The organism is Paenibacillus sp. P32E (genome assembly GCF_001909085.1).
GTDB classification, from domain to species: Bacteria; Bacillota; Bacilli; order Paenibacillales; family Paenibacillaceae; genus Paenibacillus_AQ; species Paenibacillus_AQ helianthi.
Window position 1 is genome coordinate 115,343 of sequence record NZ_LVYY01000003.1, and the last position, 115,343, is coordinate 230,685.

The 115,343-nt window shown below is 50.5% G+C and carries 94 protein-coding genes, 2 pseudogenes, 1 riboswitch and 1 other annotated feature (2 of these 98 running past the window's edge); of the genes and pseudogenes, 62 read left to right on the forward strand and 34 right to left on the reverse strand.

The window, feature by feature from the left end; all coding sequences use genetic code 11:
• The 4 genes from A3848_RS04555 to A3848_RS04575 all read left to right on the forward strand — a co-directional run.
• Positions 1-3,451, forward strand: partial view of a non-ribosomal peptide synthetase gene (locus A3848_RS04555; RefSeq protein WP_083611911.1) — the final stretch only. It extends 6,680 nt beyond the left edge of the window; the window shows 3,451 of its 10,131 coding nt (coding positions 6,681-10,131); the start codon falls outside the window, past its left edge; its stop codon occupies positions 3,449-3,451.
• A gap of 17 nt (positions 3,452-3,468) precedes the next feature.
• On the forward strand, positions 3,469-11,610 hold the full coding sequence (locus tag A3848_RS04560) for a non-ribosomal peptide synthetase (RefSeq protein WP_074083772.1): 8,142 nt from the start codon (positions 3,469-3,471) through the stop codon (positions 11,608-11,610).
• Between the two features lie 526 nt (positions 11,611-12,136).
• Entirely contained in the window at positions 12,137-13,174 is a 1,038-nt protein-coding gene (locus A3848_RS04570) for an ABC transporter substrate-binding protein (RefSeq protein WP_074083774.1), read from the forward strand.
• Positions 13,171-15,237 carry an iron ABC transporter permease gene (locus A3848_RS04575; RefSeq protein ID WP_256702147.1) on the forward strand — a complete coding sequence of 689 codons (2,067 nt, stop codon included), beginning with the start codon at positions 13,171-13,173 and terminating at the stop codon, positions 15,235-15,237. The genes A3848_RS04570 and A3848_RS04575 overlap by 4 nt, the downstream gene beginning before the upstream one ends.
• A 27-nt stretch (positions 15,238-15,264) precedes the next feature.
• On the opposite strand, the gene A3848_RS04580 is transcribed toward A3848_RS04575, so the two are convergent.
• The 3 genes from A3848_RS04580 to A3848_RS04590 are packed head-to-tail and all read right to left on the reverse strand — an operon-like array spanning position 15,265 to position 18,835.
• Positions 15,265-16,662, reverse strand: a complete 1,398-nt coding sequence (locus A3848_RS04580) for a sensor histidine kinase (RefSeq protein WP_256702148.1) — start codon at positions 16,660-16,662, stop codon at positions 15,265-15,267.
• The gene (locus A3848_RS04585; protein ID WP_074083777.1) at positions 16,656-17,351 is read right to left on the reverse strand and encodes a response regulator transcription factor; all 696 of its coding nucleotides are present in this window, start codon (positions 17,349-17,351) and stop codon (positions 16,656-16,658) included. The genes A3848_RS04580 and A3848_RS04585 overlap by 7 nt, the downstream gene beginning before the upstream one ends.
• Before the next feature lie 14 nt (positions 17,352-17,365).
• Entirely contained in the window at positions 17,366-18,835 is a 1,470-nt protein-coding gene (locus A3848_RS04590) for an FG-GAP repeat domain-containing protein (RefSeq protein ID WP_074083778.1), read from the reverse strand.
• A gap of 293 nt (positions 18,836-19,128) precedes the next feature.
• Here A3848_RS04590 and A3848_RS04595 point away from each other — a divergent pair, with 293 nt between their 5' ends.
• The 3 genes from A3848_RS04595 (at position 19,129) to A3848_RS04605 (ending at position 22,383) form a co-directional block, all read left to right on the forward strand.
• Positions 19,129-19,332: a sporulation protein Cse60 gene (locus A3848_RS04595; RefSeq protein WP_074083779.1), complete on the forward strand. Its 204-nt coding sequence runs from the start codon at positions 19,129-19,131 to the stop codon at positions 19,330-19,332.
• A gap of 207 nt (positions 19,333-19,539) precedes the next feature.
• Positions 19,540-21,369, forward strand: coding sequence for an APC family permease (locus A3848_RS04600; RefSeq protein WP_074083780.1), 1,830 nt, complete (start codon positions 19,540-19,542; stop codon positions 21,367-21,369).
• Positions 21,370-21,675: 306 nt separating this feature from the next.
• Complete coding sequence (locus A3848_RS04605; RefSeq protein ID WP_074083781.1) at positions 21,676-22,383, forward strand: hypothetical protein; 708 nt, start codon at positions 21,676-21,678, stop codon at positions 22,381-22,383.
• A 113-nt stretch (positions 22,384-22,496) separates the two neighbouring features.
• Here A3848_RS04605 and A3848_RS04610 read toward each other — a convergent pair whose 3' ends face one another.
• Complete coding sequence (locus A3848_RS04610) at positions 22,497-24,836, reverse strand: AraC family transcriptional regulator (protein ID WP_074083866.1); 2,340 nt, start codon at positions 24,834-24,836, stop codon at positions 22,497-22,499.
• A 184-nt stretch (positions 24,837-25,020) separates the two neighbouring features.
• Here A3848_RS04610 and A3848_RS04615 point away from each other — a divergent pair, with 184 nt between their 5' ends.
• On the forward strand, positions 25,021-26,544 hold the full coding sequence (locus A3848_RS04615; RefSeq protein WP_074083782.1) for an extracellular solute-binding protein: 1,524 nt from the start codon (positions 25,021-25,023) through the stop codon (positions 26,542-26,544).
• A gap of 148 nt (positions 26,545-26,692) precedes the next feature.
• Here the strand turns inward: A3848_RS04615 and A3848_RS04620 are convergent, their stop codons facing one another.
• Positions 26,693-27,169 carry a VanZ family protein gene (locus tag A3848_RS04620; protein WP_178381906.1) on the reverse strand — a complete coding sequence of 159 codons (477 nt, stop codon included), beginning with the start codon at positions 27,167-27,169 and terminating at the stop codon, positions 26,693-26,695.
• A 56-nt stretch (positions 27,170-27,225) separates the two neighbouring features.
• Here A3848_RS04620 and A3848_RS31605 point away from each other — a divergent pair, with 56 nt between their 5' ends.
• Positions 27,226-27,492, forward strand: coding sequence for a hypothetical protein (locus tag A3848_RS31605; protein WP_244169836.1), 267 nt, complete (start codon positions 27,226-27,228; stop codon positions 27,490-27,492).
• 165 nt (positions 27,493-27,657) lie between these two features.
• On the opposite strand, the gene A3848_RS04625 is transcribed toward A3848_RS31605, so the two are convergent.
• Entirely contained in the window at positions 27,658-27,897 is a 240-nt protein-coding gene (locus A3848_RS04625) for a DUF3139 domain-containing protein (protein WP_143192145.1), read from the reverse strand.
• Positions 27,898-28,517: 620 nt separating this feature from the next.
• Here A3848_RS04625 and A3848_RS04630 point away from each other — a divergent pair.
• The 4 genes from A3848_RS04630 (at position 28,518) to A3848_RS04645 (ending at position 33,249) form a co-directional block, all read left to right on the forward strand.
• Positions 28,518-30,071, forward strand: coding sequence for an extracellular solute-binding protein (locus A3848_RS04630; protein ID WP_074083785.1), 1,554 nt, complete (start codon positions 28,518-28,520; stop codon positions 30,069-30,071).
• A gap of 133 nt (positions 30,072-30,204) precedes the next feature.
• Complete coding sequence (locus tag A3848_RS04635) at positions 30,205-31,173, forward strand: ABC transporter permease (protein ID WP_074083867.1); 969 nt, start codon at positions 30,205-30,207, stop codon at positions 31,171-31,173.
• A gap of 21 nt (positions 31,174-31,194) precedes the next feature.
• On the forward strand, positions 31,195-32,070 hold the full coding sequence (locus A3848_RS04640) for a carbohydrate ABC transporter permease (protein WP_074083786.1): 876 nt from the start codon (positions 31,195-31,197) through the stop codon (positions 32,068-32,070).
• Between the two features lie 66 nt (positions 32,071-32,136).
• A complete protein-coding gene (locus A3848_RS04645) occupies positions 32,137-33,249 on the forward strand; it encodes a glycoside hydrolase family 88/105 protein (RefSeq protein ID WP_083611913.1) in 1,113 nt (370 codons plus the stop codon).
• Between the two features lie 25 nt (positions 33,250-33,274).
• Here the strand turns inward: A3848_RS04645 and A3848_RS32125 are convergent, their stop codons facing one another.
• On the reverse strand, positions 33,275-33,574 hold the full coding sequence (locus A3848_RS32125; protein WP_178381907.1) for a hypothetical protein: 300 nt from the start codon (positions 33,572-33,574) through the stop codon (positions 33,275-33,277).
• 125 nt (positions 33,575-33,699) lie between these two features.
• On the opposite strand from A3848_RS32125, the pseudogene A3848_RS04650 reads away from it, so the two are divergent.
• Together A3848_RS04650 and A3848_RS04655 are read left to right on the forward strand one after the other, a co-directional pair.
• Positions 33,700-35,042, forward strand: a pseudogene (locus A3848_RS04650) (glycoside hydrolase family 28 protein).
• A gap of 203 nt (positions 35,043-35,245) precedes the next feature.
• Positions 35,246-36,256 carry a ketoacyl-ACP synthase III gene (locus A3848_RS04655; RefSeq protein ID WP_083609727.1) on the forward strand — a complete coding sequence of 337 codons (1,011 nt, stop codon included), beginning with the start codon at positions 35,246-35,248 and terminating at the stop codon, positions 36,254-36,256.
• A gap of 344 nt (positions 36,257-36,600) precedes the next feature.
• Here the strand turns inward: A3848_RS04655 and A3848_RS04660 are convergent, their stop codons facing one another.
• Complete coding sequence (locus tag A3848_RS04660) at positions 36,601-37,617, reverse strand: LacI family DNA-binding transcriptional regulator (RefSeq protein WP_074083869.1); 1,017 nt, start codon at positions 37,615-37,617, stop codon at positions 36,601-36,603.
• 239 nt (positions 37,618-37,856) lie between these two features.
• Between A3848_RS04660 and A3848_RS04665 the strand changes: the two genes are divergently transcribed.
• The 7 genes from A3848_RS04665 to A3848_RS04700 all read left to right on the forward strand — a co-directional run bounded on the left by A3848_RS04665 (position 37,857) and on the right by A3848_RS04700 (position 49,089).
• Complete coding sequence (locus tag A3848_RS04665) at positions 37,857-42,866, forward strand: carbohydrate binding domain-containing protein (protein WP_074083788.1); 5,010 nt, start codon at positions 37,857-37,859, stop codon at positions 42,864-42,866.
• 208 nt (positions 42,867-43,074) lie between these two features.
• Positions 43,075-43,296 carry a glycine betaine ABC transporter substrate-binding protein gene (locus A3848_RS04675; protein ID WP_371916081.1) on the forward strand — a complete coding sequence of 74 codons (222 nt, stop codon included), beginning with the start codon at positions 43,075-43,077 and terminating at the stop codon, positions 43,294-43,296.
• Between the two features lie 226 nt (positions 43,297-43,522).
• Positions 43,523-44,134: a TVP38/TMEM64 family protein gene (locus A3848_RS04680; RefSeq protein WP_074083790.1), complete on the forward strand. Its 612-nt coding sequence runs from the start codon at positions 43,523-43,525 to the stop codon at positions 44,132-44,134.
• Between the two features lie 138 nt (positions 44,135-44,272).
• Positions 44,273-45,427, forward strand: coding sequence for a sporulation protein YunB (yunB, locus tag A3848_RS04685; RefSeq protein WP_305953421.1), 1,155 nt, complete (start codon positions 44,273-44,275; stop codon positions 45,425-45,427).
• Between the two features lie 116 nt (positions 45,428-45,543).
• Positions 45,544-47,025 carry a glycosyltransferase family protein gene (locus A3848_RS04690; RefSeq protein ID WP_074083791.1) on the forward strand — a complete coding sequence of 494 codons (1,482 nt, stop codon included), beginning with the start codon at positions 45,544-45,546 and terminating at the stop codon, positions 47,023-47,025.
• Positions 47,022-48,350 (forward strand): hypothetical protein, encoded by a 1,329-nt coding sequence (locus tag A3848_RS04695; RefSeq protein WP_074083792.1) that lies wholly within the window; start codon positions 47,022-47,024, stop codon positions 48,348-48,350. Before A3848_RS04690 ends, A3848_RS04695 begins: the two co-directional genes overlap by 4 nt.
• Complete coding sequence (locus A3848_RS04700; protein WP_256702151.1) at positions 48,337-49,089, forward strand: glycosyltransferase; 753 nt, start codon at positions 48,337-48,339, stop codon at positions 49,087-49,089. Before A3848_RS04695 ends, A3848_RS04700 begins: the two co-directional genes overlap by 14 nt.
• A gap of 80 nt (positions 49,090-49,169) precedes the next feature.
• On the opposite strand, the gene A3848_RS04705 is transcribed toward A3848_RS04700, so the two are convergent.
• From A3848_RS04705 to A3848_RS04720, 4 genes are all read right to left on the reverse strand, one after another.
• Positions 49,170-51,230 (reverse strand): tetratricopeptide repeat-containing glycosyltransferase family 2 protein, encoded by a 2,061-nt coding sequence (locus tag A3848_RS04705; RefSeq protein WP_074083794.1) that lies wholly within the window; start codon positions 51,228-51,230, stop codon positions 49,170-49,172.
• A 17-nt stretch (positions 51,231-51,247) separates the two neighbouring features.
• Entirely contained in the window at positions 51,248-52,795 is a 1,548-nt protein-coding gene (locus tag A3848_RS04710; protein ID WP_074083795.1) for a glycosyltransferase, read from the reverse strand.
• The gene (locus tag A3848_RS04715; protein WP_074083796.1) at positions 52,792-54,861 is read right to left on the reverse strand and encodes a glycosyltransferase; all 2,070 of its coding nucleotides are present in this window, start codon (positions 54,859-54,861) and stop codon (positions 52,792-52,794) included. The genes A3848_RS04710 and A3848_RS04715 overlap by 4 nt, the downstream gene beginning before the upstream one ends.
• A 142-nt stretch (positions 54,862-55,003) precedes the next feature.
• Complete coding sequence (locus A3848_RS04720) at positions 55,004-56,182, reverse strand: DUF6385 domain-containing protein (RefSeq protein ID WP_256702153.1); 1,179 nt, start codon at positions 56,180-56,182, stop codon at positions 55,004-55,006.
• A 333-nt stretch (positions 56,183-56,515) separates the two neighbouring features.
• Here A3848_RS04720 and A3848_RS04725 point away from each other — a divergent pair, with 333 nt between their 5' ends.
• Positions 56,516-57,217, forward strand: a complete 702-nt coding sequence (locus A3848_RS04725) for an alpha/beta hydrolase (RefSeq protein WP_074083797.1) — start codon at positions 56,516-56,518, stop codon at positions 57,215-57,217.
• A 94-nt stretch (positions 57,218-57,311) separates the two neighbouring features.
• Here the strand turns inward: A3848_RS04725 and A3848_RS04730 are convergent, their stop codons facing one another.
• Complete coding sequence (locus tag A3848_RS04730; protein ID WP_074083798.1) at positions 57,312-58,346, reverse strand: LacI family DNA-binding transcriptional regulator; 1,035 nt, start codon at positions 58,344-58,346, stop codon at positions 57,312-57,314.
• Between the two features lie 125 nt (positions 58,347-58,471).
• On the opposite strand from A3848_RS04730, the gene A3848_RS04735 reads away from it, so the two are divergent.
• Positions 58,472-60,169, forward strand: coding sequence for an alpha amylase N-terminal ig-like domain-containing protein (locus tag A3848_RS04735; RefSeq protein ID WP_074083799.1), 1,698 nt, complete (start codon positions 58,472-58,474; stop codon positions 60,167-60,169).
• A gap of 68 nt (positions 60,170-60,237) precedes the next feature.
• On the opposite strand, the gene A3848_RS04740 is transcribed toward A3848_RS04735, so the two are convergent.
• The gene (locus A3848_RS04740) at positions 60,238-61,305 is read right to left on the reverse strand and encodes a M23 family metallopeptidase (RefSeq protein WP_074083800.1); all 1,068 of its coding nucleotides are present in this window, start codon (positions 61,303-61,305) and stop codon (positions 60,238-60,240) included.
• A gap of 343 nt (positions 61,306-61,648) precedes the next feature.
• On the opposite strand from A3848_RS04740, the gene lipA reads away from it, so the two are divergent.
• Entirely contained in the window at positions 61,649-62,551 is a 903-nt protein-coding gene (lipA, locus tag A3848_RS04745) for a lipoyl synthase (protein WP_256702154.1), read from the forward strand.
• A 476-nt stretch (positions 62,552-63,027) separates the two neighbouring features.
• Entirely contained in the window at positions 63,028-63,624 is a 597-nt protein-coding gene (locus A3848_RS04750) for a YutD family protein (RefSeq protein WP_074083802.1), read from the forward strand.
• Positions 63,625-64,235: 611 nt separating this feature from the next.
• Here A3848_RS04750 and A3848_RS04755 read toward each other — a convergent pair.
• From A3848_RS04755 to ylbJ, 4 genes are all read right to left on the reverse strand, one after another.
• Entirely contained in the window at positions 64,236-65,696 is a 1,461-nt protein-coding gene (locus tag A3848_RS04755) for a S41 family peptidase (RefSeq protein WP_074083803.1), read from the reverse strand.
• A gap of 26 nt (positions 65,697-65,722) precedes the next feature.
• Entirely contained in the window at positions 65,723-66,898 is a 1,176-nt protein-coding gene (locus A3848_RS04760) for a copper amine oxidase N-terminal domain-containing protein (protein ID WP_074083804.1), read from the reverse strand.
• Positions 66,899-67,097: 199 nt separating this feature from the next.
• On the reverse strand, positions 67,098-67,901 hold the full coding sequence (locus tag A3848_RS04765) for an NAD kinase (RefSeq protein WP_074083805.1): 804 nt from the start codon (positions 67,899-67,901) through the stop codon (positions 67,098-67,100).
• Between the two features lie 85 nt (positions 67,902-67,986).
• Positions 67,987-69,243, reverse strand: coding sequence for a sporulation integral membrane protein YlbJ (gene ylbJ, locus A3848_RS04770; protein ID WP_074083806.1), 1,257 nt, complete (start codon positions 69,241-69,243; stop codon positions 67,987-67,989).
• Positions 69,244-69,647: 404 nt separating this feature from the next.
• Between ylbJ and A3848_RS04775 the strand changes: the two genes are divergently transcribed.
• Entirely contained in the window at positions 69,648-70,031 is a 384-nt protein-coding gene (locus A3848_RS04775; RefSeq protein WP_074083807.1) for a globin domain-containing protein, read from the forward strand.
• A 21-nt stretch (positions 70,032-70,052) separates the two neighbouring features.
• The gene (locus A3848_RS04780) at positions 70,053-70,766 is read left to right on the forward strand and encodes a DUF2225 domain-containing protein (RefSeq protein ID WP_074083808.1); all 714 of its coding nucleotides are present in this window, start codon (positions 70,053-70,055) and stop codon (positions 70,764-70,766) included.
• A 101-nt stretch (positions 70,767-70,867) separates the two neighbouring features.
• Here A3848_RS04780 and A3848_RS04785 read toward each other — a convergent pair whose 3' ends face one another.
• Both A3848_RS04785 and A3848_RS04790 read right to left on the reverse strand, forming a co-directional pair.
• Positions 70,868-71,098 (reverse strand): hypothetical protein, encoded by a 231-nt coding sequence (locus A3848_RS04785; protein ID WP_074083809.1) that lies wholly within the window; start codon positions 71,096-71,098, stop codon positions 70,868-70,870.
• Entirely contained in the window at positions 71,095-71,259 is a 165-nt protein-coding gene (locus A3848_RS04790; RefSeq protein ID WP_074083810.1) for a YycC family protein, read from the reverse strand. Before A3848_RS04790 ends, A3848_RS04785 begins: the two co-directional genes overlap by 4 nt.
• A gap of 131 nt (positions 71,260-71,390) precedes the next feature.
• Here A3848_RS04790 and A3848_RS04795 point away from each other — a divergent pair, with 131 nt between their 5' ends.
• Positions 71,391-73,190: a M3 family oligoendopeptidase gene (locus A3848_RS04795; protein ID WP_074083811.1), complete on the forward strand. Its 1,800-nt coding sequence runs from the start codon at positions 71,391-71,393 to the stop codon at positions 73,188-73,190.
• A 310-nt stretch (positions 73,191-73,500) separates the two neighbouring features.
• Positions 73,501-73,911 carry an O-methyltransferase gene (locus tag A3848_RS04800; protein ID WP_074083812.1) on the forward strand — a complete coding sequence of 137 codons (411 nt, stop codon included), beginning with the start codon at positions 73,501-73,503 and terminating at the stop codon, positions 73,909-73,911.
• Positions 73,912-74,028: 117 nt separating this feature from the next.
• On the opposite strand, the gene A3848_RS04805 is transcribed toward A3848_RS04800, so the two are convergent.
• Complete coding sequence (locus A3848_RS04805) at positions 74,029-74,265, reverse strand: alpha/beta-type small acid-soluble spore protein (protein ID WP_074083813.1); 237 nt, start codon at positions 74,263-74,265, stop codon at positions 74,029-74,031.
• Positions 74,266-74,366: 101 nt separating this feature from the next.
• Entirely contained in the window at positions 74,367-75,341 is a 975-nt protein-coding gene (locus A3848_RS04810) for an aldose 1-epimerase (protein WP_074083814.1), read from the reverse strand.
• 132 nt (positions 75,342-75,473) lie between these two features.
• Positions 75,474-75,717 (forward strand) — a binding site (T-box leader).
• A gap of 57 nt (positions 75,718-75,774) precedes the next feature.
• On the opposite strand from A3848_RS04810, the gene trpS reads away from it, so the two are divergent.
• Complete coding sequence (gene trpS / locus A3848_RS04815) at positions 75,775-76,764, forward strand: tryptophan--tRNA ligase (RefSeq protein ID WP_074083815.1); 990 nt, start codon at positions 75,775-75,777, stop codon at positions 76,762-76,764.
• Here trpS and A3848_RS04820 read toward each other — a convergent pair.
• Together A3848_RS04820 and A3848_RS04825 are read right to left on the reverse strand one after the other, a co-directional pair.
• Positions 76,761-76,955, reverse strand: coding sequence for a hypothetical protein (locus A3848_RS04820; RefSeq protein ID WP_074083816.1), 195 nt, complete (start codon positions 76,953-76,955; stop codon positions 76,761-76,763). The genes trpS and A3848_RS04820 overlap by 4 nt on opposite strands.
• 142 nt (positions 76,956-77,097) lie before the next feature.
• A complete protein-coding gene (locus A3848_RS04825; protein WP_074083817.1) occupies positions 77,098-78,102 on the reverse strand; it encodes a metal-dependent hydrolase in 1,005 nt (334 codons plus the stop codon).
• Positions 78,103-78,361: 259 nt separating this feature from the next.
• Between A3848_RS04825 and cyoE the strand changes: the two genes are divergently transcribed.
• Positions 78,362-79,294, forward strand: a complete 933-nt coding sequence (gene cyoE, locus A3848_RS04830) for a heme o synthase (protein WP_074083818.1) — start codon at positions 78,362-78,364, stop codon at positions 79,292-79,294.
• 13 nt (positions 79,295-79,307) lie between these two features.
• Positions 79,308-79,928, forward strand: a complete 621-nt coding sequence (locus A3848_RS04835; RefSeq protein ID WP_143192100.1) for an SCO family protein — start codon at positions 79,308-79,310, stop codon at positions 79,926-79,928.
• 139 nt (positions 79,929-80,067) lie between these two features.
• Here A3848_RS04835 and A3848_RS04840 read toward each other — a convergent pair whose 3' ends face one another.
• The 3 genes and pseudogenes from A3848_RS04840 to A3848_RS04845 all read right to left on the reverse strand — a co-directional run bounded on the left by A3848_RS04840 (position 80,068) and on the right by A3848_RS04845 (position 81,977).
• Positions 80,068-80,424: a DNA primase gene (locus A3848_RS04840; RefSeq protein ID WP_074083819.1), complete on the reverse strand. Its 357-nt coding sequence runs from the start codon at positions 80,422-80,424 to the stop codon at positions 80,068-80,070.
• A gap of 201 nt (positions 80,425-80,625) precedes the next feature.
• Positions 80,626-80,700, reverse strand: a pseudogene (locus tag A3848_RS32785) (YjcZ family sporulation protein); the annotation flags it as partial.
• Between the two features lie 107 nt (positions 80,701-80,807).
• Positions 80,808-81,977 (reverse strand): MFS transporter, encoded by a 1,170-nt coding sequence (locus A3848_RS04845; RefSeq protein ID WP_074083820.1) that lies wholly within the window; start codon positions 81,975-81,977, stop codon positions 80,808-80,810.
• 292 nt (positions 81,978-82,269) lie between these two features.
• Between A3848_RS04845 and A3848_RS04850 the strand changes: the two genes are divergently transcribed.
• The 14 genes from A3848_RS04850 to A3848_RS04915 all read left to right on the forward strand — a co-directional run bounded on the left by A3848_RS04850 (position 82,270) and on the right by A3848_RS04915 (position 98,418).
• Positions 82,270-82,707 carry a hypothetical protein gene (locus A3848_RS04850; protein ID WP_074083821.1) on the forward strand — a complete coding sequence of 146 codons (438 nt, stop codon included), beginning with the start codon at positions 82,270-82,272 and terminating at the stop codon, positions 82,705-82,707.
• A gap of 63 nt (positions 82,708-82,770) precedes the next feature.
• A complete protein-coding gene (locus tag A3848_RS04855) occupies positions 82,771-83,916 on the forward strand; it encodes a transglutaminase-like domain-containing protein (RefSeq protein WP_074083822.1) in 1,146 nt (381 codons plus the stop codon).
• Between the two features lie 115 nt (positions 83,917-84,031).
• Positions 84,032-86,104: a peptidoglycan D,D-transpeptidase FtsI family protein gene (locus A3848_RS04860; RefSeq protein ID WP_074083823.1), complete on the forward strand. Its 2,073-nt coding sequence runs from the start codon at positions 84,032-84,034 to the stop codon at positions 86,102-86,104.
• Positions 86,105-86,138: 34 nt separating this feature from the next.
• Positions 86,139-88,259 carry a peptidoglycan D,D-transpeptidase FtsI family protein gene (locus tag A3848_RS04865; RefSeq protein WP_074083824.1) on the forward strand — a complete coding sequence of 707 codons (2,121 nt, stop codon included), beginning with the start codon at positions 86,139-86,141 and terminating at the stop codon, positions 88,257-88,259.
• 103 nt (positions 88,260-88,362) lie between these two features.
• Positions 88,363-89,103, forward strand: coding sequence for a Cof-type HAD-IIB family hydrolase (locus tag A3848_RS04870; RefSeq protein WP_074083825.1), 741 nt, complete (start codon positions 88,363-88,365; stop codon positions 89,101-89,103).
• Between the two features lie 25 nt (positions 89,104-89,128).
• The gene (locus A3848_RS04875; protein WP_074083826.1) at positions 89,129-89,614 is read left to right on the forward strand and encodes a DUF456 domain-containing protein; all 486 of its coding nucleotides are present in this window, start codon (positions 89,129-89,131) and stop codon (positions 89,612-89,614) included.
• Between the two features lie 27 nt (positions 89,615-89,641).
• Entirely contained in the window at positions 89,642-91,270 is a 1,629-nt protein-coding gene (locus A3848_RS04880) for a putative polysaccharide biosynthesis protein (protein WP_074083827.1), read from the forward strand.
• A 117-nt stretch (positions 91,271-91,387) separates the two neighbouring features.
• On the forward strand, positions 91,388-91,732 hold the full coding sequence (locus tag A3848_RS04885) for a thioredoxin family protein (protein ID WP_074083828.1): 345 nt from the start codon (positions 91,388-91,390) through the stop codon (positions 91,730-91,732).
• A gap of 221 nt (positions 91,733-91,953) precedes the next feature.
• A complete protein-coding gene (locus A3848_RS04890; protein ID WP_143192339.1) occupies positions 91,954-92,880 on the forward strand; it encodes a COX15/CtaA family protein in 927 nt (308 codons plus the stop codon).
• A 55-nt stretch (positions 92,881-92,935) separates the two neighbouring features.
• Positions 92,936-94,705: a UbiD family decarboxylase gene (locus tag A3848_RS04895; protein WP_074083830.1), complete on the forward strand. Its 1,770-nt coding sequence runs from the start codon at positions 92,936-92,938 to the stop codon at positions 94,703-94,705.
• Positions 94,706-94,717: 12 nt separating this feature from the next.
• On the forward strand, positions 94,718-95,479 hold the full coding sequence (locus tag A3848_RS04900) for a Cthe_2314 family HEPN domain-containing protein (RefSeq protein WP_074083831.1): 762 nt from the start codon (positions 94,718-94,720) through the stop codon (positions 95,477-95,479).
• A 75-nt stretch (positions 95,480-95,554) separates the two neighbouring features.
• Positions 95,555-95,697, forward strand: a riboswitch (SAM riboswitch).
• A 98-nt stretch (positions 95,698-95,795) separates the two neighbouring features.
• Positions 95,796-96,812 carry a methionine ABC transporter ATP-binding protein gene (locus tag A3848_RS04905; RefSeq protein ID WP_074083832.1) on the forward strand — a complete coding sequence of 339 codons (1,017 nt, stop codon included), beginning with the start codon at positions 95,796-95,798 and terminating at the stop codon, positions 96,810-96,812.
• Positions 96,812-97,480 carry a methionine ABC transporter permease gene (locus tag A3848_RS04910; protein ID WP_074083833.1) on the forward strand — a complete coding sequence of 223 codons (669 nt, stop codon included), beginning with the start codon at positions 96,812-96,814 and terminating at the stop codon, positions 97,478-97,480. The genes A3848_RS04905 and A3848_RS04910 overlap by 1 nt, the downstream gene beginning before the upstream one ends.
• Positions 97,481-97,539: 59 nt before the next feature.
• Positions 97,540-98,418 (forward strand): MetQ/NlpA family ABC transporter substrate-binding protein, encoded by an 879-nt coding sequence (locus tag A3848_RS04915; RefSeq protein ID WP_074083834.1) that lies wholly within the window; start codon positions 97,540-97,542, stop codon positions 98,416-98,418.
• Between the two features lie 213 nt (positions 98,419-98,631).
• Here A3848_RS04915 and A3848_RS04920 read toward each other — a convergent pair whose 3' ends face one another.
• Positions 98,632-98,880, reverse strand: coding sequence for a NifU family protein (locus A3848_RS04920; protein WP_074083835.1), 249 nt, complete (start codon positions 98,878-98,880; stop codon positions 98,632-98,634).
• 82 nt (positions 98,881-98,962) lie between these two features.
• On the opposite strand from A3848_RS04920, the gene A3848_RS04925 reads away from it, so the two are divergent.
• Entirely contained in the window at positions 98,963-99,217 is a 255-nt protein-coding gene (locus tag A3848_RS04925) for a YuzB family protein (protein WP_074083836.1), read from the forward strand.
• An 11-nt stretch (positions 99,218-99,228) separates the two neighbouring features.
• Here the strand turns inward: A3848_RS04925 and A3848_RS04930 are convergent, their stop codons facing one another.
• Positions 99,229-100,290 (reverse strand): NAD(P)/FAD-dependent oxidoreductase, encoded by a 1,062-nt coding sequence (locus A3848_RS04930; RefSeq protein ID WP_074083837.1) that lies wholly within the window; start codon positions 100,288-100,290, stop codon positions 99,229-99,231.
• A 71-nt stretch (positions 100,291-100,361) separates the two neighbouring features.
• Positions 100,362-101,468, reverse strand: a complete 1,107-nt coding sequence (gene mqnE / locus A3848_RS04935) for an aminofutalosine synthase MqnE (protein WP_074083838.1) — start codon at positions 101,466-101,468, stop codon at positions 100,362-100,364.
• A 339-nt stretch (positions 101,469-101,807) separates the two neighbouring features.
• Here mqnE and A3848_RS04945 point away from each other — a divergent pair, with 339 nt between their 5' ends.
• The 4 genes from A3848_RS04945 (at position 101,808) to A3848_RS04960 (ending at position 104,195) form a co-directional block, all read left to right on the forward strand.
• Positions 101,808-102,167 carry a HesB/IscA family protein gene (locus A3848_RS04945; protein WP_074083840.1) on the forward strand — a complete coding sequence of 120 codons (360 nt, stop codon included), beginning with the start codon at positions 101,808-101,810 and terminating at the stop codon, positions 102,165-102,167.
• A gap of 568 nt (positions 102,168-102,735) precedes the next feature.
• Positions 102,736-103,164: a GNAT family N-acetyltransferase gene (locus tag A3848_RS04950; protein WP_074083841.1), complete on the forward strand. Its 429-nt coding sequence runs from the start codon at positions 102,736-102,738 to the stop codon at positions 103,162-103,164.
• Between the two features lie 45 nt (positions 103,165-103,209).
• Complete coding sequence (locus A3848_RS04955; RefSeq protein ID WP_074083842.1) at positions 103,210-103,707, forward strand: DUF6933 domain-containing protein; 498 nt, start codon at positions 103,210-103,212, stop codon at positions 103,705-103,707.
• Positions 103,708-103,928: 221 nt separating this feature from the next.
• Positions 103,929-104,195 (forward strand): hypothetical protein, encoded by a 267-nt coding sequence (locus A3848_RS04960; protein ID WP_074083843.1) that lies wholly within the window; start codon positions 103,929-103,931, stop codon positions 104,193-104,195.
• 348 nt (positions 104,196-104,543) lie between these two features.
• Here the strand turns inward: A3848_RS04960 and A3848_RS04965 are convergent, their stop codons facing one another.
• Positions 104,544-105,407, reverse strand: coding sequence for a helix-turn-helix transcriptional regulator (locus tag A3848_RS04965; protein ID WP_074083844.1), 864 nt, complete (start codon positions 105,405-105,407; stop codon positions 104,544-104,546).
• A gap of 163 nt (positions 105,408-105,570) precedes the next feature.
• Here A3848_RS04965 and A3848_RS04970 point away from each other — a divergent pair, with 163 nt between their 5' ends.
• The 6 genes from A3848_RS04970 (at position 105,571) to A3848_RS04995 (ending at position 110,207) form a co-directional block, all read left to right on the forward strand.
• Positions 105,571-106,857: a Gfo/Idh/MocA family oxidoreductase gene (locus A3848_RS04970; protein WP_074083845.1), complete on the forward strand. Its 1,287-nt coding sequence runs from the start codon at positions 105,571-105,573 to the stop codon at positions 106,855-106,857.
• Between the two features lie 243 nt (positions 106,858-107,100).
• On the forward strand, positions 107,101-107,739 hold the full coding sequence (locus A3848_RS32130; RefSeq protein WP_074083846.1) for a hypothetical protein: 639 nt from the start codon (positions 107,101-107,103) through the stop codon (positions 107,737-107,739).
• Between the two features lie 16 nt (positions 107,740-107,755).
• A complete protein-coding gene (locus tag A3848_RS04980; RefSeq protein ID WP_074083847.1) occupies positions 107,756-108,190 on the forward strand; it encodes a DUF7674 family protein in 435 nt (144 codons plus the stop codon).
• 14 nt (positions 108,191-108,204) lie between these two features.
• Positions 108,205-108,747: a DMP19 family protein gene (locus A3848_RS04985; RefSeq protein ID WP_083611920.1), complete on the forward strand. Its 543-nt coding sequence runs from the start codon at positions 108,205-108,207 to the stop codon at positions 108,745-108,747.
• A gap of 41 nt (positions 108,748-108,788) precedes the next feature.
• The gene (locus A3848_RS04990) at positions 108,789-109,517 is read left to right on the forward strand and encodes a class I SAM-dependent methyltransferase (protein ID WP_074083849.1); all 729 of its coding nucleotides are present in this window, start codon (positions 108,789-108,791) and stop codon (positions 109,515-109,517) included.
• A gap of 150 nt (positions 109,518-109,667) precedes the next feature.
• Positions 109,668-110,207 carry a GNAT family N-acetyltransferase gene (locus tag A3848_RS04995; RefSeq protein ID WP_074083850.1) on the forward strand — a complete coding sequence of 180 codons (540 nt, stop codon included), beginning with the start codon at positions 109,668-109,670 and terminating at the stop codon, positions 110,205-110,207.
• A 155-nt stretch (positions 110,208-110,362) separates the two neighbouring features.
• Here A3848_RS04995 and A3848_RS05000 read toward each other — a convergent pair whose 3' ends face one another.
• Positions 110,363-110,572: a hypothetical protein gene (locus A3848_RS05000; protein ID WP_074083851.1), complete on the reverse strand. Its 210-nt coding sequence runs from the start codon at positions 110,570-110,572 to the stop codon at positions 110,363-110,365.
• 74 nt (positions 110,573-110,646) lie between these two features.
• Positions 110,647-110,988: a DUF805 domain-containing protein gene (locus A3848_RS05005; RefSeq protein WP_074083852.1), complete on the reverse strand. Its 342-nt coding sequence runs from the start codon at positions 110,986-110,988 to the stop codon at positions 110,647-110,649.
• Between the two features lie 336 nt (positions 110,989-111,324).
• Between A3848_RS05005 and A3848_RS05010 the strand changes: the two genes are divergently transcribed.
• Together A3848_RS05010 and sda are read left to right on the forward strand one after the other, a co-directional pair.
• A complete protein-coding gene (locus A3848_RS05010; protein ID WP_074083853.1) occupies positions 111,325-111,987 on the forward strand; it encodes a YheC/YheD family protein in 663 nt (220 codons plus the stop codon).
• Positions 111,988-112,313: 326 nt separating this feature from the next.
• The gene (gene sda / locus A3848_RS05015; protein WP_042217282.1) at positions 112,314-112,457 is read left to right on the forward strand and encodes a sporulation histidine kinase inhibitor Sda; all 144 of its coding nucleotides are present in this window, start codon (positions 112,314-112,316) and stop codon (positions 112,455-112,457) included.
• Between the two features lie 135 nt (positions 112,458-112,592).
• Here sda and A3848_RS05020 read toward each other — a convergent pair whose 3' ends face one another.
• On the reverse strand, positions 112,593-113,567 hold the full coding sequence (locus A3848_RS05020; RefSeq protein WP_074083873.1) for an NAD(P)/FAD-dependent oxidoreductase: 975 nt from the start codon (positions 113,565-113,567) through the stop codon (positions 112,593-112,595).
• Positions 113,568-113,889: 322 nt separating this feature from the next.
• On the opposite strand from A3848_RS05020, the gene A3848_RS05025 reads away from it, so the two are divergent.
• Positions 113,890-115,083 (forward strand): NAD(P)/FAD-dependent oxidoreductase, encoded by a 1,194-nt coding sequence (locus tag A3848_RS05025; RefSeq protein WP_074083854.1) that lies wholly within the window; start codon positions 113,890-113,892, stop codon positions 115,081-115,083.
• 1 nt (position 115,084) lies between these two features.
• Positions 115,085-115,343, forward strand: partial view of a hypothetical protein gene (locus A3848_RS05030; RefSeq protein WP_074083855.1) — the 5' portion only. 23 nt of this gene lie beyond the right edge of the window; the window shows 259 of its 282 coding nt (coding positions 1-259); it begins with the start codon at positions 115,085-115,087; its stop codon lies beyond the right edge, outside the window.

A 115,343-nucleotide genomic window follows, 5' to 3' on the forward strand; every position in this document is an offset into this window, starting at 1 on the left:
TTGGCCGGATTACTTAAGAGATAGACTACCCGAATATATGATTCCCCACTACTTCATGACGCTGGATGTCCTGCCTATCAATGCTAGCGGCAAAACAGACCGAAAGGCTCTGCCCCAACCGGAAGTTGGTGTCGTGAAGGACGGTGAGAATTATCACGAGCCTGCTGATGAGACGGAACGGATTCTGGCAGATATTTGGGGAGAATTACTGGGAGTAACACGTGTCGGCAGAATAGATGATTTTTTCAAGCTGGGCGGCGATTCTATTGCAGTCATTCAGATGATCTCCCGATTACGAAAGCAGGGCTATCAACTTGAGCCTAAAGCTGTTTATCTTAACAAAACCATTGCTCAGCTAGGCCGGAAAATAACCAAGACAGTCCACAACAGGGTTGAATCACAAGTTGAAGTGACGGGAGAAATCAAGCTTACGCCTATTCAGCAATGGTTCTTTAATGAAAATTTCTCTAATCCTGAGCATTGGAACTTACCGGCTTTCTTTTCACTTGCGGTTCCTTATCCGGAGCAGGTAATCAAGCAGGCTCTGTTGGGGGTTATAAATCACCATGACGCATTAAGAATAAGCTATAACGGCGGAAGCGGGGATATGAGGCAATTCAACCAACCACGTATCCATGACATTACAATTCATACTGTGGACTGCACGGGAATGTCCTTGGAAGCCCAAAAAACAGCTTTTCTGGAGGAATCTAACCGGGCACAACGATCCTTGAAACTGGATACCAGCCTTTTGATCGCACCAGTGCTGTTCCAATGCTGTGACGGAACGCAGAAGCTGCTGCTGGCAGTCCATCATTTAATCGTCGATGGAGTATCCTGGAGAATTATTGCTGAGGACCTGAGGCTCTTGCTGGATGCGCTGATGAATAATGAACAAGCCGAGCTTATGGCTAAAACAACGTCATTTAAGGAATGGGCTGAAGCGCAGCATAGTTATGCCCAAGGCGCTGAAATACAGTCTGAGCTGCCTTATTGGAAGAAAACCGCTCAAAGTATAAGCCGTTTGGCGGAAGAGTTATTCAACGACCCCGGTATTGAAAGCGACGGAGTCACTATCCCTATAGTAATCAATAAGTTCTACACAGACAATCTGCTCAGAACTGCCAACCACCCTTACAATACGGATATTAATGACCTGCTGCTAACCGCTATTTTTAGAGCAGCTAGGACTTGTACCGGCAGCGATACCTTGTCCATAATGCTGGAGGGGCATGGCCGTGAGAATATTCTGAAGGATCTGGATGTAACCAGAACTGTAGGCTGGTTCACAAGTGCTTATCCTATTGTGCTGATGGGGCATAGCGAGGCAATAAGTGAGCAAATCAAAGGCGTCAAGGAGACCCTTCGGACTGTTCCGAATAAAGGTATCGGATTTGGAATTTTGAAGTATTTAACCAGGGATGCAGGGCTTAGTGCCGGCAAGTTGCCTTCTGTGCTGTTCAACTATCTCGGTCAGGTAGACGGCGGACGTTCCTCCTTAAATATGGAGCTGGCAAGCGCTGCTAATGGAAGCTTCCATAGTCCCACCGCCAGACGTTCTTATCTGCTGGAATTGAACAGCATGGTTATTCATGATGAACTAATTATTCATGTCTCAGTGACGAAGGCTATGATGCAGCATGGGCTGGCCGCCGCGCTAGTGTCGTCTATAGAGCATGAGATAATGGCTATTGCCGATCATTGTATGAATGTGGCTTACAGAGAGTTTACGGCATCGGATTTTCCTTTGATAAATATGTCCCTGGATGAGCTTTCCAAGCTTCCCGCATCAACCGAGGATGCCTATCCACTCTCTCCCATGCAGCAGGGCATGCTGTACCATGCGCTGTCGGATGATGTGTCATCGTCTTATAACGGCAGAATATATGCCCACTTAGTTGGCGAACTTGTACCTTCCGTAATGCAAAAGGCATGGGAGGAAATTGCGGACAGACATCCTATTTTACGGACAACCTATCTATGGGAAGGTCGGACTGAGCCTGTTCAGCTTGTACGTAAAAACCTGAGCCACCCGGTTGAATGTAAACTTGCCGATGGAGAAGAAGAACGGGAGCAACAAATCCGCACGTTCACGAGCCGGGCCTTTAATCTGGTGGATGAGGCGCCTGTACGGATAATGTTTTTGAGCAGTGAGTCTGACCAGAGCAGCAATCAGTTGATATGCAGCTTTCATCATATTGCCCTAGACGGTTGGAGTGTGTTTGCATTACTAAGTGAACTTCTCGGTATATACGATGCGCTCTATAACAACCGGAAAATCGGACTGTCCCATGTGACTCCGTACAAGGAGTACATTCAGTGGTATTTGACTCAGGACCACCATAAGGCAAAGAGATTCTGGAGAGAGTACCTGAAGGGAATAAAAGCGGCAACTCCGCTGCCAGGACTTGCACTAGACAATGATGAGAAATCCTCGCCGCAGATAAGAGATATGATCAAGTACACTTGTACCATTCATGCTGAAACGGTGGAACTCATTCAGAAATTCACCAGACAACAGCCATATACGCTGAATACTCTGCTGCAGGCAGCGTGGGGATTAATTTTGAGCCGGTACACTGGCAAGGATGACGTATTATACGGATGTACCGTTTCAGGGAGACCACATACACTGCCGGATGTGGAAAAGATGATTGGGCTGTTTATTAACTCTTTACCGCTAAGGGTTAATTTGACAGAGTGTACAACTGCGGCAGAGCTGCTTGCGAATCTTCAGATGGCCACCCTGGACATCAAGGAATATGAATACAGCTTATTGCCAGAAATTCAGGAGGTCAGTGCCATTCCGTTTGGAGAGGCGTTGTTCCACTCATTGCTGATATACCAGAACTACCCTGTAGATGCTGATATGACTAATTCAAACAGAGTGTTGAAGCTTAATCATGTGCAAGGCTCTGTTGATATTAATTATGACCTTATTGTGGAGATAGCACCTCGGGATAACACCATTCTGTTTGAAGTTTACTACAACCGGGCTTTGTGGGATCAGGATTTCATGGAACGGATGTTCTATAATTTTCAGAATGTCCTGATGTCCTTAGTAATGGACCGTGACCAGAGAATAGCTGCCGTTTCGATCCTGTCCACTGAGGAGAGCCAAAGGATCCTTCAGTATTTCGCCAAGACCGCTAAGGTGGATGTGCTATACGAGGACCAGGAAGAAATATATAAGGGTGTAAACGATCCGGAAATCAGCACGGAGGTGTATATACTTGACCATTGGCAGCAGCCTGTTCCAATAGGAGCTCCGGGGGAGATCTGCATAGCCAGCGATAACCTTTACCGGGATTGCGGAAGCTGGGCGGAATGGATGACAGAGCATGAGATAGAAAATTTTCTGGCGCCTGCGGGCAGTAAGCGTTTGTATAAGACTGGTGATATCGGGATGTGGCAAGGGAACGGCACGATAAAAATAGTAGAACTGGTATAGGGAGAGAGGTGTCTTTAATGAGTTATTCCAACAGTCGCGTTATAAATCTGGTAAGAATTAACGGCAAGCGGGTGGATCTCTCGCAGATCGAGAAGGAATGGGTCAAACACCCGTCTGTACAACAATGTGCTATTGTGGCTGTCAAAGGAAAGTCCTCCGATTTACGTCTGGTTGCTTTTGTAACAGGTCAAGACAGGCTGGATTGCCGGAAGCTGTGTTCTGATATTAACCGGCCAGAAGGTAGCGATAATGTTGTCTGCATTCAGATATCCTCATTTCCCCTTTTGCCAGAAGGTAAGATCGACAAAGAAGCCCTCTATTTATATGCTGAAAAAAATGCTGAATTACTGAATTGGGAGGCGGAAATTCGTTCACTCCCTCATATCGGCAAGGTAGCAGTCGTTGCGGAAGAAATACTGCATGAGATCGAACACGTCCATATCGATGATTTGATCAATACCGGATATACAAAGAAGGAGCAGTCTTTGCCGCAAGGAGAGGTGTTGGAGGAGCGGACTAATACAGAGGTGAGATCCGGACCGTTAGCAATTATACATGGCGGTACTCAAAGCCACTCGCGGAATGAGCCTGTCACCTTGGCGGATGTACTGGAAAGGGCTGCGCAGAACTACCCTGAGCATGGAATACACTATGTCAATGATGAGGGGCAGACTCACTTTCAATCCTACTCGGCTCTCCTTCAACAGGCGAAAGAGGTATTAGCGGGACTAGAGAAGCGTGGCTTAAAACCACAGGATAAAGTCATCTTCCAGCTGGAAGAGAAAAAGGATTTTGTTCTCGCGTTTTGGGCTTGTATATTAGGCGGATTTGTTCCTGTTCCCGTTACGGTGCCCCGTTCCTTTGCGCAATCCGGTACGGATTTAAATACGCTCAGCTATATTATAAATACATTAGAGCAGCCACATATCATAACAAATAATAACCGATATGAAGATATCAGGGACCTGGTTGCCAATTCCAGCCCAGCGTTAAAGCCGATCAAGCTAGAGGAACTGCAGGGGGATCCTGCTGCTGCTGTTCATCACCCCTCTTCAACGGATTTAGCAATCATTTTGTTCACATCCGGAAGCACAGGTGCACCCAAAGGAGTGCTGCAAACTCACGAAACTATTATTAGCCGGGAGCGGGGGACAACCCTTTTAAATCGGTTTAATGCAGAAGAGATTTCAGTAAACTGGATGCCCCTGGAACATGTCGGTGGTATTGTAATGTTTCATATTAAGGAAATGTACGTAGGCTGTACGCAGGTGCAAGTTCAGACTAACTATATTCTGGCAGAGCCCTTGCATTGGCTTGATATTATGGACCAGTATAAGGCCACGTTAACTTGGGCGCCTAATTTCGCCTATTCTCTAGTTGCCGAGAGACTGGAGCAAACCGTGGGCAGGACATGGGATCTTTCCGCCATGAGATTTATTCTTAACGCAGGTGAAGCTATAACGGCTAAAAGCTGCAAATTATTTCTGAACAAGCTTCAACCTTTCGGGCTTCGTTCAAATGCCATGTTCCCCACATGGGGGATGTCTGAAACATGCTCGGGGGTTATCTACTCTAATACTTTTGACACTGAACCCCATACAGGTATCCGTGTTCTTGAAACCGATGCGGCAACCGGGACGTTTAGATTGTCAGATCGGATTCAGGACGGCATAACCTTTACGGAACTTGGACAGCCGATTCCAGGAGTAGATGTAAGAATTGTAAACTCGAAGAATGAGCTGATTCATGAGGGCGAAATTGGCAGAATTCAAATCCAAGGATTAACCACTACTCCCGGTTATTACAATAATCCGGATGAGAATGAGAAAGCCTTTACTCCGGACGGCTGGTTTAATACCGGTGATCAGGGCTTCATTTGGGAAGGCTGTCTGACCATTACAGGACGGTTAAAGGATCTGCTGATCATAAATGGAGTCAACTACAGCAATGTAGAATTGGAGGGGCTTGTTGAGGAAATAGAGGGAATCGCCCTCTCCTTTACCGCAGTTTGCGCCATAAGGGGTCAAAACAGCGACACAGATAAAATTGCAGTGTTTTTTGTATCGGAGCTAAAGCATCGTGAACAGACTTTGAACCAGGTTCGCACAGTACGGAAGAAACTAAGTGATGCTCTAGGTTTGAAGATTGATTTTATCATTCCTGTAACAAAGAATGACATTCCCAAGACTAACATAGGTAAAATTCAGCGTTCCAAGCTTGCGTCACAGTTTCTGGCGGGGGAATTCAGCGCGATCCAGCGGGAAGTGGATGTATTTGAGAAAAATGAACGAACGGTGCCTAACTGGTTTTTTGAAAAGAAGTGGAGTCATGTACAGCCTGCTGTCAGTGCTCCCGATTTTCTGGGTCGGTCGTTTTGGATTATTGATGATGGGGATAACACTTTCATAGCTAATGCGATTCTGGCTCAGGGCGGACAAGTATTGCTGTACTCCCATCAAGATGATGTCATCCCGGTTGGCCCACTGCCAACGGATATTATTTATATTTCCAATTCCCGATTTGCCGGAGAAATGTTGTCCGAGGCAGAAATTAAATCCTTTCACAGGAAAGGTCTGTTTGGATTGCTTCATCTCATCCAGTCACTGCACAGGGCAAAGCCTGAAAAAATTCAACTGTATGTTGTGACCAGAAATAGCCAGCATTGTATGGACGAGCCGTGGTTGAATTATGGCGATGCCCCGATTCAGGGCTTTCTGAAAAGCGCTGCATTGGAGAATACGTGGCTGGCCTGCTGTCATGTGGACTTTGATTGCCGGGACATGGGGTTTAATGGTCTGATCGAAGAACTTAGAAACGTAAAACCCCAGGATGAAGTCGTATACCGCCAAAACAAGAGGCTTCTGCCTCAGCTTGTTCCAATAGATATCCAACAGAGCGGCAAGCAAACAGTTAACCTGCAGGCTGAAGGCATGTATCTGATAACCGGTGGGCTTGGTGGCATTGGCACTGAATTAATTAAAGAGTTAGCTGACCGGCTAGACTTGAAATTTATTGTAGTAGGCAGAACAAATATTGATGACGAAAAGCAGCACTGGAAGAGTGACGTTGGCGGCGGGCAGGTACCACTCAGATTACAAGCCTACAAGGAGCTGGAGAAAAATGATGTCGATTTTATCTATTTACATGGCGATTTGACAGATGCTGCTTTTCTGAAAAATGCCATCGCCCAAGGCCGGGCAAAATGGAACAAGCCTTTGGAGGGCGCATTGCATTTGGCGGGTGAAGGAAGTTTAGAGGAGCACTGGAAACACTTTGAAGATCGGTGGATTCATGCAACGGATACAAGTATCTACGAGCGAATGTTTACAGCAAAGGTACACGGAACACTGGCACTACATGAGGCGCTCCTGAATGAGCCAGAGGCTTCCCTGATACTCTTCTCTTCGGTAAATGGCTACTTCGGAGCTTCAACCTTTAGCGCATACTCTTCAGCCAACAGCTTTATCGATCATTTTAGTATCTACAGGGCACATAACGGGTATCCCCATACTTACTGTTTTGCCTGGAGTCAGTGGGAGAACGTAGGCATGAGCCGTAATAACCTGGCGACTCAGGTCACTGCAAGCCGTGGCTTTCTGCCGTTGTCTCGCGAGCAAGGCATTCATTCCTTGCTATACGGACTTACTTGCTCTACTCCACTTGTCTTTGTGGGGCTGGATCGTAATCATCAAGAAATCAGAAATGGGCTTAGTTATACACAAAACACTGAAATGATGCCAGTCATCTATTATACTTCTTCAGATATTGCAGCTTCTTCCCGGTCCATCATGGATAAGCTGGCTGCACTCGGAGCAGAAGACTGCAGGCTGGTTGAGCTGGCAGAAATCCCGGAAACAAAGGACGGATCGATTGATTATGCTTCCTTAAGCCTTATACAGGGTAACCGTCAGACGGTACTTGGGGATGAAGAGCCATTGTCGGCAACAGAGATGGCCATCGTTAGCATATTCAAGGAAATCCTGCAAATTAACCAGGTTAACCGTAATGACAGCTTCTTTGAATTGGGAGGGCATTCTCTCAAAGCGACTTTGGTGCTATCAAGAATGCAGCAGGAATTGAACATCAAACTTCCCGTTCAAATGATTTTTCAGCATCCTGTAGTTAAACAGTTGGCGAACATTATTGATCAGACCCGCGAGTCTCTTCTTACGGCAGAGATCCATATTCCGAAGCTGCCGGTACAGCGTTATTACGAGCTGTCACACGCACAAAAAAGAGTGTACATTTTAACTGAAATGGATTCTCAAAGTAATAATTACAATATTCTCGGAACTTGGGAGCTACAAGGTGTTTTACAGGCAGACGTACTGAAAGAGGCATTCCAGCATGTCATTAACCGTCATCAGGGGCTCAGAGCCACCTTTGTAATGGTGGATGAAATGCCTGTACAGCAAATCGCGGCGACAGCAACTCTGGATTACAACTATCTGGATGTTTCAGTTATGGAGGAGGCGGCAAGGAAGAATGTCATTCAGGAGATTGTAAGCCGGGAGGCGGAAAAAAGCTACAATCTGGGGCACGGTCCGCTGATGCAGCTTACTCTCCTAAAGGTTGCACCTGAGCGGCATCTGCTTATCGTTGCACAACATCACATAATCTCGGATGGTTGGTCATTAGGGCTTCTGATGAAAGAGCTAGGTGACATTTATGAAATGCTGCTTCAAGGAAGTGTTCCTGAAGCCGTGCAGACGGAACTTGATCCGACGGATTACTTTGCTTGGCATAACCAAATGGTGGAACAGGATCAGAAGAGCCGTGAGTATTGGTTAGACAAGCTTGCAGGGGAACTTCCAGCTCTTGAACTGCCGCTTGATTTCACCAGACCTGTCATGCAAACCTACCGAGGGGATACCAAGCTCTTGACCATTCAGCCTGAATTGGCCCGTATACTGGAGGGGCTAAGCCAAAAACACGGAGTTTCGCTGTTTATGACTCTGTTAGCCGTTTTTAAGGTTCTGTTGTACAAGCTTACCGGAACTCAAGATATTATTGTCGGATCTCCTATTGCGGGGCGTAATCATATAACAGAGAAAATGATTGGCATGTTTGTGAATACGCTCGCGCTTAGGACGCATTTAGATTCAGCAGAGAGTTTTACTGATTTTCTGGAAAAGGTAAAACAAACGGCTCTGGAGGGCTATGAGCATCAGGAATATCCTTTTGACAGACTGGTTGACGAGCTTCATCCTGAAAGGGATATCAGCCGGACCCCTATTTTTCAGGTAATGATGGGTATGGTAAATCTGCCGTTGGAGTTGCAATTAAAGGATTTGAAGATTCAGGAAATCATCCAGGAGCACACAGTAGCTAAATTTGATTTAACCCTCCATATTTTTGAACGGAATGAAGCCCTGCTGGTATATTTTGAGTACAATACAGATTTGTTTCGGCTGGAAACCATCCAGCGCTTCATGAAATATTACGAACGTTTGCTGGAAGCCTTCAGCTCAAATTCTACGCTCAAGATAAGTGAAGTAGACTTCCTTGATGAAGCTGAACGCGCCTACCTTATTCACGAGGTAAATAGGACGCATAACCCGTATCCCCGTGAACAGACGATCAAGGAGCTGTTTGAGGAACAGGTAGAAGCAAATCCCGGGAAAACAGCATTATGCTGGAACGGACAGGATCTGACCTATGCCAAATTAAATAAGCGGGCCAACATCATTGCGAATGAATTACGCAAGTTGGAGGTGCAACGTGATGAGGTTGTAGGTATTATGGTTGAGCGAAGCGTGGATTCCATTGCCGGTATTCTGGGCATCATCAAGGCTGGAGGAGCTTATCTGCCTATTCATCCGGATTATCCGTCGGAACGGATAACGAATATGCTGGAATCCTCCGGAGTAAGAGTTGTACTTACGCTAAAAGATAGCGAAGGTATCGCCGGGAAAACTGCTTTTTGCCTTCCGTTAGACAGTTTGCAGCTATTGGAAGGAAATGCGAATAATCCGCTATCTGTCAATCAGGCTACGGACTTGGCTTATGTTCTATATACTTCAGGCTCTACCGGCCAGCCCAAAGGTGTTATGGTGGAACATCGGAATGTAATCCGATTGGTCCGAAACAATCAGTCGTTACCGGTAGAACAGCGGGATCGCATTTTGTTGACAGGGGCTCTGACGTTCGATGCCTCAACTTTTGAAATGTGGGGTGCTCTATTAAACGGATCGACTTTGTATTTAGTGGATGACCATGTATTATTGGATGCTTTGGAGTTGGCTCATCACCTATCAGACTATAGCATTACTGTTATGTGGCTGAGTTCACCCTTATTTAATCAATTGTCGCAGGATAATCCGGCTATGTTCTTACCGCTTAAAATCCTGATTGTAGGTGGAGATGTCCTATCCTCCAACCCTATCAATAGAGTTAAGCAGGCTTGTCCTGAATTGACCCTTATAAACGGGTATGGTCCCACGGAGAATACGACCTTTACAACTACCTATCCTATTGTGCGGGAGTATGCTCATACCATTCCTATTGGCAGACCGATCAGCAACACGACCGTTTATATCCTTGATAAAGACGGGCAGCTATGTCCTATAGGAGTTCATGGAGAACTATATACTGGCGGCGATGGGGTTGCGAGAGGGTATATGAATGATCCGTTACGGACCGCGGAGAGATTCATTCATGATTCCTTTGCAGGGAAGGGCAGACTGTATCGCACGGGAGATATCGTCCGCTTGAATAGCGAAGGCTGTGTTGAGTACATTGGAAGGACAGATAATCAGGTGAAAATACGGGGATTTCGAATTGAACCTGAAGAGATCCGAAATGCAATTTTGGCATATGGGCTGGCCAAGGATGCTGTAGTCGTTGTCAAAAGTAATGTCAGTGGCCACAAATACTTAGTAGCGTATGCTGTTCCTGCAAATGGCGGGTTGACAGCAGGTTCATTCAGAAATGAACTGCAGCATATTTTGCCCGAGTATATGATACCAAGCTTGATTGTGCTCTTGGATCAATTGCCGCTGCTTAACAATGGTAAGGTGGATTACAAGGCTCTGCCGGAGCCCGATAGAGTAGAAGACTTGGGTGAGAGCTATACGGAACCAACGAATGATATTGAAAAAGATATCGTTGAAGTTTATCAGCAGGTTATGGGCTTGCCCAAGGTTGGTATCACGGATTCCTTCTTCGAGCTTGGCGGAGATTCACTGTTAAGTATCAAGGTGGTATCTAAGCTTAGGGAGAGAGGGTACAAGGTTGATCCCAAAAGCATATTTATGTTCTCAACGCCAATGGCATTAGCCGAAATGATTGCTGCGAGCGGAGAGTCCGTTGAGGTTCGGCAGAGAGGACCGAAGGATTATCTCATCGCCTTGAATTCCAAAGAGAACAATGGAAAGAGGTTAATACTTGCTCCTCCAGCCGGCGGCACAGTTATGGGCTACATTCATCTGGCCCAGCAGTTGGACTACCCAGTATATGGACTGCAAAGTCCGGGACTATATGAGGATGAAGCGCCGCAATATTTAAGCTACGGGGAACTTGTAAGCTGTTACTTACAGTCCATTAGTGATACCTATAACCCGGAAACGGATTATCTGGGCGGCCATTCTGTAGGGGGGCATATTGCCTTCGGGATGTGCCAGGAGTTAATCCGGCAAGGGCGGCCCCCTAGAGGCTTGATCATTCTGGATACAACCCCCTCCCTTGAGCTGTTAGCCGGATCAGATGATGAGGATGTATCAGAGGAAGAGCTGAAGCTGATGCTTCTGGTGTTAGGTATGGGGAACATCATGGGGCTTCCTAATGACCAAATCAAGGCTTTGGGTTACGAGAAGGCCAAACAGGCCATTATGGATGCAGCGAGGCAGGATGAGCTTGTCCAGGATTTTATGACAGCAGATTACCTCAATAAATATTTGCAGATTCAACTTCATAATGTAATGATGTCGAGAGTGCTGGAACTGGAGGCTACCAAGCTATCTATTCCTATTATCGTCATGAAAACCTTGGAGCATCCGGATGAGATTAAACAGCGCTTTGTTGCCTGGAACAACTTCGGCTCGGGAGACGTACGTTTCATTGATATTCCCGGAAATCACGTTACGATGATGAGACAACCTTATGTCATGCAGCTTGCGTCGTTAATTGACGAGGCTACAAAGGAAGTAAGCACATTATAATACAAGGAAAGAGTGCTTAATGCTGTTTAAGTTCTAGGGGGGTGTCCCAAAAGCCATGAAATGGCTACTTGGGACGCCCTTTTTTATACGTAGGAGATACGTAAGCTATTGGGGTGGACGCTCCGCGAACGGACCGTTGTTTAAGCGGGAAATGGATCTGCCATCTTTAAAAAACACAAAAAATATCGAGCTTGGGGGGACAAACGGTGCGTACAGTCCGCTCCCTGGTAGCAGGGCGTTTTTTATTGAAATATAGAATGTATATGTTTCACGCTATAAATTATCCTTAAAGTTCCCGCTGAAACGGATGCCAAAAAACGATAGGTACATCGCTGCTGCGGAAGCCTAAGCTTGTATAAGGACGGCTAAGCCGTTTCACATACATATTAAATTTTAACTTTGACTTTCAAAGAAATCCCATATATTATAGCTAATATAATTAAAAATGATAATCATTATCACTACACCGATAATGATTATCAAGGATCGCAGCTTAAATTACTATACATATAGGGGGATTTACAAAGTGAATAAAAGGTTATTAAGCTTAGTTATGCTTATAGTTGTCGTACTGGTTGCAGCAGGCTGTGGATCTAACAACACGAATAAGTCGGCAGCTGATGGAGGAACGGCCGGCAATGCAGCCGCTACAAGTGCTGGGGCTACCCATGCGCCAACGGAAGCCGCAGCCGGACCGATTGTAGTTAAGGATGCCAAAGGTGAGGTTACTCTGGATAAACCTGCGCAAAAAGTTGTAGTACTGGAATGGACCTTCACGGAAGATGTGATTGCGCTCGGTGTACAGCCGGTGGGCAATGCGGACAACGAAAACTATAAACTGTATGTGACTTCTGAAGCACCACTCGATGCGAGTGTAACTGATGTGGGCACACGCGGAGAACCGAATCTGGAGACGATTGCTGCCTTGAAGCCGGACTTGATTATCGCCAATACCGATAGCCATGAAGCCATTTATGAGCAATTGAAGGGGATTGCGCCAACGCTGATTTTTGGTCTGTATCCGCCCGAAGGGCAAGGCGATCAATATACACAGATGGAAGATATCTTCAAAAACATTGCAGTAGCTCTCGGCAAAAAAGCCGAAGGCGACAAGGTACTCGCTGATTTGGATGCACATTATACAGATGCAAAGACCAAGCTGGCCGCAGCAGGCAAGGAAGGCTTGAATTATGTACTGACCCAGGCCTACAGCTATCAGAATGCAGCGACGATGCGTCTTTTTACAGACAACTCCCTTGCTGTACAAACCTTGGACCGGATTGGCCTGAAGAACGATTGGAAATCTGAAAAATTCGAGGCTTACGGATTCAGTACATCGACAGTTGAAGCTTTACCGGCGGTTCAGGACACGAATCTGCTCTATATTGTCCAGAAGGATGATGATATTTTCTCGAAAGAGCTGAAGGACAATTCAGTCTGGAAGGGCCTCAATTTTGTAAAAGAAAAACACACCTTCGGATTGGATAGCACCACATGGGTCTTCGGCGGTCCTGTATCCTCCAAAGTCCTTGTGGATCAAGTAGTAAATACATTGACGAAATGAGCAATCTGATGAATACCACAACGGGCAAAAGAAACTCAACCGGGATGACCTGGCGGCTGATTGGAATATTTGGGGGCGGCTTTGCCGCCCTCTTCGTTGTATTTATGCTCAGCCTCTGCTTTGGGGAGGCCAAGATCACGGCAACTACTGTATGGAATGGCCTGCTGCACCGCCAGGATATAATGGAGCATAATCTGCTCTGGGATATCCGGATGCCACGTACAGTCATTGGTATTTTGGCCGGGGCCGCCCTTGCTGCGGCTGGCGCTTTACTGCAGACGATAACGAAAAATCCGCTTGCCTCCTCAGATACACTGGGGATCAATGCCGGGGCTTACTTTATGGTTGTGCTGGGCATGGTTGCTTTTCCGGCTACGCAGCAACAGTATCCCTTACTGCTGGCCGCAGCGGGGGGATTGCTGGCCGCACTGGCTGCCTATGTCCTGAGCGGAGGACGTAAGGCCACACCTGTCCGCCTGGCTTTGTCAGGCATGATCGTATCCATGGTACTCGGAGCGTTCACATCGGCTCTTCATATTTTCTTCCAAACAGAAACGCAAAATCTATTTTTGTGGGGTTCAGGCTCTTTAATTCAGCTGGACTGGGACGGGGTGCGGTATGCCTGGCCTTTTGTCATTACACTTCTAGGCATTTCGGTGCTTGCAGCTAGGCAGTTCGATGCGCTTGAACTGGATGAATCTACCGCCCGTTCACTCGGTCAGCGGGTAGGCTTAACCCGGGCGGTGGGCCTTGGCATAGCGGTGCTTATGGCCGCGATTGTGGTCAGTGTGGTTGGACCCATTGGCTTCGTCGGACTGGTCGCCCCCCATCTGGTCCGGCTTAGCGGAATCCGCAAGCATCGTCTGCTCATTCCCGCAAGTGCGCTCTGGGGGGCCCTACTTATTACAACAGCAGATACTCTGGCCCGTATGGTGCGGAGCAATCTGGGGGAAATGCCTGTCGGTGCAGTGATGGCGATTATTGGAGCGCCGTGGCTCATCTGGCTTGTGCTCACCAAGATGAAAAATATATCCGGTTCAGGCGCTGGCCAGGCATCGATGAATATAGGAGGGGCAGCACTGCGTGTGCGTTTTACTCCCGCTGCGATATTCATGACCCTGCTGCTTATCCTGACTATCCTTGTGAGCCTGTCCCTTGGGGGAACCAGAATCCCGGTTTCTGATTTGCTGGAAAGTCTGGTGGGCGGAGGAGATCAGGCGTATTCCGTCCTGCTCCATTTACGGCTTCCCCGTACACTCGTGGCCGCTTGCGGCGGTATAGCATTGGCCATCAGCGGTGTCTTAATTCAAAGTGCTGTGCGAAATCCGCTGGCGGATGCGTCCATTATCGGGGTAACCTCTGGTGCAGGCTTTGGTGCGCTGGCCGTGCTGGTGGTGTGGCCGGGGCTCTCCATATTGGCCCTTCCAGTTGCTGCTATAGCGGGTGGGGTTATCGCCGCAGCCTTTGTATTTACGCTGGCTTGGCGCAAAGCCTTGAATCCTTCTGTTCTGATCCTGCTCGGAATCGCAGTCTCTGCCATCGGTTCAGCAGGAATACAAGCCATGATCGTCAAAGCAAGTCTGTGGAACAGTGCGGCTTTTATCTGGTTGACCGGTTCTACATATGGCCGGAGCTGGCAGCAATTTTATAGTCTGTTTGTCCTTCTGCTGGTACTTGTTCCTATTGCTTACTATTTGGGCAGGAAATTTGATTTGCTGGCCTTTGGTGATGAAAGTTCGACAGGCTTTGGGCTGCCGGTTCGCGGAACGAGGCTGTGGGCGATGATTATCGGTGTTTTGCTTGCTGCAGGAGCTGTTGCAAGCGTAGGAACGATCGGTTTTCTCGGACTCATGGCGCCGCATGCGGTGCGGATGATGATCGGGCATCACACCAGACGCTCCATTATTTTGTCAGGACTGCTTGGCGGCTTGCTGCTTGTCGTTGCTGATACGGTGGGGAGAACGGTCATCGCGCCGACAGAAATTCCGTCAGGCCTAATCATTATGCTGATCGGAGCACCGTACTTCCTGTTTTTGATGTATCGCTCGCTTGTTCATAAGTAATGAAAAGAGCTGTACGCACACCAGACCTTACTCTATCCGGTAACGCGGCAGCTCTACAATAACGGAAGTGCCTTTGGTGAACTCGCTCTCGATCCGTAACGTCCCGCCGTGCAGTTCGATAATTTCTTTGCAGATCGCAAGGCCGAGCCCGCTTCCCGATTGGCGTGATTTTCCTTTGAAGAATTTGGTCCCCAGCTTCTCCAGGTCGTCTTCTTCAATGCCTTCCCCGTTATCCGCAACGGTAATGATAATATGTGCTTCATTGGAAATGGCAGAGAGCCGGATTTCCCCTTGAGCCGGAGTGAATTTGAAGGCATTGTCCAGCAAATTGACAAAAACCTGCTTCAGGCGGTTGAAATCCCCGTCTACAGGCAGCGGCTCATCCGGGATATCGGCATACAGGCGGATCTGTTTGGTGGACCCCCGGTATCTGAACTGCAGCAGCAAATCCTCCAGCAGCCCCCGCAGATCATAAGGTGTAAGCGTAAGCTTCATCTCACCAGCCTGAAACTTGGAGAAATCCAGCAGGTCCTCTACAAGTCCGATCAGGCGGTCCGTTTCACCGGTCATGACCTCAAGCCCCTGCAGCGTTTCTTCGGTTTCCGATAAATCCCCCACAAGCAGCGTTTCGCCCCAGCCCTTAATGGAAGTAAGAGGAGTGCGCAGCTCATGCGTGACGGAGGAGATGAAGTCGTATTTGATTTTTTCGCTCTTGACCATTTCCTCTGCCATGTAATTGAGAGTGACGGCCAGGGTGCCGACTTCATCGTCATGCTGCTTGGTCGCTCTAACGGCAAAGTTGCCGGTAGCCATTTCTTTGGCGACAGTGGTCAACTGCTGAATCGGACCTATAATTCGTTTGGCGATAATGACACTCAGCAGGAAGCCAAAGGCAATGACCAGCAGACCCACCCAGGCAGCGTTGATGAGGATCTTTACAATTACACTGTACAAAGGTTCTGCCGAGACGGAATAGCGCAGTACGCCAATATTTGCTCCGGATTCTTTCAAGGCAATGGAGATGGCCAGAATCCGTTCTCCATTGCCCGGTGTCAGGTTCTGATAAGTTCCTTTGCCGCTGGCCAGAGCCGCCTTGACGTCGGGAGTGTCAATCCGCTCCGAGCTTGCGAAGCCAAAGGAATTGATGATCACATTTCCTTCCGGACTCAGGACTTCAACCTTGCTGCTCTCGTCAGGCGAGAGGTTCTCCAGTATATATCTGGCCCGTTCATGGATGGAGTAACCCTCCAGATATTTATTGAAAAAGGTAGCAGAGGTTGTCGCACGCGACGTTAGTGTCTCCATGGCACTGCCCAGATAATAATAATGGACAGCCACAATAAATACCCCCTCCAGCAGGAGGACAATCAGGAGCAAAACAAGTGTGATGTAGACAATGAGCCGGGACCGGATCCCCTTTAGCACGGTTGTACCCTCCATAAATAGCCGAATCCCCACACCGTTTCGAGGTATTGGGGTCCGGAAACTTCCTGCCCGATCTTCTGACGGATCCGGCTGATATTAACATCTACAATCTTAAGCTCACCCATAAAATACTGACCCCACACGGAGGTCAGTATTTCATCACGGTTGATCGCTTTGCCGGGCTGCTCCATGAGCAGCTTCACAATGGAGTATTCCGTAGGGGTGAGGGGGATGTCGATTGAATTCTTCAGTAATTTGCGTTCATCCAGCAACAGTGTGAAGGGGGCCAGCTCGATATGGTTCTGTGGCGGGGGAGTCTCCTCCGGATACATTCGCCGGTACAGCGCCCGGACCCGTGCTGTGAGCTCAACGGGGCTGAACGGCTTCACAACATAATCGTCAGCGCCGGCTTCCAGTCCCATAACCTTGTCAACCTCCTGGCTTTTGGCGGTCAGCATGATGATGCCAAGCCGGGGAAACTGCCTGCGCAGTTCATCACACACTTGGAAGCCGCTGATTCCGGGAAGCATCAGGTCCACAATCGCAATGTCGAAATTCCTATTCTCTCCGGCAATCGTCAGGGCTTCTTCGCCCGTGGCGGCTTCAACAACCTCCAAGCCCGCACGCTTCAAATTGATGCGCAGCAGATCGCGTATGGGCTTCTCATCTTCCAGTACGAGCACCTTCATGACTCCACTCCTTGTTATGGCCGGGGCTTCTGCGGCGTGCCGGCCAGCTGCTGTACTTCTTCCAGGGTCAGCTTCAACTGCTCATACTCCTGGGATGCAGGTCCAGTCAGCTTGCTGCCGGCATTCGGTGATGGCAGCACGGCAACGAGCACCGTAGGCTCTGATTCATCACTTGTATCCTGCAATTCGTATAGCAGCTTGTAGGAAGCTTTTGCGGCAATAAGCTCTGCTTCAGCCTTCTGCCAATCTTTCCGTGTCAGCAGGCGCAGCTCCAGCAGCGGGGCCTTTTCCCCGGAATTTGCGTTCTTGTAGATAAAGTTTATATGCTCCCATGGAGCAGGAGATTCCCTCGTAGGATCCAGCAGGTATTTGCCGGTCCAGGACCCGGGAATATGGAAATTGAATCCCCACCGGTCGAATTGCTCCTGCACGAGCTTAAGTCCTGTTTGGCCGTCCCATTGATAATATTTGGTGATAAAAGGAGTAGCCAGTGGCGCGAAGTTCTCTGAACCGGCAGGAGGGACAAGGAAGCCGATTTCAACGATTCCGTCTCCGTTTACATCCTCGCTGTACAGCGGATAATCTTTGATAGACAAGCTGCCTTCACCAAGTAAGCTGTCCGGACCAGGAACTGTGGGCTTCAGTACAAGGTCCTTGCTGCCCTCAAGTGCCGAATGCTGATAATCGTCTGTTGCAAGTATATCAGTAAAAGCCCCATTCGCCCAAGTCAGGAGAGAGGTATAGGAAGAATGCGCGCCAACTGCAGCATCGATAATCAGTGCGTTTGCTGTAGGAGCTGCCTTGGCATACATCATTTGGATGACCGTTCCGCTTATCTTTTGGTCGGATAAGCTTTGCTGTTTGCCTCCGTGCAGCCGCAATAACTGGAGACGGGATAGGGGCTGGTTATTTGTATCAACTGTGGACTGGAGCAAAGCGATGTCCATCCCCCCTTCGTTTGTTATATCCCCTACTGCCAGATAGTCATAAGGCTGCTTCAGAATCTCCGATAACTGGCCGCCGGTGAGGCTGTAGACTGACAACTCTCTGCTTAGGCCTTGACCGCCGCTGAATCCCAGCAGTACATCCGGCGCTCCGTCTGCAGTGACATCCGCATATTTTACATAGTCCAACTCGCTGCCGACTCCGGTAATGTTAGTCAGCTTTTTCCATTCACCACCCGTCTTGGAAAGTACCAGTGTGTTGATTTCATAGTCGGTTTTATCTGTTTTGTAGAAAGCCAGGATTTCATCCTGCCCATCCTTGTCGAGATCCTGCAGCTGAATGGCGCTGCTCGATTCGGAATGAACAGGCACGGTCAGGTGAGAGCCTGCCGGCAGGAAAGGCTGGACAATGCTTGTTATCGTTCCGTCTGCATTTCCCTGGGAAGGAGCCTTAAGCAGGTCACTGGGAGTTTTCATTTCACTGCAGCCTGCCACCAGCACAGTGAGTCCAAGAAGAGCGCTTAGCGCTGATTTATTCATAACGTATAATCTCCTTTGATAGGTCTGAGGCTAGTATATCCCAGGCCCTTCGCAAAGTAGTATCAAAATGGTAAAGGCTGATTAACTCCCATCTTAAACTTTCGGCTGTAACTATGCGCCCCTTGTCCATAATATTTCTTAACGTGTTCGAACCAACCGGCAGCGGCGGTGAAATCCAGAATATTGAATTTTAATTAATATGAAGGGAAAAATTCCTTATAATGAAAAAAATAATAAAGTAAAAGAAGGAAAATAATTCCTTGTGTCGAAATTTGATAATGGGAGGTGATTTCATGGCATATTATGCTGTTGAGGCATTTGAAGCTCAAAATATTACGGAACTTAGTGATATGATTGATGAATTCATATCGGCAATGGTACAGGGACAGCTTATTGATATCAAATATCAAGTGGTTCCCACTGCTGTAACAACAAATTCTGTGCACGGTGTTGGCTCGGATAGCAAGTACACGGCTCTGGTCATCTTTACAAAATAATAGACCATCCTGTAAATAAGCCGCTTCAGCTATGAAAATAACTGAGGCGGCTTATTTATATGGATGCGGAGAAGCCCCTTCGTGCGGCCTCTTTGTTGAACGGAAAAGAAGCGAAACCGTCATTGACATAGAAGTGTATAATAAGGAACTGAGATTATTATTTATTTTCAAGGGTAATATAACTTTAAAAAGTGATGGGTGAGGTTGATGATGTCTTCGGTAAAAAGATTTCTAATTGGACGGCCGCTGAAATCGGAACAGCTGGGCGAACAGAAACTGAACAAAACCAAAGCACTGGCAATTCTCTCTTCGGATGCCTTATCTTCAGTCGCTTACGGTCCTGAACAAATTCTGCTGGTGCTAGTGACCCTCAGTGCTGCGGCATTCTGGTATTCTATCCCTATCGCGGCAGGGGTTCTCGTACTGCTGCTGGCCCTGATCTTATCTTACCGGCAAATTATTTTTGCTTACCCCCATGGTGGCGGAGCTTATGTGGTGTCTAAGGAAAACCTCGGGAAGTATCCGGGGCTTGTGGCTGGCGGCTCGCTGCTTGTGGACTACATATTGACGGTAGCTGTAAGCGTCTCGGCGGGAACAGATGCAATTACCTCGGCTTTTCCAAGTCTGCATCCGTACAATGTAGTAATTGCCATTGTTTTTGTACTGCTTATTACTACTCTAAATCTGCGTGGGGTTACGGAATCGGCGTCCTTCCTGGCCTATCCGGTATATTTGTTCGTGCTTGCATTATTTATCCTGATCGGTCTGGGTGTGTTCCATATTTTGACCGGCAGCGTGCCTTCCAATCTGCATACGCCTCTCGGCACGCCGATTGCAGGGATCAGCCTATTCCTGCTGCTGAAGGCTTTTTCTTCAGGAAGCTCGGCACTCACCGGGGTAGAAGCCATTTCCAATGCCATTCCCAACTTCAAGGCGCCCGCACCGAACAATGCTGCCAAAACACTGGTCGCTATGGGTACGCTGCTCGCGGTTTTATTTACAGGGATCGTATTCTTGGCGTATTACTACGGGATTACTCCGCAAGAGGATGCGACGGTAGTCTCGATTATCGCAGAACAGGTTTTTGGCCGGAACTTTATGTACTACTTTGTCCAGGGAACGACTGCTCTGATTCTGGTTCTGGCGGCCAATACCGGATATTCCGCATTTCCGCTGCTGGCGGTGAATTTGGCCAAGGATAAGTTCATTCCGCGCATGTTCACGATCCGCGGGGACCGGCTGGGCTATTCTAACGGTATTCTTATACTGGGACTGCTGTCGATCCTGCTGATCATTGCTTTTGAAGGCCGGACCGAGCACCTGATTCCGCTCTATGCGGTGGGTGTGTTCATTCCGTTCACTCTCTCCCAGAGCGGAATGATGGTTAAATGGATCAGACAGAAGCCTCCCGGCTGGCTGACGAAGTTCATCATCAACACAACCGGGGCGTTGATCAGCTTCATCGTTACGATGATGTTCTTCCTGACCAAATTTACGCAGGTCTGGCCCGTTCTGGTCTTTTTGCCACTGATTATTCTGCTGTTCTACCGGATTCACAAGCATTATGAGGCGGTAGCGGACCAGCTCCGGATCTCTACCTGTGAGGTGGAGCCGCTGGCGATTGAAGGGAATATCATCATCCTGCCGGTTGCCGGAATTACCCATGTGGTGGAGAACTCGCTCCGCTATGCCAAATCGCTTGGTGCCGAACAGATTATTGCGGTACATGTCCCGTTTGAACGGGAGGATGATGCGGTATTTGAAGAAAAGTGGAAGAAATTCCATCCTGAAGTCCGGCTGGTTACGCTGTATTCGCCGTACCGCAGCATCATTCACCCATTAACCAAGTTCATCGATACCGTCCAGCGCAAGGCGAGCGAATCGAAATATCAGGTGACGGTAATCGTGCCCCAGTTCATTCCGAAGAAAGGCTGGCACAATGTTCTGCATAACCAATCCAGCCTGCTGCTCCGTGCGCATCTGCTGTACCGGCGGGATGTAATTATTACAACCGTGCCTTATCATTTGAAGAAATAATGGTAGTTCTATATTGCGGCTTAAATAGTATACACAATGCCCCCTGCCACCGGAATCATACCCGGAAGCAGGGGGCATCGCTGTGGATAGGATGAGATGGAATCTGCAAGTGTATCCGGATGAGAATGGCTTTTGACAGCTCCCCGGCGGCAGACCGGGTCTATCTCCATAGATCAAGAAGACTCAGTGAGTAATTGCAGAACTGTCCGGGCAGTGTGGGCATATGGTACACTCGGTGTATCGGCCTTTGAGGGCAATGTTTGCTTGCAGGCAATAGCTGTATGCTACAGGAATGGGGGAACGGCATTGAAGTGGAGAACATTAAGCATCCTGGGACTTGTGCTCCTAATGCTTGTTCTGGTGACGGGCTGCGCCAATGGGACGGCACATGTCACGGTGAAGAAGGACGGAGGCATGGATATTGCATTCAATCTTAAGCTGGATTCACGTGCAGAGTCGCTGGCGGGCGGTACCATTGAGGATCTGCTTCGCAGCAGACTACAGGCGGCAGGGATTGAACTGCACAAAACAAAAGTGGGCAAATCCACGGAATATCAATTTCTGAAATCCTATGCCTCCATACAGGATGTGAAGCTGAATGCGGGAAACCTTGATATTGTGGACACACAAGTAGATACCGAAAACAAGTGGCTGTACACCCGGTATGACGTGGTGGCCCAGCCCAAGCTGAACGCTTATTCGGATAAGATTCTAGACACCCTTGGAACGCTGAGTGTACCCAAGTCGCTGGTCCGGCTGTTCATGCAGAGCCAAGAACTGGCGTTCAAACTAACGCTGCCATACAATCTCTATGGTCCTAACAACGCTGACGAGCAGGATGGGAATACACTGACCTGGCACATCACGATGGCTGATTCCGAGCCGATGCGTCTGGTGGTGTATGTGCCGGACATCAGGAATATTGTGCTTGCCGGAGGTGCAGCTATTGTGCTGCTGGCGGCTGGAGTCATTTTTTTCATCAGAAGAAGCAAATCGCGCAAGCCTAAAGCTTAAACATCCTCCAACGCCCAAAAAGCCGTGGTCCCAAGGAGCCTTCTCCTTCTGGGCCGCGGCTTTTTGGGAATAGTATGCCGGAATTCATAGGCTTTACGCTATACATTCTTCCGTCAATAATCATCCGGCACCACCCGCTGCCTTGCGCCGGCATTCTCGCGGTACTGGCCGGGGGTCATCCCTTCCTGCTTCCGGAACGAGCGGATGAAATTCTGCGAATTATTGTAACGCAGCCGGGCGGCAATGTCCTTGATCGGCATGTCGGTCTCCTCCAGCCATTTCTTCGCCATCTTGAACCGGTACATGGCGAGATATTCGCTGAAGTAATATTGCGTCTCCTTGCGGAACACACTGCTGATATAGTTGGCATTATAGTGCAGCCGGGAAGCACATTCCTCCAGGGTGAGGTCCTTGTCATAATCATGCTGGACGATATCGATCAGCTTCTCCGAGATATTATGGTACTGGGCATTCTGCCTGCTGCCAAAGATGCGGATCATCGGCTGGATGACGACCGTCCAGAACCAGTCCTCAATCTCAGCAACGATATGAATATCCGTCAGCTCCTCGAATAACGAGCCATTCACCGGATGAATCTGGCTCAGGCTGATCCCTGATTCCTGCATCATTATCAGGAGATTGTTCAAGAGGCGTGTCAGGGGAATCTGGCATTCCTGCGGGGACAGCCCCGGTGAGAAAATACAGCTGAACACCTTGTGCAGCAGGTCCTTTGCCTTCTCGGTATCCGCCAGCTTAATGGCGTCCATCAGGTCATTTTCTTTATGGGTGGGATAGCTCAGATTGAGATAATGGTTGCCGGAGTTGATATTTTCATATTGAATAATGATGCCTTTACCCAGCGTGATCCGGTGTTTCAGGGCTTCAAGGCCTTCCCTGTACGCAATCGACATTTTATCAAAGGCATGGAAGGGCAGGCTCAGCCCGATGCTGGCCGCAAGCTTCAGATAGTTATTGATCTTCTGCTGCAGTGATTCGGTCAGTGAATAGAGTGTTTTGTGAAAAGACTCTGCATCGCCGTCTGCACTCCCGATCAGCGTCACGACGGTGTGGTCCATGATCACCGGCGCCAGCCGGTTACTTGAGGGGACCAGCTCTTCGATCATATTATGTACGGCGAACAGCAGCAGGCTGAGATCTTTTTTCTGATAGCTGTTCTCTTCGGAGAAGTCAATACTGGTCGTAATTACAGCCATGGTCTGCCATTCCTCCAGCTGGGTCTGGTAGCCGAATTGCTCCAGCTCCTCCAGCAGCTCCCGTTTCTTGATATTCCCCTGAAAGGCCTTGATTAGGACAAAGGTTCGCACCTGCTGGATATGCTGGGCAACCTCCTTCTCGAGCTGGGACTTGGACTGGAACAGATGATGGACCTGCTCGCCGATGATCTGAAACTCATTCGTATGCCGTTTTCGGATATCCGGCTTGCGCTGGCCCATCTGGTTCAGCAGACGCTCTATGGGCGTGTACATTTTGCGGGAGCCGAGCCAGGCCAGCAGAACGGAGAGCAGCAGCATGAGAGTACATACATATACGGTGTAGGTTCCGATTTTGTTAGACTCTTTGGTCAGACTTGCAATTGAAGTCACCGAAAGATAGATCCAGCCGTTTTGCTGGGAACGCGTATAGGTGATGGAATAATCCTTTTTGTCCATTACGGTCTTGAATTGCCCCGATGGGCTGGCGGCGCTGGAAATTTGCGCGAAATCCTTGAAGCCGCTGGCTGCAGCCGGCTGGCCGATGAGGCTCCGGTCCGGGTGCAGCAGAATTCGTCCGGAGCTGTCCAGAACGATAATGCTGTCCAGTGGCTGCAGATCGGAATTGATGAAATCCTGCAGGCTGCAGGCCGGAATATTGGCAATCGCCAGCCCGTATTTTTGCAGCTTGGTAGTGGGCAGCTTCTTGATCAGGCTGATGCTGTATTCACACCCCGTGACGTTAATGCTCTCCTCACTGTAGAACAGGGAAGCGGGATTCAGGACCCAGGAAGTTTCGTCAGGCAGATTAATCAGGTTGGTCAGCTGCTCGTAATTCTCGTATTCATTCAGACGGTAGAGCCCGGAATTTTTGATCATCCAGTTCTGCCGCTGGTTCAGCAGGATCACATCCTCCAGCTTTGTGTCAAAAGATTGCATATTGCGAATTTCTGTACGTATGTCATTATATAAAATGAAATCGGTTACATTTAACGGATTGTTCAGAGCCTTTTTCAATACAGAGGAGTTCACGACCTGATTTAAGGTCTGATTGACAGTAGCCAGCTTATGCTCTACATTTGATGTAATTTGTAAAATAAGTTCCTTTTTGTTACGGTTAACATTTTTTTGAATTTCGCTGGAGGATGTGAAGTAAGAAAAAGAACCAATGAACAGCACAGGCAATGTGCTGAGGACAAAGGCGAAAATGGTTAATTTGTTCAGGAAGCTTAAATGTTTCAATAGATTCAGCACCTTTTGCATGAATTAGAAGCAGTCGCCTGTCTTCAGTGTATGCATCACGAAGGATAATAACAATAATCATCTGGTGCCGCAATAATCATTTTCTCTATTTATCCCTATCAAATGCAATTTGTACATCAATTAGGAGTGAAATGTATAATTTATAGGCCAGGAGGATACATGGATGTTCAGACCGGACTTGGGGCGCAGGGCTGCCCGATATAGCTGTGTGCTTGTTCTGCTTGTGATGATGATTATGTTAAGCGCTTGCAGCGGGGAGGATGCTGCAGGCAGCGGCTCCGGCGGAGAGGTTCCGTCGATTTCCATCCTGGCACCGCTCCATTTCCCTCAAACCCCGGCCAAAGATATTGTTGCGGAGATTGAGAAGCTGACCGGTGTGGGGCTGGAGATCACTTGGGTTCCAGAGGGCGTCTATACCGACAAAATGAATACGGCGATGGCGACCGGCTCCCTGGGTAAAGTCACTTTTGTAAAGGTTACGGATTATAATCTGGTCAAAAATGCAATCCGCTCGGGGGCCTTCTGGGAGATTGGTCCCTATCTTAAGGATTTCCCGAACCTGAAGCAACTGGACCCCTCAATTCTGAATCAGACTGCTGTGGACGGGAAGTTCTACGGCCTGTACACGGAGCGCCCATCCTCCAGACAAGGGATTATCATCCGCAAGGATTGGCTCGATCGTCTCCATTTGAACAAACCGCAGACGCTGGAGGAGCTGTATAACGTCATCAAGGAGTTCACCTATAATGACCCCGACGGCAACGGAAAACCGGATACGCTGGGCCTGGTTGACCGCAATGATCTGGTGTATGGAGTATTCAAGACGCTTAGCTCCTACTTCGGTACGCCGAATAACTGGAAGCTGGTGAACGGCCAGTTCATCCCTGAATTTGAGACGCCTGAATATATGGATACGATGAACTTTATGAAGCAATTGTACAATGGAAAAATGATGAATCAGGATTTCGCCTTGACCAGCAAGGAGGTGCAGCGGGATAAGTTCATACGGGGCAGCGCTGGCATGTTCATCGGGAGTATGACCGATGTGCAGCGTCTCTCGATTGAGGCCCAAGCCAGCAATCCCGCCGCCGAGCTGACCTTGATTAACCGGATCCAAGGGCCGGATGGCTACAAGGTATGGTCCATTCCCAACTACAACGGACTCTATCTCTTTTCCAAAAAGGCCATTGCCACGGAGAAGGAGCTGAAGGAAGTACTCGGATTTTTTGACCGGACGATGGATAAGGATGTCGCCAATCTGATGAAATACGGATTTGAAGGGCGGCACTATAAGCTGGAGGACGGCAAAGTGATTCTCCCGGAGGAAACCTCGCAGCTTCGTGTGAATGAGGTGAGTCCGCTCTACTCCCTGATGATCGCGGATATCGGCAACAAGAACATTATGGAGGTGGCGCAAAAAGAGCAGCTGACCGCCCTCGCTGACCAGCTCAGCGAAGACAATGAGCAGTTCCTGGTCGATGATCCGACCGTCAGCCTCAGCTCACCAACCTTTGACGAAAAGAATACCGAGCTCTCGGCCATTATCGTGGATGCTACCTACAATTATATCCTGGGCAATATCTCCGCCGAAGGCTTCCGCCAGGAGGTAGAGAAGTGGAAGGCAGGCGGCGGCAATCTGATTATTCAGGAGTATGGGGAGGCGGAGAAGGCGGCGGAGAGGGAATAGGATTGAATAGATATTCTTTTACACTCGTTGTCAGCTCGTAATAAGCACCACAATGAGAGCAAGAGCGAATCCACCTTGATTGTGACCCACAGATGGAGTGGTGCGACTCATTGACCTTTTTGGCCGGGAAATCTAGTAAAAACATTTATTACGTCCTTATGGATGTAATAAATGTTTTTACTATTGAATAAAAAATATAGCCAATTATGGCCCCGCTGGTATTAACGATAACATCATCTATATCAGCAACTCCAAGTAGAGTGATAAACTGAAGCAATTCAACTGTTGCAATTAACCCAATGGAAATCCCTATTGCTTTTACGAAGCTCGGTTTAGATAAAAGCATGGGGATTAACAGGCCCATTGGTATAAACACAATTACATTAGCGATTAAATTATGCATAGCTGGCCCGCCAGTGCCTGACATTATCAACTTAATTGAAGGCCAAAGAGTTTCAAAAGGTCTTATTTGTAAATGCCAATAACCGTTTTTTATTAATTCTATTCTATCTTTGATGCGATCAATCAGACTTCCGAAATCACCAAAGAACTTTATAATGACAAAATTGAAGACCAAGATTAAGTAGAAAATAAAAATATATTTTACAGTTTTTTTTGGATTCACCATTATTCCCCCTTTCCAAAGTATAGTTTCTCCCTGAAGAAACCTCGCAGCTGCGTGTGAATGAGGTGAGCCCGCTCTACTCCCTGATGATCGCGGATATCGGCAACAAGAACATTATGGAGGTGGCGCAAAAAGAGCAGCTGACCGCTCTCGCTGACCAGATTAGCGAAGACAATGAGCAGTTCCTGGTCGATGATCCGACCGTCAGCCTCAGCTCGGCAACCTTTGACGAAAAGAATACCGAGCTGAGGCCATTATCGTGGATGCCACCTACAATTATATCCTGGGCAATATCTCCGCCGAAGGCTTCCGCCAGGAGGTAGAGAAGCAGAAGGCAGGCGGCGGCAATCTGATTATTCAGGAGTATGGGGAGGCGGCTGCTGCTGAACTCCATTCGAACTTTTTTCCGTGACATATTTGTAGCGTAGTACGTAGCAGGGAGGCAAAACCCAAAAGGCAAACCCTCTCCGTTATTTTTATGTTTATCGTCAGTTTTCTTTGTGCTTGTATTGCTGATGACCATCATCTACACCCTGTACAGGTGCCATACTATATTGATATATTCGCTCCTTCTCTTTGCGGTAGAAATATCTATTGTCTTTATCATCATTGAAAATAACAGTTGTACTTACCAATGGGGCCTTTCCAACTTGTGTATATATTTTATTTATATCTATTTTTGTGTAACCTCTTTGGTTAAATAAGTAAGATTGAATTTCTTGATTCATTTTATTTTTATACATTTGGAGACTTATTGTGGCTCCTAAAACTAGTAATATAATTATTGAAACGAATGAAGTTTTTGTTTTTTTGTCATAAAACCATCCCTTATTTCAAAAAAACAGATGTTTATTTACATAAAAATGGAATAAACTATATTGTACATATTAACATATTAGTTAACAAAATGGATCAGTTCTGTTTCTGCCAAGAATAAGCTTGCTTCCTGCCCCCGCCGCAGATTCATGCGGCGGGTTTTTTCTGCTCTTCCTCCCTGCATTGAACTTAAAACCACCCGCAAGGGAGGTGGGAGTGGCGGAGGGGAAGTTTGGAACTGTAGGAGCGTCAGCGTCCGCCTTTATGTTTGGATTTCTACCGCTAGCAGCGGTCTATAATTAGAGAAATCCAAACATAACAGCGGCCGAAAGTCCAAACATTCCCCGCAGTCACGCCCGCCACCTCCCACGCCCGCCCAGCTTTCAGTTCAATGCTCCCGTTACCACGATAATCATTTCCCCAGAACGCCGCAGAAAGGCCCCTTTATGAGCAAATGATTGTATTCGTAACCTCCTGGACGCTGTAATGTGAGGCTTGTAACCAATACAAGTTAAACGGAGGTCAAATTGGCATGAACAAAAAATCCTTCACCCTGCTCCTGTCTGCACTGCTCACGTTCAGCATGTTGACAGCGTGTTCAGGAAACAACAACAAGAATAACGAAGCATCCCCGAGCAATGCGGGCCCCAGCGGCGGAACAGACACCGCAACTAAGGCACCGGAGCCGGAGAAACCGACAGAGATCAAGATTATGCTTCCACTGAACACGTCAGAGACTCCACCGGATACGATTAAGACGGAAGTGGAGAAGTTAACGAATACGAAGCTCACCTATCAGTTCTACCCGGCGGATACGTATGAAGAGAAACTGAACTCCTCGTTCGCCACGGGCTCTCTGCCGCAGGTTACGTATTTGAAGAACCAGACCACTTTCCTCCAGATGAAAGAGTCGATCAAGGACGGGCAGTTCTGGGAGATCGGACCACTCTTAAGCGAGTTCCCGAATCTCAATAAGCTGAAGCCGGAAATTCTGAACAATACCAAGGTGGACGGCAAGCTGTATACCCTGTACATTGGACGGCCGCTGGCACGCCAGGGCATCATTTACCGCAAAGACTGGGCCGACAAGCTGGGCCTGAAGCCGCCGGCGAATGTGGATGAGCTGTTTGCCATGGCCAAGGCGTTCACGGAGCAGGACCCGGATGGCAACGGCAACAAAGATACCGTAGGTATCGTGGACCGTAACGAACTGGTCTATGGTGCATTCAAAACCGTATCCTCCTGGTTCGGCACACCGAACAACTGGGGAGAGAAGGATGGACAGCTGGAGCCGGAATTTACGTTCCCGCAGTATTTTGACACGATGGATTTCTTCAAAAAAGCCCGCGATGCTGGGTACATGAACCAGGATTTCGCGGCGACCAGTAAAACGGATGCGGTAAAAATGTTCGTCAGCGGCAAAGCGGGGATGTATATCGGGGGCTCGATGCAGGATATTGATACCCTGAACAAAGACCTGATTAAGAATTTCCCGGATGCCGTGCTGGATACGCACAGTATGGTTGCCGGACCGGACGGAAAGTTCGCGCAATGGATGATTCCGGGCTACAACAATGTGGTGCTGTTCCCGAAATCTGCAGTCAAGGATGAGGCAGAGCTGAAGAAAATTCTGGCGTTCTATGACAAGATGATGACTCCTGAGGTTGCCAACCTGATGTACTGGGGCATTGAAGGGACCCACTACACTGTCGTAGACGGCAGAGCCAAACCTGCTGATGACAAAGAGTTGATTGAGCGTGAGGTTAAGGGCTACAAGGACAGTGTAATCGGTGAAGCGGATACGAATGGCATGTACCAAAGTCTGAATGTGCTTCCAGGCCGAATCCATGCTGAAGAATTGCTGCTGGAGAATGTGAAGGTAGGTGTGGCTGATCCTACGGCTGCGCTGGATTCCCCTACCTATACTTCCAAGGGCGTAGAGCTTCAACAGATCATTACAGATGCCACATACAAATATATGTACGGACAAATCGACAAGGCCGGATTCGAAAAAGAAGTGCAGGCCTGGAAAGACCGCGGCGGCCAGAAGATTATTGAAGAATACAATGCCGTGTATAAGAAGTAGGCAGCAGTTTTGTAGTAACTGAATACAAATGAAGCTGAAAAGGCTGCTAACAACGGTAGTTCAGCAGTCTTTTCGGATTCTCTTGGCGAGCCGGCAGTCAGGCACCAATTATGAAGCAGAAAGGAAGAGTATTATGCAGGAAGTCTCCGCTCAGCCTGGTGTGGTTCCCGAGCTGAAGCCCAAGAGCTATAAGAGCAGCAGTGAGCTCAAAAAACGTCTGTGGAGAAACAAATTGCTCTACGTCATGCTGATTCCGGGTGTGCTGTATTTTGTGGTTTTTAAATATTTGCCGATGTACGGTCTGATCATCTCGTTTCAGGATTACAAGCCTTACCAGGGGATAACAGGAAGTGATTGGGTGGGGCTGAAGCATTTTCACCGTTTATTTGCGGAGCCGGATTTCCTTAATATTCTGGGGAACACCTTGATTTTGTTCGGAATGAACATTTTATTTTATTTTCCGGTTCCGATTATTCTGGCGTTAATGTTGAATGAGCTGAGAGGCAGCTTTTTCAAAAGAACCTTTCAGACGCTCATCTATTTGCCCCATTTCATGTCTTGGGTTATCGTTGTGTCGATTTCATTTGTCATGGTTACGATGGACGGCGGGATTATCAACGAGCTGCTGGCCTATTTCGGTTTTGAAAAGATTAATTTCCTGCTGAGTCCCGGCTGGTTCAGGCCGATGTATATCCTTCAAGTCATTTGGCGGGAAGCGGGCTGGGGGACGATTATTTATCTGGCTTCGATTGCGGCTATTGACCCCGGACTCTATGAAGCTGCACGCATGGACGGAGCCGGACGGCTCAGACAAATCTGGCATATTACCCTCCCGGCGATCCGCGGCGTCATCATTACATTGCTTATTCTGAAAATTGGTTCCGTGCTCGATCTTGGATTTGAACATGTATATCTGCTGCTGAACTCCATGAACCGAGAGGTTGCGGAAATTATTGATACGTATGTGTACACGGCAGGACTCAGACAAGGGCAGTTCAGCTATAGTACGGCTATCGGATTCTTCAAATCCGTGATCGGACTGATTATGGTTATGTCGGTCAACAAATTGTCCAAAAAAATGGGCGAAGAAGGCGTTTATTGAGAACCAGCGGGAGGAATTGAAATGGTAGAAGATCGCACGATCGGCGGCAGAATCTTTTCTGCTGTGAACTTTACACTGCTTGCCCTCATTACCCTGATCACCGTGCTGCCGTTTGTGCACGTGGTTGCCGGATCATTCACCACAAGCGCTGAGATTGCGGCCAACAAGTTTGTGCTGATTCCCAAGGTGTGGAGCCTTGACGCGTATAAGTTTATTTTCTCGACGGACACGATTTTTAGAGCAATGGGTGTTTCCATAGGGGTTACACTCGTTGGCACGCTGTTCAGTATGTTCATCACTGCCCTTATGGCCTATGGGCTCTCCAGAAGGGATCTGGACGGGCGCAATGTCTTCAACTTTCTCGTGGTGTTCACGATGCTGTTCCATGGCGGAATGATTCCCACCTTCCTGGTGGTGAAGGAGCTGGGTCTGATCGACTCGTATGCGGCCCTGATTCTGCCTTCGGCGATTAGTGCATTCAATATGATTATCCTGAAAAACTTCTTTCAGAATATCCCTGAGGGCCTTGAAGAATCGGCTAAAATCGACGGCTGCAACGACTTCGGCATCCTGTTCCGGATTGTGCTGCCCCTGTCCTTGCCGGCGATTGCAACGATTTCCCTGTTCTATGCTGTTACTTACTGGAACACCTACATGACTGCGATCCTATACCTGGATAATAGTGCGAAATGGCCCATTCAGGTGCTGCTCCGGCAAATCGTGGTGCTCGCGAGCGGGATGGACTACAGTTCCTCCCTGGATGCGACCAATCCGCCGCCGGATCAGACGATTAAGATGGCGGTTATCGTGGTGGCTACGCTGCCGATTCTGATGGTCTATCCGTTCCTGCAGAAGCATTTTGCCAAGGGTGCCATGCTGGGATCGATGAAGGGTTAGTAAGAGGTGCGGAGGGGGAGTTTGGAACTACAGGAGTGTTACTTATATAGTGGAAGGGGTATGGAGATGATAGGCAGTCTGCCGGTAACACCTATGGAATGGGCACAACAGGTCTGTGATTCTTTAATGGATACTTATAAAGCAGGAGAGCTGCCTCCAGCCCACCGCTGGCATTACCATCAGGGTGTGTTCCTATGCGGTATGGAACTATTGTGGGAAGCTGTCCAGGAGGACCGCTATATTGCATATATTCAGCAATACGTCGATGATCTGGTGGATGAGAACGGCAATTTGTATTTTGCCCGGGACGAGTTGGATGCGGTTCAAGCAGGATTGCTGCTGTTCACGCTGCATGAGCGGACCGGCCAGTCGAAGTACCGGATTGCCGCCGATAAGCTGCGCAACCTGCTGCTGACGCTGAACCAGACCTCGGAAGGCGGATACTGGCATAAAGATAAATATCCGAACCAAATGTGGCTGGATGGACTGTATATGGCCGGAGTATTCTCCATCAAATATGCCAATGCCTATGGCGGAACCGGCCTGCGAGAAACCGTACTGCATCAGGAGCGGCTGATGCGGAGGCATATGAAGGATGAGGCCACGGGACTCCTGTACCATGCCTGGGATGAGAGCAAACGCATGCCCTGGGCGAACCCGCAAACCGGCTGCTCCCCGGAGTTCTGGAGCCGGTCGCTGGGCTGGTACGGCCTCGCCGTCTCGCAGTTTCTGGATCTGCTACCTGCCGGCGATCCGGGTAGAGCGGAGCTCGCTGCCGAACTGGGCAGCTTCGTCGAAGCTCTCATCCGGTATCAGGATGGGGAGAGCGGACTGTGGTATCAGGTGGTCGACAAAGGCAGCCAGCCGGATAACTGGCTGGAGACCTCGGGCTCCTGCTTGTTCGTCTATACGATTGCCAAGGCTGTGAAGCACGGCATCGCTCCACCCGGGGCATTGGCCGCTGCCCGCAAGGGGTATGAGGGCTTGATCCGGGTGCTGCAGCCGGACGCAGAGGGCAGGCTGATTCTGCCCGACATCTGCATCGGAACATCGGCGGGTGATTACGAGAACTACGTCACCCGCCCGAAGGTCAGCAATGATCTGCACGGCGTGGGCGCACTGGTCATGGCGTGTGTGGAGATGCAGTCTTTGTATGGCGGAGCGGCGTCTGAGGGTTGAGAATAGCGCGGAGGGGGCGGCGGGATTATTCGCAGGAGGCTGTCGCCGCGCAAGTTAGGAGCACCGCCACCTGGCCAGAACCGGCCCCATCAGAGGTAGAAATACCTCTGGTTTCGTCCATCTGGCTCGGAACGGCCCCATCAGAGGTAGAAATACCTCTGGTTTCGTCCATCTGGCTCGGAACGGCCCCATCAGAGGTAGAAATACCTCTGGTTCCGCCTAACTGGCCCGGAACGGCCCCATCAGAGGTAGAAATACCTCTGGTCCCGTCCACCTGGCCCGGAACGGACCAATCAGAGGTAAAAATACCTCTAGTTCCGTCCACCTGGCCCGGAACGGACTAATCAGAGGTAGAAATACCTCTGGTTCCGCCTAACTGGCCCGGAACGGGCCCATCAGAGGTGAACCCTCGGAGGAAATTCCGTTAATTTCATGGAAGGAGTGTAGCGGGTGTTTAATATTGTCGATTATGGAGCCCTGCGGGACACTGGCGAACCCGCCACAAGCGCGATTGCGGCTGCGGTTGCAGCGGCGGGTGAGGCGGGTGGAGGGACGGTATATATCCCTGCGGGGACTTTTTGACCGGGGCAATCCAGCTCCGCAGTAATATTGAATTGCACTTAAGTCCGGGGGCAGTGCTGTCATTCAGCACCCTTCCGCAGGACTTTCCGGCAGTGGAGTCCAGATGGGAGGGTGTGAAGCGGGAGGTGCATTCCCCCTGCATCTTCGGTAAGGATTTGGTCAACATCTCCATTACCGGTAGCGGTACCATTAACGGCAATGGTACTCCGTGGTGGGAGAAGCACAGGAATCATCCGGAGCAGCTTGAGCATCCGCGCCCGACGTTGATCGGTCTCAGCGGTTGCCGGCGGGTTACCATCAAGGATGTGTCGCTGATGAATTCACCGAGCTGGACAGTGAATCCTATCGGCTGCAGCAATGTGACGATTGACAATGTATCCATCCTGAACCCGGCAGACTCGCCGAATACGGATGGAATCAACCCCGAATCCTGCTCGGGTGTTCATATCAGCAACTGTCACATTGATGTGGGCGATGACTGCATCGCGATCAAAGCGGGGACCGAAGACACACTGGAGCGTATTCCCTGCGAGAACATCACCATCACCAACTGCACGATGGTCCATGGACATGGAGCGGTTGTGCTCGGCAGTGAGATGAGCGGCGACATCCGCAATGTGACAATCAGCAACTGTGTGTTCAAGCAGACCGACCGTGGAATCCGCATGAAATCCAGACGCGGCCGAGGCGGGATTATTGAAGATATCCGTATCAGCAATATTGTGATGGAGGACGTTATTTGCCCTTTTACGCTCAATCTGTATTATTTCTGCGGACCACGCGGCAAGGAGAAATACGTCTGGGACAAAAATCCCTATCCCGTTACCGCTGAAACGCCTTGTTTTCGCCGGATTCATTATGCCAATATTACAGCCAAGAATGTCCATGCTGCTGCGGGATTTCTGTATGGACTTGCGGAGCAGCATGTCTCGGAGATTACATTCGCGAACGTGGATATCTCAATGGCGAAGAATGCGGTACCCGGAGCTCCGGATATGATGACAGGGCTTGAGCCGATGAAGGGCCGGGGCTTTTATCTGGGATATGTACGGGATGTGCAATTCCACCAGGTGACGGTTGAGAATCACGAAGGCCCAGCTTTCTACATTGAGAACGGGGAAGAGGTCGAGCTTATGAACTGCCGGTCCAAAAACACCGTCAAACCGGAAAAGCTGATCGAGCGGGTTACAGTTGAGCCGGTCAACAGTTAAGTGAAAAGTATTGATATGAAGCCGTGGCCCGTTTGGGGGCTGCGGTTTTTTTTGCTGCTTAAGTTCGAAGGGGAAAGGTAATAGATAATAGAAGGTTTGCTTTTGCCGGGTTGGTTCGGGAAAACGTTTTGCAATATAGAACGCTTGAGGCTATAATTAGTACCAAGTACTAAGATCAGATACTAAACTATGGGGTGATACTTTTGAAGGGTGCCAAAATTACCGCAATCGGAGCTTACGTTCCGGCCCGGAGACTTACGAATAGCGATCTGGAGCAGATCGTGGATACCGATAATGAGTGGATTGTCCAGCGGACCGGAATCCGTGAACGCCGAATTAGCCGTGAGGATGAATACACCAGTGATTTATGTGCAGCCGCTGTGCTGGATCTGATGAAACGTTACGGTAAAAGCGTGCAGGATGTCGATATGATTCTCGTGGCCACAAGCACGCCTGATTTCCCTTTTCCTTCGGTTGCATCCATTCTGCAGAACCGTCTGGGGATTCAGCCTACAGCCGGAGCAATGGACATGAGTGCAGCCTGCGCCGGATTTGTCTATGCGCTGCATACGGCACATGCCTACGTGGCTTCCGGTCTGCACCGCAAGGTGCTGGTTCTTGGGGCGGATGCGTTATCTAAAATTACAGACTATACCGACCGGAGCACCTGTATCCTTTTTGGTGACGGGGCTGGGGCTGTGCTGGTGGAGAGCGATGAACAAATGGATGGCTTCGCCGGGTTCCATCTGGGCAGTGACGGCAGCGGGGCGCATCATGTATACCGCACAGGCCTGTCGCACAGGGTGAATGAGATAGATCTTATAGACACTGGCAAGCTGGTGCAAAATGGCCGTGAAGTGTTCCGCTGGGCGGTACGTACCGTGCCTCAGGGTGTGCAGCAGGTGCTGAACCATGCCGGAATCAGCCTGGACCAGGTGGACTGGTTCATTCCGCACAGCGCCAATTTGCGGATGATTGAACCGATCTGTGAGCGGTTGAATTATCCTTTTGAGCAGGCATTATACAGTCTTGAATATTTCGGGAATACTTCAGCCGCCAGCATTCCGCTTGCCCTGGATCTTGGTATCCGCGAGGGTAAGGTCGTGAACGGCCAGCAGATTCTGCTGTATGGCTTTGGTGCGGGGTTAACGCATGCAGGGCAATTGGTGAAGCTGGCACTGGCCCCCGAGGTCTCACCTCCCACCCCTCTCTAACCGAAAAATGACGCCCAAAACCAGAAAAACAGTGCCTTGAACCCTTACAACAAATAAGGGATTATATTATCGAAAGTGTTTTCGAATAGTGTTGTCTGCTTAAAAAAGTAAAAGTTTCGCCGGAGGGAGGACTGCTGAGAGTACTGTAAGGTCGTTACAGATTTCTAAGATCGCCATGGGTAGCTGACGTTGCTGATGATGATAGTGTGAGGGTGCTGCATAAGTACTTTAGCTGCTTGGATACTTAAGGGCCTTCAAAGGAAAGCGAGTATGCTGGTGAGGCTCACCGTTAATAGAAAGCTGACGTCAAGGGTTCACCAGCTCGCGGCAAGCCTGCTTTCGGGTTAACCGGTCAAACGGCTGCCGCAGGATTCGCGGACGATCAGCGCCGGTTCGACGACAAAGGAACCGCCGTCCGACTGATTGTTGATGAGGTCGAAGAGCATATGTGCCGCGAGTACACCGAGGCGTTCTTTGTTCTGGCGGATGGTGGTCAGTGTGGGGCTGGTGTATTTGCAGGCTTCGATATCATCACAGCCGATGATGGCCACATCCTCGGGGATCCGCAGGCCCTGTTCCTTCAAGGCCCGGACCGCACCCAGGGCGAGCAGATCGGAGGCGGCGAAGACCGCTTTTGGCAAGCTTCCGGTCTTCAGCAGCTGCTGCATCGCCGCGTAGCCGCTGGATTCGAAGAAGTCGTCCCCATGCACGAACCACTTGCGGTTCAGGGTCAGGCCGAAGCTTTCAATCGCTTTTACGTATCCGGCTTCCCGCTGGTTGGAGATCTCCGAGTCCGCCGTACTTCCGATGAACCCAAGCTCTCTGTGCCCGAGCAGATAGAAGTGCTCCACCACCTTGGAGGCGATCTGGAAATTGTCCGACATCACAAATCCGGACTTTGTGCCTGTCAGCTCCAGGTCTACGCCGATGCAGGGGATGCTGCTCCTATCGAGATCGCGGATCGCCGGCTCCATCTTTTGCCCGGAGATAATGACGCAGCCGTCGACATTAAAATGCAGACAACGGGAGTAATAATCTCCGCTGCTAATGAACTTCTCGTTGGAGAAGAAGATCAGATCGTAGCCCAGCACACCCATCTGCTTCTTGAAGGAATTCAGCACCTCCACAAAAAATGGATGCGTAAATTCAACATTAAGCTCACCGGCAAAAATAACCCCGATCAGGCTGGACTTCTTGGTGGCAAGTGTCTTGGCGGAGTTGGAGGGGGAGTATCCGGTCTGCTCGATAATTTCCATGACCCTCTTTTTTGTTTTTTCGGAAACATCGCTATAATTATTCATGATTTTCGAAACGGTAGAGACGGAGACACCCGCCATTTCAGCAATTTTTTTAATATTCATTTGCATGGAAATCCAACCTCCGCTTATCCGTGCATTCAGTCCAAAAGACTGCTACGCCGCGCTTATTCATGAATTTAAGTCTATTCAACTTGCCGTAGCAAGTCAAACGGATATTGTATGAGAAGTGCGCGGACGGGCATGGGTTGCACGAATTAGAGGGTGTTGGCGCAGATATTTTCGAAACCGATTTCGATTTTACGCGGGAATGAACAATAGGACTTCGGGAGGGAATGAACAGGATGAAGAAAAAGGTATCCGGTCTGCTTGCTGCCATGGTTCTGGCCTCAGGGCTTTTGTCACCGCTGGGCAGCGGCGGGGGCCGCGCAGAAGCTGCCTCCGGTCAGACGGCAGAGAATGATTCAGCTTTGCAGACAAACAGCGTAACGGCAGCGGAGGGGAATCCATCCGGCTACGCTGTATTGAAAGCGTTTACTGATGTGCCGGCAGATAGCTGGGCAGCCCGTGGGGTTCAGCGCTGGAGCGGGAATGGAGTTGTCAGCGGCTATGGGGACGGCACGTTCCGGCCCAATGCTCCGGTGACGAAAGCGGAATTTGCCGTGATGATTAACCGCATCTTTAACTACACCGTGGAAGCTGCCACCCTCCCTGCTGATGTACCTGCATCTGCATGGTACAGGAGCGATATTGCCAAGGGCATCGCGGCAGGCTATTTAAGCACGGGCAAGGACAATCATCTGACACCCGCAGCTCCGTTAACGCGTGCCGAGGCGGCCGTGGCTTTGCAGAAGATTTTCAAGCTGGAAGCGGGAGGGCAAACGGCTTACACCGATTTGACCGGAGTGGACAGCGAGGTAGGGGAAGCAGCGGCGGCACTTGCGGCCGCGGGATATATTAAGGGCTATCCGGGCAGCTTGTTCAAGCCGGAGGGGAGAATATCCCGTGCGGAGCTCGCAGTCCTTGCAGATCGGATGGTGCCGGGGCTGCTGCGCTCGAAAGGGGAAGCCACACTTGGAAAGGTGCAAGGAAATGTGGTGCTGAACCAAGCCGGGATCACACTAAAAGACACCGTGATTGAGGGGAATCTCTACCTCACGGAGGGAATTGGTGAAGGGAATGCCCTGCTTGAAAGGGTAAAAGTGACGGGCACAACCTTTATCCGCGGCGGCGGTGAGCACAGCGTGGGTCTCCAGAACAGTGAGATAGGCAGAGTGCAGGCTGCCAAGCCTGATGGAAAAATCCGCATTTATGCCAGTGGCACCACCTCGGTTGGAACGGTGCAGCTGAACTCGGGAGCTACGCTTGAGGAGAACGGACTAACAGGAGCGGGATTCACGGATGTGGAAATCTTAAACGGTGTTAAGGCAGCAGCGTTAAAAGGCAGCTTCTCTGCTGTCTCCACAGCAGGATCAGTTAATGGCGGCCTTAGACTGATGCTCTCCGGCAAGGTAAGCAAGCTAACCCTGGGCAGTCCGAGCCAGGTTATGCTGGCAGATGATGCCCGGGTCGCAGAGCTGCTGCTTGCCGCGACTGCCAAGGGCACTTCCCTTCAGGGCAGCGGCACCTTCGGCGCTGTTCTGAACAACGCTGAAGGCGTCACCGCCGGCGGCGTTCCGCTGAAGCAGGGCAGCAGCGGTGCAGTCACCGTAACGCCAGCCGCGACCCAGGTGCCGGCCGGCTCATCCGGCACGGTCACGCCAACCGCAACGGCTACACCGGCCGCAACGGCTAAGCCGACCGCGACAGCCACACCAACGGCTAAGCCAACTCCAACTCCTGCGGCCGATCCTTGGACGCTGGTGTGGAATGACGAGTTCAACGACAATACCATAGACCCGGCGAAGTGGACCTATGACCTCGGGGACGGCACGGCAGTCGGCAATCCGGGCTGGGGCAACAATGAGTTGGAATGGTACACCAATGAAGCGAAAAATGTGAAGGAAGCGGACGGAAAGCTGATCATTACCGCCCGTAAAGAAGCACAGGGAGGCAAGGAATACACCTCCTCCCGGATCAAAACGAAGAATTTGTTCAGCAAGAAATACGGTAAATTCGAAATCCGGGCTAAAGCGCCTGTAGGCAAAGGCTACTGGCCGGCGATCTGGATGCTGCCGGCGAACTATGTCTACGGTTCATGGGCGGCCTCCGGAGAAATCGATATTATGGAAAGCTGGGGCAGCCGTCCAGGCACGGTTGCGGGTACGATCCATTACGGTGCCCAGTGGCCTGACAATGTATATTCAGGCAAGGAATATGTATTGCCGGGCAACTCAACGATAGAGCAGTTCCACACCTATTCCATGGAATGGGAGCCGGGGGAAATCCGCTGGTATGTGGACGGCGTACTGTATTCCACCAAAAATGACTGGTATAGCCTAAGTAACGGCCAGCCGGTGAACAACGCTTATCCGGCACCGTTCAACCAGGAGTTTCATCTGCTGATGAACCTGGCGGTGGGTGGGAATTTCGACGGCAACCCTACAGCGGAGACGGTATTTCCGCAGACCATGGAAATCGATTACGTCAGAGTCTACGAGTTGACAGGCCGCCCTTACCGCGAGCCGGTACCCGTCACGATTGCGAAGGAGCCGTATCTTGAAGGTTCACTGCCGCCGCTTGCAGATGGCAACCTGATTCATAACAACGGCTTCACCGAGCAGACGGGGGGCGATGCCGGAATGGGCATCCCGAATACCGCCCATTGGGTGCTGTATAAGGAAGCCGGAGCGGAAGCGGCGGTATCGCTTGATCCGATTGGCGGGCAGAATTACCTTAAGGTGAATATAACCAGCCCTGGGGGCAATTCCTACTCCATTCAGCCACAGGCCATTGTGTCGCTGGCCAAAGGAAGAACCTACAAGCTCAGCTTCGACGCGAAGACGGATACTTCGCGGAATATCAGCGTCCGGCTGACGGGCGGGCAGTCCCGTGGTTATCAGGCCTATTCACCGTCACTTAAGGCCGAGCTGACTTCATCGCTGAAGCATTTCGAAACCATGTTCCAGATGAAGGAGAACTCCGACATTGCCGCCCGGGTAGAATTCAACTTGGGTACAAATGCTTCTCCGGTATGGTTCGGCAACGCGCGTCTCGAAGAGATCGACAGTATTCCATTCGATCATGACCGGGCGAAAACGCCGCTGGGCAGCGGCAACCATCTGTACAACGGCACCTTTGATCTGGGCGAGCCGAACCGGCTCAGCTACTGGCATGCCGAAGCCTCCGGAGGAGCAGCGGTCAGCCCGAAGGTGGACGATGCAGGCCGCTTAAACCTGCAGATCAGCGGTTCTGGCAGTGGGGACTCCGATGTCCGTCTGTTGCAGAAAGGGATATTCCTGGTGCAGGATCAGGATTATAAGCTTACCTTTGACGCGGATGTGCCTTCCCCGCGTACTGCAGTAATTGAGCTGCAGGGCAGAGATGGCACGGTCTACGCTTCTAAGACAATCCCTCTGAAGAAGGGAGCCCAGCAGGTGGAGGCTGTATTCCCTGATCTCGCGGGAGCAACCGATACGCTGGGACAATTTGTACTCCATCTTGGCGGAGCCGCGGGCACCATCCAGCTGGATAACTTCCTGCTGGTGCGGACCAGCTTCTACTATGATCCTTCGCTGGTTTATTACCCGCTGTTGAACGGGGATTTCAGCTTTGGCTTTAACAGCTGGGAGCGGCTGCTGACGGAGCAGGGCGGAGCAAGCACCGCTGCGGTTACGAAAGGGGCAGCCACATTTCAGATTACCAATACCGGAAGCCAGCCCTATTCGGTAATGCTGTTCCAGAATGGGCTGAAGGTTGCCAGCGGTCAGGATTACGTCCTTGAATTCGATGCAAGTTCAAGTGTTGCCCGGCAAATTAGTATCAGAGCGGAGAATGCTTCGATTCAGCCTTCTTTTGCCCAGATCGTGAAGATTACACCGGATACCGCTCATTACAGATTCGAATTCCGCCAAGGGATCAACGACACCCTGTCGCTGAAATTCCTGCTGGGCAAGGTGGATGGTGTGAGTGTTGCACAGGCGCATGAGATTATGATCGACAATGTGAAATTGGAGATCAAGAATGCGCCGGCCAAGCCGCAGGAGCTGCTCGGTGACAGTACGAATAATCGGGTATCCCAGCCGGTAGAACTGACTTTCACTGAGAATGCAGCCTGGCGCAGCAGCATCAAGACGGTGAAGGTGAACGGCACTGCGCTTGCAGTGGGGCAGTACACCGTAGAAGCAGGCAAAATTACGATAGCCGCAGCTGCTTTCCCGGCTGAAGGCAGCTATATCATTTCGGTGGAAGCTGAAGGCTATGTCAGTGCTGCCGTATCCCAGACTATTCTGGCGAATGACAACAATCTGGTCGTGAACGGTTCATTTGCCAGCGGTAAAAGCGGATGGTCTACCTGGTCGGGAGAAGGCGGGGTATCTTCGTTTAACGTCAATGAGGGTGTTGCGGAGATAGGGATTTCTGTTGCCGGAACGGCCGCCTGGCATACGCAGTTTTTCCAGGAGGGCATTCCGCTTCAGGCCGGCAAGACCTATGAGCTCAGCTTCAAAGCCAAGTCGACCGTTCCAAGACAGATTATCGTGGAGTACAGCGGCACCTCTGCTGCAGCGTCGCAGGCGAAGTTCGAGGTTTCCGCGACCTGGGCGACCTACAGCGCACAATTTACCGTAGATAACAATAGTCCGCTGAAGCTGAATTACCTGATCGGTGCGGCCATGGGCGACAACAAGACGGCGAATAGCACGCCGCATACGCTCTCCTTTGACGACATCAGGGTTACAGAAGTGGAAGGCGGAGGTGGTGCTCCTGTGGAACCGGCCAGCGGTACGCTGGATAATGGAGTCTTCGATGCAGCAAAAGGCCTCTCTGGATGGACGCAATACTTCGATGGCACTGGATCTGCTGCTGCGGTGAACGGAGAACTGTCTGTCGCGCTGACGGGTACGGGAACAGCCAATTACAGTGCACAGGTGGATTATGCCAATTTGAAGCTGGTGCAGGGCAAGACGTATACGCTGAGTTTTGAAGCCCGCTCCGATTTGGACCGTTTGATTGAAGTTGCTGTGGAGCATAAGGGCGGGGATTTCACGAAATATTTACCGGCAAAAGCTGTCGCATTGACGGGCAGCATGAGCACTTACAGCTACACTTTCACCATGGCGGGCGGCACGGATGCCGGAGCGCATCTGGTCTTCCTCATGGGTCTGATTGCAGGCAACAGTGACAGCACTAACAGCGCGATACAGGCAGGCCATCATATTTTTATTGATAATGTAAGATTGGCAGAAGCTCCGTAAGGGGCATAAGTATTCTATTTAAACGTCAAACAGCCGAAGTCCTGTGATTCAGGATCTCGGCTGTTTTTTACGTGGAGATGAGGGGAATGATGCAGAATGCCCTAAGATTCTTTAGGAATCAGTTCGAAAATTTTGCCGGTTTCCAGTGCTTCAATCAGCTTCAGCAGCCAGCGGTAGTATTTAATCGCTTCTTCAATTTTGACTAGGCATCTATGGCGGAGCCGAGCAGATCCACACCATGGTCCGCAAAGGCATGAAGGAGGACATGCCGGCAGTCTATCGGTTCTTGGATCAGTTCCAATGGACAGCTGAGGATATGGCACAGGTAATGGTGGATATCCAGGGAGGCATGTCACCCGAGGACGCGGCGAAGGTCTGGGTTTCGGAGCATGAGAATCAAGTAAACAGCTGGATAGCCGGCATCGAATAACTGTTCTTTTGAATCTGCGGAATTTTGCAGCAGCTAAAAATGTATGCTATGATGTATGGAACATAAGGCTACAAATTTGTAACTTGTACGCTAAAATTCTGTTCCTTCATATTACATGCACTAATCAGATTCATTTATTAGACACCCCGTAAGGGGTGTTTTTCTTGAAATACAAGAATTTATATGATTCGCGCTGGTCCAAGGATGCAAGAAAGGAGGCCGCTCCATGACGGAGACCATTAATGCCTGGATCGATTGGCTGCTGCAATCACTCGGACTCAGCGGACCGTATATCCTGTTCGTCACTATTCCGCTAGCCATATTGCAGAGTCTGTTCGGATTTTTCCCCCTGGCGATCCTTATTGTCCTTCATGTGTCTGTATTTAATGTAATCGGAGGAATGGTCATCAGTTGGCTGGCCTGCAATTTGGGGGCAATCCTCACCTACTTCCTCTTTCGGCGGTTTCTCTTCGACTGGTTCGACCGGAAATGGCGCTCCAAGCTGAAGCGGTATGACAAGTGGCAGCGCTACCTGGACCGTTATGGTATCTGGACACTGGTGCTGCTGCGGACGGTCCCGGTCGTACCCAGCAATATTATTAACTTCATGTCGGCCGTGTCGCCGATTAAGGTACCGGCTTTTATCTGGGGGACGGTTCTTGGCAATCTTTCTTATATCTGGCTGTTCGGAACGATCAGTTCAACACTTGTTGTACCAAGAGAGGAATGGAACAGGTTCTTGACCTGGTATGGGGTATTTGTCGTTGTTCTTATTGCTATCTTTATCCGCCGCCACTGGGGACATCTGCAGGAGGATAGGCGGAGCCGGATGGAATAGCGATTGTGGCAAAATAATGAGGAATGTTTCTTACGGGAATGTACCCGGGGAACATTCTTCTTTTTTTTACCGTTCCCGAATAGCCTATAGTAACCGGAGGCAGCTTGACCTCCGGGAAGGCGGGGAGGGACAGAGGGGATGGGCAGAATTAAAAAATGGGGGAGCCGAAGCGCAAGAGTCCCGGGTTTGCGGCGGCTGCGGCTACCCAAGCTCAGCTGGGACGGCATTCCGAGAGCCGCGGGACGGAGCCCGGCGTTCAAGGCCAGGCCAACGAAGGATGGCATCCCAAGATTTGCAGGCGCAAGTCCGGCATTCCGGGCCAAGCCCTCCAAAGCGGGCGGCCGGCAATCCGTTCAAGGGGGACGGTATGGAAAGCCGAAGCGCAGAATTCTTCTCCGTCTGCCGGGCCGGATGGAGAGGGGGAACATGGCCTCTGTGTCGAAGGGACCGAGTCAGAAACCGCGTAATCGGGGCAGATTCTGGATTATTTTCAGTCTGGTGCTTATTCTGTCGGTCATGCAGAGCCTGCGTTATGTGGAAAAGAATTTACGGCCGCCTATTCTTCATTTGGCGCAAATCCGTGTGAAGCAGATTGCCACGGAATCGATTAATAAGGCGATCACCTCCCAAGTGGCCGACAAGGGAAACGCCGAAGCACTGATTGACTGGAAAACGGACAAGAACGGTAAAATATCAGGCTTTATGCTTAATTATAAGGAGCATATGCGCATTACCTCACAGGCGGCAGAGGTGATACAATCCACGTTGAAGGAGCTGCACAATCAGACAGAGCATATTCCGCTAGGCCAGGCATTGGGAAGCTCGCTGATTGCCTCCTACGGTCCGAATGTGCCGGTCAAGATTGAACCGCAAGGTGCGGTGAAGGTGGAGCTGAACACCCGGCAGCAGGATGCCGGAATCAATATGATTCTGGTCGAAGTCTATATTCATATCGTCACAGAAGTGGCAGTCATTATCCCGTTCGATGTAGAACCGCAGGTTGTGGATACGGAAATTCCCGTTTCCTATCTGATGGTGGTGGGCGATGTCCCGATGTACTACTACGATAACCAGGGTCAGCCTGTCGGAGAGAATGGCAGCAACGCGCCTGGAATTGCCATCCCCGCTCCTCCCACAGGCGGGAGCCAGACAGGGCCATCGGTTCCAAGCGGAGGCAACGCGGGAAATAACAGTTCCACAGGCGGAATGGACGATTCTAAGAATTCCGGTACACCGAATACCAATCCTGCGGGAGACGAGACAGGCAGCAGCTCCGGTATGGACAGTCCATGAAATCACTCCGGATTCGTTCCGCCTGAAAGTTTATCTTAAATGTGAGGGATATACCAGATATTTGGCTCATACACTGTAGGCAGCATCATTTTTACCTAAATGGAGAGTGAGCCCTGATGTCATATGAATCTGATTATTCTGCCAGCATAGAACGTCTGGCGGGCAGATATAGGTACTTGGAGCAGGAAGGACTGCTTCCACTACCGGTGAAAGACGGCGTAACTCTGGTGGTCCTGCTGCGTCATGCCGGGTGGGCTGCGGAATGCCTGAATCTTCTTCATCAGCATTCCGGTGCTTCCGTTACGCTGATTGGTGTTGCCATGAATCGGGATTTCCCGCTGCCGCCCTTAGCGGAGGCTTTTCCGGGGGTGACCTGTATTCCCTATGAATCCGGAAATGATGGGGTGAACGAAGCCCTGGCTTATGCCGGGACCTCTTATGTCGCGCTAATTGAAGATACGGTGATGGTGTCTCCGGGCTGGATTGGCCACCTGCTGTGGCCTTCAATCGATGTTCCGGTTGTCCAGGTCATTGCGCCCCGCTCCTCTACAGAACTTGGGGAGGGGAGGGAGCAGCTGCATTTTGGCACCGATCTGGAATTGTCCGCTTATGTCAGCCATAGCCTGGGACGGCAGCAGGGCGGCTGGCATGAGGTGGAAGTGTTGGGCGGCTCCTGTCTGATCTTCACGCGGGAACTGCTGCTGCGGGTCGGCGGGTTCGATCCGGGGCTTGTCCGGCGGCAGCTGATGGTGGCCGACTGGTGCCTCCGGGCCCGGCAGCTGGGAATTCGGCTTGCGCTGAGTGATGCCGTATATGTTCATTCGCTTCATCCGCTAGAAGCGGATCACGAGGGCAAGCAGGAAGGGGAGCAGGCTTACCTGGCCAAATGGGGACTGGATGCCAGTGCAGTGAAGATGGATACAGATGCGGGTATTCTTCCGGTGCCTGCGGATGTATCCATTTTGCTGCCAAGGCCCGGGATACCGCTTGGAAGATCGGCGGTTGCCCCGGTTCCGCTCGTCACAGCAGTCGTCTTTTCCGATGAAATACTTACCTCCGGGCAGTCTCTTCGATCCCTGCAGCGGCTGCAAGAGCAGCAGAGTTATGGCAATATCCGCTGGGTTTGGGTCAGGGACATCCGCAGTGAAGCTCTCCCGGAAATTGCTGTGCGGGAGCAGGATGCGGTCATAGCCGTTCAAGGCGAGAAATCCTGGCTTCATGCGCTGGAGAATGTCTCCGCCTTATACGGGAGCGAGATTGTAGTGTATCTCTCTGCTTCCGCTGATTATGACACGCATTATGTGGAGCGGATTGCCGGGGCTGTCCGGCATGGTTCAGCCGACCTCGTAGTCAGCCGGACGGGTTCGGCAATGGAGGAGACTGCAACTGATCATGGATGGCCTGGTCCGACCGCGAAGAAGCTTCCACTGGAACGGATTGCGCACAGGAGTGGAATAGTCCCGGGCCGCATCACCAGGGGGGAGCCCCCTTACAGTCTTCTGCTTGCGCCCGGGCCTTCCCTGGCTATAGGGTATACAGGCGGTCCGCCTGAGCTCAATGCCAGCAACATGCAGGCAGGCGGGGAGGTATGCTTATGAACTATTTGATTCTCAGCCGCGTCTCCTGGGAAGAGTATCCATATAAAAGACTGCTGGATCTTTTGCCGGAGCGGGCAGACATCTGCTTTGCCGGAGGGATGACGCCTGAGCAGCAAGCCTGTAGCGGAATCCGGCCGGTGGCCCTGACGGAGTTGAATACTTGGGATGGCGGGAGTTTTACACTGCTTGTCTCTTCCCCCTACTGGCTGCCCGATGTGCTGGCCCTGCAGCCAGCCTACACAGTGGCTCTGCTGGAGCCGTGTCCCGAAGGCGAGAACGAGATCATGTGGGAAAAATACAGCGCATTGCTTGCCGCCCGAGCAGACCTGGTAGGCACGGTTTCGGAACGGTTATACCTGGAGCAAAATCTGTGCAGACCGAGGGTGGTCTATCTCAGCGGAGATTATCCGTTGTCTTGCGGGCTGCTCCGGCGGGGAGAACGGCTGTTTTTTCTGTCTGACTATGAGGAGGTTTGGACACGTGCACTTACCGGATTGTGGCAGCCGGCCTGCTCCGGGGCAGGGGACTGGCTTGTCATTCAGCGCCGCCTAAGAGCAGACTTCTACGTGTCCATGTGCGGGAAGATGCCTCATCAGCCTACGGTGCATTATTTGGCCGCCACCTATTTATATTTGTTGGGAGATGAAGCCGCCGAGCGGTATTTGGCGAAATCTTTTGAACTGATGCTGCTGCATGACTATACCGATTGCCTTCACTCGCACTACCGTTTCTTCTCGGCCATTGAGGCCAAGAAGGGCAATCTGGCGCTGGCGGTTGCCCAGTACGAAATCACGGCGTTTACCGAGGAGGAAAGAAGTACAGCTGTACAGATGAGAAGGTGGCTGGACAGTGGAGACTCCGGACTGCTTCAGGCGGAACTTTACCGCGTGAATGAGGACGTCGCAGAGGCGATCCGCGTTCTGGAGAACTTGTCCTGCCCTGAGGCGCAGCCGCTGCTGCTGCAGAATTACATCGCCTCCTTCCAGTGGGAAAAAGCACTGCAGCTTCAGCGTCTAGCGGCGCTCAGCAGCAGCGAGGCCGGAGTCATCCCGCTGCCTGGCGGTGCAGTGCTCCAGGGTGGCGGGATGCCGCCCGCAAGCACGGCCCTGCTGGCAGGGACCGAAATTCCCTCCTATGGCGGCGTTCAACTACCAGTCATTGAAGGTACGATGCATCTGCTGCATGGCAGAAGACATGCGGCGATCCGCAGCTTTCTGCGGGTGGCAGGTGCAGGCGGCGAGGCGCGGACATTATTCGCCGAGATGGCCGACCTGGAGGAAGCAGCAGGACGATTGAAGGGGGGAGCCGATGATGAGCAAGGATAAGCCGCTGCGCAAAACCTCCGGAAATCGTCTTACCGCCATGATGCAGGTAAGGAATGAGAGCGGACGTTATTTGGAACAAGTGCTTGAGGAACTGAGCGGTTTTGTGGACGATATTGTCATTGTTGATGACGCCAGCACGGATGACACGGCACGGTTGTGCCATTCTTTTGCCAAGGTGACAAAGCTGGTAACACTGGAAGGCCCGCTGTTCCACCGGGAATGGGAGCTGCGGCAGACGCTCTGGGAGCTGGCGGTGTCCACGGACCCCGACTGGCTGCTGTCCGTGGATGCCGATGAATTCTATGAAGAAGAGGCCAAACGGGAAATGCGCCGCCTGATTGATCAGGATGCGTACGATTCCGTGGCGTTCCGGCTGCATGACTTCTGGGGCGGTACGACGCATTACCGTGAAGATGAGCACTGGAACATTCATACCAAGCATACCCGGACGCTGGTCCGGTATCTGCCACAATTTTATTATTTTACACCGCAAATGAATCATCATGTCCCCCGCCTGCCGCTGTCTTACGCCGTTCTGCCCGCTTTCTTCGCAGAGCTGCGTGTGAAGCACTATGGCTGGGCGCTGCCGCCTGAAGCCCTCCGGCAAAAATATGAGCGCTACATGGAGCTGGACCCCGAGGGGAAATGGGGCAGCCTGGAGCAGTACCGCTCCATTTTGGACGACAACCCCAATCTGGTGGAGTGGCAGGAGAGGCGGGAGCATGAAAGACCGGAATAGGTGCAGCAGCGAATAAGTTGCAGGAAGCAGCGGATTGGCGATTGCTATTGAAGATAATGCAGTGGAAACATTTCACTTCATCATAATCCGTCGCGGAGAGCCGATCTGACGAGCAGCAGCCAGGGAATGCTTCCCCGGGGATTCTTACCGGGAAAGGCTTCTGCCGCCAGTAGCAGCCTATGATAGCTGAGGCCCAAGGCTGCTGCTGCGCTTCCCGATTGCTGCAGCGCCTTCCCTGCAGCCGGATCAAGCTGCGGCACTCTCCCGCAGGAATCAGATACAGCTGCATAGAGCAGCCATTCTGCTGCACAAGTTGTGCCGAGGTATTGCTGCGCATGACTGCTGTATATAGAGCACCACTGCTCCCTGAAGGGAGCAGGTGCTTGCAGCAGTCCGCGCAGCAGCGGCTGAGGCAGGCGGCACCACTGGAACAGAGAGGGAGACGTGTTCCTGTATAGCGTCAGCAGACTGCTCCAGGCTCCGGCCTGAAGCAGCAGCTGTGCAGCGTAGGACAGGCCGGGAAAAGTTATCGGCTGGATCGCCGCTGCACCGGCCGGATGATCCGCATGGCCTGGCAGTTTCGCTGCCGGATCACCGGAGGGATCCGTATGGCTCTGCTGCGGCCATGCCGGATCGCCGCCACCGGATTCCAGTCCTATCCGGTGGTGTACCGCCGCGAGGCCTGGCCTGAGAGGGGCCAGGCGCGCGAGCCACTTCCCTGCAGCTACGGCGTCGCCGGTGCGGCAGGCCCAGGCCCACAGATAGCCGTGTACCCACGGCTGCTCCGGGCCTTCCCGCAGCAGCCGCTCCAGCGGAGCCGCAGCAGCTGCATCCAGCATCTGCGTGTGCCGGAACAGTTCCGGCAGCACACGCAGGATGGCTTGCACCGAAGCCGGCAGCTGAGGTGCAGCGGCCAACACCTGCAGCCATTCCCAGGCATGGGCATTCAGTGCTGCAGGGATACATCTGCCCAGCAGTTCTGAAGGCATGGCCTGAAGGGTCTGCCGGGTCAAGGCAGTCAGGCGCTGTTCCTCTCCTGCCAGCAGGCAGAGGGGAACAAGCTCTGCCCAAGCAGCAGCGCAGCCGGCATCATAGCCTATCGCCTGCTCCCAGCAATCTGCCGCTTCCTCATAGCGGAGCAGCCGCTCACAGACCTGGCCCATCACCACGCAGGTCCGGCTGGTCCCGCTGCCGGAGGAGGAGGGATATTTCTGCGCGGTGTCTCCGCTTTGCAGTGCTATTTTCAACAGATGGTAAGGCTTCTGTAATTCTCCTTCTTCCAGGAGCAGAACAGCATAACTCTCCAGCAGATCCGTGAAATCAGGAAATAGGCGGAGACCGGCTTCATAGGCGGTTTTGGCCTCTTTAGTGCGTCCGCAGGCCTGCAGGGCATAAGCCGTTTTCATATAAATATCGGCAAGATAGCCGGAGCCTGCAGGGGCTGTCTTCAGCAAAGGAAGCAGAAGTCCGGCGGCAGTCTCATACGCTCCTTGCTGGTAATGTTCAGTCCCCAGGGCGTACTGAAGGGGAATGCTCTCCGGATCATGCTGCAGTGCGGTTTGGATCAATTCGAGATTACGGGCAGTTTTGTTCTTTGCGCGCAGCTCCTCATCCAGATAGCCGTAATGCCGGACAGGCAGCGCTGCTGCGTAGGCGATCTTTCCGTCCGGCAGCGCCCAGATACTGCTTGCAGCTTCTTCATGGATACTCCCCTGGAAGACAATGCGTTCATCGTTGCGGAACAGCCGGCAGACATTGTCCGTGACATAGTCCCCGCTATCCGCTTCTCCTACATAATGGATAAAAGGCAGGAAATAGCCGTCTACCTGCTCTGCGCCGAGCAATTCGTTCAGAACATCGGCCCGCCAGCCGCCAGCCGCCTCGTCGGCGTCAAGCACTAGAACCCAGGAACAGGAGGACTGCCGCAGTGTCCGGTTCCGGGCTTTGGCGAAATCCCCCTCCCAGGGAATTTCAATCACCTGTGCCCCGAAGCTCAGGGCCACCTCCATGCTGTTGTCGGAAGAACCCGTGTCGGCAATGATGATCTCCGACACCAATCCTGCAACCGAAGCCAGGCAGCGTTCCAGATGCTGAGCTTCATTCTTGACGATCATACACAGGGATACATCCGGGATAGACATCTTCACACCTGCCCTCTCTAGTCTGTTACCCGTGGAAGCGGGAGCAATAGACGCGCTCTACCAGCAGCGGGATGCATGGGTGCCGAAGGGGCGACCGAGGCCAGCGCGCCGTCAGCCAGCAGAATCCAGGTCCGGCTGCGCTGATATATCGGGTGTGCGGTCATGCCGGCGCTGCCAGCGGCCATGTCCGAAGCCAGACCCAGCAGGCCGGCCAGATCTTCACCGTTTAAGCTTCCGGCAGAAGCGGCAACGGTTTCTTGAAGCGACTTGACGCAGGAGCTGCTGTCATTCGCGGCCCCCGGGTCCATTTGCCCAAGTGCACTCTTTTCCAGCTGCGCCGCGGCCGCTTCGAAGCAGCCTTCATTCAGCAGCAGAACGGCCAGCTTCCGGTGCTCCGCTGCAACTCCGGGAACATGCAGATCCAGCCAACCGTTCAGCTCGTTCTCCCGGCCCGCGCATTTCAGCGTGCGCACCAGCCGTGCAACCAGCGGCCAAGGCGCTGGATGAAGCTGGGCGGCTCGGGTATAGCAGGCAGCCGCTTCGCAGTCTTCACCAATCTCCTGGCAGAGCTGCCCCAGCACAGCCAGCGTAACATACGTCCCGCAGCCGGATTCCGTGTGATAGCCCGGCGGCGAAACGCCGATATCCAGCGCCTGCCGCAGCGCGGCTCTGGCTTCCATGTAAGCTGCCGACTGCAGCAGCAGTATACCTTTTAGGTGATGAAGGTCCGGGTAGTCGGGAAATAACAGAATCCCCCGCTCACAGGCTGCAAGCGCCTCCTGCACATGGCCTTTGACCGCCAGGCAGCGGATTTCGTACTTATACAGGAGATGGACATAGCTTGTATCCGGCTCCACCTGTTCAAGCGAAGTACGGATATGCTCAAGTGCAGGGTCATACTCCCCGAGCCGCATATATTCGACAGCCATATTAAAATGATGAAAAGCGTCTCCCGGATTCAGCTTCAGCTGCTCCTTCAGCAGCTCGACATTGCGGCGGATCTTATCCTTTTTGGCCACTACGCCATTGGCATAGCCGTAATGATGAATCACCACAGTGCTCAAATGCATGGAGGCGGCAGGGGTTTCTTTTACGATAACCGAGGCGATTTGTTCATGAATGATCCCGCTGAAGCGATAACTCGGGCGGTTGCGGAACATCCGCAATATCGGATTCACGGTAATCGTCTGTGAGGAGCGGGCCGTTCCTGAGTGATTATGAATTCGCAGAAAAAACGCTTCATACTCCATATGCTCCGCGCACAGCAACAGCTCGCCCCTGCTGCCTTGATCCAGCTCCTCGTCCGCATCCAGTACAAGAATCCACTGTCCCTGAGCCTGATTCAGGCCGGCGTTGCGGGCAGCGGCAAAATCACCGCTCCAGGGAAAGGCCACGACCTTCGCCCCGAAGCTTCGGGCAATTTGAACAGTGGAGTCTGTTGATCCGGTGTCAACGACTACGATTTCGTCAGCCACACCACGTACGCTTGCCAGGCACTGTGCCAGATTATCCGCCTCATTCTTGACGATCATGCAGAGGGAAATGCGGTGTTTTGGTGTGCTCATCTTGCGGCTCCTCCCTGAATGTTCTGATTAGCACTCCACTGTGTATGCCAGGCAGTACGGTTCAGCACCGCGATGGCCTGATGGATCGCAGCGATGTCCTCTTGCAAAGGTCCCTGCGTATATATCTCCGGGAAGCTGGTTTCAGCTCCTTCGAGCTCCTGCTTGGCCAGATAAAGGTAGCTCAGCGACAGCCCAATGCGGGAAGGGTTATCCGCTGGTGCTGTGTCAAGCATGTGCCGGAACCACTCGGCAGCCTCCCCATAATGGCCTTGGTCAAAGAGCATCTCCGCGAGATAAAAAGAACCCTTCCCCCCCGTTTGACCGCCGGCCGCCAGGGTAATCAAAAGCTCCCCTGCGGCCTCCAGCTGGCCCGCCTCATACAGAGCCCCGGCAAGTTCGGCCCGGTGTTCTGGAAACAGCCCGGCCAGTTCGGCAGCCAGCCCGATGCTGCGCAGTTTAACCGCCTGCCGGATCAGCTCCGTGACCACTAGGGAATGTTCACCGGCATTGTCTGGCGCAACCGGAGCTGAAGCTTGGCGCGCCAACTTTTCACCGATAAGCAATAGCCCGGACCGCAAGGGCTCCGGCGCATCCAGAAATCCGTATGATTCTGTCTGTTGTCTGTCTTCCTGCCACTGGCAGATGGCATGAATAATCCATAACTGCCTCGTGATCTCTCTGTCTCTGTCTGTTTCCTGCTTCAACAGAGGAAGAGCCTCCCGCAGAGCAGTCCCTGCTTCCTGCAGCTGTCCGGTAATCATCCATGCGGAGATTATAGCAGGCAGTGTCTCCCATTCCAGCGGAAAACCCGCCCGCGGCAATCCGGCAATAGCCTCATAAGCATGGACGGATTCCAGGGCAAGGATTACCGCGCTTCTCCCGGCAGGCTGCTCTGTACCCGCAAGCTGGATTAACAGCGTGGAAATCTCCGGATCCGGCACATTCAGGCGCTGGAAGGCTGAAGCTATTCCCTGAAGTGCTGGACCATATATTGAATGATGCTGAAGGGCACGGTGAAACCACCGGGCCGCATCCTCCGTGTGTCCAAGCTGAAGAGAGTTCTCTCCCAGACGGGTCAGTGGGCGGAAGCTGTTCATGCCTTTCTCAGAAACATATTTCCCGCTGAGGGCAGTTTCCTGACTTAGTGCAGCTTCCGAACCCGCTGCTGCGCGCTCATACGACTGGCAAGCACGTTCGATCAGTCCCTGGCTCTCCCAGGATTGCCCCTGGATGAAATGCAAATCCGGGTAATCACTGTAGCGCTGCAGTTCCCGTGTGAGCAGGGCATCAATCCCCTTCGTATTATTCATGGCCAGATAGATTTTACCTAAATCGCGGATCATCGAAGGACGGTAAGACACCTGAAGCGGAGCTTGATGGATGGTATGGCTTAGCAGCTCTGCCGCCTCCTCCAGCTGTCCGTTCTGACAGCAGGTAACCGCCAGATTATAGCTGTAAAAAGGATTGTCCGGCTCTTTCCCCAGCGCAAGGCGCAGCAATTGCTCGTTGCGGCTGACTTTATTCCTCTGGGCCATGAGGCCCGGTAAATATCCCAGGTGAGTGATTTCGATATTGCTGCTGTGAATGACGGAAGCACCGTGCTTGCCGATAATAGAGGCGTCTAACCCTTCATGGATGATTCCGTCAAAGCTGAACCCTTTTCCATTGCGGAACAGACGGATTATGCTGTGCGTCAGCCGCTCCTCAGGAGAGCTTCCCAACCAATTTTCTATATTAACCGTATAAGCCAGGGCTGGAGTGTTCTGGAGCATATCGGTAATTTCTCCGAGCGGTGTCTTCAATATTTCATCGGCATCCAAGACGAGGATCCAATCCGTTTGCGCATGGGACAGCCCGGTGTTGCGCGCTTCCGAGAAATTATGGTTCCAATTCATTCGGTATACCTTGGCTCCGTATCCTTCAGCGATGCTCAAGGAATCATCGGTTGAACCCGTATCTACAATTACAATTTCATCCGCAGCACCGGACAGGCTGTCCAGGCATTGGGGGAGAAGGGCTGCTTCATTGCGAATGATGAGATGTACACCGAGGGTGGGCTTTTTCACGAGTGTTCCTCCTTGGAGAGTCAGTTTCCCCACAGTTCTGTGATGCACGATGGGAGTGTTGTCCGGTAAAGGCGGGCAGAACAAAGAGTACATGGGCTACCCATGCACTCTTTGTCATTACATACTATGACCGATAGATAACTTACGTTCCCTGAGCATCGAAGATGACATTGAGCGTAGATGCTGAACCCGGTGTTGACGATTGATAGGACAGCCGGGTGTACTTGAGGAACCGGGATGGAACAAGGACATCCACAGATCCGGCAGGAAGCGGATTATTACCGGTTGTGTCGACAAAATAATTGGTTCCGTCCGCACTTATCTCCACCTGCGTATTTACAGGATTAGCGCCGGTATTCACGATGAAATAAGAATAAGTGCCCAGCACGCTTGTTGTGTTCGCAGGCAGAGGCGTAAGCGCATCGGCTGTTGTGATGCCGGTAGTTGCCTGTTCAATGAAGCTGCGCTGGGAAATCGAGGTTACGCTGCTGAGTGTACCGGCGGTAATCGTAGCCCCGAGCACGCTGGTGATCGTACCATCCAGCAGGTTGGTGACCGTACCCGCCGACGACAACGTACCGGCAGTAATGGTAGCCCCGAGCACGCTGGTAATCGTACCGTTTAAGAGGTTGGTGACCGTACCCGCCGATGACAACGTACCGGCAGTAATCGTAGCCCCGAGCACGCTGGTAATTGTACCATCTAGCAGGTTGGTTACAGTACCTGCTGATGATAATGTACCAGCAGTAATCGTAGCCCCGAGCACGCTGGTGATCGTACCATCTAGCAGGTTGGTTACAGTACCCGCCGATGATAATGTACCGGCAGTAATGGTAGCGCCGAGCACGCTGGTAATCGTACCGTTTAAGAGGTTGGTGACCGTACCCGCCGACGACAATGTACCGGCGGTAATGGTAGCCCCAAGCACGCTGGTAATCGTACCGTTTAAGAGGTTGGTGACCGTACCCGCCGATGATAGTGTACCGGCGGTAATGGTAGCCCCGAGCACACTGGTAATCGTACCGTTTAAGAGGTTGGTGACCGTACCCGCCGATGATAGCGTACCGGCGGTAATGGTAGCCCCGAGCACGCTGGTAATCGTACCGTTTAAGAGGTTGGTAACCGTACCCGCTGATGATAGCGTACCGGCAGTAATGGTAGCCCCGAGCACGCTGGAGATCGTACCATTAAGGATGACTGTAGTCAGATTTCCGCTGGAATCGGTGGTGAGAGGGCGGTCAATCAGTGTGGAAGGGTCCCGCCCGAAGATCAGCGTTCGCAGATTATCGGGGTTTGCTTGAAACGAACTGAAATTTGGCAAAAGAGTTCATCCTCTCATAATAGAATAGGCCGAGTAACCCGCCCACAGTAAAAATCCCAAACCGTCGTCTGGGCTTTCAAATAGATAGGCAGTGATTCAAGTAGAGCAATAGCCTGTACAGCTGAACAATAACCATTCGAATGGTGTGATATTACTATATGGAAAAACTCTGGTAATGCTTGGGCAGTAAAATAAAAAAATCAGTTCCATCCTTGTCCAGAGTCAAAACTTGACGATAGGAGCAGTTAGGGTTATTTTTCTTAAAATGGGTTAAACATGGGAATCCTGCTTAATAGGCTACTAATAATGAATTCCAACGAAAAGAGGGCGCCTATGGAACGCTGCTTATTCATACACGGCTTCACAGGAGGGGAGTACGAAATCTCTCCGCTAGCGCAATTCCTGGAACGGCATCAGTACCCTGCCCGAACCTTTACGCTAAAAGGACATGGGGGGAGCCGGCACGACCTGCTTCAATCCGACAGGCAGGGTTGGCGGCAGAGCGCCGAAGACCAGCTGCAAGAGATGTTGAATGATGGCGACAGGGTGCACCTGATCGGTTTTTCCACCGGAGCGCTTATTGCTTCCCACTTATCTGTGCAGTACCGGGAACAGATCAAGTCGCTTACGCTGCTGTCTGCACCTGTTTTTCCGCTTAACCTGCTGGAGATTCTGAAGACCCTGGGCAGCCCGGTTATGATCCGGAATTACCTGAGCAAGTTCGGCTCTACTCCGGCGAAGGCTACAAGGGAATTTCAACGTCTGGTGCGTGAGAGCTTTGAGATCTATCCGCAGATTGAGACCCCGACCTTAATTGTTCAGGGCGGCAGGGATCATTTGGTGAGAGCAAAAAGCGCGGCCTATCTGCACCGCACCATCCCCTCAGCAAGCAAACGTGTATTAATGGTGGAGCGAAGCGGCCATATGTTGTGCCACTGCGAAGACAGCAGCCTAATTATGGATGAGGTGCTGCAGTTTATTCAAAGCTCCGGCAGAGCTTCAATAAATAAGCTGCAGGAATACTCAGCGAAATAACAAAACCTCCTTCACGGGCTAACGTGGAGGAGGTTTTTAACGACTCAGGGACATGCCTTATTCCGTTGACATCTCTAGATGGGTATGATAGTTTCTATTTAGGGAAACCGGTTTCCCTTACTTTTCTAAATGTTGACTCCCGCGGAATTAACTCCGGCTTCAGCAGCAGCCCGCGGCCAGCTTCATTTTTGCCGTCGATCCTTTCCATTAACAACTCACCGGCCGATACCCCCAGATGAAAAGTGTCCAAATTAAGCGAGGTTAATGGCGGTGTGGTGTAGCGGGACAACGGATATTCATCAAAGGTTGCAATTCCAAGCTCAGCGGGAATTTGTACCCCCAGCTCTCTTGCAGCCTGCAGTGCCCCAAATGCGGCAAAATTACTCATACAGATCAGGGAATCCGGCGGCGTTTCGCTACGCAGCAGCTGTTTGGCCGCTTGATAGCCTACCGCCTCTTCTGCCGCGCCATTCATAATCCATTGCTCGGGGAGGGATAGTCCGGCTTTTAAAAGTTCCTCCCTGCAGCCTTCCAGCCTGCGGATGAAGAGAGGATCTCCCTCCTGACCGCCAACAAAAGCAACGGCAGAATAGCCTTCCTCCAGCAGATGCCGGGTGAGCATTCTACCGCCAGCTTCGTTATCGAAATCGGCCCAGCATTCGGAGCCGGCAACTTCCCCCAGCGAAATATATGGGAACTGGAGCCGGTTGAGCTCCATGCATAGTTCCTCTGTAAGCACCGAGGTGTTGGCGATAAGGCCATCGACCCGCTTGCTTCTTACGAGCCTGTGCAGGAAATGGCCCTCCGGGTGGTTATGCTCCACATTGGCGATGGTCAGTTCATATTTCATGGATCCGATTACACTTTCAATGCCGCCGATGATGCTGTAGAAGAACTGATTCAAAAATTCACTGGATTTGGACATGTCGATCAACAGCCCAATACTGCTGCTGCTCTGACGGGCTAAACCTGTGGCGATGCTGCTGGGTGTGTAATTCATTTGTTTCATGATTTCTCTGACCTTATGTTTGGTTTCCTGCGAGATTTTCGGTGAATCATTCAGCACCTTAGAAACTGTGGATTTGGCTACACCTGCCGCTGAGGCGATATCCGTAATCGTTACCTTCATAGTTTTCCCTCACGATCCAGCCGGATTTTTTGAAAAAATAAGGATTATAGGTTTCAAACGGCGTAGCCGTTTCTGCTAATGACCAAGACATAAACCCATCATACAATAAAAGGAGCTCGTATCATATGACCCGCTGGTTTCTATACCATACTGCTGAAGATCCCTTTGCTTTTCCGGTTGGCCCCGGCAGCTTGAAGCTGCGACTTTTCGTACAGAATGGGCAGCAATTGACCTGCACCGTGATTCATTCTGACCGCTATGACTCGCCGGGGAGCGAAATCCCGCTTCCAATGGAGCGGATCGGCTCTGCAGGAGCTTATGAGATTCATGAAGCCGTCCTTCCATCAGTAACTGGCAAATGCAGATACTTATTCCATGTCATGAACCCAGCCGGGGAATATTTGTGGTATGGAGAGAGAGGGATAGCAGAGAACAGAGAGCATGCCGGATCTTTTCAATATGCTTACATGCACCATCCAGAAGCGGTTAAGATTCCCTCCTGGAGTCAGGATGCGGTAGTCTATCAGATTTATCCCAGCAGCTATAACGGAGGAACTCTGAAAGGGATATTGGACAAAATCCCTTATCTGCAGCAGCTGGGCATCACAGCTATGTACATGACGCCCATATTCGAGTCTCCTTCCGAGCACAAATACAATACCTCTGACTACTACAAGGTCGACCCAATGTTTGGCACTACAGCGGATTTGAAGGCTGTGGTGGATCAGGCTCACCGCCATGGAATCAGGGTACTGCTGGATGCCGTGTTCAACCATGCCGGTGATACGTTTTTTGCCTTCAGGGATGTGCTTGAGCATGGGGAGAGTTCCCGGTACAAGGACTGGTTTCTAATCCACTCCTATCCGGTGGTACAGACCCCTTCTCCAAACTATGAGACCTTTGGCAAAGCTGAGGCGCATATGCCCAAGCTGAATATGGACAACCCAGAAGTTGCGGATTATATGATGGAGGTATCCAAGCATTGGGTACGTGAGGCGGGGATTGACGGCTGGCGTCTGGATGTGGCCAATGAGGTGTCGCACAAGTTCTGGACGCGGTTTCGCCGTGAACTCAAAGCAGAATTCCCCGAGCTGCTGCTGATTGGTGAGATCATGCATGGTTCCGGGCCTTGGCTCAGAGGCGACCAGTTCGATGGCGGCATGAATTATGTTCTGCGCGATGCGGTGCTGGAGTTCTTTGCTGAGCAGTCAACTGGACCGGTGCGCTTTATGGAGCAAGTAATCCATCAGGAAGCGTTCTGCAACGATCAGGCGAATGCGGCCATGTTCCAGCTGCTTGGCAGCCATGACACGCTGCGTTTTTTAACGGCCTGCAAGCAGGGTGGGCGGGGCTGGAACCATGAGGAAACGGCGATGTACCGGATGAGGCTTGCAGTGTTCTTTCAAATGACCTATATCGGTATGCCTATGATTTATTATGGTGATGAGGTTGGCATGGAGGGTGCGACAGATCCGCACTGCAGACGGCCGATGGTATGGCGCGAGCAAGAGCAGAACAGCACACTCCATGCCTGGTATACACGGCTGATCGGTCTAAGGAAGAAATATGAGGTGCTGCGTAAAGGTTCTTTCCGTCCCTGGTTCACGGATGAAACCCGCAATGTTCTAGGTTACGTCCGGTCCAGCGGGCAGGAGAAGATAGGGCTGGTCATTAATAATTCCCCTAACCGCTATCATCTGGAGGTGGACCGTTTCCGCTCCGGCACCCCGGAGTTAACCGACCTGCTGACAGGAACAACGATCTGTAATAATGATCGTCTGGTTGTGGAGCTTGAACCCTTCGGCTGTCTAATGCTCTATTAGAGTAAGCTGTACCTGTTCCATGCTGACAGGACAGGACGCCGTCTGAAGATCAGGTGGAATGGCTGCAATTACTTCCGTTTTTTCACAGCTTTGTATTCCGCATTCTCCCACTGCTTCAGTAAGGGATATGGATCGAAGGCCCACTCCGTAATCCCCCGGTCGCGGTAGATTCCATAATGCAGGTGAGGCGGAAACTTGCCTTGAGTGCCCGGGTTGCCGTAGCCGGAGCTGCCGACCCAGCCGATCGTTTGGCCGGGGGCCACAATATCTCCACGGGAGAGTGATTTCTCATACCCTGCCAGATGGGCGTAGTAATGATAGCGGTTTTCGATATCGCGTATACCGATCCGCCAGCCGCCGTAGCGGTTCCAGCCCTTGGTTTCCACGATTCCAAAACAGGTGCTGCGCACAGTCATGCCGTGAGGTGTGAACAGGTCTGTCCCTTCGTGGATACGCGCTCCGCCCCAGCTTCTGCCGGTGCCCCAAGTGCTGTGATAAGAATAGAGGGAGCCCACCGGCAGAGGAAAAGCACTGCCCGACAAATCAAGCCGTCCGAAATGCTCGTACAGCTTGGCAAACTGTGCTACCCGCTGCGCTGCCCTGCCGTTATGGTAATATTCCCACACACCGATATTGAAATCGCTGGCAGAATCCCCGTATTTCATCAGATGCCTTGCCATACTGTAGAGTACATCAGCATCATTCCCGGGATCGGCCACACCGTCGCCGGACCCATCCTTTCCGAGTCCTCCAAAAAATCCGATGGATTGCGGGGCCTGGTCCGCTTGATCCGGGTTCAGCGGTCCGCACCATACCGGTGCGGGGATGCTGATTCCGGTAAGACGGGGATTGGCGGGCTCCGCGGTTCCGCTTTTCTTTTTGGCAATCGTCCGTTCATATTGGTCAATAGCAGCGAAACGGAACCAGGCAACCCCTGTAGCAGCACTCATTTGATCATATAGCTCCTTGCGGCGGGCAGAGAGAGTGTCTTTGTCTGACACAGTTCCAGTACGGACTGAGGGAAGGCGTAATTCTGCAGCCGCTGCCCCCGGATAGCTTGTTCCCCATAGCATGGCGGCGGCTGACAGACAGAGTACTGTTTTTCGTATTGCAGCAATTCTGAATTGAGCCGGCATGTTTACAACCTCCTAGGTCCGGGTGCTGATGTGTTAACAAGTTTTTATCAAGAGCACCCTTGGGGTGCTTTTTGTTCTTATTCCTTATCTTTCCTGTCTCTGTCTTTCCTGTTGGAACGTGCAGCTAAAAGCGGTACGCAGTATCGGTGCTCCGGAATCATCAGCTTGGATAAGGACGGCGTAGCCGTTTCTACTTGTAGAGTGAAGCAAATGGGCTTATTTTATCCATCCTTGCCCAAAGGTTCACAAAAACAGGCAAATGGCCCTTGCACATGCTATAATATGAGGCAGCAAACTTTAATGGATGCAACTAAATATTCAGGCGAAAGCGGGGTTCTTCACTTTGACTAATCGGACAGCCAAACAACCCAAGCCAGACTGGATCAAGATCAAGTTAACGACGGGTGAACATTATCAGGAAATTAAAGGCATGATGCGCTCCAAAACTCTACATACCGTATGTGAGGAAGCGCGATGCCCGAATATCTATGAATGCTGGGCTAACCGCACGGCTACTTTTATGATACTGGGTGACATTTGTACCCGGGCCTGCCGGTTTTGTGCCGTAAATACAGGTCTGCCTACGGAGCTCGATCTTTTGGAGCCGGAGCGTGTGGCTGAGGCTGCCGAGGGCATGCAACTGAAACATTGTGTGGTCACGAGCGTGGCCCGTGATGATCTGAAGGATGGCGGTGCACAGATTTTTGCCGAGACCGTAGCTGCAATCCGTAAGCGCCTTCCGCTGTGCAGTGTAGAGGTGCTGATACCGGATTTTCTGGGCGACCGGGACAGTCTTGAAATTGTAATGAACAGTCGTCCGGATATACTGAACCACAATATTGAGACGGTAGAGCGGATGTCTGACCGAGTGCGGGCGCGGGCCAAATACCGCCGTTCCCTGGAACTGCTGGGCAGAGCCAAGGAGATGAAGCCGGACATCCCAACCAAATCCAGCATTATGCTTGGCGTTGGCGAGGAATGGGATGAGATTTTGCAGGCGATGGATGACCTGCGGTCGGTGGATTGTGATATATTGACATTGGGCCAATACCTGCAGCCTTCACCAAAGCATCTGAACGTGGAGAAATATTATACTCCTGAGGAATTCGCCCAGCTCAAGGAGGAGGGGCTGAAGCGCGGCTTCAGCCATGTGGAGTCCGGCCCGCTGGTGCGCAGCTCTTATCATGCGCATGAGCAGGTGAAGTCCGCTACCGCTGCCCGTGAAGAGCGTTCCGTTTCTTTATAAGCTCTTACAAATTTGCGCAGCAAATTTGTCCCGTGACGGAGTCACAGTTAATGTTTAGTCTTTAGTCTTTAGTCTTTTAGTCTTTTAGTCTTTAGTCTTTAGTCTTTTAGTCTTTTAGTCTTTTAGTCTTTAGTCTTTAGTCTTTTAGTCTTTTAGTCTTTTAGTCTTTTAGTCTTTTAGTCTTTAGTCTTTAGTCTTTTAGTCTTTAGTGAAGTGGGTCGTTGTGGAGAGTTGGAGCGCAGCAATCAACTTGCTTTTGATTTTTGCTGCCACCTCCCGCGTTGAGGGAGTCATGGAGAGGGATTTTGGAATTGGAGGAGCGCCAGCGTCCGCCTTTGTCTGCAGATTTCAACCGCTTATTGCGGTTCAATCAGAGAAATCTGCAGACAACAGCGGCCGGAAATCCAAAAACCCGCGGAATGACGGCCATCAACGCCCCCCCTCTTAGTTTAATTTGAAAGGCAGGCGACAAACGCTTGATCGTTATAGGTGGAAAGGGCTACGAGCTCGTATTGGATCATAAGGATGGCTGGAACCCGGAGGCATTTCGCGGAAGATACAGTGAAGTGCTGGACAGGTACGATTACATTATCGGGGATTGGGGCTATAGCCAATTACGCCTGAAGGGCTTTTACCGGGATAACCACCCGAAGGTGAATAGGGATACCGCCATTTCAGGTATGGTGGATTACATTAATGAATACTGCAACTTTGGCTGTGCCTATTTTGTGCTCCACAAGCTGAAGGAAATGCCGAAAGAAGGCACCTTCAAGGATATTCTGATCAAAGAAATTCCTGAGCCTGGAATGGAGGATGAACTTGAGCAGGCTGCGGTAGAACCAGCTGTAACTGCAAGGGTTCTCCGGGAGCATGTCTCCAAGCCTTCTTCCAATTCTAATCCGGCAGCCCGTGACAAGAACATGGGCGGGGCACCCAAAGAGAACGGAGCGAAAGACAGACCCGTTCGTGAGCATCAAAGCCGGAATCACCGCAATAAAGAAAGTCAGGGCAGAAGAAACAACAAGGATTCCCAGGGCAGACCACCGCAAAACCAGCCCCAGAATCCTTCCTAAGATCATTAAGAAATACACAAAAAGGTGTCGCAGCAGCCAGCTCTGAACTGGCTTCCGTGACACCTTTTTAAATGAAAAAATATGGTCTGTATGTTTATAGATGATGTTGCTTTTCTAATGGGTATGATGGAAATAGTACTTGTTTGCAAGGAACTTCAAGAGCGAGCAAATTGGAATTAGTGAACTTAAATTTACTCAAGAGCGATCCGTAAGCGGTGCGAGTTGGAATAAGTATACTTAATACAGACGAATTCACCTGTAATAGTGCGAATCGGCCAGATTAGATGTACTTTTTCCCACTATTGCTTGTTTTGGAGCGGGATAGGGAGGATTAAGTTCACTTTTTCCACTTGAGCTTGCCCCCAAAGACGAAGACGGCCAAGCAACTACTGGCGAAGCGCAGGTTCACTAAGCTAGCGGGAACTCCCAGCCCCCGCTCTAACTACTCCCAGCCTCAGCCCCAGCTCCCAGCCTTTAACCTCAACCTCATCCCAGCACCTAGCCCCACGCCCAACCTCATCCCAGCATCCAGCCCTGCTACAGCTCCCCGAGACCAGAACGGCTGTGCTATCCAGTTAAGGATGGCACAGCCGTTCTGGTCTTGATCCGGTTTACTTTGCGGTTAACTTCAATTGTTTCTGTGCTGCATTGTAGCTCCATACCAGGGACGGGAACTTATGCTGAAAGGCTTTTACATCAATAAAGGTTTCGTTGTCCTGCGACAGCGCCTCTTTGGTGGTCACGGAGAACCCGGATACTTTACCGGCGCCGTTTGTAACCAGAACTTTCTTGTTCTTGGCATCCCAGGATACTTCGCTCTCCATCAGTGCAGCCAGGACGCGTGAGGAAGCGTAGATCGTATTTCCTTGCTTGATCAATCCGACATTTCCGGCAAAAGGAATGCCGTTCAGATCGAGAATGTGATTGTCTCCTGCAGCACTAATACTGGTCATTCCCGCAATTTGCAGGGCGGTGATCAGCTGTGCCGTCTTGCCTTGGACCTCAATATCAGGGGACAACCCGATATGATTGAAATCCTCTTTGCTTGGAGTTAAGTATTTCTGTGTGGTCAGCTTCAGTTCGGCTCCATTAGATACGGGAAGCAGACTCTGAATCCGCGCTTTGCCGTAAGAGCGTGTACCTACGACCGTAGCCAGCTTGTTGTCCCTCAAAGCACCGGTCAGCGCTTCAGAAGCACTGGCGCTGTTTTCGTTCGTCAGCACTACAACCGGCACCCCGATTTTACTGCCATCTGTAATGGCTACTGGTGTCAAAACACCGCTTTGATCCGAGGTGTACATCATAATGCCCTTGGCCATGAATTTGGAGGCAATATTATAGGCTGAATCCATGTAGCCGCCTGGATTGTTCCGTAGATCGAGCACCATGGATTTCATACCTGCGGCACGCATTTTGCCGAGAACGGCGGTGAACTCTTCATCGGCGGTTTGCGTGAAACCGTCGATAGAGATGTAGGCAATCTTATCTCCGAGCATTTTACCTTTGACTGAGGTTGAAGCGATATCGCTGCGGACAACGATGTAAGATTTGACCATTCCGTTTCTGCTCACGAGCAGAGTTACTTTAGAGCCTGCTGCACCGCTCAGCTCGTCACCTTCGGTATCTTCGATTTTGACACCATCAATTTTGAGGATCGAATCTCCGCGCTTAAGCCCGGCTTTCTCTGCTGGTGAACCGGCCATAACTTCTTCAATATACAATTCTTTGGCGGTGTACATCATTCTGACGCCGATACCGACATATTCGAGATCGACCTGTTGGCTGAACTTTGCAGCCTCGTCCTTGTCGAAGTACTGGCTGTAGGGATCATCCAGTGTATTTACCATGCCGTCAATAGCTCCGCGGATCAGTGTATCCTGGTCCACTCCCTCAATATTGTATTTCTCCAGATTCTGCATAATTTCATTAATAAGGTCCGTACCCGTTGCCGCTTGCGTATTGTCTGTGCCCGTGGCAGCCTGAGAACTGTCCGCCAGAGCAGCTGGAGCAAGAATAAGAGATACTGCCAGACAGCCACTAAGGACTGAGGTCATTAACTTGCCTGATTTCATGATTGCATACACCCTTTTTTATATGATTAGTTTGAAGTATTACTGCCCATTAGATAAGAGTCATCAACAGTCCATAGACCGCCGCTGGATTTGGAGAAAACATAAACAGAAGATTGGGTTTGGCTTTCAGCTGAATCGGCTTCTTTAATAGTGTACTCCACATATACGGCAGCCTCATCCGCAGAGTAATAGAAGACATTTGAGCTATTCAGCGTGTAGACCAGGTTGTAGCCTTTAAAATATTCAGTCAGATTCTCCTTCAGGGCAGCTTCATGATCTTTCCCATAAGTGGTCTGTGCAATCAAGCCATCGATATCCTTGGCGTTTCTTGCCGCATAATATTTGCTTAGGCTGTCCTTGATGGCGGCAGCATCGTGATCAGGAAGGACCGCAGCTGTCTTCCCTTGTTCAGGAGTAAGCAGAACGGTGCTGTCTTGGGATTCGGAGCTTTCAATCTTCCATACACCATTCTTGCGAACAAGCGTGTTCAGGTATTCTACCTGCGCATCCGGCAGATAGCGGCCGCCCTTGCGCACAGATTTTTCTACAGTATGCACGATGGCTTCATTGCCCTGAATGCTTAAGATATCCACACTTTCGATGGTGTTGACCATATCATATGATTTGAAGTATTCCTTCATATTGTCGATCGACTCGGTCTGGTCCGAATGGTAAGCTACGAGCGAATAGTATCCTGCCGCATTTTCAGAATTAAGATACTCATTGGACAAATGAATAAGGTCAGTAATTTCCTTCTCATCTTTCGCAGTGTCCACGGAGGTGAGGATCGTCACACTTCTGCTGGTCTTATCCCAGATCGCTGAACCGCCGGTAGCTTCAGCCACGAACCGTAAGGGTATGTATGTAGTGCCTTGGCTGGAGACCGGAGCGGTGGCTAGTTTCTTGACTAGACCATTTACTGTTGCCCGGTTACTGCCGATTTTGAGGGTGACTTCCAGATTGCTGCTTGTCCCGGTGACCGTTCCGGTTTTTGCATCCCAGAGCACCTTCATCCCCAGCTTTTCAAAAATGACCCGAAAAGGGACAAGTACAGAATTGTTCTTCAGATAAGGAGAACCGGCGGTGAAAGCAACGTTGCTTCCATTAATGTTGACTGTAATCGGTTTGTCTGCGGCAAAAGCAGGTACCGCCAGCATCAAGGCCAGCAGGCTTATGCCCATGAAGGATAAAAATTTCTTCAATAATGGTTCTCTCCTTTAAATAACAACTCTTTGTAAAATAGGTTCATTATACCATCGGAAATTTCTTGCTGTCTATCCAATCATGTAAGCTTAGTTAAAGCATGACAAAGCCGGAGATGCAGCGTCGTCTCCGGCTTTGGCTTTACGGGAAGGCTGCTCTATCCGAACAGACGAAATCCCTGTATTTTGCTGAAATATGCTAGATCAGGAAAGCTTCACGGACCCGGTTCCAAAATGGAAAAGGGCGGTACCTGGCAAAGCTGATTTTTTTGTCGGATACCTGGCAGCGCACGGAGATCAGGTCATCAACAGGAATGTTGTTGTGGTCAATGGTTAGCAGCAGCCGCTGGTCCTTACGCGAGAAAATATCGCAGTGATGGTGCTTCGGCAGCAGCAGAGGAGATCCCATTGTGCGGAAGACCCGGTTGTTGATGGAGGCAATTTCCGCAATCTGCAGGGCTTCTATGGAAGGATGCACCATCGCACCGCCGAGGCTTTTGTTGTAGGCAGTGCTGCCTGACGGTGTGGACACACACAGACCATCCCCGCGGAACATTTCGAATGTCACATCATTGATGTCAATCTGAATGACTACCGTTCCGTCTACACCCTTCAGGGTGAACTCATTCAAGGCAATATGAGAGGTGGAGCCGGATTTCTTGTGGATCTCTAGCTCAAGCAGCGGATATTTGACCATGCGTGGCTTCTGGGGCTCCGAGGTGCCAATCCCACACATGTAATCAATCAGAGTAGGCAGTTCGTCTGCCTTCCAGTCCGCATAGAATCCTAAATGTCCAGTATGGACGCCCACAAAAGACAGATTGGGGATCTGATCGATAAAAGTGTGAAAGGCGTGCAGCATCGTGCCGTCCCCGCCAATCGAGATCACGATTTCCGGAGACTTCGCATCCAGCTCCAGATTCCGTTCCGCTGCCAGCTTGTGAAATTGCTCCGCAAGTTTGATGGACAGTTCGTCCCCGCGGTCCAGAACATAATATCTCAAGATGTATAAGCTCCTTTGTATGTTTCAGTCATACACCGATCATAATCAATCTGGACCCGGAACACAATATTTGAAGTGGTAAAAGTCACAGCCTCCGTCCAAAGCGCGGAATACGGCGGATGAGGAGAACCAGGAGAGAGAGCAGCAGGGCTGTGCCCAGAAGTACCCCAAGCCAGCTCATACTGCTGGCCAAGCCGGACAGCGGGGAGGCAAAACCGGCGACGGCAGGAGTGGCACTATAGCCAGTTGAGAGGCCCGAACGGACCACGGGGTTCCAGAGCAAAAGTACGAGTCCCGTAGACAAGAACGCATGCACCAGCCTGGCAGCCATAAAGGGCAGATAGCGAAGCCCTGTTCCATTCAGGATGCTGGCAACCTGAGCGTGGACGGATAAGCCGCCCCAGGAGAGTACACAGGCTGCGGCGGCTACCTTGTATTGTAGCGGGACCGAATCGGCCGCTGAGCCGGCAGAGCGGGCACCCAGCGTCACTTCGAAGAGGCCGCTGACGAGAGCCCGGGACAGGTCAGCCGGGAACCCCGCCCAGGTCAAAAGTCCCTCGGTAACGCTGATGAGTGCGGACATGATTCCGGCACGGGACATCAGCTCCATCAGCACATTGAAGAATACCACCAGGCCGCCTACCACAATAATGAGCTGCAGCGAAGCTTGAACGGCTCCCTTCAGCAACTCTCCGAGGCTTCGTCCATCCCTGCGTCTTGCTTCTGCCATAGAACGAAGAGCCAGGCGGATTCTCCCGGTATCTCTGTCGTCAGAAGCCTCCGGAAGGTTGGAGGCAGGAGAAGTTACGGGAACGGTGGCATTCTCGCGCCGGCCGTGAAAAGACATCAGAAGTCCTACTAAGAAGCCGCCTCCGTAATGGGCCAGCGCAAGGATAAGTCCCAGAGAAGCATCATGAAAGAACCCTACGGAGACCGCGCCCAGCAGAAAAATCGGGTCGGAGGAAGTGGTAAAAGCCACGAGCCGTTCGCCTTCTACACGGTTCAGCAGTTCCTGTTCACGCAGCTTTGCGGTTAATCTGGCGCCAACAGGGTATCCTGATACATAACCCATAGCCGCGACAAAGCCTCCACTGCCGGGAATATTGAAGAGTGGACGCATGAGCGGGTCGAGCAGAGCCCCGAACAGATGAACTACACCGAAGCCCAGCATCATTTCGGATATCACGAAAAAGGGAAAAAGCGAGGGGAACAGCACGTCCCACCAGACGGTAAGCCCGCGTACGGCTGCATCCAGAGAGCTTGCCGGATTCAGCAGCAGGAGCATCATACATCCGGCAAGGAGGACACCCAACAGCAGGCCGTAGTTTTTTTTCAGAATCATCGGCAACGCCTCCCGGTATATGGATAAATGTATGCGAAAAGAGGGACAAACAGCACAAAAAAATTCAGAAAGCGGTTACACTTGGATGTGCTTTTTGACTGAAATTATGGTAATATAAAATTAATTAATGCACACCTTATTAGGGATGGAGTGATGGTGATGAGTGTAGTTGCCGGAGTTCTGGTTTGTGCTTTTGTATATGTTATCCGGGTCTCTCTTGTCCCACCTGGTGATGAGGAATTTCGGACCTATTAAATACTCTAGGCGCTAAACCATGGTTTAGCGTCTTTTTTCTGTGGGTAAGCTTCACAATATGTTACTTACGGCAGGATAACCGGGCAGCGTAAATTTTGGTATAATAAAAAAGCCGTTACATGAATACGGAAGAAAGCTGGTAACCGCCGATGAATCCAAACGACAGCTTATATGACAACCTGGGAGGCGCAGAGGGTTTGCACCGGCTGGTAGAGGTTTTTTATGCCAAGGTGCAGCTTCATCCGCAGCTCGGCCCTTTGTTCCCGGCAGATATTACTCCTGTCCTGGAGAAACAGTATCAATTCCTGAGTCAATTTTTTGGTGGACCCACACTCTATTCTGAGCTGCATGGACATCCGATGATGAGGGCAAGGCATATGCATGTCCCGATTACCCCGGAGCGTGCGGAAGAGTGGCTGGCTTGTATGAAAGAGGCGCTAGAGGAAACGGGTGTGGAGGAGCCGCTGCGTTCATTTGTATTAAGCCGGCTTGCGGGTCCTGCACATCATTTTGTCAACATGCCCCAGGAGTAACGCGTAGTTGATCGTGAAAGGATGAGGGCATTGCCGGATTTGATACCTTTATACACTATTAAAGTAATCTGCTGCAACTGTGAGAAAGAATTTATAACCTCAAGAGTTCGTCCCAGCCTCAAAAAAGCAATTCGCCGTGATGCAGATTTCTGCTCTTACTACAAGGATGAGAACCCGGATTATTACGTCGTGCGCGTCTGCCCGGCCTGCGGTTTTGCCTCTACGGAGAATTCTGCGGACAAGCTCGCTGACTGGCAGCGCAAGTCTTTCGGTGATCAGGTGGGCAGCCGCTGGATTTCCCGGGACTTTGGTGATAAACGCAGCTGGGAGATTGCACTTGAGACCTATAAGCTTGCATTGATCTGTGCCCAGAGCATCAAGGATAAGGACCGGATTATTGCCAGTCTTTTGCATCATATTGCCTGGATGTACCGGTATCAAGGGGATACTGCGCAGGAGCAGCGTTTCTTGCGTTATTCGCTCGACATGTATATTAAGGTCTTTGAAAATGATGGCATTGGCGGTAACGATGCCCGTCTGATGTACCTGATTGGTGAGCTGAACCGCCGCATCGGCGAATTTTCAAACGCAGTGAAATGGTTTTCGCGTCTGATCAATGACCAGAAGATTATGGATGCTGCGATGATCCGGGCGGCCCGGGAGCAGTGGGCTCTTTTGCGTGAACAGATGAATGGGGGAGAATTAAGTCCGGACGGATTATCGTCGGGTACATAAGGAGTATCTGCTGGACATCACTAAAAAAGGCACAGGAAGCTTCTCCTGTGCACCTGTTAAGCTATAGTCAACGGAAAAATGCAGCGGTCTGTGCTGAATGATCAGCGGACAGACCGGTCAAAGAGCAGGTAATCGGCGTCGTTGTCGATTACAGTCAGGCTGGTCTTACAGCAAGGGAAGACCAGCAGCCTTTTTTTGCCGTCCCGGACAAGCTGCAACTCGTCCGGTTTCATAGGCAGAAGTACGTTCTCCTTGTCGCAGAACGGACAGTACTGCACATACATGTCTCCTAAAGTGATGTCATAAGGCCAGGTATGGCTGAAGGGTATCATTGTTCGCCCTTCTCGGCTGTGTCTTCACTCTGCTTCTTGGATAGCTCCGCGATCTTTTGCAGCAAGATATGTTGAGGCATATGCATCAGGTGTTCCAGTGGAACACCGAGTTGTTTAGATAATGTAATCGCCGTTTCCGGTGAAATCTGCAATGGCTTCATGGGGATGTCCTCCTTAATAAATAGGGTTGGCGGTACTTCAGGGCATTCTTGCCCGTATTTGAATTCACTTTACCATGGCTGCAGGCCAAATACAAAGAAAACCAAATGTTAGTAAAGGAAGGGGAAACGAAATGAAACAACCTTTATCATTGACCTGGGAACTGGATTCTATATTTCCGGGAGGATCTGCTTCACCGCAGTTTGAGAGCTTTTTGAAAAAGCTGGAGACCGACATCCAGGTTCTAGGACAGCAGGTTGCAGAGTCAGCTTCACCTGTAAATGTCGAATCGACCCGTGCGCTGGATGAATTTATAGCATTGCTGCAGAGCTGTTCCGGCCGTCTGGTTCAGGCTTCGGAATTTGCCGGATGCCTGGGTGCGCAGAATCAGCAGGACAAGGGCGCTGTACGGCTGTCCTCCAAGGTTACGGGCCTTCGTGCAGGCTTCGAGGGCGTCAGTTCCAAGTTCGACAATGTGCTGCGGCAAACCCCCGATGATGTATGGAGCGAGTGGATGGCCCGCCCGGAAATTGCGCCACTGGAGTTTGTTCTCAGTGAGAGCCGCGACTTAGCCCGTGAGAAAATGAGTCCGGAACTGGAGGGACTCGCGCTTAAGTTGGCTGTTGACGGTTATCATGGCTGGAGCGAGCACTACGAAACGATTGTGAGCTCCATACAGATCCCATATGAGGATAAAGAGGGGGCCAAGCTGCTGTCCGCCGGACAGGCCTTCAACAAGCTGGATGATCCCGACCCTAAGGTGCGGGAGATCATGTTCCGCAAATGGGAAGAAGCCTGGGCCGGTGCGGCCGACTATTGTGCAGACACCCTCAATCACCTGGCTGGCTTCCGTCTGAATCTGTATCAAGGCCGTGGCTGGGAGAATGTGCTCAAGGAGCCGCTGGGCATTAACCGCATGTCAGGAGCATCACTGGATATGATGTGGGACGTGATTACCAAAGCCAAACCGGCACTGGTCTCTTACTTAAACCGTAAAGCCAAGCTGCTCGGGCTTGAATCTCTGGCCTGGGTAGATGTAGATGCACCGGTAGGGAAGTCCTCCGGCAAAATCCCCTACGATCAGGCAGCAAAAGACATTGTAACGCAGTTTCGCAAATTCAGTCCGAAGCTGGCTGATTTTGCCGAACGCGCTTTCGACAGCAATTGGATTGAGGTGGAAGACCGACCAGGTAAACGCCCAGGCGGATTCTGTGTATCCTTTCCGGAAAGCAAGGAATCCCGCATTTTTATGACCTATAGCGGCACCCCATCCAATGTGTCGACCCTGGCTCATGAACTTGGGCATGCTTATCATTCCTATCTGCTGGAAGATCTTCCTCTGTTCAATCAGAACTATGCTATGAATGTGGCAGAGACCGCTTCAACCTTCGCAGAGGTCATTGTAGCCGATGCCCAAGTTAAGGCTGCAGCAAGCAGCGAGGAGAAAATTGCCCTGCTTGAAGCGAAAATCCAGAACAGTGTGGCCTTCTTCATGAATATCCACGCCCGCTTTTTGTTTGAAACCCGTTTTTATGAGAAGCGTAAGCAGGGGCTGGTGAATGCCGAAGAATTGTCGGAGCTGATGGTAGAAGCCCAGAAGGAAGCCTACTGCGGAATTCTGTCTGAATATCATCCGCATTTCTGGGCAGCCAAGCTGCATTTCTATATTACGGATGTGCCATTCTACAACTTCCCATACACCGTTGGCTACATGTTCAGTACAGGATTGTACCGGCTTGCCCTCCAGGAAGGTGCATCTTTCGCCGATAAATACGACAGTTTGCTGCGTGATACAGGTATCATGACCCTAGAGGATTTGGTGTCGAAGCATCTGGGTGTGGATTTGACGAAGCCCGATTTCTGGCAAGGTGCAACAGATTTGATTACTGCAGATATTAACGAATTCTTGAGAATGACAGAACATTCAGCCTAAAAGTTTGTCAGAACCAAGGCGTTTCATCTTTTTGCAGGCAAAAAACGAGGTTCGAACACCTTGTATTAATACGCAAAAACCCCTTTTTAGGGGTTTTTTTGTGTTGAAATACTGTCGAAATTAGACGATTGATAGAAGGAAATATACGATAAAACAATGAAATTTACGCATATATAGGGATAAACACCCAATTATGTTGAATAATGTTGAACGCTTGTACTAGGTGGCCTATAATGAGCCTAAAGCCTTATATAAGGGCTGCTAGAAAGTGAAAATAACATGAGCTTACAAAACTTTTAGGGGGAGACACATGCTGAGAACGGAACAACTATCACTGGCAAGACAGATTGATTTGGTGTTTAAGGAACTGCAGGAGGAATTGTCAGGACTGTCTTCCGGCACGGTTTTTGTGCAAATCAGAAATAACGTCATTGGGAAGTTCGGGATCCGCCATAATCCGCTGGCAGGTCGCAGTGGGGCTTTTGAGGAAGAACAAGAGGGGCTAACCGTTGGACAACAGTCTGCGTTCCGGCTTATGGCTCTGGAAAGCCTGAAATTTAAACGGCGCTGGACGCACGGTGAAATCAGCTATGAATTTGCCGTCCGTCAGGGAATGGTGGTTGTTGATGCCACACTCGAATCCAACTATAACATGGCCAATCTGTTGATCCGCTATCCACGCAATGTTCATGCCGACAAGTCCGATCAATTCTACGGCTAAGATATACATAGATCTGCACAAGCAAAAGCCCTCTTGCGTCTCGGTGAGAGGCGTAAGAGGGCTATAAAGCGGGTCCGCTTAGGCATTCAGCCTGGCGGGATACTTATGATAAGGCTGTTACTGCGAACGACCGGACAATTGTTGCTCTGCCAGCTGCACCAGACGTTTGGTGATATATCCTCCCAAAGAACCGGTTTCGCGGGAAGTGTAGTTCCCATAATAACCGTCAGCTGGGATAGTTACTCCAAGCTCCTGTGCTGCTTCATATTTCAATTGCTGCAGGGCTGCATTTGCTTGAGGAACGACTAGGTTATTGGAACGGCTACCACGACCTTGTTGACTTGCTTGACCCATGTTTGTTCACCTCCTTCGCCCGTTGTGAAGATAGTATGAGCGCTAGGAGATGAATTCATGCACGGTTCAGGAAGGTTTCGAGGATGGTAATTATATGAAAGTTAGAGTTCGGGATAGATGATTTCAAGAAGGCTTGAAACCGCAAGAGTTTGGCCTGGTTTTAAGGTAATTATGCCTGTGAAGGAAGAATCTTTGTCCAGGTTGGGTGCATCGGGAAGCCAGGTATAGGGCTCAATACAGAGAAATTGGTCTGCTGTTCCTTTGGTATATATCACCCAGTGGCGGAAGAATTCCTTGTCTGCGGTATATCGAAGCCCATAGCCGTCATTCCGCATCAGTACAGCTTCCGCAGACTGCTCATCTCCAATTCGCAGTACGGTGTCCAGATTTGTACCCGCCAGTTCCATGCCTTGATTCAGAGCTTCAAGCTCACCTAAAGGCAGCAGATTGCCGCTGGTCAGCAGTTCATTGTTCAATTCATAGACACTTTGGACGGGCAGCTCAAGCTTCCAGCGATCCGGCTCGCCATCTATCATAAACCAGGTGTGGTACCCCATTCCAAAAGGGATATTCTTGTCTCCCAGATGTGAAACCTTGAGCGTTTGCTTGAAACGGGCATCCTGCAAACGGAATGTCATCTCAAACTTTAAAGGGACGGGAAATTGCTCCATCCATCGGGGATCGTCCGCAGTATTGAATTCTGTAGTCACTGCGCAGCCTTCCTCGTCTTCTTCAATATCGCTTACACACCAGGATTGCGCGCGGTGCAGGCCATGAATATGGTGTCCTCCTGCTGAATTCGGCTCGAACTGATAGCTTGTGCCTTCGAATTGGAATTGTCCCTCACGGATACGTCCGGGAGGAATCAGTAGGGGCATGCCAAAATGATAAGGCTTCTGCAGGTAAAAGGATAGGTCGCTCTCCTCGGGCCTGCGCAGAATTTCACGGTTTTCCTTACGGTCCCACAACGAAATGACGTTGTTACCCAGTCGCGGCAAAAGCGTGACTTCCAGCTCACGGCTATGCAAAATATAGGTATCATAACCGCCCCACTGCCCTTTGGTCACCTGTTTCATGAAATGTATGCTCCTTTAATGTAACTGTAATCGAAAGACACGAATACCCTTATCATACCAGATTTATATACAGGGGTTAAGTCATTTGACAACTTCCCCAGTTCGCTCTATGATGGATGCATTCATGAACATGACAATGCGATGACAGGGACAAGTAAGCGGAAGAAGCACCTTCAGAAAGCCGGTGGTTGATGCGAACCGGTGGGGCACTTCAGGCTGAATGGACCCTGGAGCGCCGCGTTCGAACAGGTTTGGGACCTTAGTAGACCGGCCGGCTCTTCCCCGTTAACGGAAGTCAAGGCTGCTTGATACATCTCTTTTTGGAAGAGACTGCTGGCGGCGAATAAGGGTGGTACCACGGTCTCACGTCCCTTGCGGATGTGGGGCCTTTTTGTGTGCTGCCGGAAGTAAAAACATAATCGGAGGGAATAAGATGGCTAAAAAAGTATTGTCCGGCATTCAGCCGAGCGGTTCACTGACTCTGGGGAACTACATTGGTGCGATCAAAAATTTCGTTAAGCTGCAAGAAGAGCATGAGTGCTACTTTATGGTTGTGGATCTTCATGCCATTACGGTCTCCCAGGACCCTGCTGCACTGAGGGAGAATTCAGAATCAGTAGCGGCTCTGTACCTGGCGGCAGGGATTGATCCCGCGATTTCCAATGTCTATATGCAGTCCCATGTACAGCAGCACGCAGAGCTGGGCTGGATTATAACTACCTTAACCGCAATGGGCGAGCTGGAGCGGATGACACAGTTCAAGGATAAGTCTTCCGGCAAGGACTCTGTAGGCGCGGGTCTGTTCGTATACCCGTCACTGATGGCGGCTGACATTCTGATTTACAATGCTGACCTGGTACCCGTCGGGGAAGACCAGAAGCAGCATCTGGAGCTGACACGCGATTTGGCGGGACGTTTTAACCACCGTTTTGGTGAATTCTTCACGGTTCCAGAGCCTTACATTCCAGAAGTTGGCGCACGTATAATGTCACTGGATGACGGCACCAAAAAGATGAGCAAAAGCAATCCGAATCCTGGCAGCTATATCGCTCTGCTGGATCCGCCGGATGTTATACGCAAAAAAATAAGCCGTGCCACAACGGACTCCGGCCGTGAGGTGATCTTTGATCCGGCGACCAAGCCTGAGATCAGCAACCTGATGAGTATTTACGCTGAATGCTCCGGAATGACGCTTCAGCAGATTGCTGACCGTTACGAGGGCCAAATGTATGGAGGCTTCAAAAAAGATCTGGGTGAGGTTTTGGTAGCTACGCTTGAGCCTCTGCAGCAGAAATACCACGAGATCCGCAGTTCGGGCGCGCTGACTGACATTCTTGCTGAAGGCGCGGAACGTGCGCGTAATGTGGCCGCTCAGACGCTTGCTGGTGTTAAAGAGCGAATGGGCTTTCTGCCGCTGCGCTAAGAGGGCTGCTGTGATTTAGTCTCTGCCTTGCGTCTCAGACGGGCTTTGAGGATAAAACCCCAGCCAATATTCGCAATGCATAACACACCCAGCAGCAGAGCCAGCCAGATATTAGTGCTGATGGAGATGGATGCTGCGGTAAGAAGAAGAATGGAAGAGCACGCGAACCAGAGGGACAAGCCTTTGCCCATATAACGTCAGCCTTCTTTCTGTTGAAGTGAATATAGATTTGAAGCATAGCAGACTCTTGAAAATTTACCCGCTGCGTAGTTCTGAGCAGCGGGATTTTTAATGCCAAAACTAATGAAAACGCTTTATGGTGATTGTGATAGTCTAAAGCTTCATCGAACCGGGGTCAATAGCAAAACGTTCATCGAGCTTTTCACTGCTCAGCCAGCCAACATAAGTGTTAAGGGGTTGGTACTCATTGTCCATGACCAGCACGGCAACGAACGGGAATTGCTTACGGTGTAAATAACGTACATCTCCCCAGCGTACAATATATCCAGAGGCCACTTGCTCGACCTCGGCTACGGCATAGGAGGTAAAGTATAGAAAAGCCTGAATATCGGGATGGTTTTTGGAATGCTCAACGGCGGGGTGAGTGGAGCACACCGCATGCTTGAACCATTCGAGCCGTCCGCTGTTCAGAAGTCCGATATTATAGCTGCCGTCCGGTTTGGCTTTGACGACATTCCAACGCGTCGGTGAGATGGTCGGAATTACGAAATACCGTTCACCTGGGCTGTGATGGATATCTTTGTTCTTCAGATTTCTTGTCAACCGGGCATGCACCACTGTCCGCCAAATATAATAAAGCGCGATGCAGGCATACAGGGTAACAAATAATGGGGCCGGTGGAACAAGTCCGCTGATCCAGAGGATAATGGCCGCCGCATGGCTGCCGAATATAAACGGATCAAAGATATGGATAATGTTCCAGGCGATCCATTTTTCTGTGAAAGGACGTGCGGCCTGGGTACCATAGGTGTTGAACAGGTCTGTAAATACATGAACAGCTACGCCGATAAAGCTCCACATGGCGATATGGCTCAGGTGATGAAGATCTGCGAACCCAAAGACGGGTCCGATGACCAGTGTAATCAAGGCAGGCCACAGGAGTAAAAACGGCAGTGAGTGAGTGATTCCCCGGTGGTTACGGATATACAGCGCATTGTTTTTGAGGCGCAGCGCAGTATCGGCATCCGGGGCCTGAGAGGCCAATACGGTAGCGATCATGACCGCACCGGCTAATGTTGGCTGGGAAGCAACGACGGGATCAACAAAGGACAGTCCGGCAAGTCCCAGGCCCATAACGAAATGTGTAGCGGTATCCATTGGTCAGATCTCCTTTGTACGGAAGTTCTCTATTAATATCTACCCAATTTGACGTCCAGTTATTTAGGGGGTGTAAAATAAATATCGTCACGCAATTGTCAAATTGATGAACATCTTGGTCAATGATTGTCAAACTCTTTCTCTGTTTGTTATGATAAAGTTAACAGCAGAGTGAATAATGTTCTCAACTAAGAACGTTAAAAATCGGTTTTATGCTCCAGTGGAACGTAGAAGTCCCTTAGAAGGAGGAACACCAAACGTGGACAATCAATTGAGATATCAGGCTTCTTCAGATTCCGCAGCGCTGTCTGCCAAATCACCGAAGGAAGGTGCCAGCTGGCGCGACTTCATTACGGTGACGAAACCAGGCATTATCCGCTCGAATCTTATCGCTGCTTTTGCAGGATACTGGGTGGCTTCCGGCTGGGATGTGCAGTATGGACGGCTCATTCTGACTTTGCTCGGCACCATGCTGGTCATGGCTTCTGCCTGCGTGTTCAATAATTATTTCGACCGTGATCTGGATATGAAAATGGAAAGAACACGTGAACGCGGGCTGCCGACAGGAAGACTGAAGCCAGGTGTTGTGCTTGCATATGCCATAGGGCTTGGGATAGCCGGTCTCGCGGTGTTGTTTGCCTTTTGTGGCATACTGGCCGGATTATTCGGCATCGTCGGCATGTTTGTCTATGTAGTAGTTTACACCCTTTGGCTCAAAAGAACATCTACATGGAGCACTTCGGTAGGTGCAATTTCAGGCGCAATGCCTCCAGTTATCGGGTATGTTGCTGTAACGGGGACAGTCGATCTCGGGGCCTGGCTGCTGTTCGCAATGCTGTTTCTCTGGCAGCCGCCGCATTTCTGGGCGCTTGGCATCCGCCGCAAGGAAGAGTACAGAGCGGCTGGATTTCCGCTCCTGCCTGTAGTCAAAGGCACCCGGCGGACCAAATTCCAAATGATTCCTTATGTGGCGCTGCTTCTGCCGATTCCTGTACTGATGTATGCTTACGACTATGCGGGGATTTTTTACCTCATTATCTCTGCAGGTTTGTCCCTCGCCTGGCTGTACTTGACCCTGAAGGGATTCCGGGCGAAGGATGATGATGCGTGGGCGAAACAGAACTTCTTTTTCTCCATTAATTACCTGACAGTCAGTCTGATTGTGCTTGTGCTGAATACGATCCACGGCTAAGGGGGAGTGTCCTGTGCAGACCTTGAAACGCTACAAGTGGACCTGGCTGATGCTGCTCTTGGCCTTAGGTCTGGCTATTTATCTGGCTGTGATCTCGTTAGGCGGCAGGAATGATAAGCTGCCTGTAATCGGTGAAGTGCAGGACTTCTCGCTTGAAAATGTGGATGGCCGGCAAATCACACTGGCAGACACGGAGGGAAAGCCGAGACTGGTGTATTTCTTCTTCACGGAATGCCCGGATGTGTGTCCCATTACCACCTTTATGCTGTCACAGACTCAGGATTTGCTGATTAAGGATGGCAGCTTCGGCAAGGATGTGGAATTCGTCTCCATTTCCTTTGATCCCAAGAATGACACACGTGAAGCAATCAAGACGTTCGCTGACCGTTTTCATGCGGACTACAGCGGCTGGTATTTCCTTCGCGGCGATCAAGAGCAGGTCCGCAATCTGGCGGCCGACTCCTTCAAGGTGCTGATTTACGGGGACAACAAGGATAATTTTGCCCATGCGAATCTGATTGGTCTGGTGGACCGCCACAACCGGCTCCGGGGACTCTACGATGCAGGAGAAACGGAGAACGTGACACCGGAATTTTTGGCAGGCGAACTGAAGAAATTGATTGGGGAAAAATAAAATGCATTGAAAATAACGCCTTGTTCACTTCTTGCGTGAGACGCAGGAAGTGAACAAGGCGTTATTTGGGTTGTTGGAGAACTACGGTAACCGGTTCTTTGTAATGCCGAAGCTAGCAACGACAGCTTGTCCTGTACGCTTACGTTTCCATGTAAGGAAATGGCTCTGGATAAATAATGAACTCCTCAAGTCCTGCCTTTTCCAGTTGAGTGATATTGTATTCATCGGGGGTTCCTTCCACTCCGGCATAGCCTTTACGGGTATAAATATGAACGGCATCCGGGAAAGCATCACGCAGGATACCGCGGATTTTTTTGCCTGAGCTGTCATTGTCCATGTACAGGTATACCTCTCCGTCGCCTATTCTGCGCCGCAGCGTCTCCAGCTTCAGTGTGTTTAGAGTGCCGAATGTGCATTGGATGTCAATCTCTGGCGCCAGCAGCCGCCGTAATCTGCTGCGGTCGTTTTTACCTTCAACGATGATAGTGATGGACATATACGGTCATCCTTCCCCCGTGGTGATGTGTCTATGTCGATATTTTACCTAAAAGTCGTCATTATATCAGCGATTTATTTGTTACACAATCTATAAGATGAATTTTCATTCCCCGGGAAATGTCGTAAAAAGAAACAATCACCCGGATGTAAAAGAGCCGGGTGATCGGGGGATTTGTCATTTCGGCAAATGCGGACAAACTTAGAATATTCCGGCACTGAGGATGATTACCAGCAGAATGTAGAGTACCAGAATGGTTCCTGTAGAAGTCCAGAATACAGGAGCTACGGGAGCGGGATTGGGGCCCGGACAGAAAGCACCATAGGGTTTGTATATTAGCCTACCCACATCATTCAGTGTTTCAGGGGAAGGAGGTGTCCTATTTAAGCGGCCGGACTGTTCCACTCAGGCCGGTAGGCCAGCTTGCCTGAGGTTCTGGGCGGCAGCAGCAGCAGAGCGGTCATCAGCAGCACAAAGGCAATGAAATACGGGGAGACGTAGTCCCGGAGCTGTCCTGCTGCAACCGGACCGGCAAAAGCGCCAAGCGACATGGCAATGGATTGCAGCGAGAAGGTCCGGCCCATGCGTCCGGCACCTCCAAGGCTGATGAAGAGTGAGGCCATCGCCGGAAAGAGCACGCCTTTGGCAGCCCCAAGCAGAAAGAGAACCACGCCGGCGGGAATGCCCCGGAACGCAGCCATCGTGAAGAAGCAGAGTGCCATGGCTAGTAGTGCTGCAGCGATTCTTATTCCTGGTGCAAGCCGGTTCAGAAAGAAGAGACTGAGCGTGACTAGTGCCCCCAAGCTAAGCAATGACAGCAGGATTCCGGTAGAGATCATTCCATCACTGCCCTGTGACAGGGGCAGTTCAAAGAAAAGTACTCCTTGGGAGCAGGAAACAAAGAAGGGCAGCAGATAATAGCGCCGGGATACAGGAGGGTTCGCCTGGGCCGGAGCTTGTGAGAGTGAGTGCAAAGGCAGAGCAGGGTTCGAGGCGGCCAGGCTCTGAACATGCTTAGGCACGCTGAATAAGGCCATCACACCTGTGAAGATCAGCAGCCAGCCCAAAGTGGTGAAGGTGCCGGAGTAGCCGGCCTTTGCCACAATGAAAGCTCCGGCCGCTGGTGAGACAACGGACGCTAACGTATGGATGATCCCGTGGCCGGACATATATTTCCCTTGGGTCGCGGGATCAGAAGAGAGCGAGGCCAGGAGTGTCATGCAGGCCGGGGAGAGGAAGGCCAGGGCGAAACCGCTCGCTGCCCGCAGCATCAGCAGATGCCAAGGAAGCTGTGCGTGAGCCTGAAGCAGCAGAATGGCCCCGGCTGCCGTAAGCGCGAACACAATGTAACGGCGGCTGCCGTTACGGTCGACCAGCACACCGGCCAGCAGATTGCCGGGAAGATGCGTCAACGAATACATGCCCATCATCCAGCCAATGAAGGCCGGTCCCGCCCCCAGAGAGATGGCAAACGGTGTAAGAATAGGGTACTGGGCATGCAAATCGAAGAAGGCCAGAAAGAGAAATAAATACAGCCACAGCGCGGTTTTCAAAAGAAAGCACCTCCACAGGGGCCTGACTCTGTACCAAGGCACAGGCAGGCGCTTTTTAACAAATAAGGGTTAATGAAGCGATCACTTGTTACCAAGGATTCGGACAATGACCTACTTGTACTTTACGTGTGGTCTGGTAGGCTTATACCATTTTCTTGGGGATGGCTGGCAGGAAGCTGCTTAGCCATGAATTATATAGGTCATTCATGTATAATAATTATTATTATTGAAATGTCCCGGGGACATGCGCCCTGTAGTGACGAAATATGGCGATAGGGGTGTTGTGAAATTGATGGATCCGGCAGTGTGGTCACAGTTTATTAGGGAGAATTGGCTGGTTATCGTTATTGCTCTTGTGCTGCTGTTTGCGGTAATTAATCTGATTAAGACAGTTCTGAAATGGGCGATAGTCATTGCTATTGTAGCTGGCTTGTTCATTTACAGCGGGGTTACGCTTGACCAAATTGGCAACGCTGTGAATAAGGTTACGGATGGAACGGTAAGTACACTCAAGAGCGAAGCACAGGATATGATGCTGAAAGAAGCCAAGGAAGCCAAGTACACTTCTGGAGGCGACGGCACCTTTACCATTACAACACCTAATCTTGAAGTCAAGGGTGCTGCCGGTGAGGATAAGGTGGAAGTGATTTTCCGCGGAGTGAGTCTCGGTAAATGGAGTATGACGGAAACCACCCAATCCTTTATTGAGGAAGCCCGGAAAAATCAATAGGTTTCCAGGAAGGCTGCTTATAGTTGATATGACTTTACAGAGAAATGGAAAGGGGGGACAAACATGCTTAAGGGATGGATAGACAGCCTAAGTGAAGCCAACATCATCTCCATCCTGTTGGTTGTGGTTGTCCTTTTTTCACTGCTGCAGGGCTGGGGCAGAGGCTTCGCAAGAGCGGCGGGAGGCTTGTTCGGCCTGCTAGGAAACGGGGTGCTTACTATTCTGGCGCTGGCGCTGGCCATTCCTGCGGCGATGCATTTGTCGCCTATCGCAGGAACCTGGGCGTCAGGAATAGTACTTCCGGACACTCAGCTCAGCGGATGGCAGCAATTGTATTACACTGCCGTATCTGTGCTGGCAGGATCACCTTTTGTCCGTTTTCTGCTGCTTCTATTGGTATCTTACAGCTTGATCCGGCTGCTGCTCGGGCTGTTGTTCCTGCTGCTTCCTTTCCGCCTGCCCCGCTTTCGGACGAGAGAATCGGACCGGAAGATTAGCTTAGCCAGCCGTCTTAGCGGTGCGGTTATCGGCGGTGTTATTGGACTGGTGCGCGGTCTTGTCCTTATTCTTGCGTTGTACATTGGTGTCGGCCTGAATCCCGATAGCGGCTTCAGCCGTTATGTGGAATCCTCCCCCATCTATAGTGAGAGTGCGGCAGCGGTATTTGAGCCGCTTGCCGGTGAGGATATGCGCAGCAGACTGCCGGTACTGACCCAAGCGGTGGCTGATGAGATGAATGATATTTTGCGGCGGAAATATGAAGTCATTGATCATGAGATTTCACCCGATATTGTGGGGGCCGCCGCCGATATTGCCGGACAAGCTGAGGGAACTGAGGACAAGGCCAAACTGCTGTATGACTGGGTTGGCTCACGGATTGCCTATGACTATGGTAAGGCTGAGAATTACGAGCAGAACCGCATCTGGCATGAACAGACCCCGCAGGATACCTTTGATACCCGGCTTGGTGTGTGTATTGATTATGCCCGCCTTTACGCCGTAATGGCACGCTCACAGGGACTTCAGGTGCGTGTAGTTACGGGACAGGGCTACGATGGCCAGGGCGGATATGGCGCCCATGCCTGGAATGAAGTATACCTGCCGGACAGGCATGCCTGGATACCGCTTGATTCCACGTGGGCGAGCAGCGGGGACTGGTTCAACAGCAAGGATTTTGATAAAACCCATATTAAAGAAAGTGTGCTCTGAGAAGGAAGCGGCAGCCTTGAGATATATGGTACAATAACAGGGCATATTGAGCAGCCTCTCAGACTCCGGTTTGAATAGGTTCTATAACTGCAATCTGATAAGGAGAGGACACACTGTGAAATGGTTTGGCCACCCGGGGATACGTCCGGATGAAGCTCATGGCCGAAGTGCACCCAGTCTCCGCATAAATCTGTTTTTCTTCGGCACTTTTTTTATTTTTTGTGTCATAATTATTCGTCTTGCCTCACTGCAGTTCGTCGAAGCTGCGGCTTTGACCGAAGTAGAAGAGAGTCAAGAGACTAAGGCTGTTCCTCTTTCCGCGATCCGGGGGATTATTCATGCTGCCGGTGGAGAGGAGATTGCGTACAATACATCCGTCCAATCCTTGTATATCACTTTAACCAAAGACTATACAGAGACCTATAAGAACAAGGAAACCAATGAATATGAGTTCACGGAGAGTGCCCAAGCGAATACAGCTTCGCTGGCAGCGAGACTGGAATCCGTCTTCAATCAATATGGCGGCCCATCCGGCAAAAAGCTCACGCAAGCAGATATTACAGCTCTGCTCGATCTCCATTTCAAAAAGGCGCTGGGCTACTATCCGCGTAAAATCAAGACAGGTCTTACACCCAGGGAAGTGGCCCATTTTCTGGAGCACAAGGAGCAATATCCCGGTCTGTCCATTGTGGAAGAAGCGGCCCGCCATTATGACAAAGACACCGTGGCTGTACAGGCGGTGGGTTATATTAAGCCTTTTAAATCCTCCGATAAAGAAGATAGCTATAAGAATATCCGCAGTGCGATGAAGAAAAATAATGCCGATCCGGGCTTAGCGTATAAAGAGGATGAATTTGTCGGTTTTTACGGCCTCGAACTGCAATACCAGCGGGAGCTGCGCGGAAAAAACGGCTACCAGACGATTTCCGTCAATCCGCAGAATATGGCGGAGGAGGTCACCCGAACAGTCCCGCCCGTCAAAGGGAATGACCTCTGGATGACGATCAATAAGAACATCCAGCTTAAAACCGAGCAGGCAATTATGGATCAGATTCGCTGGTTGCATACCCATCCGGTACTGGGGAAACTTCATCCTGATGCCCTGACCGGGTATGCCGTGGCTATGGAAGTGGATACCGGCAATGTGGTTGCGATGGCCAGTATGCCGGATTATGATACAAATGTCTGGACTTCGGAAAAGGTTGCGCCTGAGGAATACGATAAGATTAGGGATAACAACCTGAACGGTACAATTACAGATACCACCTCCGGTATATCCGGCAATGGCCTGAAGTCCATTGTATACCTGGGGTCCACCATTAAACCGTTAAGTGTGTTAATTGGATTGAATGAAGGCTTATTCTCTACCAGTGATACTTATAACGACAAAGGGATCGCCTATTTCGGCAAGGATGACAATGCTTCTGTTAGTAATTCCTCCGGTCATGTACTCGGACTGCTGCATCCGGCGGAGGCCATTCAGGAATCCTCTAATGCTTTTATGGTCGATAAGGTCGGAGATCCGCTGTACAAGAAATATCAGGATAAAGCGACGGGGGTTTGGGATAAATATTTGAAGGCTTTTGGCCTGGGGGTATCCACTGGGAGCGGGCTGCCGCATGAAAGTGCCGGGGCCAACGATTATATGGATATCAAGGCGGCCGGAAGTACCCAGGCAGCCATGGTCTACGCATCCTTCGGCCAGAAAGGTAAATATACAGCACTGCAGCTGGCCCAGTACACGGCAACCCTCGCCAATGAGGGCGAACGGATCAAGCCCCAGCTGGTCAGCAAGATCACGGATGCGGATGGCAACACCGTTAAGGAGTATCACCGTGAAGTGCTGGATAAAATCACATTCGATCCTTCCTACTGGAAGGAGATCAAAAAAGGAATGAATACTGCCGTCAAGGCTTTTGACGGATTTCCTTATGATTTTGCCCGCAAAACTGGTACCTCTGAGATGGATGCGTACGGAGTAGTCAGGGACAATGGCGTATTTATCGCATATGCCCCGCGTGAGAACCCCAAGCTGGCGGTAGCGGTAGTGATTCCTGAAGGCGGATTTGGTTCCAACAGTGCTGCACCGGTTGCGCGTGCAATCTTTGACGCGTATGACTGGGAATACGGGCTGACTGGAGTACCTAAGAAGAACGTACCACCTGTAGCGGCGTCAACGTCGGAATGAAGGTTTATTTTAAGATGTAGAGGAGTGAAAAACTGTGAGTGTTTTCCGTAAGCAGGCCTCTTCCCAAGACGAGAAGGACAGCAAGAGCTCGCTTGGCCTGCGGCTCAACGTGTTTTTCTTCAGCACGTTTATTATTTTCTGTGTCATTATTATCCGTCTTGCCGTTGTTCAATTCGTGGAAGGCCCTACCTTAACGGAGGTAGAGACCAGCCGTGATACCAAAAATGTGCCGCTCGCAGCCATAAGGGGATCGATCCGTGCCTCCGGTGGAGAGGAAATTGCGTATTCCACGTCTGTCCAGTCGCTTTATATCACGCTAACGAAAGAGTATACAGCGAAATCTACGGACAAGGAAACAAAGATTACTTCGTTCACCCCGGAGGCCCGGGCGAATGCCTATGCGCTGGCTAACAAGCTGGTGGAGTCTTTTAATAAGTATGGCGACCCTAAAGGGGAAAAGCTGACGGTTAACGATGTCATCAATTCCCTTGATCTCAATTTCAAGAAATATTCCGGCTTCATGGCACGGCGGATTAAGGCAGGCCTTACCTCTGAGGAGGTAGCTTATTTCATGGAGCATAAAGCGGAATTTCCGGGACTCGAAGTAGTCGAAGAAAGCAACCGCCACTATGATAAGGATAAAGTCGCGGTGCAGACTGTCGGCTATATCAAGCCTTTTAAGTCTTCAAGCAGCCTGGATATATACAAAAATATTCAAAATGCGATGAAACTGTTGGATGCTGATCCGGGTCTGACCTACAAGGATGATGAATTTGTCGGATTCGATGGTCTGGAGCTGCAGTATCAAAGAGAGCTACGCGGGAAGAACGGCTACCAGGTGATCTCGGTCAATCCGCAGAACATGGCTGAAAAGGTCGAAAAGGTCGTTCCGCCAGTGAAAGGGAATGACCTGTGGACGACCATTAACAAGAATATTCAGCTGAAGACGCAAAAGGCCATTACCGAGCAGATCAGCTGGCTGCATTCCCATGCTGTGCAGGGTAAAACGCATCCTAACGCCATTACCGGCTATGCGGTAGCCATGGAAGTGGATACAGGTAATATTGTCGCCATGGCCAGCATGCCGGACTATGATACCAATGTATGGACTTCGGGATCATTGCCTACCGATGTCTGGAACCGCATCATCGATAATTATCAGAACGGAACCATCAATCCGATTTCTTCGGGTGTTTCAGGTAATGGACTCCGCTCGGTACTGCTGATGGGTTCAACAATTAAGCCGCTGAGCGTACTCATAGGCCTGAATGAAGGGCTTTTCAGTACCAGCTCTATCTACACCGATACAGGCAGTACCTCTTTCGGTAAGGAAGGGCATGAAACCAAGGTTAGAAACGCTTCCGGCCACGTATACGGTCCCATGGACCCGGCTAAAGCGATCACGAAATCCTCTAACGTATTCATGGTCGATATGGTCGGCAAGAAATTGTACGACAAGTATGGAAGCAAGGGCATTGAGGTTTGGGACAAATATATGAAGGAATTTGGCCTCGGCGTATCTACACAAAGCGGCCTTCCCAGAGAGTTTCTGGGGCAAATCAACTATTCGGATACCAAAGCGGCGGGAAGTGCCCAAGCGGCACTGGTATATGCGTCCTTCGGACAGCAGGGAAGCTACACTACACTGCAGCTTGCGCAGTATGCTTCCACCCTTGCTAATGAAGGCATCCGGATCAAACCGCAGCTGGTCAGCAAAATTACGGATTCAAACGGCAAGGTTGTCAAGACCTTTGGCCGAGAGGAGCTGGATAAAGTCACCACGTTTGACGATTCCTTTTGGAGAGAAATCAAAAAAGGGATGAGCAGTGAGGTGACTGCATTTAATGATTTCCCGTATGACTTTGCCCGCAAGACAGGGACATCCCAGCAGCAGGCCAAAGGAGAACTGCGCGATAACGGCGTCTTTATTGCCTTTGCTCCGCGGGATAAGCCCAAGCTGGCTGTAGCTGTGGTCATTCCTGAAGGCGGATTTGGCTCCAACAGCGCCGCGCCGGTCGCCCGCAAAATTTTCGATGCTTATGATTGGGAATATGGACTTGATGGCGTGCCTAAGAAAAGCTTGAAAACTCAAGATACGACGGCCGGTAGTGTTCCGAATACGTCAGGGGAAAATACTCCGGCAACAAACAACTGATACTATGGACTGAACGACAGAATGTAACGACGCCGGAATGACTAGATCCAAAAATATACAGCTCTCTGACACCAGAGAGCATACAAGAATGGAGGGGTGGCAAATGATTGCCAAATACCGCCTGCTGGCATTGGATATGGATGGAACCCTGCTGAATGATGAACAACAGATTACCCCAAAAACGGTGGAATGGATTAAAAAAGCAATGGATGCAGGCGTTCATGTCTGCTTGTCAACCGGACGCTCGTCACGGAGCGCAATGCCTTACGCAGAGCAGCTTGGGCTTGAAACTCCGATGATTATGGTGAACGGCAGTGAAGTGTGGCGTGCGCCTCATGAGCTGTACCGCCGTTCCCTGATGGACATGATGCTGGTCAAAAGAATGCATGAAATCGCTGAAGAATACGGAATCTGGTTCTGGGCGTATTCGGTGGACGAGGTCTATAACCGCGACAATTGGGATGGAGATATTGAAGGCCGGGAATGGCTCAAGTTCGGTTATTCTACAGAAGACGACGAGATCCGCCATAAGCTGCTGATGCAGCTTCAGGATTTGGGCGGCCTCGAAATTACGAATTCCACCCCACACAATCTGGAGATTAATCCGCTTGGTGTGAACAAGGCTTCCGGCATTCGGGAGGTCTGCAAGCTGCTGGGTATAGAGATGTCCCAGGTGGTCGCGGTAGGAGATAGTCTAAACGATCTGGCCGCCATTCAGCAGTCCGGCTTTGGTGTAGCGATGGGCAACGCGCAGGAAGTAGTGAAACAGGAGGCGGACGCCGTAGTCGCCACGAATAACAACGATGGGATTGCAGAAGTGATTGAGAAGTATATCTTGATTTGAATTAAAATTTTTAGGAGTTGAAGGAATGGCGATTCTGGGATGGGTTTTGATTATTGCTTTATTCGCCGTAGGCCTGGCCGGAGCGGTGTATCCGATATTGCCGGGCGCGCTGGCGATTTATCTGGCCTTTTTCGTATATGGCTGGTTCTTTTCCTTCGACCCGTTTGGTGCGGGATTCTGGATTATTCAGACGCTGATCGTGGTTGTGCTGTTTGTGGCGGATTATGTGGTCGGGGCCTGGGGTGTCAAAAAATTCGGCGGCTCCCGCGCCTCGGTCATCGGCAGCACGATCGGCCTCATCCTGGGCCCTATCCTCCTTTCACCGTTTGGCCTGCTGATCGGTCCGTTTGTCGGCGCATTTGCCGGTGAACTGATTGCCGGTTCAAATCCGGGCAAGGCCGTGAAGGTCAGCTTCGGTTCATTGCTTGGCCTGTTCAGCAGCACAGTAGTCAAAATTGTGCTTCAAATTGCCATGGTCGTCCTCTTCTTTATCTGGATTGGCCGGTATTAATTTTAACAGCGAAGAAGGCGAAACAGTTTGTCCACCAAGAAAGAGTCATTTGTCAAAGGCACGCTTATTCTGGCCGCGGCTGCGCTCGTGGCCCGCGTGCTGGGTCTGGCCCAGCGGGTGCCGCTGGAGCATTTATTCAATGATATCGGGAATGCATCATTTACACAGGCGAACAATGTGTACCTGATGCTTCTGCCGCTGGCAACAGCCGGCATTCCTAGTACGCTCAGCAAAATGGTGTCTGAGCGTTATGCGCTAAACCGGCCGAATGAGGCGCAGCAGGTATACCGTGCGGCGCTTATTTTTGCCGCAGTTGTCGGTGTGCTGATGAGTACAGTCCTGTACATAGCAGCTCCGTATTATGCGGAGTATACCAAGGTTCCCGAGAGTACGCTCGCGATCCGGGCGATAGCACCGGCACTGCTGCTCTTTCCGATGATTGCGATGATGCGCGGTTATTTCCAGGGTCGAAACAATATGATGGCCGGGGGCATCTCGCAGATAATTGAGCAGGTAGCCCGGGTATCGACGGCAATTCTACTTGCGTTTATTCTGCTGCGCCAGGGGTACAGCAATACATGGATGGCAGCGGGCGCTTCTTTCGGCAGTGTGCTCGGCAGCATCGGGGCGTTTGGCGTGATGCTGTATTATGCAAGGAAGCTCCGCCGCAGCGAGGAGCAAAAGGCTTTGTATGATTCAAGCGAAGCCCGGATTCCGCTGCTGAAGATTTACAAGGATATTTTCAAGCTGTCTATACCGATTGTGCTCTCTTCCGTTACAGTTCCGGTTGTGAACTTTATTGATACCTCGCTCATCGTTCCGCTGCTTAGCGGTCAAATCGGGTTGAAGGAGGCTACTCAGGCTTTGGGGATCTATGGAAGCCGTGCACAGAGTGTAGCCGGAATTCCGCCAGTACTGTCGATTGCGCTCAGCACTTCGCTAATTCCGATCATTTCCGCCGCCTACGCAAGGCGCGACGAAGTGCATCTGAAGCGGCAAGTGACGCTGGCGCTGCGGATTTCAATTCTGACAGGAACACCTATTGTCCTCTCGCTCGTGGTAGCTGCATATTCTGTGAATGGACTGCTGTTCAGCAGCCTGGACGGCAGTGGCATTGTGGCGATGCTGACACTGGGGACGATTTTCCAGATTACCATGATGACGACCAACTCCATTCTGCTCGGAATGGGAAAAGCGCGGATCTCCATGTACTATGTGCTGGCCGGCCTGCTCGTCAAATTTGGCTCAAACTTTATTCTCAGCCGCTTTTTTGGCATTTACGGCATTATTGCAGCAACGGCTCTGTGCTTCATTGTGATTACGCTGCTTAACCTGAGAATGCTCAAGTCCATCATACCTTTCGAGATCCTTGGCAGACGCTGGGGAGGGTTCGCGGTTGCTGTGTTGGCCTCAGGCGGGATCGGTTACGGACTGAATGAAGCAGGTCTAATTCTTACCCATATGATGCCTGCCCGGGTGGCTTTCTTGATTACCTGTCTTGTTGTAGGTGTATCTGTTGTTGTCATCTATCTGGTACTGCTTATTGTTCTGGGGGTGCTGAGCCGTCAGGAAATCGCCGGTTATCCGCGGCCACTGCAGAAGGTGCTGGGTCCGCTCATGAAGCTGCAGCCCGAACGTATCCGTTCTGAACAATAATTCTATGATAATTGTCTTATTCTGTCTTTTTTATTTGACTTATTCCGTACAATTTGCTTCACTTAAAGAACATATAGCAGACGCTTACTCTTAACTTAAGAAGGGACTGTTCAGTTCATGGATAAAATTACTTCCCCTGCGGAATTTCAGGTGTCGATTCAATCGCCCCGTCTGACCGTAGCTATCTTCAAGGCCGATTGGTGCTCGGACTGCAAGTTCATTGACCCGTTCATGCCTGAGGTGGAACAGAAATACACGGATCGTCTCACGCTGGTTGAAGTGGATGTTGACGCTGTAGGCGATGTCAGCCAAGAACAAAATATTCTTGGGATCCCCAGCTTTGTTGCATATACGGATGGACGCGAGCTAGTGAGGTTTGTCAACAAGCTGCGTAAGTCCCGTGAAGAGATTGAGAGCTTTCTGGACAGGGCGCTTGAAGTTTATCTGACTATACACAAGTAATAACGATGCACCGCTTTCGCCCTACCCGAGCAAAAGCGGTGTTTTTTCTAAAAATATAAGGATTTATAGGTTTCACGCTATAAATCATCCTTCTATTTCTCGCTGAAACGGATTCCGTCCCTTAAAAGGACGGCGAAGCCTTTTCCACTTGATTAAATCGCTACATAGCTGTTCAACAGGCACTTATCCCAATCATTCCTAGAAAATTGCGGGTGATCTCATTGACGATGAATCAATTGAAATGGCTCAGCTACATCACTTGTCTAATCATGTTTTTGGCGCTTCTCGGTGGTGCAGTAGTTACCAAAACCGGTTCTGGACTGGAATGCGGCAATGAATGGCCACTCTGTCACGGAAAGCTGATTCCTGCCTATACGCTAGGTTCTCTAATCGAATACACCCATCGTTTATTTAGCGGGCTGGCTGGCCTGATGTCCCTTGTCTCGATGCTGGCCTTTTGGCGTTATGCGCGTAAACGGAGAGATCTGATGGTGTACGCTCTGCTGACGCTTTTATTTGTGGTGGTGCAGGGAGGAATGGGAGCGCTTGCGGTGATTAAATCGCAGTCGGCTGCGGTGATGGCACTGCATATGGGCTTCTCCCTGATCGCTTTTGCCAGCTCGCTGATGCTTGCGCTCGGGTCGAAAAGGCGGTATGCGCTGGGGGATAATCCGCCTCCTCCGGGACCACGCGTCAGCAAAGGCTTCCGCAACTTAACATGGGCGGCTGCGTTATATTCTTATATAGTGGTTTATATTGGGGCCTATGTCAGCCATACGGATTCCCAGGGAGGCTGCTCCGGGTGGCCGCTCTGTAACGGGGAATGGATACCGGAGCTGTCTGGCGGTGTGGGCATTGTGTTCACGCATAGGGTTGCAGCGGCATTGCTGTTTCTCCTGATCGCTTGCCTGGGACATTTAGCCTTCTGGAAACATAAAGCTCTGCCTGAGGTGAGGGCACTTGGGAGTGCTGCTGTTGTTCTGTGTCTGCTTCAGGTATTCAGCGGTGCTGCTGTTGTTCATACCCTATATAATGAACGGCTGTACATTTTTGCCGCACTGGCGCATATCCTCCTGATTGCCGGACTCTTCGGTGTTCTGTGCTACATTAGTGTGCGCGTATGGCAGCTGGAAAGAGCGAATAAATAGTCTACGCTCATCAAACTTTTGCGAGATAACGCCCTGTTTGAGGAGGAACGATATAGTGGGATACGGAAATTTGCGTCAATGGATTGAACAGCTCCGCCGGGATAAGGATATTGCCGTGATTGATGCTCCGGTGGATCCTTATTTGGAGCTTGCAGAGATACATCGGCGTGTCGTAGAAGAGGAAGGGCCGGCTTTGCTCTTTACGAATGTAACCGGAACACCGTTTCCGGTGGCAACCAATCTCTTCGGAACGGTCCGCCGGGCCAATCAGGCCTTCGGAACGCGTCCGGAGCAGCTGATGAAGACGATGGTGAGTGCAGCCGAAACACTGCTGCCGCCAACAGCGTCCGGGATATGGAAGGAAAAACGGCTGCTCCTGGACCTGCTTAAGGTGGGAACCCGGAATGTACCGCAGGGAGAAGCCCCGGTACTTGGCGTCTGCCGCAGTACGGATCCCCTTAAGGAGCTGCCCCGCATCACCAGCTGGCAGGAGGAGGGAGGTCCATCGATCCTTCTGCCCATTGTCTATACAGAGAGCATTACTCAGCCGAATGACCATAACCTTGGGATATACCGGATTCAAATGTATGATGACAGCAAGGTGGGAGTGCATTGGCAAAAGCATAAAGGAGGCAGCTTCCATCACCGGGAGGCGGAACTGCTCGGAGAGACCCTTCCGGTATCCGTCTTTTTAGGCGGGCCTCCGGCATTGATTGCCGCAGCAGCGGCTCCAGTACAGGAACGGATACCGGAGCTGATGCTAGCCTCTCTGGTGCTGGGCCGAAAGCTGCAGATGGTCAAGGACCCGATGGGCGGGCACCGGATTCCCGCTGAAGCGGAATTTGCCATTCGCGGACTGGTCACGCCCCAAGAGCGTCATACGGACGGACCATTTGGTGATCACTATGGTTATTACTCCAAACCCCGCGATTTTCCGGTCATGCACGTTCAGCGGATTTGGCACCGGAAAGATGCCATCTATCCGGCAACTATCGTCGGCAAACCACACCAGGAAGATTACTACCTCAGGGAGTACATACAGCGGCTGCTGGCTCCGGTGTATCCGCTGCTAATGCCGTCCGTCAAAGCACTGTGGGAGTACTCGGAATGCGGTCCGCATTCCCTGGTGTCTGCTGTCGTGAGAGAGAGCTACCCTAACGAAGCGATGGTATCAGCCTACCGGATTCTGGGGGAAGGCCAGCTGTCCTTAACCAAATTCCTGCTGCTGACTGATGAGCCGGTCGAGCTGACCGATTTCCCGAGACTGCTGGAGAACGTACTGGAGCGCTTCAATCCCGCCTCGGATCTTATGGTATACAGCAATGTCTCCCAGCATGAGCAAGGGCATCCGGTGAATCCATTGAACAATAGCAGCAAGGCTATAATGGTAGGAGTGGGAAGTCCAGTACGTGAGCTTCCTTATGCATACACAGAAGGACTAATTTCAGGTGTCTCACAGGCAATTCCTTACTGCCGGGGATGTTTAGCCGTTTCCGGTGCATCCTATGAAGAAGATCCTGAACTTGCGTCCCGGCTAGTCGCTGTTCTGCGAGCCCAGGAAACGGCCTGGCCGCTCGTGATAGTGGTGGATAACGCCGCAGATACAGTACGGACTCAAACCTCTTTTCTGTGGACGGTGTTCACAAGGTTCGATCCGGCCAGTGATATATACGCCGAATGTGAGATCAAACGCCATCATATCGGCTATAAGCTGCCCCTTGTGATCGATGCCAGAATGAAACGGGAGTATCCGGAGGAGCTGATTCCGCGCGAGGATATTGTTCAGCGGGTTGACCGCAACTGGAAAAGCTATTTCCCACACTGAGGAGGTTACAGGATGCTGCGGATATTACTCGGAGAGCCGCCCCGTGAGAACAGCGGTGTGCTGGCTGAAGCGATGGACAATATGGCCAGGCTCGCATCCATGCTGCGCAAGGACATGAACCTGCATGAAGACCGTAACCACGAATACCGCAAGCTTGAAATCTGGACGCGCGGTCTAATCTCTTCACTGGACGAGCTGGAGCAAAGCTGGTTCGCGGCTGCCTTTTTCCGCAAATCCGTTGTAGCGGGTTACATGGATGATATGTCCCCTATGGAGCAGGGTGAATATGCGAGATATGTTTATTTTTATAAAGATGGCTTCATTCGTGTGTTTTCACTGCTCGACAAGCTGGGTACGGTGCTCAACAGTCTGTACGATCTGAACACCAGCAAGGTCAAAGCCCATTTCTCCTATTTTACAGTGCTTCGCCAGTTTCATTTACTTAAGCAGCATACAGAACTGGCTAATGAACTGGAGGAAATTAAGCATTCCTACCGGGAGCCGCTGGAGAATCTGCGCAAGCGCCGTAACGCCGAGATCCATTACATGAATGCTGAAATGCAGGATGATCTGTGGCAGCGGCATCAGGGACTTCATGACAGAATTCATTTGGAGGATCTGGATAGCCATCTTGAGGATTTGAAGCAGAGCCTTGAAATGGCATGTAAGACCTTGGCAGCAGCATTCAAATACAGCAATGAGCAGTGGCATAAGAGTAAAATCGCCGCCAATCTAAAGCCCGGGCCTTCTTCCTCAGTAAAAAGTTCCCTTTGACAAAAAAACTTAAACTTACTATACTTGAGCTTACATTAGCAGCTTACATGTTGCGGGAACTAATTTCATAATAAACTCTTATCGAGAGCGGCGGAGGGATAGGCCCGATGAAGCCCGGCAACCGATTTGTAGGTGAAGCGATACTCGTCGCTCTCTTCAAATGTCATGGTGCTAATTCCTACAATGCCGCTTGGTTTGCGGTCGTTGGCAGATGAGAAGGCATGGTTAATACAATCACAGGGCCTCTTTCGATCTGCAAATGATCGTAAGAGGTCTTTTTGGTTTTCATATGGGTTACTTGGGGAGGACAAATGGTTTGATAGAGCTGAAAGGTTTGACCAAGGTATACGGAAAAGGCAGCAAAGCTGCAACGGCGCTCTCCGGACTGAACCTGTCGATTCAAAAAGGGGAGATTTTTGGAGTCATCGGCCACTCGGGTGCCGGTAAAAGTACATTGATCCGCTGCATCAACCTGCTGGAGCGCCCGACGGAAGGCGAAGTATGGGTGGACGGAGTGGAATTGACCTCACTCAGTCAAGGACAGCTTCAGGAACGGCGCCGCAAGATCGGTATGATCTTTCAGCATTTTAATCTGCTGTCTTCCGCGACGGTGTACGATAACATTGCATTTCCGCTGCGGCTGTCGGGAACACCCAAGGCACAGATTGAACAGAAGGTTCTGGGTCTGCTGTCGCTCGTAGGTCTTGAAGAGCACAGCCGTAAATACCCGGCCCAGCTATCGGGAGGGCAAAAGCAGCGGGTTGGCGTCGCGAGGGCCCTAGCCAGTGACCCCGATGTGCTGCTATGCGATGAAGCTACCTCGGCACTGGACCCTCAGACGACCGATTCAATCCTGCGGCTGCTGCTGGACATCAACCGGAAGTTTCATCTGACCATCTTGCTGATTACCCATGAAATGCATGTCATTCAGAGTATTTGCGATCGGGTTGCAGTGATACATGGCGGGGGAATAGTCGAGCAAGGCGAGGTAGCCACGGTATTCCTGAAGCCGCAGCATGAAGTGACGAAGGATTTTATCCGCAGTGAACACCAGCATGAAGGTCCGCTTCGTGTAGCGCTGGATGCAGTACATGGACAGTACAGCACATCCGTCAAAATCACATTCCTTGGACAAAAGACCTATGAATCCACGCTCTCCCATGTGGTCCGGAGAACGGGTGTGGACTTTGCCATTCTTCAGGGAACGATATCAACGATCAAGGATGTACCATACGGCCAGCTCCTGGTTCGCTTTGAAGGCAGCTTGGAAGCGGTTGAGGCAACTCTTGCCGAACTGACAGCGCAAGGTCTTGATGTGGAGGTGTTCGGCTAATGGGGAATTTGAATTTTAACGAAATTAACTGGGAAGAAATGCTGGATGCGGGCATAGCTACACTACGAATGTTGGCTTATTCCGGAATTTTCACAATTATTCTTGGTTTACCACTCGGAATTGTGTTATATTTATGGGGAAGATCAAATAACTATATTATCAGGTTGGTTTACTCGGTATTATCTTTCGTGGTGAATATCCTGCGTTCCGTGCCTTTCATTATCCTGATGGTCGCCTTGATTCCTTTGAGCAAAAGCATCATGGGAACTTCAATCGGTGTTCTGGGAACCATTCCGGCGCTGGTAATCGGTGCTGCTCCGTTTTTCGCCCGGCTGGTGGAAACGGCTCTACGCGAGGTGGACCGGGGCGTGATCGAAGCGGCGCAAGGGATGGGGGCTACTACCGGACAAATCGTCTGGCGCGTGCTTTTGCCGGAAGCCCGTCCAGGTCTGCTAGCCGGAGTGACCATTACCATTGTTACATTAGTTTCATACACAGCGATGTCGGGGATGATCGGCGGCGGAGGTCTGGGTGACCTGGCTATCCGATACGGCTATTACCGCTATGAGAAGGAAGTCATGATAATCTCGGTAGCGCTAATGGTGATTCTCGTGCAGCTGCTGCAAATGGCCGGTGACCGGCTGGTTCAACATTTTACCCGGAAATAAGGTACTTCCATATACAAGCCTTATTCATACACACATACACAATAGAGGGGGATTTACAGATGAAAAAAGTACTGCTCACATTCTTCAGCTTGACCTTGGTTTTGGTGCTGGCAGCCTGCGGCAACAACAATAATACCAACAATGCAGCGAACTCTGCGGCTACGAAGGCCCCGGCTGCGAATGCATCCACAGAGCCGTCAACCGAGCCGTCTGCTGAACCGGTAACGCTGGTGATTGGCGCATCCCCGAAACCGCATGCGGAAATTCTAAAGGCAATTGCCCCGCTTCTTGAAAAGCAAGGCATCAAACTGGAAATCAAAGAATTCACGGACTATATCCTGCCCAATACACAGCTGGCCGAGAAAGAACTGGACGCCAACTTCTTCCAGCACAAGCCTTACCTGGATGACCAGAACCAAAAGAACGGCACGGATCTGGTATCCGTTACGGCAGTTCACGTTGAACCCTTTGGTGCCTACTCCAAAAAAATCAAATCGATCGATGAGCTGGCTGACGGCGCAAAAGTAGCGATTCCGAACGATGCCACCAACGGTGGACGCGCCTTGATCCTGATGGCCAAAAATGGCCTGATCACTTTGAAGGACGATACCAATATCGCTTCCACCACAGCAGATATCACCGAGAACAAAAAGAACCTGAAAATCGTGGAATTGGAAGCTGCTATGCTTCCCCGCCAGCTGGATGAAGTAGATCTGGCCCTGATCAACACCAACTATGCGCTGGAGGCAGGCCTTGTTCCAACCAAAGACGCATTGTTTATCGAAGGAGCAGATTCTCCGTATGCCAACCTGCTGGTAGCCCGTCCTGACAACAAGGACTCTGATGCCATTCAGAAGCTGGCTGCAGCACTGACTTCCCCGGAAGCCAAAGCCTTTATTGAAAAGGAATACCAAGGTTCGATCATCCCTGCGTTCTAAGAGGGATTCATAACTGGAGAGGTGAAATTCAGACCAGAGATTGCAGGGTAGCCATAAGTGGCTGTTCGGGCAGCCTCTGGTCTTTACTAATAGCTCTGCTACTCCGGTACCTGTACCTGTCCGCCCTAAAAGTTGATACGCCATGTGAAATCCACTATAATAAAAAAATCCCGGCCTTCTTCATCGGAAGGCCGGGATCGTTATGATACGGGATTAGAATACTTGAATAACTTCTTCCACGCCGTCTACTTCTTCAAGGAGGGCGCGTTCGATCCCGGCTTTAAGCGTGATCGTGGAGCTTGGGCAACTGCCGCAGGCACCCATAAGTTTCAACTTAACAATGCCGTCTTCGACATCGATCAGTTCGACGTCACCGCCATCGCGCTGCAGGAACGGACGAAGTTTATCGAGCACTTCCAGTACTTCATCATACATGGTGGCGCTTTGTACATTCTCACTCATTTCTCAATCACTCCTTTCGTATGCTTATTATAGTACAAAAAGTTAAAAAATAAAATGGTTCACACAGAATAAGGAGAACATCATGAGACCACTTATTGAATTTTGTGCCAGCAATATCGGTCATGGCACAGAACCGCTGAAGCGCAAGCTGGAACTAAATCCCGAATATGATGTCATCGAATATGGCTGTCTGAACAATTGCGGGCAATGCTATCTGCAGCCCTTTGCCATGCTTGACGGTGAAATTATTGAAGCAGAAACTCCTGAAGCGCTTGAAGAAGCCATTGAGGCAGCCATTAAGGAACAGGAAGCCTGGGACAATCTTGAAATTGACTAGTCCCGGTTTTTTTAGCCGAAATGCCGCTTGGACATCCAGAGCACACCGCTTTTCAGCAGGCGGGGAACCCGTCCTATCACAGAACGGCGGCCCATCAGGCCAAAGCCGGCATTTTTGCCCAGAGAGCCAAGGGTGCCCTTCAGCTTGATTTTGTGCAGCTTCGGTGTTTCATCGCGCCATAGTGCTTGAATAATCTGTGCCACCTGTTCACCTTGCGCTCCTGCCGCCTGTGCGCTGGGTGCAAAGGGAAGACTTGCACAGTCCCCAATCACATAAACCTCCGGATAATCAGCCACATTATAATACTGACCCACAACAATCCGTCCGCCCCGGTCCTTCGGCAGCTCTAGCTCCTGGACGACCTGCACCGGCTGGATGCCTGCGGTCCATACGGTTACATCTCCGGGAATGGCCTGGGTGCCATTGAAGATGGCATCCTTTTCAACGTGGGATACAGAAATTTGGCCCAGGGTCTCCACGTGATGCTCACTGAACCATTCCTCTACATACTGCGACAGCTTCGCGGGAAAGGAGGACAGCACGCGTTCTCCCCGGTCCAGAATGGCGATGTTCAGATCCGGACGGCTCTCCCGCAGCTCTGCAGCAATCTCCACTCCGCTAAGTCCGCCACCTACAATGTTAACGGTTCCGTATGGTTTCACGTCATTCAGACGGCGGTAGGTTTCACGTGTCCCGGAGAAGCTCTGGATGCTGCAAGTATGCTGTTCTGCTCCTGGAATATGATGATAATTATCCGTACAGCCGAGTGCAATGGCCAAAATGTCGTAAGACAACGGTTCCCCTGTCTTCAGAAATACCACACGGCTCCCCAGATCAATGGAGCCCACTTCTCCGTAACGAACCGTAAGACGGGGGTGAACCGGGAACTGGATGCGCAGATGGTAATCCGTGACGGTGCCCGCAGCCAGTGCGTAGTATTCCGTCTTGATTCCCTGATAAGGCATCCGGTCAATCAAAACAATTTCCACATCATGGGGGAGATGGTTGTCGAGTAATTCTTGAATAAGGGCAAGGCCGCCGTAGCCGCCGCCCAAGACGAGTACTGTTCTCATGACATCTTCCTTTCGAATATGGCTCAAGTAATGGCCATTGCAGCTGTTATCGGATGAATTCCGGCTTGCAGTTATTCGTATACCTTAATCTCGTTGTAGAAGGTATCCCGTTCTACCGGAATCTTACCGGCGCCCTTCACCAGCCAGATCAGCTCTTCGCGGGTCAGTCCCTCTGGAGTTAAGGCCCCAGCCGCGTGGCTAATCCGTTCCTTCAGAATCGTGCCGTGCACGTCAGATGCGCCGAAGCTCAGGGCAACCTGGGTTAGCTGTGCCCCGATATTGATGAAATAAGCCTTAATATGGTCGAAATTGTCCAGCATTAGACGGCTGATCGCAATCGTTTTGAGGTCCTCGTAGGCCGAGTTACGGCGCATGATTCCGGCGTTCTTATTCTTGGGCTGCATCGACAGGGGAATGAATACCATGAAGCCGTTCGTTTCATCCTGAAGATCCCGGATTTGCAGCATATGCCGCACGCGGTCCTCATGAGACTCGATCGATCCGTACAGCATCGTGGTATGGGTCTTCATGCCGAGCTGGTGTGCCGTCCGGTGAACCTCCAGGTATTCCTCTACATTGGCTTTGTTGACCCGCATTTTTTTGCGGTATTGGTCAGAGAGAATTTCTGCTCCACCGCCTGTAAGCGACTGAAGTCCGGCTGCACGCAGCTCCTCCAGCACCTCACGGATACTGAGTCCGCTGATTCGGGTGAAGAAATCGATCTCCGCCGCTGTGTAGGCCTTCAGAGTCACCTGCGGGAACGCTTCATTCAAGGCCTTAAGCGAATCCACATAATATTGAAAAGGTACCTTATCATTATGGCCGCCGACAATATGGAACTCACGCACCCCAGGGTGGATGTGCTGTTCGACATATTGCACCATTTCCTGACCGGAAAGGGTATAAGCGCCTTCTTCACCGTCATCCTTGCGGAAATTGCAGAATGCGCAGTGTGCTTCGCAGACATTGGTGAAATATAGGCTCATGTTTTCGATAAAATATACCTTGTTGCCGTTCTTGCGCTGATTGACCTCATTTGCCAACTGGCCGATGGTGAGTAAATCATTGCTTTCATATAAATAAACGCCATCTTCCAAATTTAATCGTTCTCCGCCGCGAACCTTCTCGATGATGTTCGCCATTTTGGCGTCTGTGTGGGGTGTTATAAGAGTAGACATATGATTCCTCCTGAAGGTTATGGCGAGGCAAATGCATCGCAGAATAATTCCCAAAACAAACTTAGGGAGTGGCCGTCCATTACAAATAGCTGCGATGTCAGCTGCCTGCGTGACAATTTTCCGAATTTTACGCATACCGCTTTACCTATTATAAACCTCTCACAGGGGAGCGGGCAACCGCTGAGAAGAGATGGGATAGGAGGGTGCAGATATAAACGGCAGGTTCAGTTTGGACTTGAGGGCAGGGGGATAGTGGAGTATACTTAATTTTATATAAAAAATGACTTTTGGCTGGATCAGCCATCGAATACAGAATATTTATTCAGGAGGTTAGAGACCATGATTACAATTAGTGAATCAGCAGCAGAACAACTCAAAACTATGCTGGCTGAACAGGAAATTCCGAATATGTTCCTTCGGCTTGGTGTTACTGAAGGCGGCTGCAGCGGCTTCTCCTACGCCATGGGCTTCGACGACAACGAGAGCGATCAGGACGTATTCCTGGATGTTCAGGGCATGAAGGTTGTCGTAAGCAAAGACGATATCCGTTACCTGAATGGCCTCGAAATCGACTTCGAGGAATCCGGCATGACCGGCGGCTTCACCATTAATAACCCGAACGCCACGGCTACCTGCGGCTGCGGTTCGTCGTTCCGGACGAAGGAAGACGCGGGCAAGCCTGCGGCTGAGCCGTGCTAAACTGAGGTGGAGCAACGTTACCTGCGGCTAAGCCGTGTTGTGCTGCGGATGAACTGTGTTAGCTGAGGCTGAACTGCGCTGAACTACGACTGTCGTCCTAACTGCTATTGAGCTGGCTTCCATGCAGCATCGACTGAAGACGATGTTTGACTTTTTGATCGACACGTTCGTAAGTAATGTTTTATGCTGCGGAGTGAGGCTCCCAACATGAACGTATGGATGAAGTGGAATTACTCCCACTAATCCGAGACTTTAGGCAGCTGGATCATCATTAGGTGGAATAAGTCCATCTAAAATAGCTCAATTAGACCACATCTGCTGATTTCCTCTGAATGAAGTGGAGAAAATCCCACTAATTGCTGCTACACAACAGTTTTCGGCTAATCAAATGGAGAAATTCCACCTAAAGATTAGTGTGTTATAACATTTATGAGTTCAAATACAGTTACGAAGCCTTCAGGTGCATGTACCTGGAGGCTTTTTTGTACCGTCCACAGCAAGCCGGCGGAAGTTCCAGTATTTAGCTGTGCTTGTATACTGAGTGAAAGAGGAGCGTTCTTAAACAAGTATGAATAATTCAATCCTGGTAAGACTGGCAACCCCGGAGGATGCCGAAAGTCTGGCAAAGCTTAACTATGAGTTTAACGGAGTTCTAATGGACATACATACAATTCAGGAAACACTGGTTTCGTCAAATGAACTGGTCGCGCTGGGCGTAAGTGGAGATACACCGGTAGGTTTTGCATGCGGCCAGTATTTCAAATCCGTATGTTATCGGGAGCTTTACGGAGAAATTACTGAAATGTATGTGAGTGAGAATGCGCGAAGAAGCGGGTGCGCCACATCATTACTTTCTTTTCTGGAAGCGGAACTTCGGGCCCGCGGGGTCAAAGAAATTAAATTAATAACCGGCGCAAACAATGAGGCAGCTATCGCAACCTATACGAATAATGACTACACAAAACAAGAACATGCCGTGCTGTCCAAAACATTATGAATACATTAAACAGCTACCCATTAGGACAACGAAGGGAGAACCAACATGATCACCATAGCTTTGACGAAGAAGCTTTTTGAGCTTAGCGCTTTGGTAGAGGAACAGGACAATGAAGAAGAGGCTGAATTCTATAAGTGGCATGCTAATGTGTTCCGGATGGCTAGGAAGAATAACGTGATTTTTATGAACAATCAGACGCGGTATAACTTTATTTTATTTGGAATGAAGAAGGAACATTTTAAAAACATTAACCAGTTATTCGTCCAGTCACTGATAGAGAACTTGCGAGCCGATGAGGTCAGTGATTCGAACATTACGGAGTATGTAAGTAAAGCCGATGCAATCAAGTTCACGAAAACCTATAGTCGAAGTGTGCTGGGTTCTATGACAGACATGGTGAAGATGACAGGATTCTTAATTTCGGATTATCCTCCTCACGCAATGAATATTATAGCGCTTAATCAAAAAAACAATCGGTGTCCTTTGGTTAAACTAAGCAGCTTCCCCGAACGATTGATGAAAGAGGCATTGGGTTTGCACTAATATGAAGGAGGAGGACTCGTATGAGGCCGTTGCATCGGTCATTCTGACTCCTGTTCCCCCTTCTCGGGGTTGTAAGTCCAAACAAACTGCATAATAATTTTCCAATAAGAGGTAATGAATACTCACTGTCGAATAAGTGATAGATATACAAATGGGATCAATTTGTGTACGGAGTTTGAATGTTGTAAACGCTCACAATAGAGATGCAGGAGGCGCTGAAGATGGACGGAAGCAAGTCGTTGATCTATCAAATTCTCAAGACAATTGAAGAGGGCAAAGAACCGGTGCTGGAGAACCTGGAAGGAATAACAATAGGGGGATATCATAGCGCTCTGGAACAGATTAAGGAGAACAATCTGGCCAGCAATATCAGCTTCTCCCTTAGCGGAAAAGGTAAAAAAGCGGTCCGTGTTGCGAACACAAGCGGCTCCAAATTGACCCCTCAGGGTATCAACTATATCCATATCCAGGACAGCCGCAGCTTCTAGCGTTCCATAAGAGGAGTGTTCCTTATGGAAGATAGGCAAAAGCATACTATCCATCCACTCCGGGGGAATCCGGATACAACTGATTTCGTCTATATTGAGCTCCAGAGATATAGCGACGGGAAAGTGACCCCGAAGCATTAGTTCTTAAGGGAACTAGGTGTAGAGAAGGTATACTATAAGATTGAAACGCAGAAACCGGAATTTCGGCTTCTGCGTTTTTGCATGGGTTGAATAGGAAACTGTTTTAGAACCTTCCAGCTCCCGAAAGCTTCAGCGTGAGATTTGCTGATTGGTATACTTGGCGACAGCCGCTGCAATTCCAGCCGCTTGTCCCGGCGCAGCGCCACTCTAGCTGTTGAACAAGCGGTACTCGCGTGGGGATACTCCGCTCAGCTGCTTGAAGACTTTACCGAAATGGGAGAAGTTCCCGAAGCCGCACTGCTCGGAAACGGAGGTGACCGATAATCCGGTTTCCTTTAATAAGCGCTGTGCTTGCCTGACTCTTGTGAGATTGATGTATTCGCTGAATCCGAAGCCGGTAACTTCCTTGAACATTCGGCTAAGATGGCTTTTGCTGATGTAGAAGCGGGAAGATAAGTCGTCCAGCTCCAGAGGTTCAGCATAGCTGGCATGAATATGGCGGACTATAGCGGTGATCTTCTGCTGTACCGGTGTAGGCTCGTAGTGAACAGACGGCTCCTGTCTGAGCAATTCTCTGGCCGTGAACAGCAGCAGCTCGGTCGCCGCATGGACCGCGTGGATTTCATAGCCCGGGGGTTCTTCAGTAAGCTCCCCGAGCAGTTTCAGCAGCAGCGCCTCCAGCGGGAGGCGCTGCTGTAGCTTCAGCCTCAGTATAGGATACTCATGGGAGAATACAGACAATAGCAGTTGCTTATGTTCTGCGGAGAATCCGTCGAAGAAGGCAGGATCATAATACAGCAGCATTCTTTCGTAGCCGGGGATGCCGGCGTCGGAGGTTCTATGCACTATATCCGAGCCGATCAGCACGATATCTCCGGGCTGTACGGTGAAACTGCGGTCATGGATGAAGTAATTCCGCTCACCGGAAAAAAGATAATACAGTTCATATTCACGGTGAAAATGGGTTTCCGTCATGGTGTGAAAATCATTCCTGTCGAACTCTATCTGAAGTCCATTCCGGGAAGCTGTAAGGTCAAATCTAATTTGATCCGGCACCTGCCCAATGTCCATACCCAACTCTCCTCATATAGAAAATAACATATGCAGCTATTATAGCAAAATAAGCGGGGTATTAGATAAAAGGAGTGATAATTGCAGAGAAACCATATAAATATTGTGTTACTCTATGGCTGAAAGCCAACAAATAGGATGAACTATAGGAGGCGAAAGAGAATTGGATAAGAAACGTTATGTACAGGTAGGCATTGGGGGCAGGGCACAATTCTTCTATGAAGCCATTGCAAAGGAATACAGGGATTCCGCAGAGCTTACCGCTTTTTGCGATGTGAACCAGACGCGTATGGATTATGCCAATAAGGTTCTTTCGGGAACCTATGAATATCCGCACGTCCGCACTTACCTGACTGAACAATTTGATGAGATGGTTGAAACCGAGAAGCCGGATATCGTCATTGTTACCAGTGTGGACCGGACACATCACCGATATATTATCCGGGCGCTTGAGCTGGGCTGTGATGTCATTACGGAGAAGCCCATGACCGTCGATGTGGAGAAATGCAAAGAGATATACGATGCTGTGGAGCGAACAGGACATAAGGTGCGGGTTACCTTCAATTACCGTTATGCTCCGCATCACACGAAGGCCCGCGAGCTGATCTCCTCCGGGGTGATCGGGGATGTGCATTCGATCCATTTTGAATGGCTGTTGAATACACAGCATGGTGCGGATTATTTCCGCCGCTGGCATCGGGATAAGCGTAACAGCGGAGGCCTGCTTGTCCACAAATCGACTCATCATTTCGATCTGGTCAACTTCTGGATCGGGGCGGAGCCGGAGACGGTATTTGCCTTTGGTGATCTGAGATTCTACGGCCGGGAGAACGCCGAACGGCGCGGCGTAACTTCGTTCTACCAGCGTGGCACCGGCAATCCGGCAGCCTCGGAAGATCCTTTCGCCCTGCATCTGGATCAGAATCCCGTGCTGAAGGAGATGTATCTGGATGCGGAGGCGGATGACGGCTACCAGCGGGATCAAAGCGTATTCGGCGACGGCATCAGCATCGAGGACACCATGGGGGTAATGGTCCGGTACAGCAACAAGGCCATTCTCACCTATTCGCTGAATGCCTATATGCCTTGGGAAGGCTACCGGATCGCTTTTAACGGCTCCAAAGGAAGAATCGAAATGAGCATAGTAGAGAAATCCTATGTCAATGCCGGAGGTGACCGGTCACTGGAAGGTGCCGTGGAGGGCAAGCATATTGTGGTCCATCCCATGTTTGATGCGCCTTATGAGGTCCAAGTGGACGAAGGAGCAGGGGGTCACGGCGGGGGAGATCCGGTGCTGCTGAATGATCTGTTCGGAACCCCGGACGAGGACATCTACCACCGGGCAGCTGACCACCGGGATGGAGCCCGCTCCATCATGACCGGCATCGCTGCCAACCAAGCCATCCGCACCGGGCTTCCGGTCCGGATCAAGGATCTGATCTCAATTTAATTTAATAGAAGAAATAGACATAGTAGAGCCTTCAGGTGCGCAGATCTGGAGGCTATTTATATGTTGTACGCAATAAGTTGTCTATCCTTATATTTCTCGCTGAACGGCTACCGTCCTAAAAAGGGCGGCGAAGCCGTTTCTGCTTGTCTGGGCTCATCCGGTTTCCAGTTTTTAGCGGGACTGATATACTGAATTGTAGTGTGGATAACGTTCTGAAGGCAGGATAATAACGGAGGAGCTCATATGAAAACCTTATACCGGCCCGTCGGCCTCACGGAAATGAAGCGAATACTCGATCTGCACCTCGGCGGCTTTCCTCCCAGATTACCGGAACAACCGATTTTTTATCCTGTTCTTAATAAGCCGTATGCTGATCAAATCGCGAGAGAATGGAACACCAAGGACCTATTTTCCGGCTATGCCGGATTTGTAACTGAATTTGCCGTGGCCAGTCCTTATATCGATCAGTATGAAGAACATGTTGTAGGAGCCAGACATCATCTAGAGTTGTGGATACCTGCTGAGGAAATGGACGACTTCAATCATCAAATTGTTGGTCCAATCCGAGTGGTTGATATTTACTACGGTACCGATTATGTGGGTCTGATTCCGGGGGGATCTGTTTTTGAGAACCAAAGCGCAGCCCAGCAGTTGATTACTTGGAAAAATATTTTAGAATGCAATGCTATGGATTTTTACAGTGAGATCAGAGAGCATTGGCAGCATATTTTCACGAGTTATCCCTATTGGAGTCAGAGGGGTTTTACGGGGTACGGATTATCAGAGGCTGCCCAAAACGAAGTGCTTGGAACAATGAAAGAATATTGGAATGGGCATTTTCCGGATATGGTTTTACTTAGCCTAGGCAAGGAGGCATTATGATTCTGATGTTGCGTCTATGGTCGAAAATAAAATGGAGGGTACTATGAGCGCATGGAGAAGAAAGGCTATGGAATTGTTTTATGATGCTAGATTTCATTTTACTCAAAAAGATGACACCGTATATTCCCTGTTACTTGAGTTGCACATTAGGCTCGATGAGCTCCACAGAAATAATGATACCTTTGAGCTTACCAAAATCTATAATTACGTAGAATGGTGCTTTCATCAAGGCAACCGAAGCCATTATCTGTGCAATGCTGCGGCAGTAGGTTTCTATGAGCATTTAGTAGATGATGAAATCACGCGCAATGCCATTCCCTATTGGGTCAAACCTGATATTTTCGAAGCGGTCCAATCACTTTTTGAATGGAGGCTAGAAAATAAACTAGCTCTATATATTGAGTTGGTTATGGAATATAACAAAATCAACAATACGCAATTCATAAGTTGACTGGAGGCACGATGATGAGTAATCCGAAAACGAATATCAATACATGGTTTCCTAAAGAATCTTCAACCCTCTCAGCGGAAGAGATCGTCGATTCGGTATGCAGCAACATCTATGAGCCTGAGAATGCGGCTGCCCGGGAGGATGTGCTGAAATCACATGGATTCCTGCGGGAGATTATGCTGCTGATCGATCTGGATACAGAACTCACGATGAATGGCATCCTGGGCTTTCTGGAAAATTCATCCGGCCGGTATTTGCTGGAGACTATTCAAGCACTTCAGCATATTGGCGCAGCCGAAGATGCGGAGATTTTAGAGCAGATCTACCAGCAGCTTGAAATCACTCCGGCTCAGCGAATAAAATCTCCCGGTCTGCATGAAGTCAGCAGCTTTCAAGACCGGTACATCCTGAATGCAGAAGTGTTAGATGGAATACTCAGGCTGTCCGAAGCGTTGTATTTGAACACACCTGACCGCAATATTTTTGATAACCTGGTTGGCTATCTTTCTGCGAACAGACATCTGCTTGATGAAGAACTGAAGAAGTATAGCTGGTGATGCTGTCTAGCTGTGGCGAAGGAAATAATCTAATCTAGGAGATGCACAAAATGCCCGAAACGATCAAAACTAATGTAGATGTACTCAACATGCTGGACTCGCTAATGAGAGAGCCCGCCCCGTTTTGGAACAAATTCTATGGTGACAGAACGAAGGGGGTTCCCTTTTTTGTAGATAAGCCGGATGAAAATTTGGTCTCTTATGTAGAATCGGGGATACTGCAGGGCGGACGCATGCTGGAATTGGGGTGCGGACCTGGACGGAATGCGATTTATGCGGCGCTTCATGATTTTGATGTGGATGCAATCGATCTTTCGGAAGAAGCCATTGCCTGGGCGAAGGAACGTGCAGCTGAAAAAAATATTCAGGTGAATTTTACCTGCGGATCGGTTTTTGACCTGTCTCCCGAGTCTGAATATGATCTGGTCTATGATGCAGGCTGTCTTCATCATCTGTGGCCCCATCGGCGAATTGGATATATGGAGATGATCCATCATGCGCTGAAGGACGGGGGATATTTTGGATTAACATGTTTTGCTCCCGGGTTTACGGAAATGGGAGGAGCCATGGAATTAAGCGACTGGGATGTGTACCGGGACCGAAGCATGCATGGCGGACAAGCGTACAGCCAAGAGAAATTAAGCGAACTCTTAGGCGGATATTTTGAGCTGGTGGAGATCCGGTTGATGAAGGAATGTGCGGAGAAGGACGAAGTGTTCGGCGTTCCTTTTCTATGGACAAGCCTATGGAGAAAACACCCGAAGGGATAACTGCATAGGCCAGATTACTTACAAACTAAAAACCTATGTGAAAATGAACGTATCCTTGAGTTCATCTGTACTATCTTTCTATGCAGGTCGAATTAAACGGACAGCAAGCTGACTCCGTAAAAACTTTGAAGTATGAAGGAAGGGAACCCCATGACTCTATTGGAAACAGAACGGTTAATCATTCGTGAATTTGTCCTTGAAGATATGGAAGCGGTGCATGCCTATGCCTCAGATCCTCTGGTGGCGAAATATATGATATGGGGGCCGAACTCAGAAGAGGAAACCGGAAGCTATATTAATTTGACCATGGAAATGCAATGTCAGAGTCCGCGGCGAGACTTTGAATTTGCCGTAGTTCTCAAACAGACCCATCAGCTGATCGGTGGCTGCGGCATTCACGTAAGTGAACCGAGCCAAGGGGAAATTGGCTATTGCTTCAATCGGCTGTTTTGGAGACAGGGATATACCTCTGAGGCTGCTGATGCCGTGCTTGATTTTGGTTTTCGGGAACTCGATCTTCACCGTGTATACGCTACTTGCCGTCCGGAGAATGTGGGTTCAGCAAAAGTTATGCAGAAGCTTGGCATGGCCTATGAGGGACATTTGCGTGAACACATGTGGCATAAAGGGAAATGGCATGACTCCTATCTGTATTCGATTTTAAAACCGGAATATGATCGCCAGAGATGAAATGGTTCATACTGGAACATTAATCAGCGAATTAAGCTGTCCATCTGCACAAGCCATCCGTTCTGTTTTTCATAGAGTATAGTAAAAACCCTGTACAGAAAAATCTCTGTGACAGGGCAGTACAGGCAAGGCAATGAACGGAAAGAATCCTTCAATCATGCAGGGATAATGAATTTGAAATTAATCATAAAGACGACCAGCGCGGCGGAAGCCAGAGAAAAGGTAATACAGCCTGCACCCAGGGCGCTGCGGCGGTCTCTGATGAATTTGAAGCCCAGTGCCCCAATAAGAACCGTAGTTCCCGCCAGAACGACTGTCATACCCACCATTGCCAGCCAGTATAGCACCTCAAAAAACTCTGCCATGAAGAGTCCTCCCTTCCAGGCCATAATACAATGATTTTTAAGGATTTTCCAGCAAAATGTCAGGATATGTACAGCTAGTATTTGAAATTAGACCCGTATTTATTGTTGCCTTCGCTTGGAAGACAAGCAAAAACAGTTAAGATAACAAATCCCACCATGGGAATCAAACAGAACAGAACCCACCAGCCGCTCTTTCCGGAATCGTGTAGTCTTCGTAACAGAACAGCCAAAGCCGGCAAAAACATGGCGAGCGAATAGAGCGGTGTCAGGAGGTGAATGATTCCAAGCATCTCCTGCAGAAAAGCCAAAGTGATGAAGAAGATAATATTGAACAGAAAGAACATCCAATATTCTGTCCGGGTGGCCCTCCCTGTGAATCCTCTATAGTTTTTTAATGCTTTTATGTACCACTGCATTGACCCAACTCCCTAATCTATTATGATTATGTATTGATTTTTTATCGGCACAGCTTTAACGAAATATGATAGCAGCGCTCTCCAGACCATCTGACATTCTATGCATCCTTGCTAATTTCAGGCGATTGCTGTCGATTGCCGTAAGGCAGGCTTTGTCGGAATCTGCGGCTTGAGCGGCGCATCCCATAAATGGATATACCAGGACATAGAGCCCCGCAGCTATATGCCCTTTTTTGCCATGTCTACCTGCTTACACGGACAATCATACAGGAGGGTGGGAGCTTTTCTGAGTAAAGTATAGGGTAGGCTGGGGAATGTGAAAGGAGTGGGAGAACAATGGCGGGAAGACAACTGGCCAGCAAGTGGCTGAAAACCGAGGCGCTGCTGAGCGATCCGCGGGTTGCCGGTTACATTCCGAGAACGATGGAATATAGTGCTGCTGGGTTGTTAAGGATGCTGGGTAAATACGGTTCGGTCGTAATAAAACCTGTTGTCGGCGGTGGCGGCTACGGGGTAATCAAAGTGTTCCGTAGCAGCCGGGCATATGGATTCACACATATGCACAGTACAAGAATGTATCGGGATTTCTCATCCATGAGACGCGCGCTGGACATGTTTAAGGTCAAACGCAGATATCTAATGCAGCAGTGTATCTCACTCGCCCGGATTGATGGACGTCCTATTGATTATCGGGTCAAGGTGGTGAAGAACGGGGATCATTGGGAGTTTCGGGCTATGGTGGGAAGAGTGGCCCGGCCAGGGCTATTCGTGACGAATCTCTGTAAGGGGGGCACGATGTTAAGCTGCCGGGAGGGGTTAAGAAGATCCTTGCCCCGGGTTAGGACTTCTGCCAAAAAAGCAGAGATGCGTCGTCTGACCCTGATCTGCATAGAACTGCTGGAGCGGCATTTTCCGGGGATCGGTGAACTTGGGTTTGATTATGCTGTGGATCAACGTGGAAAAATCTGGATTCTGGAAGTAAATACCCGTCCGAAATGATTAAGCAATTTTTAAGAATTGACGATAAATATAGTAATGCGATAGAATTGCGATTAGTTGTGTGATTCACGAGGTAATATTTGATAAAAAATTCCACAGAATTATGAACAATGTAAAAATATTTCAGACCCATTTCCTGCGGATGAGACCTGTGTATAACTTTTATCCCCATAGTCCACTGTACAGTGAATGACTTTCAGGCCCTTACTAACATCTTATACACAGGATTTCCACAGTCGCTTGTGGATAGTGGGAACGCTTGTTCGAAAAATGATAGTTTGCTATGATAGATTCAGATCCAAATAAAGGAAAGGTAGGTGAACGTTATGGTTGAATTGTCGGATGAGATGCTCTTGGACTCTTACCATAGAGCAATAGAACTGCAATTAGAGCATGATTTCATCGCTCTTCTGCTCGCTGAAATTCGCAAACGGAACTTACACTCTCCAGTTCATGCGGTTCTTCACTAAGACGCAGAGACACCTTTGCAGCAGCTCCTACATTTAAACCGCAAGCATCACAAAATAGGGTATCTGTTCAGATTGAAGTGCAATCAACCTGAACAGATACCCTTTTATTTGGTTCAATAGGAAGCGGATGTTCCGTTAGAGCTTGAGATTGCTGCTGTGCCCCGGAGACAGCTTGGCTTCCGGGTCAAGGTAGACCTTGGCATTGTTCACTGCCGTAGGGGCTTCTCCAAATCCTACAGCAATCAGCTTCAGCTTGCCTGGATATGTAGTAATATCGCCGGCAGCGAAGATCCCTGGAATGCTGGTCTCCATGCGGGAGTCAACCACGATAGAGTTGCTCTCAATGTCGATGCCCCACTCGGCAATCGGTCCCAGCGAAGAGACAAAGCCGAAATTGACGATTACGCTATCTACTTCAAGTTCTTGCGTTTCTTTGGTTTTGATATGGGACAAGGTAACCTTGGTAATGAATTCTTCGCCGTGCAACTCGGTGATCTCTGAAGGCGTAATGACATTAACCTTGGATGCCATGAGGTTCTCTACACTATGCTCATGAGCGCGGAATTTATCCCGGCGGTGAATGAGGGTTACCTCTTCAGCAATGGGTTCCAGCATCAGTGCCCAATCCACCGCAGAGTCGCCGCCACCGCTGATCAGCACCTTTTTCCCCTTGAATGCATTCAAATCACTTATAAAATAATGCAGATTGGCTCTCTCAAAACGGGCGGCCTCCGGAAGTTCCAGACGGCGCGGTTCAAAGGCACCAACTCCTGCGGTAATGATCACTGCCTTACTATGATACTCTGCTTTATCGGTAGTGATAACGAAATGGCGTTCGTCCTGCTTGATAAGCGAAACGACCTTCTCCTCCAGCCGGATATCGGACTGGAACAGCTCCATTTGGCGGGAAAGGTTATCTACCAGCTCCTGACCGGTGACTTTTGGAAAGCCGGCCACGTCATAAATATATTTTTCAGGATAAAGAGCAGCAAGCTGCCCTCCCAGTTGGGGCATACTTTCAATAAGGGTTACCGATGCCTGGCGCATCCCGCCATAAAAGGCGGCAAACATCCCGGCCGGACCGCCTCCTATGATTAAAAGATCGCTCATAGGAACGGATTGCTCTTGTGTCACGAATATTACACCTCCGAGTTGATAGTTTCAAATTGCCATACTGGCTTATCTAACATTATAAACATTGTGACACCGACCTGCAAAGGCTTGATTTCGGAAGAAAAATGTGACATTTTGCTGCATGATTATATTTGATTAAAACGATACTAAGGTTTACAATGGATATGGTTATTTTAGAAATCCTTTAAGTTTAATTGGAAATTCTTCTGAATTTAAGTGTATAAATTCACAAAATAAACCGAATTTTTTTACAAAAAATAACACATAGACAGATTTACCTGTTGGAAGGAGCCGGAACATGAGCAGTATTCCCAAAATCGTTATCCTAGGCGCGGGATATGGAGGTATTTTGACCGCGCAGCGGCTGCAGAAAGCTTTGAACTATAATGAAGCAGATGTGACACTGGTGAACCGCCATGAGTATCACTATTTCACTACCCATCTACATATGCCTGCTGCAGGTACAGACAGCATCGAGCATACCCGGGTGTCGATTTCCAAATTAATTGATGAATTCAAAATTGATCTCGTTAAATCTTCCGTACAGGAAATTCGCACCCAGCAAAAAAAGGTAATTCTGGAAGACGGTACGCTGTCGTATGACTATCTCGTAATTGCCCTTGGAGGGGAACCTGAAACCTTCGGAATTCCGGGACTGGATAAATATGCGCTGACTATCCGCAGTATTAATTCCGTGCGTTTGATCCGTGAGCATATCGAATATCAATTTGCCAAATACAAGAATGAGAACAATGCACAGGAGCATATTAATTTCGTTGTGGGCGGCGCAGGTTTCAGCGGCATTGAATTTGTGGCTGAGCTGGCAGACCGCATTCCGGCGCTGTGCAAGGAATATGATGTGGATCCAAGCATGGTCAATATCTACAATGTGGAGGCTGCTCCTACGGCACTGCCGGGCTTTGCACCTGAACTGGTAGAGCATGCGATGACAGTGCTGACGAAGAAAGGTGTAACCTTCAAGATCGGTGTAGCCATCAAAGAGTGCCTGCCTGGCGGCGTTATCCTTGCCACTGGTGAAGAGATCAAAGCCTCAACTATTGTCTGGACCGGCGGCATCCGCGGCAACCGGCTGATCGAAGCAGCAGGGTTTGAAGCCATGCGCGGACGGGTTAAGGTGGACGAGTACTTGCGCGCTCCGGGACATGAAAATATCTTTATTATCGGCGATGGCTCTTTGATGATTAATCCGGAAGGACGCCCTTACCCGCCAACGGCACAGATTGCCATGCAGCAGGGTGAATGCTGCGCACATAACCTAGTGGCCGCGATTCGCAGCCAGCAGCCTAGAAAGTTTGCCTTCAGCAACAAAGGCACAGTAGCTTCTCTGGGGAAAGGTCAAGGTATTGCCGTAGTTGGCGATAAGACCTATAAGGGCTGGACAGCAGCGCAGCTGAAGAAGGTTGTGGATATGCGTTATCTGTTCATCATCGGCGGTATACCGCTAGTCCTAAAAAAAGGAAGATTCCTCTAGGATGCGCCACTGCAGCGTGCAAGTCCGCGGACTGCTGACGCGTGAGGAGCTGGACCGGTATAATGGTCTGATTGAGGTCGGATCTTATCTGGAGGACCAGAGCCGTTACGATCTCGCCTACAGTGTCCAGAAGGAAATCGACATCCTCATACTCCCGGCGATTGAGCGGCTGAAGGATAAAGGACGGGCCCGCGACCGGGCGACGGCTGAATACCTGGAGAGTCTGCGTGAAGAAGAGGAAGACTGCGAAGAGGATGACG

What these genes read in the sequence shown, in the direction of transcription:
- A3848_RS04920 (WP_074083835.1), bottom strand. Translation starts at nt 98,880, where the DNA reads ATGAGTGAGAATGTACAAAGCGCCACCATGTATGATGAAGTACTGGAA.
- A3848_RS04985 (WP_083611920.1), top strand. Translation starts at nt 108,205, where the DNA reads ATGAGTAATCCGAAAACGAATATCAATACATGGTTTCCTAAAGAATCT.
- A3848_RS04600 (WP_074083780.1), top strand. Translation starts at nt 19,540, where the DNA reads ATGATGTCTTCGGTAAAAAGATTTCTAATTGGACGGCCGCTGAAATCG.
- A3848_RS04950 (WP_074083841.1), top strand. Translation starts at nt 102,736, where the DNA reads ATGAATAATTCAATCCTGGTAAGACTGGCAACCCCGGAGGATGCCGAA.
- A3848_RS04855 (WP_074083822.1), top strand. Translation starts at nt 82,771, where the DNA reads ATGCTTAAGGGATGGATAGACAGCCTAAGTGAAGCCAACATCATCTCC.
- A3848_RS04955 (WP_074083842.1), top strand. Translation starts at nt 103,210, where the DNA reads ATGATCACCATAGCTTTGACGAAGAAGCTTTTTGAGCTTAGCGCTTTG.
- A3848_RS04885 (WP_074083828.1), top strand. Translation starts at nt 91,388, where the DNA reads ATGGATAAAATTACTTCCCCTGCGGAATTTCAGGTGTCGATTCAATCG.
- A3848_RS04710 (WP_074083795.1), bottom strand. Translation starts at nt 52,795, where the DNA reads ATGAGCACACCAAAACACCGCATTTCCCTCTGCATGATCGTCAAGAAT.
- A3848_RS04810 (WP_074083814.1), bottom strand. Translation starts at nt 75,341, where the DNA reads ATGAAACAGGTGACCAAAGGGCAGTGGGGCGGTTATGATACCTATATT.
- A3848_RS04755 (WP_074083803.1), bottom strand. Translation starts at nt 65,696, where the DNA reads ATGAAATCAGGCAAGTTAATGACCTCAGTCCTTAGTGGCTGTCTGGCA.
- A3848_RS04925 (WP_074083836.1), top strand. Translation starts at nt 98,963, where the DNA reads ATGAGACCACTTATTGAATTTTGTGCCAGCAATATCGGTCATGGCACA.
- A3848_RS04705 (WP_074083794.1), bottom strand. Translation starts at nt 51,230, where the DNA reads ATGTCTATCCCGGATGTATCCCTGTGTATGATCGTCAAGAATGAAGCT.
- A3848_RS04795 (WP_074083811.1), top strand. Translation starts at nt 71,391, where the DNA reads ATGAAACAACCTTTATCATTGACCTGGGAACTGGATTCTATATTTCCG.
- A3848_RS04850 (WP_074083821.1), top strand. Translation starts at nt 82,270, where the DNA reads ATGGATCCGGCAGTGTGGTCACAGTTTATTAGGGAGAATTGGCTGGTT.
- A3848_RS04785 (WP_074083809.1), bottom strand. Translation starts at nt 71,098, where the DNA reads ATGATACCCTTCAGCCATACCTGGCCTTATGACATCACTTTAGGAGAC.
- A3848_RS04875 (WP_074083826.1), top strand. Translation starts at nt 89,129, where the DNA reads ATGGCGATTCTGGGATGGGTTTTGATTATTGCTTTATTCGCCGTAGGC.
- A3848_RS04725 (WP_074083797.1), top strand. Translation starts at nt 56,516, where the DNA reads ATGGAACGCTGCTTATTCATACACGGCTTCACAGGAGGGGAGTACGAA.
- A3848_RS04800 (WP_074083812.1), top strand. Translation starts at nt 73,501, where the DNA reads ATGCTGAGAACGGAACAACTATCACTGGCAAGACAGATTGATTTGGTG.
- A3848_RS04780 (WP_074083808.1), top strand. Translation starts at nt 70,053, where the DNA reads ATGAGGGCATTGCCGGATTTGATACCTTTATACACTATTAAAGTAATC.
- A3848_RS04560 (WP_074083772.1), top strand. Translation starts at nt 3,469, where the DNA reads ATGAGTTATTCCAACAGTCGCGTTATAAATCTGGTAAGAATTAACGGC.
- mqnE (WP_074083838.1), bottom strand. Translation starts at nt 101,468, where the DNA reads ATGTCTACTCTTATAACACCCCACACAGACGCCAAAATGGCGAACATC.
- A3848_RS04825 (WP_074083817.1), bottom strand. Translation starts at nt 78,102, where the DNA reads ATGGATACCGCTACACATTTCGTTATGGGCCTGGGACTTGCCGGACTG.
- A3848_RS04630 (WP_074083785.1), top strand. Translation starts at nt 28,518, where the DNA reads ATGAACAAAAAATCCTTCACCCTGCTCCTGTCTGCACTGCTCACGTTC.
- A3848_RS04640 (WP_074083786.1), top strand. Translation starts at nt 31,195, where the DNA reads ATGGTAGAAGATCGCACGATCGGCGGCAGAATCTTTTCTGCTGTGAAC.
- A3848_RS04590 (WP_074083778.1), bottom strand. Translation starts at nt 18,835, where the DNA reads ATGAATAAATCAGCGCTAAGCGCTCTTCTTGGACTCACTGTGCTGGTG.
- A3848_RS04625 (WP_143192145.1), bottom strand. Translation starts at nt 27,897, where the DNA reads ATGAATCAAGAAATTCAATCTTACTTATTTAACCAAAGAGGTTACACA.
- trpS (WP_074083815.1), top strand. Translation starts at nt 75,775, where the DNA reads ATGGCTAAAAAAGTATTGTCCGGCATTCAGCCGAGCGGTTCACTGACT.
- A3848_RS05000 (WP_074083851.1), bottom strand. Translation starts at nt 110,572, where the DNA reads ATGGCAGAGTTTTTTGAGGTGCTATACTGGCTGGCAATGGTGGGTATG.
- A3848_RS04690 (WP_074083791.1), top strand. Translation starts at nt 45,544, where the DNA reads ATGTCATATGAATCTGATTATTCTGCCAGCATAGAACGTCTGGCGGGC.
- A3848_RS04790 (WP_074083810.1), bottom strand. Translation starts at nt 71,259, where the DNA reads ATGAAGCCATTGCAGATTTCACCGGAAACGGCGATTACATTATCTAAA.
- A3848_RS04645 (WP_083611913.1), top strand. Translation starts at nt 32,137, where the DNA reads ATGATAGGCAGTCTGCCGGTAACACCTATGGAATGGGCACAACAGGTC.
- A3848_RS04615 (WP_074083782.1), top strand. Translation starts at nt 25,021, where the DNA reads ATGTTCAGACCGGACTTGGGGCGCAGGGCTGCCCGATATAGCTGTGTG.
- A3848_RS04930 (WP_074083837.1), bottom strand. Translation starts at nt 100,290, where the DNA reads ATGAGAACAGTACTCGTCTTGGGCGGCGGCTACGGCGGCCTTGCCCTT.
- A3848_RS32130 (WP_074083846.1), top strand. Translation starts at nt 107,101, where the DNA reads ATGAAAACCTTATACCGGCCCGTCGGCCTCACGGAAATGAAGCGAATA.
- A3848_RS04870 (WP_074083825.1), top strand. Translation starts at nt 88,363, where the DNA reads ATGATTGCCAAATACCGCCTGCTGGCATTGGATATGGATGGAACCCTG.
- A3848_RS04595 (WP_074083779.1), top strand. Translation starts at nt 19,129, where the DNA reads ATGGCATATTATGCTGTTGAGGCATTTGAAGCTCAAAATATTACGGAA.
- A3848_RS04635 (WP_074083867.1), top strand. Translation starts at nt 30,205, where the DNA reads ATGCAGGAAGTCTCCGCTCAGCCTGGTGTGGTTCCCGAGCTGAAGCCC.
- A3848_RS04960 (WP_074083843.1), top strand. Translation starts at nt 103,929, where the DNA reads ATGGACGGAAGCAAGTCGTTGATCTATCAAATTCTCAAGACAATTGAA.
- A3848_RS04820 (WP_074083816.1), bottom strand. Translation starts at nt 76,955, where the DNA reads ATGGGCAAAGGCTTGTCCCTCTGGTTCGCGTGCTCTTCCATTCTTCTT.
- A3848_RS04575 (WP_256702147.1), top strand. Translation starts at nt 13,171, where the DNA reads ATGAGCAATCTGATGAATACCACAACGGGCAAAAGAAACTCAACCGGG.
- A3848_RS04805 (WP_074083813.1), bottom strand. Translation starts at nt 74,265, where the DNA reads ATGGGTCAAGCAAGTCAACAAGGTCGTGGTAGCCGTTCCAATAACCTA.
- A3848_RS04740 (WP_074083800.1), bottom strand. Translation starts at nt 61,305, where the DNA reads ATGCCGGCTCAATTCAGAATTGCTGCAATACGAAAAACAGTACTCTGT.
- A3848_RS04585 (WP_074083777.1), bottom strand. Translation starts at nt 17,351, where the DNA reads ATGAAGGTGCTCGTACTGGAAGATGAGAAGCCCATACGCGATCTGCTG.
- A3848_RS04915 (WP_074083834.1), top strand. Translation starts at nt 97,540, where the DNA reads ATGAAAAAAGTACTGCTCACATTCTTCAGCTTGACCTTGGTTTTGGTG.
- A3848_RS04735 (WP_074083799.1), top strand. Translation starts at nt 58,472, where the DNA reads ATGACCCGCTGGTTTCTATACCATACTGCTGAAGATCCCTTTGCTTTT.
- ylbJ (WP_074083806.1), bottom strand. Translation starts at nt 69,243, where the DNA reads ATGATTCTGAAAAAAAACTACGGCCTGCTGTTGGGTGTCCTCCTTGCC.
- A3848_RS04665 (WP_074083788.1), top strand. Translation starts at nt 37,857, where the DNA reads ATGAAGAAAAAGGTATCCGGTCTGCTTGCTGCCATGGTTCTGGCCTCA.
- A3848_RS05010 (WP_074083853.1), top strand. Translation starts at nt 111,325, where the DNA reads ATGGCGGGAAGACAACTGGCCAGCAAGTGGCTGAAAACCGAGGCGCTG.
- yunB (WP_305953421.1), top strand. Translation starts at nt 44,273, where the DNA reads ATGGGCAGAATTAAAAAATGGGGGAGCCGAAGCGCAAGAGTCCCGGGT.
- A3848_RS04680 (WP_074083790.1), top strand. Translation starts at nt 43,523, where the DNA reads ATGACGGAGACCATTAATGCCTGGATCGATTGGCTGCTGCAATCACTC.
- A3848_RS04980 (WP_074083847.1), top strand. Translation starts at nt 107,756, where the DNA reads ATGGTCGAAAATAAAATGGAGGGTACTATGAGCGCATGGAGAAGAAAG.
- A3848_RS05020 (WP_074083873.1), bottom strand. Translation starts at nt 113,567, where the DNA reads ATGAGCGATCTTTTAATCATAGGAGGCGGTCCGGCCGGGATGTTTGCC.
- A3848_RS04990 (WP_074083849.1), top strand. Translation starts at nt 108,789, where the DNA reads ATGCACAAAATGCCCGAAACGATCAAAACTAATGTAGATGTACTCAAC.
- A3848_RS04840 (WP_074083819.1), bottom strand. Translation starts at nt 80,424, where the DNA reads ATGTCCATCACTATCATCGTTGAAGGTAAAAACGACCGCAGCAGATTA.
- A3848_RS04900 (WP_074083831.1), top strand. Translation starts at nt 94,718, where the DNA reads ATGCTGCGGATATTACTCGGAGAGCCGCCCCGTGAGAACAGCGGTGTG.
- A3848_RS04910 (WP_074083833.1), top strand. Translation starts at nt 96,812, where the DNA reads ATGGGGAATTTGAATTTTAACGAAATTAACTGGGAAGAAATGCTGGAT.
- A3848_RS04730 (WP_074083798.1), bottom strand. Translation starts at nt 58,346, where the DNA reads ATGAAGGTAACGATTACGGATATCGCCTCAGCGGCAGGTGTAGCCAAA.
- A3848_RS04945 (WP_074083840.1), top strand. Translation starts at nt 101,808, where the DNA reads ATGATTACAATTAGTGAATCAGCAGCAGAACAACTCAAAACTATGCTG.
- sda (WP_042217282.1), top strand. Translation starts at nt 112,314, where the DNA reads ATGGTTGAATTGTCGGATGAGATGCTCTTGGACTCTTACCATAGAGCA.
- A3848_RS05025 (WP_074083854.1), top strand. Translation starts at nt 113,890, where the DNA reads ATGAGCAGTATTCCCAAAATCGTTATCCTAGGCGCGGGATATGGAGGT.
- A3848_RS04660 (WP_074083869.1), bottom strand. Translation starts at nt 37,617, where the DNA reads ATGAATATTAAAAAAATTGCTGAAATGGCGGGTGTCTCCGTCTCTACC.
- A3848_RS04700 (WP_256702151.1), top strand. Translation starts at nt 48,337, where the DNA reads ATGAGCAAGGATAAGCCGCTGCGCAAAACCTCCGGAAATCGTCTTACC.
- A3848_RS05005 (WP_074083852.1), bottom strand. Translation starts at nt 110,988, where the DNA reads ATGCAGTGGTACATAAAAGCATTAAAAAACTATAGAGGATTCACAGGG.
- A3848_RS04695 (WP_074083792.1), top strand. Translation starts at nt 47,022, where the DNA reads ATGAACTATTTGATTCTCAGCCGCGTCTCCTGGGAAGAGTATCCATAT.
- A3848_RS04995 (WP_074083850.1), top strand. Translation starts at nt 109,668, where the DNA reads ATGACTCTATTGGAAACAGAACGGTTAATCATTCGTGAATTTGTCCTT.
- A3848_RS04775 (WP_074083807.1), top strand. Translation starts at nt 69,648, where the DNA reads ATGAATCCAAACGACAGCTTATATGACAACCTGGGAGGCGCAGAGGGT.
- A3848_RS04965 (WP_074083844.1), bottom strand. Translation starts at nt 105,407, where the DNA reads ATGGACATTGGGCAGGTGCCGGATCAAATTAGATTTGACCTTACAGCT.